100 protein-coding genes, 2 tRNA genes and 1 riboswitch (2 of these 103 running past the window's edge) are annotated in these 115,343 nt (G+C 70.5%); of the genes, 34 read left to right on the top strand and 68 right to left on the bottom strand.

Features of this window, described 5'->3' with window-relative positions; translation table 11 throughout:
• From ACYVIP_RS18510 to ACYVIP_RS18435, 16 genes are all read right to left on the bottom strand, one after another.
• Window positions 1-276, bottom strand: partial view of a sunset domain-containing protein gene (locus ACYVIP_RS18510; protein ID WP_460397834.1) — the 5' end (the start) only. Its footprint begins 1,194 nt before the window's first position; 276 of the gene's 1,470 nt are visible here — the first part of the coding sequence; it begins with the start codon at window positions 274-276; its stop codon lies off the left edge, out of view.
• A gap of 91 nt (window positions 277-367) precedes the next feature.
• A complete protein-coding gene (locus ACYVIP_RS18505; protein ID WP_460397832.1) occupies window positions 368-1,396 on the bottom strand; it encodes a polyprenyl synthetase family protein in 1,029 nt (342 codons plus the stop codon).
• Window positions 1,397-1,508: 112 nt separating this feature from the next.
• Window positions 1,509-3,116 (bottom strand): NADH-quinone oxidoreductase subunit NuoN, encoded by a 1,608-nt coding sequence (nuoN, locus tag ACYVIP_RS18500; RefSeq protein ID WP_460398219.1) that lies wholly within the window; start codon window positions 3,114-3,116, stop codon window positions 1,509-1,511.
• A 10-nt stretch (window positions 3,117-3,126) separates the two neighbouring features.
• The gene (locus ACYVIP_RS18495) at window positions 3,127-4,704 is read right to left on the bottom strand and encodes an NADH-quinone oxidoreductase subunit M (protein ID WP_460397830.1); all 1,578 of its coding nucleotides are present in this window, start codon (window positions 4,702-4,704) and stop codon (window positions 3,127-3,129) included.
• Window positions 4,701-6,659: an NADH-quinone oxidoreductase subunit L gene (gene nuoL / locus ACYVIP_RS18490; protein WP_460397828.1), complete on the bottom strand. Its 1,959-nt coding sequence runs from the start codon at window positions 6,657-6,659 to the stop codon at window positions 4,701-4,703. The genes ACYVIP_RS18495 and nuoL overlap by 4 nt, the downstream gene beginning before the upstream one ends.
• 10 nt (window positions 6,660-6,669) lie before the next feature.
• Window positions 6,670-6,969, bottom strand: a complete 300-nt coding sequence (gene nuoK, locus ACYVIP_RS18485; RefSeq protein ID WP_460397825.1) for an NADH-quinone oxidoreductase subunit NuoK — start codon at window positions 6,967-6,969, stop codon at window positions 6,670-6,672.
• Window positions 6,966-7,808, bottom strand: a complete 843-nt coding sequence (locus ACYVIP_RS18480) for an NADH-quinone oxidoreductase subunit J (RefSeq protein ID WP_460397823.1) — start codon at window positions 7,806-7,808, stop codon at window positions 6,966-6,968. Before ACYVIP_RS18480 ends, nuoK begins: the two co-directional genes overlap by 4 nt.
• Window positions 7,805-8,353 (bottom strand): NADH-quinone oxidoreductase subunit NuoI, encoded by a 549-nt coding sequence (gene nuoI / locus ACYVIP_RS18475; RefSeq protein WP_460397821.1) that lies wholly within the window; start codon window positions 8,351-8,353, stop codon window positions 7,805-7,807. The genes ACYVIP_RS18480 and nuoI overlap by 4 nt, the downstream gene beginning before the upstream one ends.
• A complete protein-coding gene (nuoH, locus tag ACYVIP_RS18470) occupies window positions 8,340-9,659 on the bottom strand; it encodes an NADH-quinone oxidoreductase subunit NuoH (RefSeq protein ID WP_460397819.1) in 1,320 nt (439 codons plus the stop codon). Before nuoH ends, nuoI begins: the two co-directional genes overlap by 14 nt.
• A 49-nt stretch (window positions 9,660-9,708) precedes the next feature.
• Complete coding sequence (locus ACYVIP_RS18465; RefSeq protein ID WP_460397817.1) at window positions 9,709-12,186, bottom strand: NADH-quinone oxidoreductase subunit G; 2,478 nt, start codon at window positions 12,184-12,186, stop codon at window positions 9,709-9,711.
• Window positions 12,183-13,505, bottom strand: coding sequence for an NADH-quinone oxidoreductase subunit NuoF (nuoF, locus tag ACYVIP_RS18460; RefSeq protein WP_460397815.1), 1,323 nt, complete (start codon window positions 13,503-13,505; stop codon window positions 12,183-12,185). The genes ACYVIP_RS18465 and nuoF overlap by 4 nt, the downstream gene beginning before the upstream one ends.
• Window positions 13,502-14,374: an NADH-quinone oxidoreductase subunit NuoE gene (nuoE, locus tag ACYVIP_RS18455; RefSeq protein ID WP_460398218.1), complete on the bottom strand. Its 873-nt coding sequence runs from the start codon at window positions 14,372-14,374 to the stop codon at window positions 13,502-13,504. Before nuoE ends, nuoF begins: the two co-directional genes overlap by 4 nt.
• A 40-nt stretch (window positions 14,375-14,414) precedes the next feature.
• The gene (locus tag ACYVIP_RS18450) at window positions 14,415-15,260 is read right to left on the bottom strand and encodes an NADH-quinone oxidoreductase subunit C (RefSeq protein ID WP_460397813.1); all 846 of its coding nucleotides are present in this window, start codon (window positions 15,258-15,260) and stop codon (window positions 14,415-14,417) included.
• 6 nt (window positions 15,261-15,266) lie between these two features.
• Window positions 15,267-15,815, bottom strand: coding sequence for a NuoB/complex I 20 kDa subunit family protein (locus ACYVIP_RS18445; RefSeq protein ID WP_460397811.1), 549 nt, complete (start codon window positions 15,813-15,815; stop codon window positions 15,267-15,269).
• Window positions 15,816-15,832: 17 nt separating this feature from the next.
• Entirely contained in the window at window positions 15,833-16,255 is a 423-nt protein-coding gene (locus ACYVIP_RS18440) for an NADH-quinone oxidoreductase subunit A (protein ID WP_460397809.1), read from the bottom strand.
• 190 nt (window positions 16,256-16,445) lie between these two features.
• Window positions 16,446-17,018 (bottom strand): MFS transporter, encoded by a 573-nt coding sequence (locus tag ACYVIP_RS18435; protein ID WP_460398215.1) that lies wholly within the window; start codon window positions 17,016-17,018, stop codon window positions 16,446-16,448.
• Between the two features lie 35 nt (window positions 17,019-17,053).
• Here ACYVIP_RS18435 and ACYVIP_RS18430 point away from each other — a divergent pair, with 35 nt between their 5' ends.
• Complete coding sequence (locus ACYVIP_RS18430) at window positions 17,054-18,016, top strand: ArsR/SmtB family transcription factor (RefSeq protein WP_460397807.1); 963 nt, start codon at window positions 17,054-17,056, stop codon at window positions 18,014-18,016.
• Between the two features lie 55 nt (window positions 18,017-18,071).
• Here ACYVIP_RS18430 and ACYVIP_RS18425 read toward each other — a convergent pair whose 3' ends face one another.
• Window positions 18,072-18,875 carry a Bax inhibitor-1/YccA family protein gene (locus ACYVIP_RS18425; RefSeq protein WP_460397805.1) on the bottom strand — a complete coding sequence of 268 codons (804 nt, stop codon included), beginning with the start codon at window positions 18,873-18,875 and terminating at the stop codon, window positions 18,072-18,074.
• Window positions 18,876-19,165: 290 nt separating this feature from the next.
• Here ACYVIP_RS18425 and ACYVIP_RS18420 point away from each other — a divergent pair, with 290 nt between their 5' ends.
• Window positions 19,166-20,287: a polysaccharide deacetylase family protein gene (locus ACYVIP_RS18420; RefSeq protein WP_460397803.1), complete on the top strand. Its 1,122-nt coding sequence runs from the start codon at window positions 19,166-19,168 to the stop codon at window positions 20,285-20,287.
• On the opposite strand, the gene ACYVIP_RS18415 is transcribed toward ACYVIP_RS18420, so the two are convergent.
• The gene (locus tag ACYVIP_RS18415) at window positions 20,280-21,203 is read right to left on the bottom strand and encodes a phosphotransferase (protein ID WP_460398213.1); all 924 of its coding nucleotides are present in this window, start codon (window positions 21,201-21,203) and stop codon (window positions 20,280-20,282) included. The genes ACYVIP_RS18420 and ACYVIP_RS18415 overlap by 8 nt on opposite strands.
• A 70-nt stretch (window positions 21,204-21,273) precedes the next feature.
• Here ACYVIP_RS18415 and ACYVIP_RS18410 point away from each other — a divergent pair, with 70 nt between their 5' ends.
• Entirely contained in the window at window positions 21,274-23,268 is a 1,995-nt protein-coding gene (locus ACYVIP_RS18410; RefSeq protein ID WP_460397801.1) for an SDR family oxidoreductase, read from the top strand.
• Window positions 23,269-23,334: 66 nt separating this feature from the next.
• Entirely contained in the window at window positions 23,335-24,198 is an 864-nt protein-coding gene (locus ACYVIP_RS18405) for a hypothetical protein (RefSeq protein ID WP_460397799.1), read from the top strand.
• Window positions 24,199-24,201: 3 nt separating this feature from the next.
• Here ACYVIP_RS18405 and ACYVIP_RS18400 read toward each other — a convergent pair whose 3' ends face one another.
• From ACYVIP_RS18400 to ACYVIP_RS18380, 5 genes are all read right to left on the bottom strand, one after another.
• Window positions 24,202-24,618, bottom strand: a complete 417-nt coding sequence (locus tag ACYVIP_RS18400) for a PPOX class F420-dependent oxidoreductase (RefSeq protein ID WP_460397797.1) — start codon at window positions 24,616-24,618, stop codon at window positions 24,202-24,204.
• A gap of 91 nt (window positions 24,619-24,709) precedes the next feature.
• Window positions 24,710-25,519, bottom strand: a complete 810-nt coding sequence (locus tag ACYVIP_RS18395) for an alpha/beta fold hydrolase (protein ID WP_460397795.1) — start codon at window positions 25,517-25,519, stop codon at window positions 24,710-24,712.
• 224 nt (window positions 25,520-25,743) lie between these two features.
• Window positions 25,744-25,820: transfer RNA gene (locus tag ACYVIP_RS18390), tRNA-Leu, on the bottom strand.
• A gap of 145 nt (window positions 25,821-25,965) precedes the next feature.
• Window positions 25,966-27,285, bottom strand: a complete 1,320-nt coding sequence (locus ACYVIP_RS18385; RefSeq protein ID WP_460397793.1) for an NAD(P)/FAD-dependent oxidoreductase — start codon at window positions 27,283-27,285, stop codon at window positions 25,966-25,968.
• Between the two features lie 122 nt (window positions 27,286-27,407).
• Window positions 27,408-28,085, bottom strand: coding sequence for a uracil-DNA glycosylase (locus ACYVIP_RS18380; RefSeq protein WP_460397791.1), 678 nt, complete (start codon window positions 28,083-28,085; stop codon window positions 27,408-27,410).
• A 49-nt stretch (window positions 28,086-28,134) separates the two neighbouring features.
• Between ACYVIP_RS18380 and ACYVIP_RS18375 the strand changes: the two genes are divergently transcribed.
• A complete protein-coding gene (locus ACYVIP_RS18375) occupies window positions 28,135-29,604 on the top strand; it encodes a S10 family peptidase (RefSeq protein ID WP_460397789.1) in 1,470 nt (489 codons plus the stop codon).
• Here the strand turns inward: ACYVIP_RS18375 and ACYVIP_RS18370 are convergent.
• Both ACYVIP_RS18370 and ACYVIP_RS18365 read right to left on the bottom strand, forming a co-directional pair.
• On the bottom strand, window positions 29,582-30,424 hold the full coding sequence (locus ACYVIP_RS18370; protein WP_460397787.1) for an alpha/beta fold hydrolase: 843 nt from the start codon (window positions 30,422-30,424) through the stop codon (window positions 29,582-29,584). The genes ACYVIP_RS18375 and ACYVIP_RS18370 overlap by 23 nt on opposite strands.
• Window positions 30,396-30,887, bottom strand: coding sequence for a hypothetical protein (locus ACYVIP_RS18365; protein ID WP_460397785.1), 492 nt, complete (start codon window positions 30,885-30,887; stop codon window positions 30,396-30,398). Before ACYVIP_RS18365 ends, ACYVIP_RS18370 begins: the two co-directional genes overlap by 29 nt.
• A 193-nt stretch (window positions 30,888-31,080) precedes the next feature.
• Here ACYVIP_RS18365 and ACYVIP_RS18360 point away from each other — a divergent pair, with 193 nt between their 5' ends.
• The 3 genes from ACYVIP_RS18360 (at window position 31,081) to ACYVIP_RS18350 (ending at window position 35,050) form a co-directional block, all read left to right on the top strand.
• Window positions 31,081-31,515 (top strand): hypothetical protein, encoded by a 435-nt coding sequence (locus ACYVIP_RS18360; protein ID WP_460397783.1) that lies wholly within the window; start codon window positions 31,081-31,083, stop codon window positions 31,513-31,515.
• A gap of 266 nt (window positions 31,516-31,781) precedes the next feature.
• Window positions 31,782-33,512, top strand: a complete 1,731-nt coding sequence (locus ACYVIP_RS18355; protein WP_460397780.1) for a carboxypeptidase-like regulatory domain-containing protein — start codon at window positions 31,782-31,784, stop codon at window positions 33,510-33,512.
• Window positions 33,513-33,604: 92 nt separating this feature from the next.
• A complete protein-coding gene (locus ACYVIP_RS18350; protein WP_460397778.1) occupies window positions 33,605-35,050 on the top strand; it encodes a hypothetical protein in 1,446 nt (481 codons plus the stop codon).
• A gap of 64 nt (window positions 35,051-35,114) precedes the next feature.
• On the opposite strand, the gene ACYVIP_RS18345 is transcribed toward ACYVIP_RS18350, so the two are convergent.
• From ACYVIP_RS18345 to eno, 11 genes are all read right to left on the bottom strand, one after another.
• Window positions 35,115-36,824, bottom strand: coding sequence for a S8 family serine peptidase (locus ACYVIP_RS18345; protein WP_460398211.1), 1,710 nt, complete (start codon window positions 36,822-36,824; stop codon window positions 35,115-35,117).
• A 52-nt stretch (window positions 36,825-36,876) separates the two neighbouring features.
• Window positions 36,877-37,863: an ABC transporter ATP-binding protein gene (locus ACYVIP_RS18340; RefSeq protein WP_460398209.1), complete on the bottom strand. Its 987-nt coding sequence runs from the start codon at window positions 37,861-37,863 to the stop codon at window positions 36,877-36,879.
• Between the two features lie 79 nt (window positions 37,864-37,942).
• Window positions 37,943-39,004, bottom strand: coding sequence for an ABC transporter ATP-binding protein (locus ACYVIP_RS18335; protein ID WP_460397776.1), 1,062 nt, complete (start codon window positions 39,002-39,004; stop codon window positions 37,943-37,945).
• Window positions 39,005-39,008: 4 nt separating this feature from the next.
• Window positions 39,009-39,971: an ABC transporter permease gene (locus ACYVIP_RS18330; protein ID WP_460397774.1), complete on the bottom strand. Its 963-nt coding sequence runs from the start codon at window positions 39,969-39,971 to the stop codon at window positions 39,009-39,011.
• A complete protein-coding gene (locus ACYVIP_RS18325) occupies window positions 39,964-40,890 on the bottom strand; it encodes an ABC transporter permease (RefSeq protein WP_460397772.1) in 927 nt (308 codons plus the stop codon). Before ACYVIP_RS18325 ends, ACYVIP_RS18330 begins: the two co-directional genes overlap by 8 nt.
• 77 nt (window positions 40,891-40,967) lie before the next feature.
• A complete protein-coding gene (locus tag ACYVIP_RS18320) occupies window positions 40,968-42,626 on the bottom strand; it encodes a peptide ABC transporter substrate-binding protein (protein WP_460397770.1) in 1,659 nt (552 codons plus the stop codon).
• Between the two features lie 217 nt (window positions 42,627-42,843).
• Window positions 42,844-43,797 carry a Ppx/GppA phosphatase family protein gene (locus tag ACYVIP_RS18315; RefSeq protein WP_460397768.1) on the bottom strand — a complete coding sequence of 318 codons (954 nt, stop codon included), beginning with the start codon at window positions 43,795-43,797 and terminating at the stop codon, window positions 42,844-42,846.
• A 40-nt stretch (window positions 43,798-43,837) separates the two neighbouring features.
• The gene (locus ACYVIP_RS18310) at window positions 43,838-45,082 is read right to left on the bottom strand and encodes a lytic transglycosylase domain-containing protein (protein ID WP_460397766.1); all 1,245 of its coding nucleotides are present in this window, start codon (window positions 45,080-45,082) and stop codon (window positions 43,838-43,840) included.
• A 206-nt stretch (window positions 45,083-45,288) separates the two neighbouring features.
• A complete protein-coding gene (locus ACYVIP_RS18305) occupies window positions 45,289-45,777 on the bottom strand; it encodes a DUF501 domain-containing protein (protein ID WP_460397764.1) in 489 nt (162 codons plus the stop codon).
• Window positions 45,774-46,331 (bottom strand): FtsB family cell division protein, encoded by a 558-nt coding sequence (locus ACYVIP_RS18300; protein WP_460397762.1) that lies wholly within the window; start codon window positions 46,329-46,331, stop codon window positions 45,774-45,776. Before ACYVIP_RS18300 ends, ACYVIP_RS18305 begins: the two co-directional genes overlap by 4 nt.
• A 3-nt stretch (window positions 46,332-46,334) precedes the next feature.
• Window positions 46,335-47,621, bottom strand: a complete 1,287-nt coding sequence (gene eno, locus ACYVIP_RS18295; RefSeq protein ID WP_460397760.1) for a phosphopyruvate hydratase — start codon at window positions 47,619-47,621, stop codon at window positions 46,335-46,337.
• A gap of 151 nt (window positions 47,622-47,772) precedes the next feature.
• Here eno and ACYVIP_RS18290 point away from each other — a divergent pair, with 151 nt between their 5' ends.
• Complete coding sequence (locus ACYVIP_RS18290) at window positions 47,773-48,159, top strand: tetratricopeptide repeat protein (RefSeq protein ID WP_460397758.1); 387 nt, start codon at window positions 47,773-47,775, stop codon at window positions 48,157-48,159.
• 293 nt (window positions 48,160-48,452) lie between these two features.
• Here the strand turns inward: ACYVIP_RS18290 and ACYVIP_RS18285 are convergent, their stop codons facing one another.
• The 7 genes from ACYVIP_RS18285 to ACYVIP_RS18255 form a co-directional block, all read right to left on the bottom strand.
• Window positions 48,453-49,310 carry a lysozyme family protein gene (locus tag ACYVIP_RS18285; protein WP_460397756.1) on the bottom strand — a complete coding sequence of 286 codons (858 nt, stop codon included), beginning with the start codon at window positions 49,308-49,310 and terminating at the stop codon, window positions 48,453-48,455.
• Between the two features lie 213 nt (window positions 49,311-49,523).
• A complete protein-coding gene (locus ACYVIP_RS18280; RefSeq protein WP_460397754.1) occupies window positions 49,524-52,748 on the bottom strand; it encodes a S41 family peptidase in 3,225 nt (1,074 codons plus the stop codon).
• Window positions 52,749-52,757: 9 nt separating this feature from the next.
• The gene (locus ACYVIP_RS18275; RefSeq protein WP_460397752.1) at window positions 52,758-53,717 is read right to left on the bottom strand and encodes a nucleoside triphosphate pyrophosphohydrolase; all 960 of its coding nucleotides are present in this window, start codon (window positions 53,715-53,717) and stop codon (window positions 52,758-52,760) included.
• Complete coding sequence (locus ACYVIP_RS18270) at window positions 53,714-54,685, bottom strand: SurA N-terminal domain-containing protein (protein ID WP_460397750.1); 972 nt, start codon at window positions 54,683-54,685, stop codon at window positions 53,714-53,716. Before ACYVIP_RS18270 ends, ACYVIP_RS18275 begins: the two co-directional genes overlap by 4 nt.
• Before the next feature lie 191 nt (window positions 54,686-54,876).
• Window positions 54,877-55,167, bottom strand: a complete 291-nt coding sequence (locus ACYVIP_RS18265; protein ID WP_460397748.1) for a hypothetical protein — start codon at window positions 55,165-55,167, stop codon at window positions 54,877-54,879.
• Complete coding sequence (locus tag ACYVIP_RS18260; RefSeq protein ID WP_460397746.1) at window positions 55,164-55,592, bottom strand: hypothetical protein; 429 nt, start codon at window positions 55,590-55,592, stop codon at window positions 55,164-55,166. Before ACYVIP_RS18260 ends, ACYVIP_RS18265 begins: the two co-directional genes overlap by 4 nt.
• A gap of 575 nt (window positions 55,593-56,167) precedes the next feature.
• On the bottom strand, window positions 56,168-57,388 hold the full coding sequence (locus ACYVIP_RS18255) for a helix-turn-helix domain-containing protein (RefSeq protein WP_460397744.1): 1,221 nt from the start codon (window positions 57,386-57,388) through the stop codon (window positions 56,168-56,170).
• Window positions 57,389-57,539: 151 nt separating this feature from the next.
• Here ACYVIP_RS18255 and ACYVIP_RS18250 point away from each other — a divergent pair, with 151 nt between their 5' ends.
• Complete coding sequence (locus ACYVIP_RS18250; protein ID WP_460397742.1) at window positions 57,540-58,091, top strand: class IV adenylate cyclase; 552 nt, start codon at window positions 57,540-57,542, stop codon at window positions 58,089-58,091.
• Between the two features lie 106 nt (window positions 58,092-58,197).
• Here the strand turns inward: ACYVIP_RS18250 and ACYVIP_RS18245 are convergent, their stop codons facing one another.
• Window positions 58,198-59,010: a phosphotransferase gene (locus ACYVIP_RS18245; protein ID WP_460397740.1), complete on the bottom strand. Its 813-nt coding sequence runs from the start codon at window positions 59,008-59,010 to the stop codon at window positions 58,198-58,200.
• A 164-nt stretch (window positions 59,011-59,174) separates the two neighbouring features.
• On the opposite strand from ACYVIP_RS18245, the gene ACYVIP_RS18240 reads away from it, so the two are divergent.
• Window positions 59,175-60,653 (top strand): alpha/beta hydrolase, encoded by a 1,479-nt coding sequence (locus ACYVIP_RS18240; protein ID WP_460397738.1) that lies wholly within the window; start codon window positions 59,175-59,177, stop codon window positions 60,651-60,653.
• A gap of 367 nt (window positions 60,654-61,020) precedes the next feature.
• Entirely contained in the window at window positions 61,021-61,533 is a 513-nt protein-coding gene (locus tag ACYVIP_RS18235; RefSeq protein WP_460397736.1) for an AAA family ATPase, read from the top strand.
• Window positions 61,534-61,729: 196 nt separating this feature from the next.
• Here ACYVIP_RS18235 and ACYVIP_RS18230 read toward each other — a convergent pair whose 3' ends face one another.
• The 5 genes from ACYVIP_RS18230 to ACYVIP_RS18210 form a co-directional block, all read right to left on the bottom strand.
• Entirely contained in the window at window positions 61,730-62,320 is a 591-nt protein-coding gene (locus ACYVIP_RS18230; protein WP_460397734.1) for a type IV toxin-antitoxin system AbiEi family antitoxin domain-containing protein, read from the bottom strand.
• A 102-nt stretch (window positions 62,321-62,422) separates the two neighbouring features.
• Entirely contained in the window at window positions 62,423-62,980 is a 558-nt protein-coding gene (locus ACYVIP_RS18225) for a dihydrofolate reductase family protein (RefSeq protein ID WP_460397732.1), read from the bottom strand.
• 5 nt (window positions 62,981-62,985) lie between these two features.
• Entirely contained in the window at window positions 62,986-66,543 is a 3,558-nt protein-coding gene (gene mfd / locus ACYVIP_RS18220; protein WP_460398207.1) for a transcription-repair coupling factor, read from the bottom strand.
• A 205-nt stretch (window positions 66,544-66,748) separates the two neighbouring features.
• Window positions 66,749-67,510, bottom strand: coding sequence for an enoyl-CoA hydratase/isomerase family protein (locus ACYVIP_RS18215; RefSeq protein ID WP_460397730.1), 762 nt, complete (start codon window positions 67,508-67,510; stop codon window positions 66,749-66,751).
• Between the two features lie 46 nt (window positions 67,511-67,556).
• Window positions 67,557-68,471, bottom strand: coding sequence for a LysR family transcriptional regulator (locus tag ACYVIP_RS18210; RefSeq protein WP_460397728.1), 915 nt, complete (start codon window positions 68,469-68,471; stop codon window positions 67,557-67,559).
• A gap of 73 nt (window positions 68,472-68,544) precedes the next feature.
• Between ACYVIP_RS18210 and ACYVIP_RS18205 the strand changes: the two genes are divergently transcribed.
• The gene (locus tag ACYVIP_RS18205; RefSeq protein WP_460397726.1) at window positions 68,545-68,733 is read left to right on the top strand and encodes a hypothetical protein; all 189 of its coding nucleotides are present in this window, start codon (window positions 68,545-68,547) and stop codon (window positions 68,731-68,733) included.
• 9 nt (window positions 68,734-68,742) lie between these two features.
• On the opposite strand, the gene ACYVIP_RS18200 is transcribed toward ACYVIP_RS18205, so the two are convergent.
• A complete protein-coding gene (locus ACYVIP_RS18200; protein WP_460397724.1) occupies window positions 68,743-70,254 on the bottom strand; it encodes a hypothetical protein in 1,512 nt (503 codons plus the stop codon).
• A gap of 60 nt (window positions 70,255-70,314) precedes the next feature.
• Here ACYVIP_RS18200 and ACYVIP_RS18195 point away from each other — a divergent pair, with 60 nt between their 5' ends.
• A complete protein-coding gene (locus ACYVIP_RS18195) occupies window positions 70,315-71,553 on the top strand; it encodes a PQQ-dependent sugar dehydrogenase (RefSeq protein ID WP_460397722.1) in 1,239 nt (412 codons plus the stop codon).
• Window positions 71,554-71,572: 19 nt separating this feature from the next.
• Here ACYVIP_RS18195 and ACYVIP_RS18190 read toward each other — a convergent pair whose 3' ends face one another.
• A complete protein-coding gene (locus ACYVIP_RS18190; protein WP_460398205.1) occupies window positions 71,573-72,172 on the bottom strand; it encodes a TetR family transcriptional regulator in 600 nt (199 codons plus the stop codon).
• 157 nt (window positions 72,173-72,329) lie between these two features.
• The gene (locus ACYVIP_RS18185; protein ID WP_460397720.1) at window positions 72,330-73,304 is read right to left on the bottom strand and encodes an acyl-CoA desaturase; all 975 of its coding nucleotides are present in this window, start codon (window positions 73,302-73,304) and stop codon (window positions 72,330-72,332) included.
• A 248-nt stretch (window positions 73,305-73,552) separates the two neighbouring features.
• Between ACYVIP_RS18185 and ACYVIP_RS18180 the strand changes: the two genes are divergently transcribed.
• From ACYVIP_RS18180 to ACYVIP_RS18150, 7 genes are all read left to right on the top strand, one after another.
• A tRNA-Gln gene (locus tag ACYVIP_RS18180) sits at window positions 73,553-73,623 on the top strand.
• Window positions 73,624-73,665: 42 nt separating this feature from the next.
• Window positions 73,666-75,369: a GGDEF domain-containing protein gene (locus ACYVIP_RS18175; protein ID WP_460397718.1), complete on the top strand. Its 1,704-nt coding sequence runs from the start codon at window positions 73,666-73,668 to the stop codon at window positions 75,367-75,369.
• A gap of 52 nt (window positions 75,370-75,421) precedes the next feature.
• Window positions 75,422-76,891, top strand: a complete 1,470-nt coding sequence (gene glmU / locus ACYVIP_RS18170) for a bifunctional UDP-N-acetylglucosamine diphosphorylase/glucosamine-1-phosphate N-acetyltransferase GlmU (protein ID WP_460397716.1) — start codon at window positions 75,422-75,424, stop codon at window positions 76,889-76,891.
• The gene (locus ACYVIP_RS18165) at window positions 76,888-77,868 is read left to right on the top strand and encodes a ribose-phosphate diphosphokinase (protein ID WP_460397714.1); all 981 of its coding nucleotides are present in this window, start codon (window positions 76,888-76,890) and stop codon (window positions 77,866-77,868) included. Before glmU ends, ACYVIP_RS18165 begins: the two co-directional genes overlap by 4 nt.
• 185 nt (window positions 77,869-78,053) lie before the next feature.
• A complete protein-coding gene (locus ACYVIP_RS18160) occupies window positions 78,054-78,680 on the top strand; it encodes a 50S ribosomal protein L25/general stress protein Ctc (RefSeq protein WP_460397712.1) in 627 nt (208 codons plus the stop codon).
• Window positions 78,681-78,734: 54 nt separating this feature from the next.
• A complete protein-coding gene (gene pth, locus ACYVIP_RS18155; protein ID WP_460397710.1) occupies window positions 78,735-79,325 on the top strand; it encodes an aminoacyl-tRNA hydrolase in 591 nt (196 codons plus the stop codon).
• A 13-nt stretch (window positions 79,326-79,338) separates the two neighbouring features.
• A complete protein-coding gene (locus ACYVIP_RS18150) occupies window positions 79,339-80,913 on the top strand; it encodes a DivIVA domain-containing protein (protein ID WP_460397708.1) in 1,575 nt (524 codons plus the stop codon).
• On the opposite strand, the gene ACYVIP_RS18145 is transcribed toward ACYVIP_RS18150, so the two are convergent.
• The 8 genes from ACYVIP_RS18145 to metG all read right to left on the bottom strand — a co-directional run bounded on the left by ACYVIP_RS18145 (window position 80,885) and on the right by metG (window position 92,150).
• Complete coding sequence (locus ACYVIP_RS18145; RefSeq protein ID WP_460397706.1) at window positions 80,885-82,555, bottom strand: fatty acyl-AMP ligase; 1,671 nt, start codon at window positions 82,553-82,555, stop codon at window positions 80,885-80,887. The genes ACYVIP_RS18150 and ACYVIP_RS18145 overlap by 29 nt on opposite strands.
• A 20-nt stretch (window positions 82,556-82,575) precedes the next feature.
• Window positions 82,576-84,345: an ABC-F family ATP-binding cassette domain-containing protein gene (locus tag ACYVIP_RS18140; RefSeq protein ID WP_460397704.1), complete on the bottom strand. Its 1,770-nt coding sequence runs from the start codon at window positions 84,343-84,345 to the stop codon at window positions 82,576-82,578.
• Window positions 84,346-84,368: 23 nt separating this feature from the next.
• Window positions 84,369-85,331, bottom strand: a complete 963-nt coding sequence (locus tag ACYVIP_RS18135; RefSeq protein WP_460397702.1) for a 4-(cytidine 5'-diphospho)-2-C-methyl-D-erythritol kinase — start codon at window positions 85,329-85,331, stop codon at window positions 84,369-84,371.
• Window positions 85,332-85,381: 50 nt separating this feature from the next.
• Window positions 85,382-86,383 (bottom strand): methionine ABC transporter ATP-binding protein, encoded by a 1,002-nt coding sequence (locus ACYVIP_RS18130; RefSeq protein WP_460398203.1) that lies wholly within the window; start codon window positions 86,381-86,383, stop codon window positions 85,382-85,384.
• Between the two features lie 196 nt (window positions 86,384-86,579).
• Window positions 86,580-86,669, bottom strand: a riboswitch (SAM riboswitch).
• 94 nt (window positions 86,670-86,763) lie between these two features.
• Entirely contained in the window at window positions 86,764-87,627 is an 864-nt protein-coding gene (gene rsmA / locus ACYVIP_RS18125) for a 16S rRNA (adenine(1518)-N(6)/adenine(1519)-N(6))-dimethyltransferase RsmA (RefSeq protein ID WP_460397700.1), read from the bottom strand.
• A 30-nt stretch (window positions 87,628-87,657) separates the two neighbouring features.
• Entirely contained in the window at window positions 87,658-89,217 is a 1,560-nt protein-coding gene (locus ACYVIP_RS18120; RefSeq protein ID WP_460397698.1) for a transglycosylase family protein, read from the bottom strand.
• Between the two features lie 193 nt (window positions 89,218-89,410).
• Window positions 89,411-90,220 carry a TatD family hydrolase gene (locus ACYVIP_RS18115; RefSeq protein WP_460397696.1) on the bottom strand — a complete coding sequence of 270 codons (810 nt, stop codon included), beginning with the start codon at window positions 90,218-90,220 and terminating at the stop codon, window positions 89,411-89,413.
• A 133-nt stretch (window positions 90,221-90,353) separates the two neighbouring features.
• Window positions 90,354-92,150 carry a methionine--tRNA ligase gene (metG, locus tag ACYVIP_RS18110; protein WP_460397694.1) on the bottom strand — a complete coding sequence of 599 codons (1,797 nt, stop codon included), beginning with the start codon at window positions 92,148-92,150 and terminating at the stop codon, window positions 90,354-90,356.
• Between the two features lie 65 nt (window positions 92,151-92,215).
• On the opposite strand from metG, the gene ACYVIP_RS18105 reads away from it, so the two are divergent.
• From ACYVIP_RS18105 to ACYVIP_RS18095, 3 genes are all read left to right on the top strand, one after another.
• Window positions 92,216-92,821: a PadR family transcriptional regulator gene (locus ACYVIP_RS18105; RefSeq protein ID WP_460397692.1), complete on the top strand. Its 606-nt coding sequence runs from the start codon at window positions 92,216-92,218 to the stop codon at window positions 92,819-92,821.
• Between the two features lie 76 nt (window positions 92,822-92,897).
• Window positions 92,898-93,884, top strand: coding sequence for an ATP-binding cassette domain-containing protein (locus ACYVIP_RS18100; protein ID WP_460397690.1), 987 nt, complete (start codon window positions 92,898-92,900; stop codon window positions 93,882-93,884).
• Entirely contained in the window at window positions 93,874-94,641 is a 768-nt protein-coding gene (locus ACYVIP_RS18095) for an ABC transporter permease (RefSeq protein ID WP_460397688.1), read from the top strand. The genes ACYVIP_RS18100 and ACYVIP_RS18095 overlap by 11 nt, the downstream gene beginning before the upstream one ends.
• Here the strand turns inward: ACYVIP_RS18095 and ACYVIP_RS18090 are convergent, their stop codons facing one another.
• The 3 genes from ACYVIP_RS18090 to rsmI all read right to left on the bottom strand — a co-directional run bounded on the left by ACYVIP_RS18090 (window position 94,642) and on the right by rsmI (window position 97,088).
• A complete protein-coding gene (locus tag ACYVIP_RS18090; RefSeq protein ID WP_460397686.1) occupies window positions 94,642-94,953 on the bottom strand; it encodes a hypothetical protein in 312 nt (103 codons plus the stop codon). It abuts the gene before it with no gap.
• Window positions 94,954-95,224: 271 nt separating this feature from the next.
• Window positions 95,225-96,205 (bottom strand): aldo/keto reductase, encoded by a 981-nt coding sequence (locus ACYVIP_RS18085; RefSeq protein WP_460397684.1) that lies wholly within the window; start codon window positions 96,203-96,205, stop codon window positions 95,225-95,227.
• A gap of 55 nt (window positions 96,206-96,260) precedes the next feature.
• Window positions 96,261-97,088: a 16S rRNA (cytidine(1402)-2'-O)-methyltransferase gene (rsmI, locus tag ACYVIP_RS18080; protein WP_460397682.1), complete on the bottom strand. Its 828-nt coding sequence runs from the start codon at window positions 97,086-97,088 to the stop codon at window positions 96,261-96,263.
• 182 nt (window positions 97,089-97,270) lie between these two features.
• On the opposite strand from rsmI, the gene ACYVIP_RS18075 reads away from it, so the two are divergent.
• The 5 genes from ACYVIP_RS18075 (at window position 97,271) to ACYVIP_RS18055 (ending at window position 102,229) form a co-directional block, all read left to right on the top strand.
• Entirely contained in the window at window positions 97,271-98,761 is a 1,491-nt protein-coding gene (locus tag ACYVIP_RS18075; RefSeq protein ID WP_460398201.1) for a dolichyl-phosphate-mannose--protein mannosyltransferase, read from the top strand.
• A 178-nt stretch (window positions 98,762-98,939) separates the two neighbouring features.
• Complete coding sequence (locus ACYVIP_RS18070; protein ID WP_460397680.1) at window positions 98,940-99,116, top strand: hypothetical protein; 177 nt, start codon at window positions 98,940-98,942, stop codon at window positions 99,114-99,116.
• Window positions 99,113-100,336: a peptidoglycan-binding protein gene (locus ACYVIP_RS18065; protein WP_460397678.1), complete on the top strand. Its 1,224-nt coding sequence runs from the start codon at window positions 99,113-99,115 to the stop codon at window positions 100,334-100,336. Before ACYVIP_RS18070 ends, ACYVIP_RS18065 begins: the two co-directional genes overlap by 4 nt.
• Window positions 100,337-100,340: 4 nt before the next feature.
• Complete coding sequence (locus tag ACYVIP_RS18060) at window positions 100,341-101,030, top strand: ABC transporter ATP-binding protein (protein ID WP_460397676.1); 690 nt, start codon at window positions 100,341-100,343, stop codon at window positions 101,028-101,030.
• Complete coding sequence (locus tag ACYVIP_RS18055; RefSeq protein ID WP_460397674.1) at window positions 101,018-102,229, top strand: ABC transporter permease; 1,212 nt, start codon at window positions 101,018-101,020, stop codon at window positions 102,227-102,229. Before ACYVIP_RS18060 ends, ACYVIP_RS18055 begins: the two co-directional genes overlap by 13 nt.
• Before the next feature lie 75 nt (window positions 102,230-102,304).
• On the opposite strand, the gene ACYVIP_RS18050 is transcribed toward ACYVIP_RS18055, so the two are convergent.
• Entirely contained in the window at window positions 102,305-104,146 is a 1,842-nt protein-coding gene (locus ACYVIP_RS18050; RefSeq protein ID WP_460397672.1) for a serine/threonine-protein kinase, read from the bottom strand.
• A 270-nt stretch (window positions 104,147-104,416) separates the two neighbouring features.
• Here ACYVIP_RS18050 and ACYVIP_RS18045 point away from each other — a divergent pair, with 270 nt between their 5' ends.
• Window positions 104,417-106,297, top strand: coding sequence for a propionyl-CoA synthetase (locus ACYVIP_RS18045; protein ID WP_460397670.1), 1,881 nt, complete (start codon window positions 104,417-104,419; stop codon window positions 106,295-106,297).
• 19 nt (window positions 106,298-106,316) lie between these two features.
• On the opposite strand, the gene lpdA is transcribed toward ACYVIP_RS18045, so the two are convergent.
• Window positions 106,317-107,702: a dihydrolipoyl dehydrogenase gene (gene lpdA, locus ACYVIP_RS18040; protein ID WP_460397668.1), complete on the bottom strand. Its 1,386-nt coding sequence runs from the start codon at window positions 107,700-107,702 to the stop codon at window positions 106,317-106,319.
• 346 nt (window positions 107,703-108,048) lie between these two features.
• On the opposite strand from lpdA, the gene ACYVIP_RS18035 reads away from it, so the two are divergent.
• The 4 genes from ACYVIP_RS18035 to ACYVIP_RS18020 all read left to right on the top strand — a co-directional run bounded on the left by ACYVIP_RS18035 (window position 108,049) and on the right by ACYVIP_RS18020 (window position 112,853).
• Window positions 108,049-109,344: an extracellular solute-binding protein gene (locus ACYVIP_RS18035; protein ID WP_460397666.1), complete on the top strand. Its 1,296-nt coding sequence runs from the start codon at window positions 108,049-108,051 to the stop codon at window positions 109,342-109,344.
• Window positions 109,341-110,315: a carbohydrate ABC transporter permease gene (locus ACYVIP_RS18030; RefSeq protein WP_460397664.1), complete on the top strand. Its 975-nt coding sequence runs from the start codon at window positions 109,341-109,343 to the stop codon at window positions 110,313-110,315. Before ACYVIP_RS18035 ends, ACYVIP_RS18030 begins: the two co-directional genes overlap by 4 nt.
• On the top strand, window positions 110,312-111,127 hold the full coding sequence (locus ACYVIP_RS18025) for a carbohydrate ABC transporter permease (protein WP_460397662.1): 816 nt from the start codon (window positions 110,312-110,314) through the stop codon (window positions 111,125-111,127). Before ACYVIP_RS18030 ends, ACYVIP_RS18025 begins: the two co-directional genes overlap by 4 nt.
• A 250-nt stretch (window positions 111,128-111,377) precedes the next feature.
• Window positions 111,378-112,853 carry a beta-N-acetylhexosaminidase gene (locus ACYVIP_RS18020; protein WP_460397660.1) on the top strand — a complete coding sequence of 492 codons (1,476 nt, stop codon included), beginning with the start codon at window positions 111,378-111,380 and terminating at the stop codon, window positions 112,851-112,853.
• Window positions 112,854-112,890: 37 nt separating this feature from the next.
• Here the strand turns inward: ACYVIP_RS18020 and ACYVIP_RS18015 are convergent, their stop codons facing one another.
• The 3 genes in view from ACYVIP_RS18015 to ACYVIP_RS18005 are tightly spaced (at most 11 nt apart) and all read right to left on the bottom strand, a layout consistent with a single transcriptional unit that may run on beyond the window.
• Window positions 112,891-114,138, bottom strand: a complete 1,248-nt coding sequence (locus ACYVIP_RS18015; RefSeq protein ID WP_460397658.1) for a Gfo/Idh/MocA family protein — start codon at window positions 114,136-114,138, stop codon at window positions 112,891-112,893.
• Window positions 114,139-114,149: 11 nt separating this feature from the next.
• Window positions 114,150-115,034 (bottom strand): putative RNA methyltransferase, encoded by an 885-nt coding sequence (locus tag ACYVIP_RS18010; RefSeq protein ID WP_460397656.1) that lies wholly within the window; start codon window positions 115,032-115,034, stop codon window positions 114,150-114,152.
• 9 nt (window positions 115,035-115,043) lie between these two features.
• Window positions 115,044-115,343, bottom strand: the 3' portion of a protein-coding gene (locus ACYVIP_RS18005) for a pyridoxal phosphate-dependent decarboxylase family protein (RefSeq protein WP_460397654.1). 1,044 nt of this gene lie beyond the right edge of the window; the window shows 300 of its 1,344 coding nt (coding positions 1,045-1,344); its start codon lies off the right edge, out of view; its stop codon occupies window positions 115,044-115,046.

The raw sequence follows: 115,343 nt of genomic DNA, 5'->3' as shown, positions 1-115,343 counted from the left end.
TGACCGGTCGCCAGGCCGGTCATCAGGCCGGTCGCCTGGCCGGTCGGTATCGCGGTCGGCGCCGGCCACCAACTGGCGCGCGTCGAAGTCGGGGCGCTCGTCCTGGAACCCGCGCCGGGGCTCGTTCTGCGGCTGCCGGCGCGCCCGCGCGGTCAACTCGGCCTCCAGCTCGCCGACCCGCCGACGAGCTGGCAACGCCACCAGACCCCAGCACAGCAGCGCGCCGAGCAGGAAGGCCAGCGAACTCCACAACCAGACCTGCCCAAAGATCGGCATGAGCCTCTCCCTCCGCGCACCCCGAGCGCTTTCCAGGGTGCTCAGGCTACTGCGAGCGGCCCGCCACCGTGGCGACCAGGGTGAAGTCGAATCAACGTGTCCTGGCGACCACGTACCGCGCCAGCATGTCCAACGCCTCTCGCCCGGGACCGTCGGGCAGCGGCGCCAGTTCGGCGCGCGCCCGGTCGGCGTACTCGGTGAGGGTACGCACCGCGTGCTCCAGTCCTGGCGACTTTCGCAGCAGGGTCAACGCCTCGTCGACGTCCGCGTCCTCGGTGATCGGTCCGCGCAGCAACGCGCGCAGGCGCGGATCCGGCTCGTCCTGGACGTGCTCGGCGGACAGCGCGTAGAGCATCGGCAACGTGCGCACGCCCTCGCGCAGGTCGGTGCCCGGCGTCTTGCCGGACTCCGCCGCCGGCGAGGAGATGTCGATGATGTCGTCGGAGATCTGGAACCCGATGCCGATCAGGTCGCCGTAGCGCTGCAACGCGTCGGTGTACTTGTCCGGCGCGCCGGAGAACATCCCGCCGTAGAGGCCGGCGGTGGCGATCAGCGAACCGGTCTTCTGTCCGATAACGGTGAGGTAGTGGGTGATCGGGTCGTCGCCGTCGAGCGGGCCGACCGTCTCGCGCATCTGCCCGGTGACCAGCTCACCCATGGTCTCGGCGATGATCCTGGCCGCGTCCATGCCGAGGTCGGCCACCAGGCCGGACGCGTGGGCGAACAGGAAGTCGCCGGTGAGGATGGCGATGGTGTTGTCCCAGCGGGCGTTCACGCTCACCGAGCCGCGGCGCATGGTGGCCTCGTCCATCACGTCGTCGTGGTAGAGCGTGGCCAGGTGCACCAACTCCACCGCGGCGGCCGCGGTGATCACGTGTTCGGTGACCTCCCCGGCGACGTTGGCCGCCAACAGGGTGAACAGCGGCCGGAAACGCTTGCCACCGGCCTTGACCAGGTGTGTCGCTGCCTCGTCGACGAAGCCGACATCGCTGCGCACGACCCGGTTGAGCAGTTCCTCCACCCGGGCAAGGCCGTCGACGACCGCTTCGACGAGTTCGGGATCGGCGTTGTCCAGGCCGAGCGAGGCGGGTAGCCGCGGCACGGCTCGTTCTGCTGTCACGTCGGCATCGCTCCCCACTAGAACTCCCCTGGCCACAGCCTAATGTCCGACCGGGCCACGCACGCCACGCAGGCGTGCCCCGGGTGGCGATGCTCACCCGGGGCCACGGGTGTCACCTGATGGCGAAGGTGCCGGCGTCGGCCCAGTCGAGGGCGAACGCCGGGACGAGCCCGAGCAGCAGGGTGACCACCACGCCCAGGGTGATGGCCGCGGTGGTGAACGCGCCGGGGACGGTCACCGTCGGGCCGTCCGGCGCAGGCTCGCTGAAGTACATCAGCACGATGACCCGCAGGTAGAAGAACGCCGCCACCGCCGAGGCGATCAGGGCGATCACCACCAGCGGCGCCATCCCGTCGGACAGTGCCGCGGAGAAGACCACGAACTTGCCGATGAACCCGGAGGTCAACGGAATGCCGGCCAGCGCCAACAACAGGAAGGTGAACACGCCGGCCACCAGTGGCGACCGTTTGGCCAGCCCCGCCCACTGCGACAGGTGCGTCGCCTCGCCGTCGGCGTCGCGGACCAGGGAGATCACGCCGAAGGTCGCGATCGTGGTGAAGCCGTAGGTCAGCAGGTAGAACAGCGTCGAGGACAGGCCGTCGGGGTTCAGCACGATCGCGCCGATCAGCATGAAGCCGGCGTGCGCGATCGACGAGTACGCGATCATCCGCTTGATGTCGGTCTGGGTGAGGCCGAGCACCGCGCCGATGACCATCGACACGATCGCCACGCCCCACAGCACCCCGCGCCACTCCCACTGGGTCGACTCCAGGGCCACCGAGAGCACCCGCAGGATCCCGCCGAACGCGGCGACCTTCGTGCACGCCGCCATGAACGCGGTGATCGGCGTCGGCGCGCCCTGGTAGACGTCCGGGGTCCAGGCGTGGAACGGCCCGATCGAGCCCTTGAACAGCAGGCCGACGACCAGCAGCGCCATGCCGGCGAACAGCAGGGTGTCCGAGCGGTCCGAGCCGGCGGCCGCGTTCGCGATGTCGGCCAGGCGCACCGAGCCCGCGTAGCCGTACAGCAGCGCGAGGCCGTACAGGAAGAACGCCGAGGCGAACGCGCCGAGCAGGAAGTACTTGACCGCCGCCTCCTGGGACAGCAGCCTGCGCCGCCGGGCGAGGCCACACATCAGGTACAGCGGCAGGCTCAGCACCTCGAGGGCGACGAACATGGTCAGCAGGTCGTTGGCCGAGCAGAACACCATCATGCCGCCGAGCGCGAACAGCGTCAGCGGGAAGACCTCGGTCTGCATCTGGAACCTGGCCGCGTCCCGCCGGTGCGGCTGGGCGCCGAGGCGCTGCTCACGGTCCTGCTTGGTGCCCGGCCGGACCGCGGCCTGGGCTACCAGCGCGCCGCCCGGCTCGACCGAGCGGTCGGCGATCATCAGCACCGAGCCGAGCGCCAGCGCCAGCAACGTGCCCCACAGGAACAGTGCCGGGCCGTCGATCGCCAGGGCGTTTGACAGCGTCAGCACGCCCTCGGCCGGCGCGTCGGTCAGGTACAGCGCCATCGCCGCGCCCGCGCCGACCACGGCCAGCAGGGTGAGGAACACCTGGGCACTCCACCGCTGGTGCCGGGGCAGGAACGCCTCCAGCAGCACGCCGATGCAGGCCGCGCCCAGGATGATCAACACGGGCATGATCGCCCCGTAGTTGATCGGCGCCAGGGTCTCCTTGGCCGGCGGGTCCTGCGCGAGCAGGACGACCGACGTCAGTGCGGACAACTCAGTTGCCTCCGTCCGAGATACCGACCGACTGGAGTGTTGCGTCCACCGTCGGGGTGACCACGTCGAGCACCGGCGCCGGGTAGAACCCCAGGCCGATGACCAGCGCCAGCAGCGGGGCGAGCACCAACTTCTCCCTGCCGGTCAGGTCGACGATCGCCTTGCGCGCGCCGACCTCCGGCGCGATCGCGGTGCCCGGGCCGCCGGCCACGTTCACCAGCGCGGTGCCGCGCAGCGGACCGTGGAACACCCGCTGGTAGAGCCAGAGCACGTACAGCGCGGCGAGCACCATGCCGATGGTGGCGAGGATCGTGTACACCGGTTCCGGCCCGTAGGCGCCGATCAGCACCAGGAACTCGCTGATGAACGAGTTCGTGCCGGGTAGCGACAGCGTGGACAGACCGGCGACCAGGAACACGCCGGCCAGTGCCGGGGCGACCTTGGCCATCCCGCCGTAGTCCGCGATCAGGGTGGAACCGCCGCGGGCGATCACCATGCCGACCACCAGGATCAGCATGCCGGTCGAGATCGAGTGGTTGACCATGTAGGTGACCGCGCCGACCTCGGCCTGCGCGGTGAACGCGAACACGCCGATCGCGATGAAGCCGAAGTGCGCGATCGAGACATAGGCGAGGAACCGCTTCATGTCCCGCTGCATGGTGGCCAGCAGCGCGCCGTAGAGCACCCCGGCGACGCCCATCACCAGCACCAGCGGCGACAGTTCGACGCTGGCGTCGGGCGTCATCGGCAGCAGGTAGCGCAGGAAGCCGAAGGTGCCGACCTTGTCCAGCACGCCGACCAGCAGCACGACGACCCCGATCGGCGCCTCGGCCGCGGCGTCCGGCAGCCAGGTGTGCAGCGGCACCAGCGGCGCCTTCACCGCGAAGGCGAGGAAGAAGCCGAGGAAGATCCAGATCTGGTTGGACAGCGGCGCGTCCGAGACGACCTGGACCAGCGTCGCCCAGTCGAAGGTGCCCGAGCCGAGCTCCTCGGCGGCCAGCGAGTACGCCCCGATGGCCGAGGCGAGCATGATCAGCCCGCCGAGGAACGAGTACAGGAAGAACTTCACCGCCGCGTACTGCCGCCGGGCCCCGCCGTAGGAGCCGATCAGGAAGTACATCGGGATCAGCATGATCTCGAACAGCACGTAGAACAGGAACACGTCGGTGGCCGCGAACACGCCGACGGTGATCGCCTGCTGCAGCAGGATCAGCGACAGGAACCCGCCAGCGGTGCGCTCGGCTGGCAGCTTGTCCGTCCAGCCCGCGCCGATCACCAACGGCACCAGCAGCGCGATCACCGCGATCATCACCAGCGCGATGCCGTCGATGCCGAAGGCCAGGTGCACCCCGAACGACGGGATCCAGTCCAGCGAGAAGTGCTGCTGGAACCGCTCGGCCGACGGGTCGTAGGAGATCCAGGCCACGACCGCGACCACCAGCTCGACCAGCGAGAAGCCGAGCGCGGTCTGCTTGGCGACCTTGTCGTTCTCCCGCAGGAACGCGACCACGATCGCGCCGACGAGCGGGATCAGCAGGAGCGCGACCAACAGCGCGGCTCCGGAGCTGGAGCTACTCATACGTACCTCACCGCCAGGAAGGCCACCAGGATGAGGACCGTGCCGCCGAGCATGGTCGCCGCGTAGGACCGGACGAAGCCGGTCTGTGTTCGGCGTAGTCGGCCCGAGCTACCGCCGAGTGCGGCGGCGATGCCGTTCACCAGCCCGTCAACTCCCTTGTTGTCCACGTAGACCAGCGCCCGTGCGAGCCAGGTGCCCGGCCGGGCGACCAGGGTCTCGTTGAGGGCGTTGCCGTACAGGTCCTTGCGCGCCGCGCGGACCGGGAAGGACACCGGCTCCGGCTTGAGCACCGGCACGTCCCGGCGGCCGACGACCAGCCAGGCCAGCAGCACGCCGAGCAGCGAGAGCCCGACGGTCAGCCAGGGCACCAGCGAGTGCGGCAGGACCGTGTGCTCGGCCTCCCGCAACGCGCCAAGCGACGGCGAGAGCCACTCGGCGAGGGTGTCGCCGCTGGCGAAGAACCAGCCGGCGGCGACCGAGCCGACCGCGAGCACGATCATCGGCACGGTCATCACGGCCGGCGACTCGTGCGGGTGGAAGTCCCGCCCGTCCTCGCTCTTGAGCTCCTTCCAGCGCTGCTTGCCGAAGAAGGTCATCAGCATCAGCCTGGTCATGTAGAACGCGGTCAGGCCGGCCGCGAGCAGCGCCGCGCCGCCGAACACCCAGCCGCGCCACCCCTCCTCGCCGAACGCCGCCTCGATGATCGCGTCCTTGGAGAAGAAGCCGGAGAACGGCGGGATGCCGATCAGCGCAAGGTAACCGAGGCCGAAGGTGGCGAAGGTGACCGGCATGATCCGCGCCAGGCCGCCGTACTTGCGCATGTCGACCTCGTCGTTCATGGCGTGCATGACCGACCCGGCGCCGAGGAACAGCCCCGCCTTGAAGAAGCCGTGGGTGAGCAGGTGCATGATGCCCAACGCGAACCCGAACGGGCCGAGGCCAACGGCCAGCATCATGTAACCGATCTGGCTGACCGTGGAGTACGCGAGCACTTTCTTGATGTCGTCGTAGGCGCAGCCGATGATCGCCCCGATCAGCAGGGTGAGCGCACCGATGATGACGACCACCAACCGGCCGTCCTCGCTCTGCATGTAGATCGGGTTGGACCTGGCGACCAGGTACACGCCAGCGGTGACCATGGTCGCCGCGTGGATCAGGGCCGAGACCGGGGTCGGGCCCTCCATCGCGTCGGGCAACCAGGCCTGCAGCGGGAACTGGCCGGACTTGCCGCACGCGCCGAGCAGCAGCAACAGCGTCAGCGCGGTGACCGTCGGGCCGGAGAGCTGGTCGAGGCCGGCGAAGACCTCGGTGTACTGGGTGGTGCCCAGCTCGGCGAACATGATGAAGATCGCCAGCGCCAGGCCGACGTCGCCGACCCGGTTCATCAGGAAGGCCTTCTTGGCCGCGGTCGCCGCCGACGGGCGGTTGGTGTACCACCCGATCAGCAGGTACGACGCGAGGCCGACGCCCTCCCAGCCCAGGTAAAGGGTCACGAACCCGTTGCCGAGCACCAGGATCAGCATCGCGGCGACGAACAGGTTGAAGTACCCGAAGAACCGGCGACGATCGGGATCGTCTGCCATGTAGCCGATCGAGTAGATGTGGATCAGCGCGCCGACCCCGGTGATCAGCAGCACGAAGCTGATCGACAGCGGGTCGATCCGCAGCCCGAACTCGACCTGTAGCTGCTCGACCGGGATCCAGTCGAACATCGACACGTTCTGTACGCGCTCGTTCTCCGCCGTACCGGTGGAGGAGAAGAACAGCAGCAGGCCGTAGACGAACGACGCCACCACGGTCAGGGTGCCAAGCAGGTGCCCCCACGCGTTGGTGGCCTTTCCGCCGAGCAGCAGCACCGCCGCGCCGGCGAGCGGGAACAGGATCAGCAACCAGGCCGAGCCGGCAAGGCCGGTCGCCTCGGTCACCTGCTGTGCCGCCAAGTGAGTACCAGTCACGGCCTTCCCCTCAGTACTTCAGCAGGTTGGAGTCGTCGACCGAGGCCGAGCGGCGGGTACGGAAGATCGCCATGATGATCGCGAGGCCGACCACGACCTCCGCGGCGGCGACCACCATCACGAAGAACGCCATGATCTGCCCGTCGAGCGAGCCGTTGATCCGCGCGAACGTGACCAGGGACAGGTTCACCGCGTTCAGCATCAGCTCGATGCACATGAACACCACGATGGCGTTACGCCGCACCAGTACCCCGACCGCGCCGATGGTGAACAGCAACGCGGAGAGCAACAGGTAGACGGTCGGGGTCATGAGTTGTCCCCTTCGCGGGCGGAGGGTTTGAGCGCACGGGCGTCGGCCGATGGGGCGCTGCCCGCCACGGCCCTGCGCTCCTCTTCGAAGTCGGCGGCGGTGACCGAGTCGATGATGCTCGACAGCGACTCCGGCGCGACCGAGCCGTCCGGCAGCAGCGCCGGGGTGGCCACCGAGCTGGAGGTGGCGAACACGCCGGGACCGGGCAGCGGCGATGGCCGCTCGCCACGGAAGCGGGCCTCGACCAGCTCACGCTGGGTCTTGCGGCCGCGGGTGTGCCGGTCGACGTAGCCGAGCAGCATCGCGCCGACCGCCGCGGTGATCAGCAGCGCGGAGGTCAGCTCGAACGCGAACAGCCAGTCGGTGAAGATCGACCGGCCGATGTTCTCCACGTTCCCGTTGCCGCCGTTGGCGTTGTTGCCCTGCAGGCCGACCGGGGTGACGTCGGTCAGCGAGCGGGCGAGCGCGCCGACGATCAGCGTGGCGAGCCCGATGCCGAGCAGCGTGGCGGCCAGCCGCTGGCCGCGCAGCACCTCGACGATCGAGTCCGACGAGTCGCGGCCGACCATCATCAGCACGAACAGGAACAGCATCATGATCGCGCCGGTGTAGACGATGATCTGCACAAAGCCGAGGAACGGCGCCTGCTGGACCATGTAGGTCACACCGAGGGACAGCATGGTGAGCACCAGGAACAGCGCCGAGTGCACCGCGCTGCGCGCGAAGATCATGCCGAGGGCGCCGAGCAGCGCGAGCGGGCCGAGCACCCAGAACGAGATGGCCTCACCGGTGGACATGACGTTCTGCACGTCCGCCTGCGCCAACACCAGCGCGTTCACTTGACCTCCCCCTTGACCGGGTCGGGGTAGCCCCACTTGCGGGCCAGGCGTGGCGCGTCGACGTAGTAGTCCTGCTCGTTGTCCCCGAGGCGCATCTCGTGCGGCGGCTGCTCCATCCCCTTGAGCAGCGGGGCGAGCAGGTCCTCCTTGGTGAAGATCAGGTCCTGCCGGTTGTCGTTGGCCAGCTCGTACTCGCTGATCATGGTCAGCGAGCGGGTCGGACAGGCCTCGATGCACAGGCCGCAGCCGATGCAGCGCAGGTAGTTGATCTGGTAGTCCTTGCCGTAGCGCTCACCCGGGGAGTAGCGGGCCTCCTCGGTGTTGTCCGCGCCCTCCACGAAGATCGCGTCGGCCGGGCACGCCCAGGCGCACAGCTCGCAGCCGACGCACTTCTCCAGCCCGTCCGGGTGCCGGTTGAGCTGGTGGCGGCCGTGGTAGCGCGGCGCGGCCGGCGCGCCGGCCTCGGGGTACTCCTCGGTGACGACCTTGCGGAACATCGTCGAGAAGGTGAGCCCGAAGCCCTTGAACGGATCAAACATCCCCATCGGTGGACTCCTTCTCGGAGTTGGGTTCGCCGGCACCGACCCTGGCCGGCCGGCGGCGAGTACCCCTGGCGCGGACCGCCTTGCGCTTGGGCGCGGTCGGCACCTCGAGGTCCAGTGGTGGGATCGGATAGCCGCCGCCGGTGATCGGCACCTGGTCGGGGTCCTCCTCGACCCGGCCACGGTCGAACACGAAGCTCAGGCCGATGAGCACCAGGATGACGATGCCGCCGTAGGTGAGGATCTGGCCGGTGGAGACCTCGGAGTCGACCCGGATCGCCCGGAAGCCGGCGATCAGCACGATCCACACCAGGTTCAGCGGCACCAGCACCTTCCAGCCGATCCGCATGAACTGGTCGTAGCGGAACCTGGGCAGCGTCGAGCGCACCCAGATGAAGCAGAACAGCAGCGCGAAGGTCTTGCCGAAGAACCAGAGGATCGGCCACCAGCCGGTGTTGAAGTAGTTGTCCCCGATCAGCGAGATCGGCCACGGCGCCATGTACCCGCCGAGGAACAACGTGGTGGCGAACATCGAGACGATCACCATGTTGATGTACTCGGCGAGGAAGAACAGCGCGAACTTCATCGAGCTGTACTCGGTGTGGAACCCACCGACCAGTTCGGACTCCGCCTCGGGCAGGTCGAACGGTGCGCGGTTGGTCTCGCCGACCATGGAGATCAGGAAGATCACGAAACTGAACGGCAGTAGGTAGAAGAACCACCCGGTCTCCTGCGCGCCCACTATGTCCCCTGTGGACAGTGACTGCGCGTAGAGCACCACGCCGACGATCGACAGGCCCATCGCGATCTCGTAGGAGATCATCTGCGCGGCCGAGCGCAGACCGCCCAGCAGCGGGTAGGGCGAGCCGGACGACCAGCCGGCCAGCACGATGCCGTAGATGCCCATGCCGCCGCCAGCCAGTACCAGCAGCACGCCGACCGGCAGGTCGACCAGCTGCAGCACCGTGCGCTCGCCGAAGATCGACACCTCCGGCCCGAACGGCATCACCGAGAACGACAGCATCGCCGGGATCACCACGATGACCGGGGCCAGGAAGTAGACCTTCCGGTCCGCGCCGTCGGGGATGATCTGTTCCTTGAACGGCAGCTTGATCGCGTCCGCGATGGACTGGAAGTAGCCGCCGGGGCCGACCCGGTTCGGGCCGGGCCGCTGCTGGAACCGACCGATGGCCTTGCGCTCCCAGACGATCATGAACACGGTCAGGATCGGCCCCAGCAGGAGCAGGACCACGACCTTGATCAGGATCAGCCAGAGCGGGTCGTCGGCGAGCAGCTCAGCCCTGGTCATGGGGCGCCTCCCGTGGTCACGTCTCGTGGCCCGGGCAGTACCGGAAGTGTCATGCCTTCTCTCCCACCTCGACGGTGACCACATCCCCGTGGCCGGCACCGAGCGTGGCGGTCACGGTGGACTCGCCAGAGTTGGCGGGCAGCCAGACGACGGCGTCTGGTAGGTCCGCGTACTCGACCGGCAGGGTGATCGAACCGCGTTCGGTGCCGACGGTGACCGTCTGGTGTCCGTCGACGCCGAGGTTCGCGGCGGTCCTGGCCGACAACCGAGCCACCGCCGGCCGGGCGGTGCCGGCCAGGTGTGGCTCGTCGGTCTGCAACGTGCCGTTGTCCAGCAACTGGCGCCAGGTGGCCAGCAGCGCCTGCCCGGCGCCCGGGGTGCGCGCGGCCGGCACGGCCACGTCCGGGGTGAGCGCGGCGGGCCTGCGCACCGCCAGCCGGGCAAGGTCGGCGGCCGAGGCGCCCGGGGTCTGGGTGAACAGGTCGACGTCCATCTCCACGCCGAGGGTGTCCAGCACCCGGCAGTCCGACAGCGAGCCGACACTCTGGATGGTGGTGCCGAACTCGCGCCGGCGACCCTCCCAGTTGAGGTAGCTGCCGGCCTTCTCCACCGCCGGGGCCACCGGCAGCACCACGTCGGCGCGCGCGGTGACCTCGCTGGCCCGCAGCTCGAGGCTGACCACGAACCCGGCCTGGTCGAGCGCCGTGCGGGCCAGCTCGGGGTCGGGCAGGTCGTTGGGGTCGACGCCGCCGACCACCAGGCCGTCGAGCTCACCGGCGGCGGCCGCCACGACGATCGCGCCGGTGTCCCGGCCGGTGCTCGCCGGCAGTGCGCCGGCCGGCAGGCCCCAGGTCTGCTCGACCTCGGCGCGGGCGCCGGCGTCGACGACCAGCCGGCCGCCGGGCAGCAGGGTGGGCAGCGCGCCGGCCTCCAGCGCGCCCCGCTCACCTGCCCGGCGCGGGATCCAGGCGATCCGCGCCCCGGTGGTCTCGGCGAGCTTGCTCAACGCGGTGAACAGGCCGGGGATCCGCGCGGCGCGCTCGCCGACCAGGATCACCGCGCCCTGGCCACCGAGCGCGGCGGTGACGTCCGGCGCGTGGTTGGCCAGGCCGTCGACCGCGGCCGCCTCGGCGCCGGGCTGGCAGGCCAGCAGCGTGCCGACCGCCGGCTTGTCCGCGCCGTGCGGCTTGATCGTCTTGCGCACCGACGGGGTGGTCCACTGTCCGATGTGGAACACCTTGGTGGCGCCCTTGCGCGCCGCCTTGCGCAGCCGCAGGAAGACGATCGGCGACTCCTCCTCGGGGTCCAGCGCGACGCAGAGCACCGCGGGCGCGGCCTCGATCGCGCCGAAGCTCACCCCGGTCTCGGGCGTGGTGCCGACCACCGAGGTGGTGAGGAAGTCGAGCTCCTCGGCCGAGTGTGCCCGCGCGCGGAAGTCGATGTCGTTGGTGCGCAGGGCGATCCTGGCGAACTTGGCGTAGGCGTAGGCGTCCTCGACGGTCAGCCGGCCACCGGCCAGCACGCCGACGCCCTTGCCGTCCCGTGCCGCGGCCAGGCCGTCGGCGGCCACCCGCAGCGCCTCGGTCCACGAGGTCTCGACCAGCTCACCGGAGGCCGCGTCCCGGATCATCGGCCGGGTGATGCGCTCGCCAGCGGTCACGTACCGGAAGGCGAACCGGCCCTTGTCGCAGATCCACTCCTCGTTGACCGCCGGGTCCTCGGCGGCGAGCTTGCGCATCACCTTGCCGCGCCGCCAGTCCGTGCGCTCCGCGCAGCCGGACGAGCAGTGCTCGCACACGCTCGGCGTGGACACCAGGTCGAAGGGCCGGGACCGGAACCGGTAGGCGGCGCTGGTCAGCGCGCCGACCGGGCAGATCTGGATGGTGTTGCCGGAGAAGTAGCTCTGGAACGGCTTGTTCTCCGCGATGCCGATCTGCTGGTGCGCGCCGCGCTCGAGCAGGTCGATGAACGGGTCGCCGGCGATCTGGTCGGAGAACCGGGTGCAGCGCTGGCAGAGCACGCAGCGCTCGCGGTCGAGCAGCACCTGGGTGGACACCGGGATCGGCTTGGGGAAGGTCCGCTTGGTCTCGACGAACCGGGAGTCGGTGCGGCCGTGGGCCATCGCCTGGTTCTGCAGTGGGCACTCGCCGCCCTTGTCGCAGATCGGGCAGTCCAGCGGGTGGTTGATGAGCAGCAGCTCCATCACACCCTGCTGGGCCTTGTCGGCCACCGCCGAGGTCCGCTGGGTCTTCACCACCATGCCGTCGGCGACGGTCATCGTGCAGGAGGCCTGCGGCTTGGGCATCGGCCGGCCGCCCATCTCGACCTCGACCAGGCACTGGCGGCACGCGCCAGCCGGGTCGAGCAGCGGGTGGTCGCAGAACCGGGGGATGACCGTGCCGAGCCGCTCCGCGGTGCGGATCAGCAGCTCGCCCTTCGGCGCGATGACCTCGACCCCGTCGATGGTCAGCCGCACATGCCCCTCGGGCACCGGGGCCGTCTCCGGCTTCTCTTCGATCGCTGTCATGCGTGCGCTCCCGCAAGTGCTGGCTTCGCCGTGCCGTTCCGACCGGTGTTCCGGTCGCACAGGGCGAGGAACTCGTCCCGGAAGTACTTGATGCCGCTGACGATCGGGCTGACCGCGCCGTCGCCGAGCGCGCAGAACGCGCGGCCGAGCACGTTGTCGCAGATGTCCAGCAGCGTCTCGATGTCGGCCTCGGTGCCGTCGCCGGCGACCATCCGCTGGAGGATCCCCGCGAGCCAGTAGGTGCCCTCCCGGCAGGGGGTGCACTTGCCGCAGGACTCGTGCTCGTAGAACTCGGTCCACTTCATCACGGCCCACGGCACGGACACGGTCTCGTTGAACACCATGACCGCGGTCGTGCCGAGCATCGAGCCGGCCTCCGCCGCGCCCTCGAAGTCCAGCGGGACGTCGAGGTGCTCGGCGGTGAACAGCGGCGTTGACGACCCGCCTGGGGTCCAGAACTTCAGCGGGACGCCGTCCTTCATGCCGCCGCACAGCTCGAGCAGCTCGCGCAGCGTGGTGCCAAGTGGCGCCTCGTACTGGCCTGGCCGCTCGACGTGGCCGGAGACCGAGTAGATCTTCGGGCCCGGCGAGCGCTCGGAGCCCATGGCGCGGAACCAGTCCGCGCCGCCGTTGAGGATGAACGGCACGCTGGCGATGGTCTCGACGTTGTTCACCGTGGTCGGCGCGGCGTAGAGGCCGGCGGCGGCGGGGAACGGCGGCTTGAGCCGGGGCTGGCCCCGGCGGCCCTCGAGCGAGTCGAGCAGCGCGGTCTCCTCGCCACAGATGTAGGCGCCGGCACCGGCGTGCACGGTGATCTCCAGATCGAAGCCGGAGTCGAGGATGTTCGCGCCGAGGTAGCCCGCCGCGAAGGCCTCGCGCACGGCCGCGTTGAGCCGGCGGATGCAGTGCAGCGCCTCGCCGCGCACGTAGATGAAGCAGCGGTGCGCGCGCATCGCGTAGGCGGCGATCACGCAGCCCTCGATCAGCGAGTGCGGGTCCGCCATCATCAGCGGGATGTCCTTGCAGGTGCCCGGCTCGCCCTCGTCGGCGTTGATCACCAGGTAGTGCGGCTTGTCCTCGTTGGGCGGCATGAACGACCACTTCACGCCGGCCGGGAAGCCGGCGCCGCCCCGGCCGCGCAGGCCGGAGTCCTTCACCAGCTGGACGAGCTGCTCCGGGGTGCCGGCCAGTGCCTTGCGCAGCGCGGTGTAGCCCTCGAGCTGCTCGTAGGTCGACAGGCGCCAGGAGTTGGGCGAGAGCCAGCGCTTGGTCAGCACCGGGGTCACCGGGTCGGCCCGCTGCGGTTCGGTCGTGGTCACTTCTTCTGCACCTCCGGTAGCGCGGGCGCCTTCTCCGGGAGCGCGGGCGCGGTCCAGCCGCGATCGGCGGCCAGTTGGGCGCCGCGCAGGGTCTCCACCGCGGCCGACGGACCGTCCACACCGGCCCGGTAGGTGGCCTCGTCCTCCGGGGCGAACCCGGCGAGCTCCAGCTCGACCGCGCGCAGGCTGGTCAGCGGGGCGCCACGGGTCGGTGCCGGCCGCTCGCCCCGGCGCAGGGCGTCCACGAGCTCGACCGCCGACTCCGGCGTCTGGTTGTCGTAGTACTCGTAGTTGACCTGCAGCACCGGACCGAGGTCACAGGCGGCGAGGCACTCGGCGTGCTCCAGGGTGATCGAGCCCGGCTCGCCGGGGACACCCGAGGTGTCCTCGTGCTTGAGGGGCGCGTCCTGTTCGCCGAGGTGTTCGGCGAGGCGCTGGTAGATCGTGTCGCCGCCGAGCACCGCGCACAGGGTGTTGGTGCACACGCTGACCAGGTGCTCGCCGCATGGCTTGCGCTTGTACATCGTGTAGAACGTGACGACCGCGCTGACCTCGGCGTTGGACAGGCTCAGCTGGTCGGCGCAGAACTGCACGCCGGCCTGGCTGACGTAGCCCTCGACCGACTGCACCAGGTGCAGCATCGGCAGCAGCGCCGAGCGGGACTCGGGGTAGCGGGCGATCAGCTCGCCCGCCTTGACCACGATGTCCTGGTCGAACACCGTGGTGTCCGCGCTGGCCTCGGTGAGCAGCCGGTTGGTCTCCTCGGTGCTCACCGCGGACGTGCCGACCACGTCGGTGTCCGGCCCGGCGGCGGCGTGGGTCTCCCCCGCGCCGATGCTCGAGCCGCCGTAGGTGGATCCGGTGGACAGTCCCTCGGTCACCGGTCAACCCCTCCCATCACCGGGTCGATCATGAGTACGCCCTCCGCTGGTCCGGCGGCGGAATCTCCGCGCCCTTGTACTCGACCGGGATGCCACCGAGCGGGTAGTCCTTGCGCTGCGGGAAGCCATCCCAGTCGTCCGGCATGAGGATCCTGGTGAGCGCCGGGTGACCGTCGTAGACGATGCCGTACATGTCCCAGGCCTCGCGCTCCTGCCAGTCGGCGGTCGGGTAGACCGCGACGACCGACGGGCAGCGCGGGTGGCCGCCGTCCTCCGGCGACCAGTCGATAGCCACCTCGAGGCGGATGCGGCGGCGGTAGGTCATCGACATCAGGTGGTAGACCGAGTGCATCCGCTGCGCGACGTCGACCCCGTAGTCCACCGCCGACACCGAGCCGCACACCTCGAAGCGCAGCGCCGGGTCGTCGCGCAGCAGCTGGCAGAGCGCGACCAGGTGTTCCGGCCGGACGTAGTAGGTGATCTCGCCGCGGTCGACGGTGACCTGCTGGATCGCCTCGGCGGCCACGTTCTGCTCGCGCATCGAGACCAGCAGCTGGTCGGTGAACTCGTCGAACCAGCCGCCGTATGGCCGCTCGGCCGGCGCGGCCACGTAGGCCGGCAGCCGCAGGCCGCCGAAGCCGGAGGTGTCGCCGGAGCCGGACACGTTGAACATGCCCCGGCGTTCCTTGCCGACCACCACCGGGTCGCCGACGGGCACCGGGTCGGCGGCGGGCGCGAGCGACTGCGCGTCCTCGCCCTGCGGGCGCTGTTCGACATCGGCGGGGCGCTCGGCGCTGGACTGCTCGTCACCGGGCTCTGGTGCGGTGGGTGTGGTGTCGGGTTTGGTGTCGGGTTTGGTGTCGTCGTCAGCCATGTCCGGTCACTTCTTCGCGTACTTGACGGAGGACGCGATCATCGGGGTGCGGTCGCCGCGCTCGGCCCGCAGCGCGGCGCGCCGGGCGTTGATCGGCTCGTCCTGGATCTTCGCGTGCAGCTTGAGGATGGCGTCGAGCAGCATCTCCGGGCGGGGCGGGCAGCCGGGAAGGTACATGTCGACCGGCACGACGTGGTCGACGCCCTGCACCACCGCGTAGTTGTTGAACATGCCGCCGGAGGACGCGCAGACCCCCATGGCCAGCACCCACTTCGGCTCGGCCATCTGGTCGTAGATCTGGCGCAGGACCGGGGCCATCTTGTTGGTCACCCGGCCGGCGACGATCATCAGGTCGGCCTGGCGGGGGGTGGCGGAGAACCGCTCCATGCCGAACCGCGCGAGGTCGTAGCGTGGGCCGCCGGTGGTCATCATCTCGATGGCGCAGCAGGCAAGGCCGAAGGTGGCCGGCCACAGTGAGTTCTTCCGGCCCCAGTTCACCAGCTTCTCCAAGCTGGCCAACAGGATTCCGTTGGGGAGCTTCTCCTCAAGTCCCATGTCGACTTCGCCTCCCGTCAGTTCCAGTCGAGGCCGCCGCGCCGCCAGACGTAGGCGTACGCGAAGCCGAGGGTCGAGATGAACAGGACGATCTCGATCAGCCCGAAGAAGCCGAGCGCATCCGCGGAGACCGCGAACGGATAGAGGAAGACCATCTCGATGTCGAAGAGGATGAACAACATCGCGGTGAGGTAGTAGGCCACCGGGACCCGGCCACCGCCGATCACCGGTTGCGGCGATGGCTCGATGCCGCATTCGTAGGCCTGGAACTTCGCGCGGTTGTACCGGCGCGGACCGACCAGCGGCCCCAGCAGCGCGGAGAACAGCGCGAACGCCGCCGCGAGAACGAAGAGCAGGAGCAGTGGGAGATAGCTCCCCAGTCCAGCCGAGACGTTTTCGCCCTGTGCTACGGATGTGCCGACAGCTGCGAGTACTGACACCTTCGCCGTCCTTTCCCGCTCCTCAGTCGGGCACCCTATGGGGTGGTCTTCCCGTGGCCAGTGGTTAGGCAGTCCTAACCTGAGCTGGCCGTAGCCTTGTGAAAATCTTCACAAGCTATCTTGTGAAGCGCTTCACAAGATTCACGCCATAGTGTAGGACTCCCCGGTGGCGGCCCGGCAGGCAGATCCCCTAGGCCGTGGGAAGTTCACGCAGGCCGCGCAGCGGCGACAGCGCGATCGGCAACCACACCAACGCGAGCCCGACCGCGCCGGCCCACAGCGCCGCCCGCTGGCCGGCGAGCTCACCGAGCAGCCCCGCCCCGCCCGCGCCGATCGCGAGCGCGCCGGTCAGCAGGAACCGGAAGGTCGCGTTCATCCGGCCGAGCAGCCGGTTCGGGGTCACCCGCTGCCGGAAGCTGATCTTGAGCACGTTGTCCACGCCGACCTTCGACACCACCACGAGCCAGCCCACGGCGGCGAGCCAGACCGTCTGCCTGGTCATCAGCGGCACGCCGAAACCGAGCGGCGCGACCACGATCCCGGCCAGCAGCAGCACCCGCCCCGCGCCGAACCGGTCGGCCAGCCGCCGGGCGACCAGCGACCCGATCAACGCGCCCGCTCCCCCGCCGGCCAGCCACAGCCCGAGCACCGCCGGACTGAGCCCAAGATCACCTACGAGCACGACGTAGAGCTGGGTGATGGTCAACACATCCAGCGCCCACGCCACCGAGACCGAGCCGAACAGCCCGGCGCGCCGGGCCATTGCCTCCACGGATTCGGCTGTGGCTGAATCAGTTCGTGCTGGAGCTCAAGTTCACCGCCCTGGACCTCGGGTACACCCGGTTCGCGTTCTCGCCGTTGTGGGAGGTGGTCGCGGCGGTCCGGGTGCTCAAGGGCGGTGGCCATCCGCTGCACGCGCCCTGGGTCGAGCAGGCGACGACCCGGCTCGCCGGGTTCGACTGGGGGCTGCTCGGCGACCTCGTGCCGGTGCCGACCAGGGTGATCCCGGGGTTCGTCGCGCCCCCGCCGACCACCCCGGTGCCGGACCTGTCGGTCGAGCTGGCGACGTTGCTGGTCACGCCGGTGGAGCTGGTGGCGGGGGAACTGGAACGCATCCCGGAGATCAACACCTGGCGCACAGCCGAGCTGACCACCAGCCGCGGCCTCGCCCGGCTGTGCGACGTGATCGCCGAGTTCTGGTCGCTGGCGCTCGAGCCGTTCTGGCCGCGGATCATGTCCCTGCAGGAGGGCGACATCCTGCACCGCGCGCGGCGGATGGCCACCGGTGGCGCGGCCGCGCTGTTCGCCGACCTGGACCCGCAGGTCAGGTGGGCCGACGACCGGTTGCGGCTGGCCCACCGGCACGTGTCCGGCCAGCGCGGGTTGCGGGGCATGGGCCTGCTGCTGGTGCCCTCGGTGTTCGTGTGGCCGCGGATCTTCTCGATCACCGTGCCCGGCTGGCAGCCGACGCTGCGCTACCCGCCAAGAGGGATCGCGACCCTGTGGGAGACCAGGGCGCCCGCCGGGTCGCCCGCGCTGGCCGGGGTGCTCGGCGCGTCCAGGGCCGGGCTGCTGGCGGAGTTGGACAGTCCGGCGTCCACCTCGGAGCTGGCCGGGCGTACCGGCCTGGCCGCGGGCGGGGTGTCCACGCACCTGACCGCGTTGCGGGCGGCCGGGCTGGTGAACGCGCACCGCACCGGCCGCTACGTCCTCTACGCGCGCACGGCGCTCGGCGAGTCCCTGGTGGCGGCCAACACGTGACAAACGAAAGGGGCGCCCGGCCATCGGCCGGACGCCCCTTCCTGGAGAAGGTCTCTCACTCGCTCTGCAAGTAGTACAGCAGCCGCAGCATCTCCAGGTACAGCCACACGAGCGTGGTCATCAGCCCGAACGCGACGTACCAGGCGAACTTCGACGGCGTGCCGGTGCGGATCATCTGGTCGGCCATGTCGAAGTCGAGCAGGAAGTTGAACGCGGCGATGCCGATGAACAGGAGGCTGATGATGATCGCCAGCGGGCTGCCGTCCCGGATGCCCATGTTGACGCCGAACATCGACATGACCAGGTTGATCAGCATCAGGCCGGCGGCACCGATGGTGGCGCCGATGATCCACTTGGTCAGCTTCGGGGTGACCTTGACCGCGCCGGTCTTGTAGACCACGAGCATGGTGATGAACACCAGCGCGGTGCCGAGGATCGCCTGCAGGGCGATGCCCTCGACGAACATCTCGAACACGCCGGTGATCGCGCCGAGGAACACGCCCTCGGCCGCCGAGTAGGCCAGCACCAGGCCGGCGTTCGGGGTCTTCTTGAAGATGATGACCAGCGACAGCACCAGGCCGACGATCAAACCACCGATCATCGGTGGGAACGGGCTGATGTACTCGCCGAGCACGGCGACGGCGGTGATGATGCCGGTGATGAGGGCGAGGCCGAGGGTCATCGCGGTCTTGGTGACCACGTCGTCGACCGTCATGGGGCGATCACCCGTGGTCGGCGGCGCCTGATAGCCGCCGTATCCCGGCATGTTCGCCTGCGGCTGGGTCTGGAAGCCCGCGTAGCCGCCGCCGAACCCGCCTTGCGGCAGATTCCGGAACGCGGGATTACTGGTTGAACGCACCTGTTCCTCCTGGGCCTGATGGCTCCTGCACCGGATTCAACGACCAACCATGCCGGCCAGTTCCCGGTAGGTAAAACGAAACTTTACTCGCCGATACGGCATCGTTACCCGGCACCCGGGGCAACACCCGTTAGCGGCGGGGCCAACAGTAGACGGTGGCACCGCACTACCGACCCGACTCGCGAAAAAATCGTGACCCGCTCCCCGGCCGGGCGTCCCCCAACAAGGCTACTACTCTCGCCTAACCTCAACACAGAGCGACTACACACCGCGATGGGCGGGAGGTGCGGATGAGCACGGCGATTCGCCGTCGCTGGGAGCCGATCGTCTTCGCCATCGCACTCACAGTGACCTTCCTGATCCTCGTCGGACTCGGCACCGTCGCCCCGGACGGCGACCGGCCGGGCGGGCAGGCCGCCGCCCAGGGTGGCGCGAGCAAACCGCCGCCCTGGATGCGCCAGCTGCGGGCCGGTGAGAAGCCGCCCCAGTTCGTGCTGTTCTCCTTCGACGGCGCCGGCTCACACCCGCACTGGGAGCGGGTACTGCCGCTGGCGAAGAAGTCGAACGCGCGGGTCACCGGGTTCCTGTCGGGCATCTACCTGCTGCCGGACACCCGGCGCGCGGAGTACGACGGACCGGGGCACGGCCAGGGCAGGGCGGCGATCAGCTTCGGCGGCTCCGACGACCAGGTCGCGGTGCGCATCGAGGACCTCAACGCCGCGCTCGCGGCCGGCCACGAGCTCGGCACCCACTACAACGGCCACTTCTGCCAGGGCAACGAGCCAAGCGCGGCGACCTGGACCCGCGCACAGTGGCAGGCCGAGCTCGACCAGTTCTTCGCCTTCGTCCGGGACGCGGCCGGCCGGGGGCTGCTGATCGCCGAGGACCGGATCAGGGGCGGCCGCACGCCCTGCCTCGAGGGCGACCTGGACACGCTGGCGCCGGTGCTCACCGCGCGCGGCCTGACCTACGACTCGAGCACCACCTCCGACGGGATCGTCTGGCCGACCATGGAACACGGGCTCTGGGAGTTCCCGGTACCGGTCGTGCGGGTGCCCGCGCTGGACCGGGAGAAGGTGCTCATGCAGGACTACAACCTGTGGTTCGCGCTCAACGGCGCCCGCGAGGAACCCGCACGGGACAAGGAGTTCACCGAGGCCACCCTGGACACCTACCGCGCGGCCTACCAGGCGGCCCGCAACACCAACCGCGCGCCGCTGACCATCGGCACCCACTTCAACGACTGGTCCGGCGGCGCGTTCAGCCGGGCCACCGAGCGGTTCATGGCCGAGGTCTGCGTCCGCGAGGAAACGGTGTGCGCGACCTACTCCCAGGTCGTCGAGTGGATGTCGCTGCAGGACCCGAAGGTGCTCGACACGTTCCGCGCCATGCCGGCGGCCCAGGTCAGCTGAGCCGCGCGCGCAGCCACCGCAGCGCGGGCTCGCCCTGCCGGCGCTGGAACTCCCGCAGCGCCGGCAGCCCGGTCGGCGGTGGGAGTAACGCCGAGTGGGTGAAGTAGCCGGTGATCGCGGCCAGCGCCGCGTCCACCGCAGCCGGGTCCGCCCCGGCCGACAGCGGCGAGGTCCGCCACACCTCGACCGGATCCGGCCCGCCCTGCATGGCCACACACGGCAGCATGAACACCAGGTCCAGCCAGGGCGCGGCCGCGCGGGCGTGCGGCCAGTCGACGAACAGCACCCGGTCCTCGGTCAGCAGGATGTTGTCCGCCCGCAGGTCGCAGTGCATGAGCCGGTCGCCGGCCGCGCCGGCCGCCCAGTCCCCCTCCAGCTCGACCAGCCGGTCGAGGTGCGCGCGGACCCACGGGTCGACCCGGTCGAGCAGTTCCTCGTCGGCCGCGAGCAGCCGCCAGCTCTGGAACTTCTCCGGCGACAACGGCCCGACCACGGCCGGCGCGGGGATGGCCGCCAGCTCGACCACCGCCGCGTGCACCCGCGCCCACTCGTCGGCCCGCCACGGCAGCGCGGGCGAATGACCGGCGACGTCGTCGAACACCAGCGCCACCCAGTCGCCGATGTCCGCGGTCCACAACAGCCTCGGCGCGCCGACCGACGCCGGCAGCCCGGCCGCGATCACGGCCTCCTCGCGGTACATCCGCACCGACGTCGCGTTGCGCTCGACGCCGACCGCCTTGGCGAACACCCGCCGCCCGTCGGCCAGCAGCAGCCGCGCGGCCAGGCCGGGCGAGAACCCGCCCGGCTGGCTGACCGCCTCGACCACCGGCGCGCCGGCACCAAGGCCGATCGCCGCCCGCACCCGCTCGGGCACCAGCGCCCAGTCCAGCCGATTCCCGCCGTGCCCGGTCATCATCACGGGCCGATTGTGTTACCCCGTGCCATGCTGTGCACCAGGATTTCCGGACAGGGAAAGGGTTGGGGTCGTGGCCACCTACCTGGTTACCGGGGCGACCGGTCTCATCGGCCGGCACTTCGTCGCCGAACTGCTCGCCAGGGCCGACACCGAACGGGTGTGGCTGCTGGTCAGGGAGCGCTCGCGGGAACGCCTCGCCGACGCCGCGAGCGCGTGGCCCAACGTCGAGCTGACCAGCGCCGTCCTCGGCGACGTCCGCCAACCCAACCTCGGGGTCGACGACGAGCGGCTGGCCGAGCTGACCGGCGCGGTCGACCACCTGGTGCACCTGGCCGCGCTGTACGACATCGCCGCGGACGACGACGCCAGCATCGCGGCCAACGTCGACGGCACCCAACACGTCATCGAGCTGGCCGCGGCCATCGGCGCGGGCTGTCTGCACCACGTGTCGTCGGTGGCCGTCGCCGGGGACTACCGGGGCCGGTTCACCGAGGAGATGTTCGACGCCGGCCAGCGGCTGGTCACCGCCTACCACCGGACGAAGTTCGAGTCCGAGCGGTTGGTGCGCGGCCAGACCGAGGTGCCGTGGCGGGTGTACCGGCCGGCGATCGTCGTCGGCGACTCGGTCACCGGTGAGATGGACAAGGTCGACGGGCCCTACTACTTCTTCGCCGCGCTGAACCGGCTCGCGGCGCTGCCGGGCGTGCCGGTGGTGTTCCCCGACATCGGCGACACCAACATCGTGCCGGTCGACTACGTCGCGGCCGCGATGGCCCACCTGGTCACCCTGCCCGGACTCGACGGCCAGGCCTTCCACCTGGTCAACCCCGAGCCGCAGCCGGCGCGTGCGGTGTACAACGCGTTCGCCCGCGCGGCCGGCGCGCCGGTGGCCTCGGTCGAGCTGGACCGCAGGCTGACCGGCCCGCTGGTCGGCCTGGCCAGGCTGGCCGAGCACGTGCCCGGCGTGACCATCGCCCGCGACGCCGTGCTCGACCGGCTCGGCATCCCGCCGATCCTGCTGTCCACGCTGACCTTCCAGCCGCGCTTCGACGCCACCAGCACCCGCAGGGCGCTGGCCGACACCGGCGTGGACGTGCCGCCGCTGGACGAGTACGCCGGCGTGCTGTGGCGCTACTGGCGCGAGCACCTCGACCCGTTCCGCGCCCGCCGCCACGGCCGGCGCGGCCCGCTGGACGGGCGGCGGGTGGTGATCACCGGCGCGTCCTCCGGCATCGGGCGGGCCACCGCGTTCCAGGTCGCCGCGGCGGGCGCGGTGCCGTTGCTGGTCGCGCGCCGGGCCGCCGAGCTCGACGAGGTCCGGGCGGAGATCGTCGCGGCCGGCGGACAGGCGTTCGTGTACCCGTGCGACCTGACCGACGACGAGTCGGTGGCCAAGACGGTCGAGCGGATGCTGATCGAGCAGCCGGGGGTGGACATGCTGGTGAACAACGCCGGCCGGTCGATCCGGCGGTCGGTGCAGCTGTCCTATGACCGGATGCACGACTACGAGCGGGCGATGGCGATCAACTACTTCGGCGCCGTCCGGATGATCCTCGCGCTGCTGCCGCACATGATCGAGCGCCGGTTCGGGCACGTGGTGAACGTGTCCTCGATCGGGGTACAGGGGATCGCGCCCCGGTTCTCGGCCTATGTCGCGTCCAAGGCCGCGCTCGACTACTTCAGCAAGATCGTCGCGACCGAGACCCACGGCGCCGGGATCACGTTCACCACCGTGCACATGCCGCTGGTGCGCACGCCGATGATCCGCCCGACGAAGATCTACGACGCGTTCCCGACCAAGTCGCCGGATCAGGCCGCGGAGCTGGTGATGGCGGCGTTGCTCAAGCGCCCCAAGCACATCGGCACGCCGACCGGGCAGATGATCTCCGCCGCGTACACCGTCGCCCCCGGACTTGTCGACGCGATCGCCTACCAGGGCTACCGGATCTTCCCGGACTCGACGGCCGCCGGCGGCACCGGCCGGTTCAAGATCGGCAAGGGTGACCGGCACCTAGGCGCGGCGGCGACCGCGCTGGCTCGGCTCACCAGGGGCTTCCACTGGTAAGTCCATTGTGGATCGGCGGGAATTCGAACTGTTGCGGTCGGTGGCGGGCCGAGTACGGTCACCACCATGGGCACCGCCGATGATCGTGACCCGGCCGCCGCGGACGTGGACTTCGCCGTGGTGCGCAACGGCTACGACAGAACCGCCGTCCGCCAACACCTGGCGAACCTGGTCGCGCGCGTCGTGGGGGCCGAGAGCGACCAGACGGAGGCGCGCAACCAGACCGCGGAGCTCCAGGGCGAGCTGGAGCTGGCCCGGCGGGAGATCACCGCGCTGACCGAGCGGCTGGACACCCTGGACACCCTGGGCGCCGCCGGTGGCACCGACGGCGCGCGGGCGCTGGAGATGGCCAGGGCGCAGGCCGCGGACGTCACCGCGCGGGCCAAGGTCGCCGCCGAGGAGACCTGGTCGGCCGCCGAGCAGGCCTCGGCGGCGTTGCGCGAGCGCTACCAGACCATGCTCGCCGAGCTGGCCGAGCAGCACCAGCAGCTCAGCGCCACCAACCAGTCGATCATGCAGGCGGCGCAGGCCCAGGCCGAGGAGCTGACCACGGTGGCGCAGCGCCGCCGCCGCGAGCTCGACGGGGAGGCCGAGCGGGACCGGGTCCGCATCGACCGCGAGTTCAGTGAGCAGATGGCCGCCAAGCGCGAGGCGCTCGCGGCCGAGCAGGCACAGAGCCGCACCGCGTGCGACGAGGAGATCACCGAGAAGCTGCGCGCGGCCGACGAGGAGGCCAAGCGCCGGGTCGACGCGGTGACCGACCAGGTCGACCGGCTCAGCGCGGTGCGCGACCAGCTCTCCGAGCACCTGCGGGAGACCCGCCAGCTCGTCGAGCGCAGCGCCTCCCTGCTCGAACCGGTCGACCGGGATCCCGAGCCCGAGGAGCCCGTGCCACCGCAGCGGGCCACCCGGGCCTCGGCCAAGCGCTGAGCCTCAGGCCATCCCGTAGACCCGGGTGACCGGGATCCGCAGCACCAGCCTGCGGTCGCGGACCATCGCGGCGCGGTAGTCGTCCCAGTCGGGGTGCTCGCCGGCGATGTGCCGGTAGACCTCGATGAGTTCGGCCACGGTGTCGTCGTGCTCGTCGGTGGCCACCGGGCTCAGCTGCGCGTCGCCCTCGGCCACCACGTAGGCGCCGAAGTCGGGTGCGGTGGTGTAGAGGCTGGCGCGCGGGTCGCGGCGCAGGTTGGCGGTCTTGGCCCGGCCGTCGGTGACCGACACGCGGATCAGCCGCCGGTCCTGGTCGAAGTGGTAGCTGACGTTGGACAGCTGCGGGCGGCCGTCGCGCTTGAGCGCGGTGACCACGCCCCGGTTGGTCCCGGCCAGCAGGGCGAGTAAGCGATCTTCCATACCCCCGATTGTCCCGGCCGCCGCCCGCCCAAACGCAGCGAAGGGTCCCTTCGCTGCACTGGACGCAGCGAAGGAGCCCTTCGCTGCGGTTTCAGGCGGCCCGCGCGGCCGACCCCGCCGCGCAGGTCGAGAGGATGACCGAGGCCACGAGCTCGGGCTCGTCGATCATCGGCACGTGCCCGCAGCGGTACAGCCACACGTGCCGGGCGCGGGGCAGCAGCTCCGCGGCGCGCCCTGCCTGGCGGGGCCACAGGATCCGGTCCCTGGTCCCCCAGGCGACGGTCACCGGCACGGTCGGCTGCGGGCTGGCGTACGCGTAGTTCCGCCCGGCCGTCGCGACCAGGTCGAACGCCGGCGAGGCGACCATCGAGGCCAGGTCGTCCAGCATGACCTGCTCGGTGATCCTGGACGGGTGGCCGTAGAGCAGGCCCGCGCTGGCCTGCCGCGCATATTTCCAGCGCAGCATCCTGGTGCTCGCCCGGAGCCGCCCGACGCGCCGCATCGTGCTCAGCACCCCCAGCGCCCACGCCCGGTCCCGGGGCGTCCAGAACCCGGCCGGGGCCAGCGCGGTCGCCGAGGTGACCAGGCCGAGCGAGGCGAGCTCGAGGCTGAGCACCGCGCCGAGCGAGTTGCCGGCCACGTGCGGGCGGTCAAGGCCGAGGTCGGCGAAGATGTCCGCGCACGCCCGCACCGCGGACGCCACGTCGTAACCCCGGCCGGCGGGCAGCAGCGGCGAGGCGCCGAAGCCCGGCAGGTCGATGGCGATCACATCGTGCTCGGCGGCCAGCAGGTCGAGTACGGGCGACCAGGCCTGCCAGCGGTGGCCGATGCCGTGTAACAGCACCAGCGGGTCGCCGGCTCCCCGTCGTTCGAACGCGATCTCGATGGGCTGCCGGCTCATGCGTACCCGCCTCTCGTTCGGAGGCGAACATGTTACCGCGATTTACACATAACTCAACGTGTGCGCACCATGCGCATGGTTCCCGCTGGTCAGCGCCGCTATCAACGCACCGGTCCGGCGGGCCGCGAGAAATGCCGGCGGAATACCTCCCGAAATGCCAACACGCTGTGTGTCAAATCAAGTGCGAACAGTCGCGAAGTGATCGCGAGGAATTTTGCAGCTCGTGGTGCCCCCGACCGGATTCGAACCGGCACTCCACCCCTTTTAAGGGGGCTGCCTCTGCCAGTTGGGCTACGGGGGCAGCCGCAGCCTAGAGCGCGATCACCTGGCTACGAACGGGTTTTCGCGAACTTGCGTCCGCTGGCCCAATCTTGGATACGCCATTTAGCTCTACCACGACAGGGCTCGGTAAGGCTACCGGGTGCCGAGCGGACCCGGAACGCGAATTAGCCCTTGGACACGCGGTCGAACTCGGCCCTCGGATTGTTGATCTGGCCCATCGAGATGGCTTCACGCCGTAACAGTCCACTCAGTAACCAGTCGGCTACTACGCGGAATTTCCGGTTGAAGGTCGGGACCCTGGCGACGTGGTAGCCACGGTGCATCGCCCAGGCGACGAAGCCCTTGGCCTTGACGTTGTAGACGTCCGCGACTCCCTTGTGGAGCCCGAGGCTGGCCACCGAGCCGACGTTCTTGTGGAAGTACGCCTTCGGCTCGCGGCCGCGCAGCACGGCGATGATGTTCTTGGCCATCAGGTTGGCCTGCCGGACCGCGTGCTGGGCGTTGGGCGCGCACAGCGCGTGCTCGTCCTCGTCGGTCCTGGACAGATCGGGCACCGCGGCGTTGTCGCCCGCGGTCCACGCGTCCGGCACCCCGGCCACCCGCAGGTCCGCGGTCGCCACCAGCCGGCCGCGGGCGTCGACCGGCAGGTCCGAGCCGGCGATCACCGGGTTGGCCTTCACCCCGGCGGTCCAGACGATCGTGTCGCTGTCGAACTCGGTGCCGTCGGAGAGCACGACGTGCCCGCCGTCGAACGACTTGGCCAGAGTGGACAGGTAGACCTCGATGCCGCGCCGCTCCAACTGGAGCACCGTGTACACGCCGAGGCTCTCGCGCACCTCCGGCAGGATCCGGCCGGCGGCCTCGACCAGCACCCAGCGCAGATCCGTCGGCTCGATGTTGTCGTAGTACCGGGTGGCGAAGCGGGCCATGTCCTCGAGCTCGGCCAGCGCCTCGATGCCGGCGAACCCGCCGCCGACGAAGGTGAACGTCAGGTACTTGCGCCGCAGCTCCGGGTCCACTGTGCTGCTCGCGGCGTCCAACCTGGACATCACGTGGTTGCGGAGGTAGATCGCCTCGCCGACGGTCTTGAACGAGATGCCCTGCTCGGCGAGCCCGGGAATGGGCATCAACCGGGCGACCGAGCCAAGGGCGACCACCAGTACGTCGTACTCGACGCGCTCCTCGTGCCCGTCCGGTGCCTCTATGGTGACCGTGTGCGCACCGTGGTCGATGTTGGTGACCCGCGCGGTGAGCACGTGGCAGCGCTTCAGCGTCTTGCGCAGCGGCACGACCACGTGCCTCGGCTCGATGGCGCCGGCGGCCGCCTCCGGTAGGAACGGCTGGTAGGTCATGTGTGGCTGCGGATCGACGACCGTCACGGACGCCTCGGCGCCACGCAGCTTCCGCTGTAGCCCCAGCGCGGTGTAGAGGCCGACATACCCGCCGCCGAGGATCAGGATTCGTGTGCTCTTCCCTCGCCCCATGCTTCCATCGTGGCACTCCCCATGGGCTAATGCCCGTCACCCCGGGTGTGAGCATGGTCGCGGCCGGCCCGCCGCGCCCACCAACTGGTCCCCCACCAGCGGGAACGTCCCTCTCCGGGCGCTCACCCCGCATCCGCGACCCGCTTGGCCTGGCCGAGCACCTCCTCGACCATGGCCGGGGTCAGCTTGCCGGTGAAGGTGTTCTGCTGGCTCACGTGGTAGCAGCCGAACAGCGCCAGCGGGGCCGGGCCGGCCAGGTCCACCCGCACCCCGTGGCCGAACCTGGGTCGCGGCGTCGGCACCTGCCAGCCGGCGGCCGACAGCACCGGCAGCAGCGCCTGCCAGCCGAACGCGCCCAGCACGACGATCGCCCGCAGCGTCGGCGCCAGCAGCTCCAGCTCGCGCGCGAGCCACGGCCGGCAGTTGTCCCGCTCCGTCGGGGTCGGCTTGTTGGCCGGCGGCGCGCACTTCACCGGCGCGGTGATGCGCGTGCCGAACAGCTCAAGGCCGTCGTCGACATGGGTCGCGGTCGGTTGGGAGGCCAGGCCGACCGCGTACATGGCGGCGTAGAGCACGTCGCCGGAGCGGTCGCCGGTGAACATCCGGCCGGTGCGGTTCGCGCCGTGCGCGGCGGGCGCGAGGCCGACGATCGCCAGCGTGGCGTCCGGCGGGCCGAAGCCGGGGACCGGGCGGCCCCAGTAGGTCTGGTCGGCGAAGGCCGCCCGTTTGACCCGCGCCACCTCCTCGCGCCACGCGACCAGACGGGGGCAGCGGCGGCACCCCGCCACCTCTCGGTCCACTGAAGCCAACTCCGACACGGCACCGATTCAACACGTATCGTGCCGGCTCATGGACGCCGATCCCCAGACCCCAGCCGAGGACAAGCCGGTCGAGCCGACCGACGACCTGGTCGCCACCGCGCACAGCATCACGATCAACCGCCGCAAGCTGAACTACACGGCCACCACCGGCCGGATCGTGCTGCGCAAGGAGGTGCTCACCGACGGGCGGTTCGACGGGCACCTGCCCAAGGCGGAGGTCTTCCTCACCGCGTACACAGTGGACGGTGCGGACCCGACCACGCGACCGGTCACCTTCGCGTTCAACGGCGGGCCGGGATCCTCCAGTGTGTGGCTGCATCTCGGGCTGCTCGGGCCGCGCCGGGTGGTCTCCGGCGACGTCGGCGAGATCGCCCCGCCGCCGTACGGGATCGTGGACAACGTCGAGACCCTGTTGCGGCACAGCGACCTGGTGTTCATCGACCCGGTCGCCACCGGGTACTCGCGGGCCGCGCAGGGCGAGAAGCCCGGCGAGTTCCTCGGCTTCCAGGGCGACATCGAGTCGGTCGGCGAGGTGATCCGGCTGTGGACCGCGCGCAACGGCCGGTGGCTGTCGCCCAAGTTCCTCGCCGGCGAGTCCTACGGCACCACCCGCGCGGCTGGGCTCGCCCATCACCTGCAGACCAGGTACGGGATGTACCTCAACGGGCTCATGCTGATCTCCTCGGTGCTCGACTTCTCGACGCTGGACTTCGGGCCAGGCAACGACGTGCCCTACCCGCTGTTCCTGCCGACCTACACCGCGATCGCGCACTACCACGGCCGGCTCGGCGACCGCCCGCTGCGCGAGGTGCTCGACGAGGCGGAGGAGTTCGCCGCGCGCGACTACCCGTGGGCGCTGAGCAGGGGCAGCCGGCTGACCGCCGAGGAACGCGCCGCCACGGTGGCCAGGATCGCCGCGCTGACCGGGGTTTCCGAGGACTATGTGGACAGAGTGGACCTACGGATCGAGCACGTCCGGTTCTTCACCGAGGTACTGCGCGACCGCCGCCGGGTGGCCGGCAGGCTCGACGGGCGGTTCTCCGGCTGGGCCGCGGACTACGGCCTGGAGCACTTCGACGACGACCCGTCGTCCTCGGCGATCATGGGGGCCTACACCGCGGCGTTCAACCACTACCTGCACGCCGAGCTGGACTACCCGAACGACCTGCCATACGAGGTGCTGAACATGAGCACGCACGAGGCGTGGTCCTACAAGGACTTCGAGAACTCCTACGTCTCGGTCACCGACAAGCTCGCGGCCGCGATGCGCGCCAACCCACATCTCAAGGTGCACGTCGCCTACGGCTACCACGACGGCGCGACGCCCTACTTCGCCGCCGAGCACGTGTTGGCGCATCTGCGGATCCCCGAGGAGCTGCGGGCCAACATCGAGGGCGCCTACTACGAGGCGGGGCACATGATGTACGTGCACGAGCCGTCGCGGATCCAGCAGGCGGCCGATCTCACGGAGTTCGTCACGTCCGCGTCGAACCGGTAGCGAGGAACCGGACGATCAGCTCGCTGAGCTCGGCCGGCCGCTCCGCGACCATGTCGTGGCCGGCGGCCAGCTCGACCGTCTCGACGGTGTCCGGAAGATCGCGGCGGACTCCGCGGCGGAAGGCCGTCATGAGCTCGCCGCCGTCGGTGCCCACCGGGTCCCGGTCGGCCAACACGACCAGCGCGGGGCAGCCGACAGCGCGCAGGAACGGGATCGCGTCGCGGAACTGGGGCGCGTACCGCAGTGCCGCCAGCGTTTCCGTGCTTGGCCGAACGTAGCGGTGCCCGTCGCGGGTGGTGAGGGTGCGCTGGGGAAGCGTCGGCGCCACCTCGGCGGGGACCGGCTGGCGCATCGCCGCGACCTGCGCGTCGAAGGTGGCCCTGAGCTGGTCAAGCGCCGCCCGCAGCTCGTCTGGCGGCATGTCCGGGTAGTTGGCCGGATCGTTCTCGGCGGACCGGAGCCCGTCGAGGTTGACGATCGCCGGGCACTCGGGGTGGCGGCGTGCCCACTGGATGGCGAGCATGCCGCCGAGCGAGTGCCCGACGAGCGCCGGCCGGTCGAGGCGGAAGTGGGTGACCACGGCCTCGATGTCGTCGAGGACGGCGTCCCAGTCCCAGGGGGCGTCGCCGGACAGGCCGTGGTCGCGCAGGTCCATGGTCACGGTGCGCTGGGTGCGCGCCAGGAGCGGGGCGAGGGTGTCCCAGGCTTCGAGGGTGCCGCCCAGTCCGTGCAGGAGTAACACGGCGGGCCCGTCGCCGCCGTGGTCGCGGACGGCGAGGGGGATGACGTGGTCAGTGATGGTGCTGTCCTGAGGGGGCACGGTGTTCCTTCGGTTGGTTGAGGCGGGCGCGCACGGAGTCCGTGGTCACGCCGCCGTCGGGATGGCGTTCGAGCTTCGCGCGCTTGACGAGGTCGTGTACGCCCTGGCGAGTGATGCCGAGCATCGCCGCGGCGGTGGCGAAGGAGACGGCCACCACCCCCGGATGCCCGACCCGACGAGCCACGGCCTGCCCGAAGGGCGTGCGCCACCAGGCTGGCGGCGGGTCGAACGGCTCGTCGCCGGGGAAGGTCGCCGCGATCAGCCGGGCGGCCGTGCGGACCGCGAGGGTGTCGTCCGGGCCGAGCAGCTGAGCCGCCCAGACCTCGGCCTGGATGCGCAGCTGTTCCCGGAGGTCGCGGACCGGCGCGCCGGACTCGAGCAGGATCTCCAACGGGTCGACGATCCGGGTGTCCACCAGCCGGACCAGCGCCGCGGCCAGGTCCACATGTTCTGCCGTACTCACACGGTTCACTTGACGAAGAATAGCAAGTACTTGCTGACTTCAGTCAAGTACCGAATCGGGTCTGAAGCGATACAACACGAATGTTCGAAGCGACATCGTCACCATGACCTACCCGCAACAGTTCCCGCCGCCGCCAGCGGAGAAGAATTCGCACCCGGTGCTGTGGACACTGGCCGTGTTGATCACAGCGGTGATGGCCATCGCCGTCGTCATCGCCGCGGCCGGACGGGCCGAGCGGGACACCGCCGAGAGCGAACCCACCAGCCCCGCCAGACCAGCCAAACAGACCGAGCAAACCGAGCAGACCGCGTCGGACACGCGCGAGGACGCTCCCGCGCCCGCCGTCGCTCCCGAACAGACGCCGTCCGGACCGGACACCACGATGAGCGACGGCATGTACCAGGTCGGCGTGGACGTGGCGCCTGGCCGCTACAAGACCACCGGGCCAGACGACTCGTCGGATTTCGCGCACTGCTACTGGGCTCGCACGACAGACGATTCCGGCGAGCTCAGGTCGATCATCGCCAACAGCCTCCTCCAGGGCCCCGGGAGCGTGACGGTGAACGCGGGCGAGTTCATCGAACTGAACGGCGGATGTACCTGGACCAACGTCGGCGCAACGCCGTGATCCCCGGGACAGGTGCGAACCGCGAGCCGTAACGCCCGGTTAGGCCGGGCGATGCAGGAGCACGGACACCACGGAGCACCCCGACGACCACCCGCGTCGGGCGATGGACACGATCGGGTCACGACCGGCTGGCTGAGCGTTCCGATCTCCGGACGGTGGCCGTTAGCGTCCTCGCACACACGTACAGGCGGCCGCGTGCCCGCGCCGCACGTGGCACGGGGACCGCTGGCCGGGCACGGTCCGCCAGGAGACATGGGGGATCGCGCATGTCCTGGGGTTCGTTCCTGCGAAGAACCGGTCTGATCGTCGTGGCGGCCGTGCTCGGTGTCGGCTCCGTGGGCGGCGGCGCGGCGGCCGAGCCGACCGAGGCGGTGCCGACGGAGACGGCTCCGGTGGAGACGACTCCGGCGGAGTCGCCGGTGGCGACCGAAACACCGACCGAAACACCGACCGAGACGCCGACCGAGACCGCGCCGAGTAGCGAACCCGGTCCGCCGGCGGGTGAGGCGGCCGACGAGCCGCTGGCTCAGTTGACGACGCGGGCCGTGTTCGACAAGGACAGTTATCGCACCGGGGAGACGATGTCGATTCGGTTCGAGGTGGTCAACCTTGGGTCGGCGGTGGCGCGGCGGGTCGTTGTCGGCATTGACTTCGATGAGCCGGACGGGATTCGGACCGACTACGAGTCCTGGGGCAGGCTCACCGGCGGCGTCGACATCGCTCCCGGCGGCAGCTACCCGGCCACGGTGATCGGCCGGGTCGGTAAGACCGATGCCACCTCCGGGGTGCTCGCCGGCCATCTGTACGCGGGCGCCACCGGGACGACCGCCGGCGACTTCCGCCATGCCGTGACAATCACCCCTTCGGTCGGTCGTGCGGCGGGCATCCTCTACGCCGACCAGAACTCCAACGGGCGCTTCGACGCGGGTGAGGGCCTGCCGGGCGTCGAGGTGACCGCCCAGAACCAGGAGGCCTACGGCGACCACCACCAGGTGACGACGGGCGCGGACGGCGCGTTCGTCTTTCCCCGGCTGCCGACGGTGCGGATGATGCTGAAGGCCACCGCGCCCGATGGCTGGCTGGTGGGTTATCGGTTCGTGACAATCGATGAGTCGAAGCCGAACGACGAGATACGGCTGCGTGCGGTCCGTCCGCTGACCCAGCTCACGGTGGCGTTCGCGTTCACCAAGGACTCCTACCGGGTGGGCGAGTTGGCGAAGGTGCGGGTCACGCTCACCAACCGGAGCGACCGGGACCTGGTCGGCCTGGTCGCGAACTGCAACCGGGTCGGCACCACCCACGGGCTCAGCGGCCGGTCGCCGGGGTGGGGCGCGCTTCGCGACGAGGGCGTTACCGTGCGCGCCAGGCGAACGGTTGACCTGATCGTTACCGAGGCGGTGCCGAAGGCGGCCTTCGATCACGGCACGGTGCACGTCCGGTGCGACATCTCCTATCCCAACGTCGAGGACGACCTGGAGAACCCCAACCCGAACGCGCACGACGTCGCGCGGGTACCGGGTGGCGTTGGCACCATCACCGGCAGCACGGTCGGTGTCGGCGAGGTGCGGTTGGTGCTGGCACGTGACGGCCGGTGTCCGATAGTCGCCGAGACCCGGTCCGGGGGTGACGGTCGGTTCACCTTCGCCACGGTGCCGGCCGGCGAGTACCAGCTGTACCTGCTCCCCCCGGCGGGCTGGCGGGCCGCCTACGGCAACCCGTCGCCGGTGTACGTGTTGGCGAACCGGACCTCGGAGCTGATGCCGCAGCTGGTCCCCGGCACGGCGACACCGCCGACGCCGCCGGCGCAACCCGCGGGGTGCGACCCGGCCGCGGGCGGGGCGCCGGTGGCGCAGGGCCGGACCGCGCCGGCGACCGGGCTGGCCGACACCGGTGTCGACGTGCTCGGCCCACTGGTGGTCGGGTTCGGCTCGCTCGTGGCCGGGGTCGTGTGCGTCGGGGTCGTTCGCCGCCGGAAGGTCACGGTTGGGTCTCGGTAGCGGGTAGTGGCGCACCGCGAGGAGGCGGCTCGCGTGCAGGGAGTGTCCCGGGCGGCCGACCCGGCCGTTCCTGTCCACTGGGGGGGCGCATCATGCGCGAAACCATGCTGTTCCGGCTGGGTCTGGGGGCGGTGGTGGCCGTACTCGGCCTGACCACCGCCGCCGGCCCGGCCGGCGCGGACGAACCGAGAGCGAACACACGGGCCGTCCAGCTGTCGCTGGCCGCCACGTTCTCGCCGGCGCACTACCTGACCGGCGACCCGCTGACCGCCACCGTGACGATCACCAACAACGGCACCGACCCGGCCACCGGCCTGACCGTCGCCGAGAACATCGCCGGCCACGACCGGATGGTCCTCGACGCCCCCGGCTGGGCCGCGCTCACCGGCGTCACCATCCCCGCCGGCGGCACCCACGAACTGGCTCTCACCGGCCGGATGACCAACTCCGCCGCCGGCAAGGTGACCCTCACCGGCACCCTGCACGACGCCACCGGCACCGCGACCCCGTTCGCGTTCGAGACCGACGCGCACGACACCTACGGCACCGTGCGCGGCCTGGTCTACGGCGACCGCGACGCCGACGGCACCGCCGACCCCGGCGAGGCCATCGCCGGCACCGAACTGACGCTGGTCCACGTCGACCACCCGGCGAACACCGTCAGCATGACCACCGACGACGCCGGCCAGTTCACCGCCGAGTACGTCTACACCGGCACCTACGCCCTGGCCACCACCCCGGCCGGCGGCTGGCAGCTGAGCTCTCCCCGGCGGGTCACCGTCGTGGCCGGGACCAACGACCCGCTCCAGGTCCGCACGGTGCAACGCTCGACCGCCCTGGCCGCCACGATGACCTTCGAGCACGACAAGTACCCGCGCGACGCGACCGCCCGGCTGACGATCACCCTGACCAACCGCGGCACCGGCCCGCTCACCGGGATCACGGTCACCTGCACCCCCAACACCGAGCGCAACCACCTCACCGGCGCCACCTGGACCCCGCTGACCGCACCCGGCGTGTCCCTGGCGGCCGGCCAGACCCAGGTCTACCGGGTCACCGAACGGGTCCCGGACGGCGCGTTCCTGGCCGGCCTGGTCGAGGCGCGCTGCGACTTCACCGACAACGGCACGGCCGGCGCGGCGGCCACCGACACCGCGAAGGTCCTCGGCGGCTTCGGCAGCCTGTGGGGCGAGGCGTTCTACCGGGTCTACGGCACCTGGCCGGAACCGCCGACGAACATGCGGCTGCTCAAGCAGATGCGGGTGGTCGCGGTGAGCGACGACTACTGCCCGAAGTACTTCGAGACCCGCACCGACGACATCGGGAGTTGGCGGTTCGACCGGGTGCCCGCCGGGAGGTACACGGTCTACGCGTTCCCACCGCCGGGCATCGAGCTGTACCCGCCGGCAACCTATCTGGTCCGGCACGAGGAGTCGGCGTTCGCGTCGCTGGAAGGCTGGGAGGGCTCCTCGCCACCACCACCGCTCCCCCAGCCGCCTGCCGGCTGCGCGCCGCCGGGTGACCCGCTCGTCCCGTGAACGACGAAAACCGGGTGCCCCGCGCCAACACGGCACGGGGCACCCGGTTTTCGGAAAGCGTTACCTACGAGAGGAACTCGCCGCCGCGGGTGACCGCGGCCCAGGCGTCCACGCCACCGTTGCCGTAGAAGCCGTTGTACTCCAACCCACCCTCACACGTGGCGGTGTAGGTGGCGTCGCGGCCCTCGTCGAGGTAGTCGACCGTACGCGGCACCGGGCACGCGATCGGGAACGCGGTCCCCTCGAGCACCCCGCGCACCGAAGCCGGCTTCATCGTGACCTCACGGCCCGAGTACCGGCCGTACTCACTCACGATCAGCGCCGCCACGCCGGAGGCGTGCGGCGAGGCCATCGAGGTGCCCTGCAGGAACTGGTAGTACCCGCAGTCCCCGGCCGCCGTGCAGTCCTTCTGCACCCCGAGCGCCACCCCGGCGGGCGTGACGTTGCCGTCGGCGTCGATGTTGCCGTCGGCGAGCGCAACGTTCTTCGGGTACGTGGAGAGGATCTGGTTCTCGTTGGTACGGAACAACGGCGAACCGAAGTAGTCCCTGAAGTACCCGCCCGGCGCGGAAACCGAGGTCAGCTCGGTGCCGAAACTCGAGTAGTCCGCCTTGGCCTGCGAGGGACCGAAGGCCGACACGGTGATCGCGTTCGGACCGTCCACCGGCATCGACTTGCAGGTCGCGTTGTCGATCACCCTGGAGTGCGCGGTGTCCTGCGGGAAGTTCGGGCTGCCGGCGTCGTCCTGCGGAGTGCCGGTGTCCTCGTGACCGTTGCCGAGCGACACGACCTGCGTGACACCCTTGCGGTGCGCGTAGTTCATCGCCCTGGTGACCGCGGTGACGATGGTGCGCTGCTGGGCCTGCTGCTCGGCGCTGTCGGCCGGGTTGTCCAGGCAGTTGTAGCGCCACGGGTCCACATAGAACGACATGTTCACCACGTCGAGGCCCGCGTCACCGGCGTAGGTCAGCGCGTCCACCACCGGCTGCAGGAAGAAGTAGCCGGAGTCCTGCCCACCGCGAATGTTCACAATGGACACGTTGGGCGCCACCCCGGACACCCCGGAGCCGTTGGCCGCGGCGGCGATGGTGCCGGCGACGTGCGTGCCGTGCCCGCCGTCGTCCCAGTTGGCCGGGTCGACACAGCCGCGGAACTCACACGGCCCGTCGACCTCGTTGCCCGCCTCGTCGGTCGGGATGTCGCGGGTGAAGTTGCGCGACAGCTTCGCGTCGAAGTTCGGCGCGATGTCCGGGTGACTGCCGTCGACCCCGGTGTCCAGCACGCCGACCTTGACCTTGCGGTTGCCCGCCTGCTCGGTGCGCGCCAGGTCCGACCGCACCGACGACAGGCCCCACAGCTGCCCGTCCAGCGGGTCCATGCCGGCCTTGGCCTTCTTCGGCGCCTTCGCCTTGCCGGTCGCCCCCTGGCGGTTCTCCTTCTCCACCACCGAGTCGTCCGGCGCCCGCCGGCCGCTCGGCGCCTTGCCGACCACGGCCGTCCGGCTCACGTAGAGCACGTCCTCGGCCGACGCCAGGCGCTGGGTGAAGCCGTTCTCCGGCGCGACGGCGGTGATCAGCCCGGCGGCCGCGTTACTGCGCAACACCTTGCCACCGGCCGCGCGCACCGCGTCCTCCGCCGCGTCCACCTCCACCCCGTCGGCGGCGAGCACGTTGTACTCGACCGCGCTGCCGGACAGCTCCGGCGCCGCGACGGCGGTCGGTGTCGCCACCGCCATGACACCGGCGAACACCGGCACGGCGAGTAACGCCGCCATTGTCTTGCGTTTCACGCAATCTCCTCCCGCTGACTGGCCCCGGAGCCCCCGATCAGGGCACCACTGATCGCACCTCAGCGAAGTGGCACGCGCTGGGCTGTCCGCCCACGCGCACCTTCAACTCAGGCTCTTCCTCGGCGCAGATGTCCTGCGCCTTCCAACACCTGGTACGGAACCGGCACCCGGAGGGCGGATCGACCGGGCTCGGTACGTCGCCCTCGAGGCGGATGATCTGGCGCTGCCCGCGCACGGTGGGATCAGCCACCGGCACGGCCGAGAGCAGGGCCTGGGTGTACGGGTGGGTCGGCCGCGAGTAGATCTCGTCCTCGGTACCGATCTCCACCACCTTCCCCAGGTACATCACCGCGACGCGGTCGGAGAGGTGGCGCACCACCGACAGGTCGTGCGCGATGAACACATAGGACAGACCGAACTCGGTCTGCAGATCCCCCAACAGGTTCATCACCTGTGCCTGGATCGAGACGTCCAATGCGGACACCGGCTCGTCGCAGATGATGACGTCCGGCCGGAGCGCGAGCGCCCTGGCGATGCCGATGCGCTGGCGCTGCCCGCCGGAGAACTGGTGCGGGTACCGGTTGATGTGCTCGGGGTTGAGCCCGACCACGTCGAGCAGCTCCCGCACCTTCTTCGCCCGTTCGCCGCGCGGCGCGACCTCGGGGTGGATCTCGAACGGCTCACCGATGATGTCGCCGACGGTCATCCTCGGGTTCAGCGAGGTGTAGGGGTCCTGCAGCACGATCTGGATACTGCGCCGCAGCTTGCGCAGCTCGGCGCCCCGCATCTTGAAGATGTCCCTGCCCTGGTACCGCGCGGTGCCACTGGTCGGCGGCTCCAACCGCATCAGCACCTGCGCCAGGGTCGACTTGCCGCAGCCGGACTCGCCGACCACGCCGAGGGTCTCGCCGCGCTTGAGCTCGAAGGACACCCCGTCGACCGCCCGGACCTGGCCGACGGTGTGCTTGAACAGCACCCCGACGCGCACCGGGAAGTGCTTGACCAGATCGATGACCTCCAGGATCGGCTCAGCCGATCCCGCTGACGATCCCCCTGAAGATCCCGAGGGCGACGTGGCCTCATCGGTCTGCGCAACCGTCGGCTCAGGCACCGCCGACCACCTCCTCCGCGAAGTGACACTTGCTCGTCCGGCCAAGACCCAACCGGTGTTCTGTCGGAACCTCGGTGCGACACCGGTCCTCGGCCAGCGGGCACCTCGGATGGAACGGGCACCCCGGCGGGATGGCGAGCAGGCTCGGCGGCAGGCCCTTGATCGTCTTCAGCTCCTGGCCCTTCAGATCCAACCGGGGCAACGACTCCATCAGCCCGGAGGTGTAGGGATGGCCGGGATTGCGGTACAGCGACACCGCGTCGGAGTACTCCACGATCCGCCCCGCGTACATCACCGCGATCCGGTCCGCGACCTCGGCGACCACGCCGAGGTCGTGGGTGATCAGGATCATCCCCATCCGCCGCTCGGTCTGGATCTCCTTGAGCAGGTCCATGATCTGGGCCTGCACGGTGACATCCAGCGCGGTGGTCGGCTCGTCGGCGATCAGCATCTCGGGGTCGAGCGCGAGTGACATCGCGATCATCGCGCGCTGCCGCATCCCACCGGAGAACTCGTGCGGGTACTGCCGCACCCGGCGCGCGGCGTTGGGAATGCGCACCAGGTCGAGCAGCTCGATCGCCCGCTTACGGGCGTCCTTGCGGGACATGCCGAGGCGCACCCGCAGCTGCTCCTCGATCTGGAACCCGACCGTGTACACCGGGTTCAGCGCGGACAGCGCGTCCTGGAAGATCATCGCGATACCCTCGGCGCGCACCTCGGCGCGGCGCTGTTCGGTCACCTGCAACAGATCCTCGCCGTGGTAGCGGATCGAACCGCCCTTCACCACGGCCGGCGGCACGTCGAGGATGCCCATGACCGCCTGCGCGGTCACGCTCTTGCCCGAGCCCGACTCGCCGAGCACCGCGAGGGTCTCCCCGGCGTCGACGTGGTAGCTGACCCCGTTGAGCACCCTGGCCACCCCGTCGCGGGTGTGGAACTCGACGAACAGGTCGTCCACTTCGAGCAGGGGCGCCTCCGGCAGCACGCCGGTGTCGTCGGTTTCCCCGAAGGACCGCTGCTCGCGCGCCAGCTCATTGTCTGACTGTGCCGACATTCGGCTACCTCAACTTCGGATCGAGAGCGTCGCGGACCGCGTCGCCGAGCATCACGAACGCCAACACGGTGAGGGCGAGGATGCCGGCGGGGAACAGCATCAGATGCGGTGCGACCCGGATGTAGTTACGCGCGTCGGCGATCATCACGCCCCAGGACACCGCGGGGTCGCGCAGCCCGATACCGAGGAACGACAGCGTCGCCTCGACCGCGATGAACGACCCGAGCAGGATGGTGGCGTAGACCAGCAGCGGCGCCATGCAGTTGGGCAGCATGTGGCGGAAGATGATCCGGCCGGGGCTCGCGCCGAGCGCGCGGGCCGCCTTCACATAGTCCTGCTGTTTGGCCGAGATCGCCGCCGACCGCATGATCCGCATGGCCACCGGCCAGGACAGCAGCGACAACGCGACCACCACCATGCCGACCAGCGCGGGTGCGCTGTCCACCCCGCTGGAGCGGAACGCGTTCAGGATGACGATCGCGCCGAGCACGAACGGCAGCCCGAAGAACACCTCGGCGACCCTGGACAGCACCCCGTCGAGCGCGCCGCCGAAGTAGCCGCCGATCAGCCCGATGGTGCCGCCGATCAACACGGTGAACACGGCCGCGCCGAGGCCGACCAACAGCGACCAGCGGGTGCCGTAGACCGCGCGCGCGAAGACGTCCTGGCCCTGCACGTCGTAGCCGAACCAGGCCTCGCCGGTCGGCGTGGCCCGCGACCGGCTGAGGTCACGGTAGTTCGGGTCGGCCGAGGTGAACCAGCTCGGGAAGATCGAGACCACGATCAGGAACAGGATGATGATCGCGGCGATGATGAACAGCGGCCGGCGACGCAGGTCGTGCCACGCGTCGGACCACAGGCTGCGGGGCTTGCCCTGTTTGCCTGGTTGACCCGTTTCCGCGTGCTCGAGGGCCGTGACGTACGAGCCACCCGAGTCGGCCTGGGTCGTCGCGATCGGGTCAGTCATAGCGGATCCTCGGGTCGAGAACGGCGTACAACATGTCGATGATCAGGTTGACCAGCAGGAACACGATCACCAGCAGGACCACGACCCCGGTGACCACGACCCCTTCCTTGCCCAGGATGGCGTCGTAGACCAGGCCGCCGATGCCGGGGATGCCGAAGATGCCCTCGGTGACGATCGCGCCGCCCATCAGGTTGCCCAGGTCGGTGCCGAGGAACGTGAGCACCGGGATGGCGGAGTTGCGCATCAGGTGCACGCCGACGATCCGGCGCTTCGGTTGCCCCTTCGCGAGCACGGTTCTCATGTAGTCCGCGCGTTTGTTCTCCGCGATCGACGTTCTGGTCAGCCTGGAGACATAGGCCATCGACAGGCTGCCGAGCACGAAGCCGGGCATGATCAGCTCGTCCCAGGTCGCTTCCGCCGACGCCGTCGCCGGGAACCAGCCCAGTTCGAGCCCGAACACGATCTGCAGCAGGAAGCCGGTGACGAAGGTCGGGATGGAGATCAGGAACAGCGTGGACACCAGCACCAGGTTGTCCACGAAGCCCCGGCCACGCAGGCCGGTGAGGACACCGGCGGCGATGCCGATGACGGCCTCGATCGCGACCGCGATGAGCGCCAACCGGATCGAGACCGGGTAGCGCAGGCCGATCAGCTCACCGACCGAAAGCCCGGAGTAGGTCTCGCCGAAGTCCCCCTGGAGCAGATTGCCCAGGTAAAGCAGGTACTGGACGACGATGTTCTCGTCCATGTTGTACTTCTCGGTCATCATCGCGACGAAGCCGGGCTCGCAGGGTCGCTCCCCACACATGCCGGCGAACGGGTCGCCGGGCACCGCCCAGACCATCACGTAGATCAGGAATGTCGTCCCGATGAATACCGGGATCAGCTGCAGCAACCGCCGCAGGACATACCGGCCCATAACTCGAACTCCCTATGATCGCCCAGAGGGCTGGCCCACCGGAGGTCCCGGTGAACCAGCCCCGTTTCAGCTGTTGATCAGGCGATCTCGACGTAGGACAGGTCCAACTCACGGTCCGGAGTCATCCGGACGTTCTTGAGCTTGGTCGACCAGCCGTACTGCGCCGGGGTGTTCCACAGCGGAATACCCGGCATGTCCTGGGCGATGAGCTCCTCGGCCTCGTGGTACAGCGTGTAGGCCTCCTCCAGCGTCGCCGCCCGGTCGGCCTCGGCCAGCTTCGCGTCGACCGCGGGGTTGGAGTAGTCGTTGTCGTTGGACGAGCCACCCGTGCGGTAGATCGGGTTGAGGAAGTTCTCCACCAACGGGTAGTCGGCGAGCCAGCCCGCGCGGTAGATCTGGGTCATCTCGCGGGCGTTGATCTTCTCCCGGATCTCACCGAAGGCCTGCACCGGCACGAACTTGCACGGCACGCCGAGGGTGTTGGTGATCTGGCCGCACGCCGCCTCGATCCACTCCTTGTGACCGCCGTCGGCGTTCGAGGTGATCTCGACCGGACCGGTCCAGCCGGACGCGGCGAACAGCTTCTTGGCCTCTTCCGGGTCGTGCTTGCACAGGTCACCGCAGGCGCCCGGCTCCCAGCCCGGCACCTTGGGCACCGCGTAGCCGTCGACCGGCTTGCGGTTGCCCTCGAAGATCGTCTTGGTGATCTCCTCGCGGTCGATCGCCATCGAGATCGCCTTGCGGAAGTCCGCGCTCTTGTACTTCGGGTCGTACAGCGGGAACGCGATCGCCTGGATCGAGAGGATCTCGGCGCTGCCGGAGCGGTCCGCGAGGTCGGCCTGCCACAGGTTGCCGGCCAGGGCCGCCGGCGGCATCGTGTCGAGGAAGTCGAGCTTGTCATCCACGACGGAGGCGTAGGCGGCGTCCGCGCTCTCCGGGAAGGTGAACTTGACGGTCTTCACCTTGCCCTTGTCCTCGCCCTGGTAGTCGTCCACCCGCTCGACGACGACCTCCTGCTTGGCCACGCGGGAGACGAACTTCCACGGGCCGTTGCCGATCGGCTTGTCCTCGAAGGCGGCCGGGTCGGCGAAGAACGAGTCCGGCAGCGGCGAGTAGGTCGGGTAGCCGAGCTTGACCTGGAAGATCGGGTGCGGTTCGGTGAAGGTCACCTTGAGGGTGAGGTCGTCGACGACCTCGAGCCCGCTCATCTCCTTGGCCGGCGGTGTCGGGGCCGGCTTGGGGCCGTCCGGACCGTCCGGGTCGGGCAGGTTGACCTGGTCGTAGCCCTCGATCTGCTGGAAGAAGCTCGCGCCCTGCTGGCCGTTGGGGCCGTAGGCGGTGTAGTTCCACGCGTCGGCGTAGTTCTTGGCGAGCACCGGGGTGCCGTCGTGGAACTTCCAGCCGTCCTTGAGCTTGAAGGTCATCACCTTGCCGCCCTCGGACGGCGTGATCTCCTCGGCGTGCGCGTTGCGCGGCTCGCTGGAGACCGGGTCGTAGTCGACCAGACCGGTGAACAGGGCGTCCACGATCTTGCCGCCGCCGGTCTCGGTGGTGTTGCCCGGAACCAACGGGTTCTCCGGCTCAGTGCCGAACACACTGATCTCGCCGGTCTCGTTCTTAGTGTTGGTGCCACCTTCCGCACCGTCGTCCCCCGAGTCGTCACCGCCACAGCTCGTGATGACGAGCGCCGTCGCGAGCGGCATCACCACAGCGGCCATCCAGCGCGGTCTACGCATCTGGTCTCTCCTCCAGTCACCATTCACGGATTGGCGGGTCGCCGTCGAACCCGTGGACCGTGGGCACGCGCGCCCCCGGAATGTGAGGGGACGTTAACGGGGCCACTGACCCAACTCACCCCCGGGGGCGTCACAAAGCAGTCACAATCGGGCGCCCACGGTTAAAGACGGACGCTGGGGAATTGCCCGGTGACCGCGCGCTACCGATTGGTGCTTCTTATAGGAGAGAAAGGGCTATCCCGTCAAGGATGTCGTGTTCACTTACCAGAATTCCGGTGACGCCCGCCTTCGCGGCCAGGTTCTCGGCGAGCACCTGGGTGATCAGCGAGCCGCCGCCGATCACGTCGACCCGGCCGGGGTGGATGGACCCGATGGCCGCACGTTCGTCGTGGCTCGCGGTCAGCAGCCGATCGGCGACCGCCGTGATGTCGGCGTCGGACAGCCGGGACAGGTGCGTGCGCTCCGAGTCGTACTCGTCCAGGTCCTGGGCGACCGCGGACAGCGTGGTGATCGTGCCGGCGACGCCGACCCAGGTACGCACGCCGGCCACCGGGACCTGCTCGAACGCCTGTGCCAGCACGGACTCGGCGAGCTCGCGGCCGGCGGCGAGCTGCTCGGCGGTCGGCGGGTCGGCGCGTAGGCAGCGCTCGGTGATCCGCACACAGCCGATGTCGACCGACAGCGCGCCGGTGACCTCCGCGCGCCGCCCGTCCCAGGTGCCGACCACGACCTCGGTCGAGCCGCCGCCGATGTCGGTCACCACGAACGGGCCGTCCTCGGGGTCGAGGTCACCGACCGCGCCGGTGAACGACAGCCGGGCCTCCTCGTCGCCGCTGATCACCTCGGCCTCGACGCCAAGCAGCGCGCGGGTCATGTCGAAGAACTCGTCGCGGTTGCCGGCGTCGCGGGTCGCGGAGGTGGCGACCATGCGCACCCGCTCGGCGCCCTTGCGCCGGCAGATCGTCGTGTAGTCCGCGAGTGCGGCTCGAGTGCGCGCCAGTGCGGCGGCGCTGAGCTGGCCGGTCGCGTCCACGCCCTCGCCGAGCCGCACGATCCGCATCTCCCGGTGCACGTCGCGCAGGGACGTCCGGCCGTCCTCGTGCGCGGTCACGTCGGCCACCAGCAGGCGGATGGAGTTCGTCCCGCAGTCGATCGCTGCAATCCTCGGCATGGTCGTTGAGCCTAGGCGACGACCATGCCGGGGGCCGGGCTCAGCAGGGCGGGGTCGTCGTGGTGGTGGTCGTGGTCGTGGTGGTCGTCGACGTGGCGGGCACCGCGGAACCGGCCGGGCCGGTGGTGTCCGTCGGCGCCACCGTCGTCTCCGCCTCGTCGGCCGGCGTGGTCGTGGTGGTGGTCGGCGTGGTGCACGGCGGGATCGTGGTCTGCGTCGGCCTGGTGGTGGCCGAGGTCGGCCCACTGCCGGGGACGCTGGTCTTGCCCGTCGTCGTGGTCGTGGTGGTGGTCGTGGTCGTGCCCGAACCGCCGGGGGGTGGCGTGGTGTTGCCGCCACCTGGCTTGCCGGGCGGCGTCGTCGGGTTCGGCTTGGGCGGCGGACCGTCGACGGTCGACGGCGGGCCCATCGCCTGCACGCCCGGGTCGATGTCCACCGGCTCGTTGGGCAGGATGGGCGCGCCGTTGCGGTAGGCGTTGGCCCAGAGGATCACCGTGGCGACGTAGGTGTCGGAGTGGTTGTAGCGGAACACGGCCGTGGCCACGTCGGTCGGGTTGGACAGGTCCATGCCGCCGGAGCACAGGTACTTGCCGGCGGCCAGGGTCGCGTCCCAGACGTTGTGCGGGCTGGACACGCCGTCGTTGTTGCCGTCGGCGGCGTAGCCGCGCCAGGTGGAGGGGATGAACTGCATCGCGCCGACGGCCCGGTCCCAGCGCGCGTCGCCGTCGAGCCGGCCGCCGTCGGAGTCCTGGATCGCGGCGAAGCCCCCGCCGTTGAGCACCGGGCCGAGGATGTTGGGCACCGTGTTGCCCGCGCCGTCCACCTTGCCGCCGTGGGCGTGGTGGGACTCGATCCGGCCGATGCTGGCCAGCAGCGACCAGTGCAGCTTGCAGTTGGGCTGTTCGACGGCGAGCCGGTTGGCCGCGTTGCGGTAGGCCTCGGCCATGATGCCGGGCAGGCCCTGCTGGCCGGTCGGCAGATCGTTGTCGGCGGCCAGCTTCAGCAGGCGGTCGAGATCGTCGGCGCTCTTGAGCACCTCGTCGCCGATCCGGGCGTCCTCACCGATCTCACCGCTGGCACTGACCTCATCGGGGTCGGTCATGCCGAACAGGCCACCACCGACACCGGAGGCCGGCTGGATCGGCCCGGCGGCGAACCCGGCGGGCTGCCCGGCAACGGCCGCGGCGGCGAGCACCATGCTGGTGGCCGCGGCGACCTTCGCGCGGCGTCGCCGCGTCCGGCGCTCCTCCTTGTCGGCGGATCTCCGTTTCTGTGCCGCACTCACCAGAACCGAACCCCTTCGTCGCCAAGCGCGCGTACGCCCGAGCCGTTTACCCGATCGCAGCCGGTGTATGTTCATACGCCGCCTGCCACGGTCTCACGAACATCATGTCAATAAAAGAGTCAACGTGAGGTCAAGACGATCGTCTTGGTCCTGATGGTGGATTCTCGGTGAACTGTGAGTCGCCCGTTGGGGAAGGCGCCCGATGATCAGCCCGCGCAGTCGCCCGCCGGCCAGTCCGGGGCGAGCAGGGCGAGCGCCTCGTCGCCGAACGGGTTCACGCCGGGGCCCATCGCCAGGGTGTGCGCGACATGGACGTGCAGGCACTTCACCCTGCCGGGCATGCCGCCCGCGCTGACCTCGGTACCGAGTGCCTCGATCGCGTCCCGTTGGGCGAGATAGGCCTGGTGGGCGGCGAGGTAGGCGGCGGCGAGGTCGGGGTCATCGGCGAGGCGCTCGGTCATCTCGCGCATCAGGCCGCTCGCCTCCAGCCTGCTGACCAGTGAGGTCAGCCGGGGGCAGGTGAGGTAGTAGAGCGTCGGGAACGGCGTGCCGTCGGCCAGCCGCGGATTGGTCTGCACCACCGACGGATGCCCGCTTGGACACCGCGCCGCGACCGCCCGCACCGCCCTCGGCGGCCGCCCAAGCTGCGCGGCGATCACCGCGCGGTCGGTATCTGATGGTCGTGGTTCGTTCATTCGTCCGACACCGCGTTCCACAACGTGAGGTACCAGGACTCCTCGGCGACCGGCCGCTTCTCCTGGGCTTGCTTGTCCGTCGAGTCTCCTGGCAGCTCGACCATGTACGGGGTCTCGCCGGGCATCACGTAGCGCAGCCGCTGGCGGGCCTCGGCCATCACCTGTGCCGGGTCCTCGAGCTGGGCCTTGCGTTGCTCGAGCGCCTCGACCTGCGCGCGCAGCTCCGCCTGGCGCTCCTCCTGGATCTGCACCTCGTCGCGCTGGGACAGGTAGGTGCGCAGCGGCACGGCCACGGTCAACGCGAGCGCGCACACCACGATCGCGAGCACCGCGGCCCGCCGCGTGGTGGACAGCCCGAACGCGGCGGCGGCGCGGATCGTGCGGCCGCGACGCTCCGGCGGCCGCTCCCGGCCGGGCGTGACCGGCTGTGCTGGCCGCCCGTCGCGCGGCCGGGTTCGGCGGACGCTGGTCGTTCGACGCGCGGGCCGCCCGGCACGGGCACCGGTGGCTCCGGTGCCGCGCCGCCGGCCGCGTTCGCTCTCGCGTCCGGCCATCCGCTAGGACTCCGGGTTGAACCGGGGGAAGGCCAGGTCGCCGGCGTAGCGCGCGGCGTCGCCGAGGATCTCCTCGATGCGCAGCAGCTGGTTGTACTTGGCGGTGCGCTCGCCGCGGGCCGGGGCACCGGACTTGATCTGGCCGACGCCGGTGGCCACCGCGAGGTCGGCGATCGTGGTGTCCTCGGTCTCGCCGGAGCGGTGGCTCATCATGCTGCGGTAGCCGTAGGACGTGGCCAGCGAGACCGCGTCCAGGGTCTCCGACAGCGTGCCGATCTGGTTGACCTTGACCAGCAGCGCGTTGCCGGCGCGGCGGGCGATGCCCTCCTCCAGCCGGTCGGGGTTGGTGACGAACAGGTCGTCGCCGACCAGCTGCACCCGCTCGCCGATCTCGTCGGTCAGCCGCACCCAGCCGTCCCAGTCGTCCTCGGCCAGCGGGTCCTCGATGGAGACCATCGGGTAGTTGTCGAGCAGTTCGGCGTAGTAGGCGAGCATCTGCTCGGCGCTGCGCTTGGTGCCCTCGAAGGCGTAGGCGCCGTCGGCGTAGAACTCGGTGGCCGCGACGTCCAGCGCGAGCGCGATGTCCCGGCCGAGGGTGAACCCGGCCTTCCCGACCGCCTCGGCGATCAGGTCGAGCGCCGCGCGGTTGCTGGACAGGGCCGGGGCGAACCCGCCCTCGTCACCGAGGCCGGTGGCCAGCTTGCGGCTCTTCAGCACGCCCTTGAGCGCGTGGTAGACCTCGACGCCCCAGCGCAGCGCCTCCCGGTAGGAGTCGGCGCCGATCGGCGCGATCATGAACTCCTGGATGTCGACCTCGGTGTCGGCGTGCGCGCCGCCGTTGAGGATGTTGAGCATCGGCACGGGCAGCACGTGCGCGTTCGGGCCGCCGACGTAACGGAACAGCTCCAGGCCGCTGGACTCGGCGGCCGCCTTGGCCACCGCGAGCGACACCCCGAGGATGGCGTTGGCGCCCAGCCGGGACTTGTCCGGCGTGCCGTCCAGGTCGACGAGCTTCTGGTCGACGATGCGCTGGTCGACCGCGTCGACGCCGGACAGCTCCGGGCCGATCTCGTCGAGTACCGCGGTGACCGCCTTCTCGACGCCCTTGCCAAGGTAGCGGCCGGCGTCCTTGTCCCGCAGCTCGACGGCCTCGTGTTCGCCGGTGGAGGCGCCGGAGGGCACCGCGGCGCGGGCCAGGGTCCCGTCGTCGAGCGCGACCTCGACCTCGACGGTGGGGTTGCCGCGAGAATCCAGGATCTCGCGCGCACCGACCTGCTCGATAACCGCCACGTGCTTGCTCCTCAACCGGAATCGGTCTCTCACGCGCGTCGTTGCGCATCTGTGCACAGAACAGCGTAGCGGTGGGCCTGTATCACCCGGTGGCGGCACGCGCGAACGAGGTTCACCCAACAGCGGACTTTGGGTAGCGTTGGGGATGACCATGGCTGAGGAACGGCAGGACACGTTCGAGGCGTTCCGCCGCGCGGAAGCGCTGGTGGCCCAACGCCGGCCCCTTGATGCCCTGATGGCGTTGGCCCCGGTGCTCGACGCCGAGCCGGACAAGTCGTCGGTTCAGCTGCTGGCTGGCCGGGCCTACCTCGGGTCCGCGCAGCTGCGCCGGGCCGAGCAGGCGTTCCTGCGGGTGCTCGAGCTCGACCCGACTGATCACTACGCGCGGTTCGCGCTTGGCAAGGCGCTGCAGCGGCAGGGCCGGATCACCGAGGCGCAGACCCAACTGCGGCTGGCCGTCGCGATGAACCCGGTGCCCGAGTACCAGGAGGCACTCGGCGAGATCAGCGCCCGCATCGCCGTCGAACGCGACCGCTGACCGTGCTGGTTCAACCGCCACCGTGACGTGAACACGCATCACCCAGGTCGCCACGTTCGGCAGATCGAAGCTCACCATATCGGCAGATCGAAACCCTGATGTTCGGCAGATCGAAACTCCACTGCTTTCGCGGTCTACGGCTCCTGCAGCGTCGGCTCGGGTCCGCGTTCCAGGCCGGAATCGTCCTCTACTGCGGCAGCGAGTCGCTGAGCTTCGGAGACGGCCTGACCTGTCTGCCCATCTCCGCGCTCTGGACGACCTCATCGGAGAAGAGCGCGTACTGAACGACGCTGTCAGCGCTTCGCGGCGGCCTTGGCGTAGGCGTCGGCGCCGCTGAAGACGTTCTGGCCGTAGTCGACGGAGCGGTTGTAGGCCAGCACACCGGCCCACCAGCCCTCCGCCGTGGCCAGGTCGCCGCCGCGGGCACACAGGAACCGGCCAGCCGACAGCGCGGCGTCGTTGACGTTCTGTGGGTCGGGGGGCTGGCCGTCGCCGTTGGCCCTGGCGCCCCATTCCGACCAGGTCGCCGGGAGGAACTGCATCGCGCCGACCGCGCGGTCCCACCTCGGGTCGCCGTCGAGGCGGCCGCCGTCGGTGTCCGCGACCGCGCGCACGCCGGGCGAGCCGTCCAGCGGGATGCCGATGATCGGCGGCGTGAGCTGGCCGTCGCCGCCGACGTCGGAGCCGTTGTAGTGGCCGTGGTGGGACTCGACCCGGCCGACGCCGGCGAGGGTGGCCCAGCTGAGGTTGCACTCCGGGGTCGAGGTCCGCACGATCAGCTCCGCCTCGGCGTAGGCGACCAGCACGGGTAACGGGATCTGCGTCCTGGCCGACAGCGTGGTGGCCCAGTCGCGCACCGCGGCGGCGGTCGGCCGGGGGGCGGTGGCCGCGGCGGGGCCGGGGGCGACGGCCGCGACGTCGGGCACGGCGCTGCCCGGCAGGGGTGCGAGCGCGGGTATCTCGAAGCCGCGGCGTGGCTGTTGCCGGCCGCCGTCGAGTCCGACCACCACCGCGACCGTCGCCGCGGTCAGGGCGGCGACGGTCAGCAGTAGGGGGCCCAACACCCGCAGCCGGCGGCGCGGCCGGTTCGGCGGCGGGTGCGACGGCGGGTTGATGGGCGTGGTCGACGGTGGGGTGGGGGATACGGCCACGCGCCCAGGTTACGGATCTCCCGGCGCCGCCGTGACGGCGTCCGGCGACCTGTTCGGCGCGGCCGGGTCTGGCCGCCGGCCCCCGGTTTCCACGCCAGCTGCCGGCACCGACGATTCCGGGGCCGGCGGCGTGGCTGCGTCAACGACCGCACCGACGGTTCCGGCGGGGCTCTCCGGTGACCGCACCGACCGTTCGGTGCGGTCAGCGCGGGCTCACTCCAGGGTCGGCAGCGGTGGCGGGGTCGCCGCCGGCTCACGTTCCAGCGCTTCCATGGCGAGCCGGATGGCCGTGTCCAGTTGGGGGTCCCGGCCGGTGACGTGGTCCTGCGGGGTCAGCTGGACCTCGACGTCCGGGTCGACGCCGTGATTTTCCACACCCCAGCCGGGGCCGCGCAGCCAAGTCGCGTACTTCGGCTGGGTCACCAGCGTGCCGTCGACCAGGTGGTAGCGCATGTCGATGCCGATCACCCCGCCCCAGGTGCGCACGCCGACCACCGGGCCGATGCCCAGCGCCCTGATCGCCGCGTTGACGATGTCGCCGTCCGAGCCGGAGAACTCGTTGGCCACCGCCACCACCGGACCGCGCGGGGCGTCGCCGGGGTAGCTCTCCGGCCGCCGCCCGTCCCGGCTGACCTGCCAGCCGATGATCTTGCGGCCGAGTTTCTCCACCACCAGCTGGGACAGGTGGCCGCCCCGGTTCTCCCGGACGTCGACCACCAGCGCCTCCCGGCGGACCTCGACCCGCAGATCACGGTGCAACTGCGCCCACCCGTTGGCGACCATGTCCGGCACGTGCAGGTAGCCGACGCGCCCGCCGCTCACCTCGTGCACATGCCGGCGCCTGCCGATCACCCAGTCGTGGTAGCGCAACGTCATGTCGTCCAACAGCGGCACCACCACCACGCTGCGCCGCGCGCCGCCGTTGGCCGGGCCGATGGTCAGCTCGACCGGCTTGCCCGCGGTGCCGGCGAGCAGCGCGGACGGACCGTGCTCGGCGGTGACCGGCCGGCCGTCGACGGCCAGGATCGCGTCGCCGTCGCGGACCGCGACGCCGGGCGCGCGCAGCGGCGAGCGCGCCCTCGGGTCGGAGGTCTCGCCGGGCAGCACCCTGGCGATGCGCCAGCGACCGTCCTCGTCCCTGGTCAGGTCGGCGCCGAGCAGGCCGACCCGGCGCGCGGACTCGATCCCGTGGCCAGGTGGGGTGACGTAGGCGTGCGAGGTGCCGAGCTCGCCCTGCACCTCCCACAGCAGGTCGACCAGCTCGTCGTGCGACCCGATCGTGTCGACCAGCGGGCGGTACCGGTCGCGCACCGCCGGCCAGTCGACGCCACCCATGTCCGCGCGCCAGAAATGGTCGCGCATCAGCCGCCACGCCTCGTCGAACGACTGGCGCCACTCCGCGCCGGGGTCGACCTGGACGCGCACCCGGCTGAGGTCCACCCGCACGTCGTCGGCGCTGTCGGCGTCGCCGTCGGACTTGCGGTCGGCCGGCTGCACCCGCAGGGTCCGCCCGTCGCGCACCACGAGCCGCTCGCCGTCGCCGGTGGCCCAGATCTCGTCGACGCCGTCGGCCAGCTGTTCCAGCTTGCGCTTGGTGAAGTCGAAGCGTTCCAGCACCGGGCGCGCGTCGTCGTCGGACACGTCCAGGTCGTCGTCGCCGAGCACGCCGGCCAGCGGTGTGCGCAGCCACACCAGGCCGCCCTTGACCGCCAGCAGCGAGTAGTACCGCGCGGCCGGCACCGGGACCGGCACCACCCGGTCGGCCATCCCGTCGAGGTCGACCTCGGTGCGCGGCGCGGCGTCGCCGTCGTTCTTGGCGCCGTCCTTCTTGTCCCCGCCCTTGTCGTCGTCGCCGTCGTCGGTGACCGGGCGGCCGCGCAACTGCGGGGAGAACGGCGACGGCGTGGTCGCGGCCAGCGGCACCAGGTGCGGGCGCGAGCCGTTGGGGAAGGCCATGTCGAACACGTGCACGTCGTAGACCGGATCGAAGCTGCGCGCGGACAGGAACGCGAGGTGCTTGCCGTCGACGGTGAACACCGGATCGGAGTCGACGAACCTGACCGGCGTGATGTCCACAATGGACAGATCGGTGACGCTGGCCATCCGGATGTTGCGCAGCGGATGGGGCCCGGGGTGGGACCAGGCAAGCCAACTGGAGTCCGGCGAGAACGCCAGGTCCTCCAGCTCGCCCTCGTCGCTGCTGGCGACCTCGCGCAGGTCGCCGCTCTCGGCGTCGACCAGCAGCAGCCGGCCGTCGTGGGTGGCGACCGCGATCCGCCGCCCGTTCGGCGCGGCGGCCAACGCGGCCACCCGGCCCAGCTGCCCGACGCCGATCCGCCGCGGCGGCGCGCCGTCCGCGGCGCCGTCGACCGGCGCGATCTCCAGCGACTCCTCCCCCTCGGCGTCGGTGACCCAGACGACGTCGTCACCCAGGGTGCGTGGCATCCGGGCGCGCACGCCGGGGGCCGAGGACAGGGTGCGCGCCGGGCCGTCGCGATGGGTCAGCCAGTGGACGGTGCCGCGGACCTCGACCGCGCTGCCGCGCCCGGTCTGGTCCGGGCCGACGTCGCCAAGCGAGCTCCCCGGATACACCGGGTGGGGCGCGCGGGCGTCCCGGGGGCCGCCGAGCCGGATGTCCAGCTCGCGCGGCGCGGTGCCCTCCGCCAGGTCGTCGACCAGCCAGAGCCGGCCGGCACGGTGGAAGATCACCCTGGCGCCGTCGGTGGTGGCGTTGCGGGCGTAGAAGCCGCTCGGCTCGTCGACCGGGTGGCGGCGCAGCTGCGACCCGTCCGGCAGGCAGGAGTACAGGTCGGCGACGCCGTCGTGGTCGGACAGGAACGCGATCCGGTCGCCGACCCACATCGGCGAGGCGATGTTGCCGGCGAGGTCGGGCAGGAAGCGGGCGAACTCCCCGTCGCCGTCCGCGTCCAGCCACAGTTTGCCGGCGGTGCCGCCGCGATAGCGCTTCCACCACGCGGGCTCGCGGGAGATCGCGCCAAGCAGCACGACCGCGCCGCCCGACCCGAACGCCAGCCCGCCGACCGGGCCGTAGGGCAGGCGGCGGGTGCCGCTGCCGTCGACGGCGATCGCGTGCGCCCAGGTGCGTCGGATGGAGTGCTGGCCGGTGGTGCTGCTGGCGACCACCTCGCCGTCCGGGGTCCAGCCGATGACCTCGGTGTTGACATCGCCCCAGTGGGTCAGCCGGCGGCTCTGGCCGCCACCGGTCGGCGCGACGTGCACCTCCGGCTCGACGTCACGCCAACTGGTCCAGGCCAGGGTGCTCCCGTCCGGGGAGATGCGGGGCGAGCTGACGGCTGCCTGGCCGGCGGTCACCCGCCAGGCGCGGCCACCGTCGAGCGGTGCGAGCCACACGTCGTCCTCGGCGACGAAGGTCACCAGCTCACCGTGGAGGTGGGGAAAGCGGAGGTAGTCGGTCACATGGCCACGTTAGCCACCTTGACCGACAGCGCGCGGCCAGAAGCTGCGCCACGCGTCGTGGTCCATGGCCGTCGGCTCGATGCCGGCCCTCTTGGCCGCCCGTTCGGCTGCCCGGATGTCCTCGGTGAAGCGCCGGGCGACGGCACGCAGCTCGCTCTCCGGGTCGGCGCCGGCGAGCTTGGCCGATGCCGCCAGGCCGAACAACCGCGAGCCGGGGTCGGCCGCGCTGGGCAGCAGGTCAGCGGGCAGGCCGGCGCGGGTGGCGCGCGCGACCAGCTTGGCCGCGAGTGCCAGCGCCGGCTGGCCGGTCGCCACGCCGTCGACGCTGGATTCCCGGCGTTTCTCCTGCTGTTTGAGCTCCTCCCAGCGGTGTTCCTGGGAGGTCGCGTCGTGCACCGCGGGGTCACCGCCGGCGAACACGTGTGGGTGACGGCCGACGAGCTTGGCCACCAGCCCGGTGGCCACATCGTCGATGTCGAACGGCTGGTCAACGTGCTCGGTGGCGACCCTGGCGTGGAACAGCACCTGCAGCAACACGTCGCCGAGTTCCTCACGCAGCGCGACCCGGTCGCCGTCCTCGATCGCCTCAAGGAGTTCGAAACATTCCTCGACCAGGTACTGACGCAGCGAGTCGTGGGTCTGCTCGGCGTCCCACGGGCAGCCGCCGGGCGAGCGCAACCGGTCCATCACCGCGACCGCGTCCACCAGCGCGGTGCCCGCCGGCCGAGGCACGCGGATCACCGAAGCACCGCCGGCCACCAGCGCGACCGCGCCCGGATCGTCGAGATCCCCGACGAGCAACACAACCGAGGTCTCCTCGGCCAGCGCGGCCGGCGGGACCGGCAGCTCGACACCGAGGTCCTTGCTCGCATACACCGAGGCGCCGGCGCGGACCAGCGGTAACGCGGCGAGCGGGAGTACGTCCGGGCGGGTGGGATCGACCAGTACGACGGCCGTCCCGGAGGTCACGGCTTGGCGTGGTCGGCCGGCAGGAGGACCGAACCGGACACGTCCGCCTCGAGCTTGGGCACGACCTTGACCATGGCGTCGTTCCAGACGCCGTAGCGCGGGCTGATCTCCAGGTCGGCGGTCATCGCCGCCTCCCGCAGGGCGAACAGGCCCAGCGCCGGCAGCTGCTCGGCCTGGACCGACGACGGGTCGAAGCTGGGGTCGATCTGGTCGGCGACCTCGCGGTCGAGCAGCTGCACGACCTGGAAGCCGCCCCCGCCCTGCTGCTCGTCCTGGCCGGAGGGCAGGACGAAGACGCTGCCCAGCGGGGCGCTGAGGTAGACCGCGTCCACGGTCGGGCCGCTCGGCTGGTCGAGGCGGGGTTCGGCGGTGTCGCCGCCGGCCTCGGTCATCAGCTCGCCGGCCTGGTCGGGCGCGGCGGCGATCCGCTCGGCGAGTTCCTTGGCCTTGTCGCCGTCGGTGAGCGTGACCAGGTTGTAGGTGATCGAGGTGCGGCCGAGGTACTTCTCGGTGAGCTGGCCGAGCAGGACCTGGTCGGTCGCGTACTCGTTGGCATCGCGGGCACGGAACACCAGCTGCTGGACGAGAGCCTCCGGCGGGACGCTGCCGTCGGTCGGGAGCTCCTGGTCGAGCGGGTTGCCGGCGAGGAACGCGGCGACCTGGTCGGGCCCGGCGGAGAGATTCTCCTCCTCGGCGACGTCGTCGACCAGCTCGTGCACGACGAGCTGGCTGACCGCCTCGCGGGCGACCAGGTCCAGCTTGCGCTCCTTGGCCAGCGACTTGGCGGCGGGCTGCTCACGCACGACCTTGTCGACCAGCGCCTGCACCTCGTCGACCGAGATCGACCGGCCGTCGATGATCACAGCGGAGTTGACCTGACCCGGTCCGGAACCGCACGAGGTCAGCGTCGCGACCATGGCGACCAGGGCGACGATCAGGCCGGGCGTGCGCAGCGTGGCAGTCCTCACGACTGGTTAGCCTCTCACAGCGCCTCAACCATCATCGGCGCACCCAGCGGTACCAGTGCCGCACCGTGCCGCGATGCCCTGAATGAGGCATTGACGACGCTCAACGTCCTGAATGGGGCATTCAGGACCCTTACCCAGGCCAGGCAACAACGGTGCAGGTCAGGCCCACCGATCTGGTCGATCTCGGACGCTCACCGTCCGAGACGCGACGAACACGCACCGTCCTCGTCGCAGGACTCGTCGCCGGTGACGCACAGGCAGCATCGGCAGCTGGGTTCCCACACGAGTTCCAGCGGGGTGACGATGCTGAACCGTTGGCGCGCGGTCTCCACGGACTTGTGCACGCCGAACATGGTCCGCCCGTCGGGACCGCGCCGGAAGGTGACGACATCTCGGCCGGAAGGCAGGTCGATGTCGAGGCCGTAAGCGAAGACCTGGTCGTGGTCGGCCGCACTGACCAGGGCGAACGGGGTCGCGGTCACAGTTGTGCTCCAGTGGGTGTGTTCGTGATCTCGCTGGCGAGCCAGTCGTAGAGCGCGACGGCGTCGAGTGTCTCCGCCGAGCCGGGTTCGAGTACGTGGTCGAGGCGGCAGTCGTGGGGAACCGGCCCGGCGAGCACGGTGATCGTCAGGTCGTCGCGTTCGGGGGCGCGGCCGGTGGTCACGACGTGTAGTTCGTCGCCCGTGCGCCAGGTCCAGGTGGTGGCGTTCGCCAGCGTGCGTTGCCAGACAACGATTCCCGCCGCGAGCACGACCGGTTCCGCTGCGCGCAACTCCACCAGGACCTGGCCGTCACCCACGATGCGGATCGACGACATGTCCGCACGGATCGGGTAGTTGACGAACAACTCGCGTAGCGAGGTCAGGGCATCGAGGTGGTGCGGTGATCCGCATTCCGTGTAGGTCATTTCCATTGCCCACGATCTCCGTGTTGTTCGGTGAGCTCAGCGCCGTGGACCAGCACACAGATCACGCAGAGCACGGCGCGTTCCCCGTCGGTCAGTTGGGCGTTCGGCGCCGAGTGCTCACACAACGCCTCCGAGAACGCCTCCCCGAATTCGTGGAACGCATGCCGCCGCTCGTCATAAGCCGACTGCCGCCACACCACACTCGGCCCGGGGCTACCCATGACGCACCGCCCGACAGGTGGCCCGCTGCTGGCAACTGGCACACCGTTCGCGATGTCGACTCACCTTGTCCTGCCACAACACAGACCAGTAACCCACCGGCGGCCCGATCACGGCCCCGACAAACCCGGCAACAACCGACGTGACGACGTAATCAGCCAGGGTCATCGCGTTGTCCCGGCGAGCAGAACAACCACAGCGCATTCGGCCAGTGGCAGATGTCGCCAAGAAAACACGTCGCCGTAAGCCGCGATCGCCCGCCTGAGCTTGTTATCCATGCCATGAGCATCGGCACGAAACCGAACGCGTTGGGGTACAACAACACCCGATCGTCGAGGGGTACGAAGTGTCCCCCGTCAGACAGGTTGGATACCGAGCCTGCTGGCCATTTCCCGGGCATCGTCGCGCACCGTGGTGCCACCGTGCTCTGTCAGGTTGAGCAGGGCGTCACGGGTCCATGGGTCGAATCTGATCGTCTCCGGTGCTTCCTTTTCGGCGCGGTGCAGGAAATGCACCGCCGCGACCGGCTCCTGCTGCAGGTAGAACGCCCGCCCGATCTGGATCAGGTGACGCGACCGGCGGGTCGACGACGGGATGATGCTCAGGTCGAGCCGGTCAGCCCACGAGGTCGCCTCGCCGGATTTCATCAGGTCGTTGAGGATGTCGATCGCGTATCCGTCGACGATGCCCCGCCCGAACATCAGCCAGGGATGCACGTAGTTGTCACCGAGCATCGTCGCGGCATAGTCCGCGTGGTCCCAGTAGTGCCACGCGTCGCCTTCCCGACCCATCTTGGCGTGGGACAACGCGATGGCGAGATGCAGCAGACCCCACAGCGCACGATCCTCCGCGCTGCGTTCGAGGTCGAGGAGGCTGATCGCGTCGAGCGCGAGCCGCACGCGTGCCTCGGCGGCCTGCCCCGCGTCGCGGAAAATGTGGTTGAGATACCACACGGCGGCCGCCATGGCGTGTGGGTCGTCGGCGTCCTGCGCCGCGGTCATCGCTCGGTCGCCGGTCAACCACACCTGTTCTGCCGCAGGCTGTTGGGACAGGTACAGCTGCGTGAGGTGGTACGACTGGGCTTCGGCAGCCAGGGCTTGGCGACGTTCAGGCCCCTCGGTCCGGCGGATGGCGAGACGGGCGTCCGCCAGGACTGTGGGCAGCAGGCTGGCGATCGCGGTCCGGTGGCGTCGCGTTCCGTGCCACAACTCCCACAGTTGCCGAACCCTGCCGGTGAGGTCGGCGACATCGACCGGACCATCGCCGGTCACCATCGGATAGGTCACGAGTGCGTCCGCGATCTCGGACAGTTGTTCGTGCGCCGACTTGGTGTAGGAGGCGGTGGTCAGCCGCTGATCGCCGGTCAACTCCGCCAGGTCCGCCACACCGAGGACTTCGGCCATCCGCAACAACAGTGGGAGTCGCGGCGTTTGCAGGCGCCCGTTCTCCAGGGCTTTCACCCAATCTGACGAACGACCAACCAGTGCGCCAAGCACTGGCCGGGACATCCCCGCACGATTGCGAAGCCGCTTGAGCCTGACGCCAAACGGCACGGTGTTCTGGTCATTGTTGGCCACAGCGGCCACCACCCATCGTCGCCGAGTGACCTCTTCGCGGCCCCTGGCAAAGAGGTACGGCGTCGAGGGTACCCGCCTACGCCCGCTGACCTCGGCTTAGCAGGTTTATGTCGTGGTCTGGTAGGACGGTCTGGTGGCCGTTGAAGCCGAGTTGACCGCCGCCCTCGACCGGCCCGAGCAGGTGTGCGCCGAACTCGCCCGCCGTTCCGACCCGGAACGGAGCGTGTACGCCGACGTCTACTACGACCGCCAGGACCAGAGCATGTATCCCGCCGGTTACGAACTCCGCGTTCGCACTATCACCACTGGCGGCGCCACGCACGCTGTCCTGACCTACAAAGAACCAGCGGTCGACGGCTCCGGGTCCAAGCCGGAACACGAAACCGAACTGGCCGACCCAGCAGTTCTACACAGGATTTTCCAGGGCCTCGGCCTGGTCGAGTTCATCTCGTTCCGCAAGCACTGCGACAACTACCGCTTCATCTCTGATGGGCGCGAGATTCTGGCCACCGTCGTGCAGATCCCGGAACTCGCCGGCCGAACTTTCCTGGAACTCGAGACGATGGTCGACGCGGACGACCTACCCGACGCCCTGACCACGCTACGCGCCGTACGCGGCGAGTTGGGCGTGACCGAGGGAGAGTTGACCACGGAGTCCTATACCGACCAGGTAGCCGCACGGAGAGCCGAGTTGGACCGATAGGTAATAGCGACGACGAAGGCGTTACAGGCGGCCAAAGTGAGGAGACTGGCCGCTTGTCGTCGTTGGTCTACAGATCATCGGTGTCAGTGGCTGGCGGGCAAGTGAATCACGCCAGGTCGTAGAGCAGGCGGTAGTAGGCGATGCGTTCCTGGTCGGGGTCGATCCCGTACGCGTCGTACAGGATGCCGTCGAAGCCGGGACCGTAGTCCCAGCCGAGACTCCACGTCGCGACCGCCAGATCGGCCCACCTGTCGGCCACCCCGAGCGAACCCAGGTCGACGTGCGCGGCGAAGGTGCCGTCGTCGTGCAGCAGGGTGTTCGGCGTGCAGGCGTCTCCGTGGCAGACCACGAGACGGTCGATCGCGGGCGGTTCACCGAGCCGGGCCCTGGCCTCGGTGAGCCCGAGATGCTGGTGCTCGGGGGACCAGTCGGCCGGTCCCTCGCCGTCGGTGACGCGCTCGTCGGCGCGTACGAGCCGCCGCTCGACGCTCCAGTCGAACGGGCACCGGTCCGTCGGCAGGGTGTCGTGGAGCAGGCGCAGTCCGTGGCCGATCGCGGCCGCCGCGACAGCGGGCTCGGCCTGCCATCGGGGCTCCACCGCCGACCGGCCGGGGACGGCCGCGGTGATCAGCCACGCGCCCTCGGCATCGGTGCCGTGGTCGAGTACCAATGGGACGCGCGCCCAGCGCTGTGCCCAGGTGAGGCGCTCGGCTTCGCCGGGCAGGTCGATCTCTGGGGTCCCGGCAGCGACCCACTTGACATATCTGGCGCCGTCGCCCCCGTCCAGGCGGAAGGTCAGGCCGCCGAGTTCGTTGCGCCACACGGGGGTGATGACGGCATCACCGGCGAGCGCCACGACGATGTCGGGGACGGGCACCGGCCCGGCCGGAACCTCGGAGATGACGGGACGACTGCTCACAAGATCATGATCCTGACAGGGGTCGGCCCACCGGCCAATCGATTTCCAGTGCGTGCGTGTCCACCTTGACTGTGCCGCGACGGCACAGTGTGGAGTGCTGATCGGCAGGACCAAATTACGTCGGGGAGCGTGCACACATGGATCGAAAACGAAGTGTTGGGGGTGTGACCCTGGTGGCCATCCTCGGCCTCACCGGGGCGTTGGCCGGAGTACCCACCGTGGCCGCCGCGCAGGGCGACCCGCCCACGACGCAGATGCAGTGGGGCGCGTGCCCCGAGGACGTTCCGGCCGACCCGCCGCAGTTGCAGTGCGCCACCGTGCCGGTGCCGCTGGACTACGGCGATCCCGACAGCCCGCGGATCGAGATCATGATCTCCCGCCTCGCCAGCAAGAACCCGGACCAGCGCCGCGGCGTGCTGTTGCTGAACCCGGGCGGCCCGGGCGGGTCAGGGCTGGCGTTGTCCAAACAGCTGGTCTCCCTCGGCATCCCGGACAGCGTCCTGGACAGCTACGACCTGATCGGCATGGACACCCGTGGCGTCGGCCACTCGGCACCGGTGAGCTGCGGGTTCACCGCTGATCAGGAGTACTACAGCAACATCCCGACGTACGCGGCCGACGACGCGGCGGTCGCCGAGCGGGCGACGCTGGTCAGAGGGGTCGCCGAGCAGTGCGCGGCCAACGACACCGAGGGACGCCTGCCCCACCTGACGACCGCGAACATGGCCCGTGACCTCGACCGGATCCGGGCCGCGCTCGGCGAGGAGCAGGCCAGCTTCCTCGGGTTGTCCTACGGCACCGCACTGGGGGCCGCGTATGCCTCGATGTTCCCCGAGCGCGCCGACCGGATCGTGCTCGACAGCAACATCGGCGACACCCACCTGGACCAGGACGGGATGCGCCGGTACGCCCTTGGCATGGAGGACACGTTCCCGGACTTCGCGAACTGGGCCGCCGCCCGGCATGACAGCTACGGCCTCGGCCACACGTCGAAGGAGGTGCGCGAGACCTACCTGACCCTCGCCGAGCGGCTGGACGAGACCCCGGTGGACGGGGTCGACGGCAGCATCTTCCGGCTTTCCACTTTCGTGACGCTCTACCGGGAAGCGTCCTACGGCGCGTCGGCGCAGCTCTGGCAGTCGCTGCTTAATTCCGAGGCGCCCGCAGGCAATCAGCCGGCGAGCGCGGCGGCGCCCTCGCCGAGTGACAACAGCTTGTCGGTCTTCCTCGCGGTGACCTGCAACGATGTCGAATGGCCGGAGGATGTCAAGAGCTACCAGCGGGCCGTCGCCGAGGATCGCGAGCGGTACCCGCTCTTCGGTGCGGCCACGGCCAACATCACGCCGTGCGCCTACTGGCCGTGGGCGCCGGCCGAGCCGCCGGTGGCGGTCGACGATGACGGGCCGACCAACGTGCTGATCGTGCAGAACCAGCGTGATCCGGTCACTCCGCTGCGCGGCGGCGAACTGCTCGACGAGAAGTTCGGCGAACGGTCCCGGCTGGTGAGCGTCGACGGGAGCGGGCACGGGGCCTACGTCTTCGGCGACAACCCCTGTGCGTTGAACGTGACCACGAACTACCTGGTCGACGGCACGATGCCCAAGCGGGACCGGACCTGTGAGGCGGCCAGGACTTCCGGGTGAGAAACGAGCTGTGAGGGGTGGGGCGGCACGGTCGCCCCACCCCTCGGGCTTCAGCCGACCTGACCGACGGCGGATGGCCGGCGGCGCCCTCGGCTATGGTGAAGCCATGGGTTGCTCCGCTGCCATGAATACCCGGACCGTCGCTTAGCGGCGGTACCGAGGTCGCCGCGACCTCATCGCCTGCCCTACCGGGGCAGTGCCAGAACGTACCGCCGGATCAGTGTCCTGCCGGCAGCCATGTGCTGCCGGGTCATCCTGCCTGATCAGGGGATTCATGTCTCAGTCGCAGCGTTTCGGTTCGCCGGGCGAAGAACCATTTCCAGGACCCGTCGTCCCGCAGGACCCGCGGATCGCCACCCTGATCCTGATGGTCGGGCTCCCCGCGGCCGGCAAAACCACCCGTGCCAAGGAGTTCGCGGCAGCGCACCAGGCGCTGCGGCTGACCCCGGATCACTGGATGATCCCGCTGTTCGGGGATTCGATGGCCGACGGCAAGCGCTGGGTGCTCGAAGGCCGGCTCATCTCAGTCGCTCTTCAGGCGCTGCGACTGGGGATCAGCGTCGTGCTCGACTTCGGGCTCTGGAGCCGCGACGAACGGTCGGCACTGCGCTGGCTGGCCCGCTCGGCCGGGGCAGCGTGTCAGGTGGTCTACCTGCCCGTGGACAAGAACGTCCAACTCGCCCGCATCGCACACCGCGAGCGAACGACACCGCACCAGACCTTCCCGATGAGCGAGGCCGACGTGGACGCGTGGCGGGAGCAGTTCCAGGTTCCTGACGCCGCCGAACTCAACGGCGGGGAGATCCCCGCCCCACCAGCAGGGTGGCCGGACTGGCCAGAGTGGGCAGCAGACCGCTGGCCCTCATGCACCGACAGCTAACCCAACGGGCGTAGATCAGGCCGCTGGCGAAGGCCCGTTCCTCGACCAGGTCGAGGTCCAGGCGTACGCCGTCAGGGAAGAAGCGCTTGCCGCCGCCGACCACGCTCGTGGTGATTCGGCGCGCAGGCGGGGTCGAGGGCGGCCAGCAGAGATGCGGGACTGCGGTAGCGCTGCTGGCCGGACTGATCGCCAGGATTCACTGGATCACTCCCAGGGCGCGTTCGATGCGCAGAGCTGCTCGTTCACCGTGCTCGTCGGATCGGGCACGTAGCCGGCGCGCCGCGCTCAGACCGCGTTCCAACGCGTCGGAGACCGCGGTGTCCAACTGTTCCTGACTGAAGTCACCGGCGGCGACGTCAAGCAGGGTGCGCTCGACCGTGGTGACCCGGAAGTCGGGGCGTTCCTCGATGTCCTGTGGTGGTAGCGAGGTCTTGTGCAGGATCACGGCCGGATCGTCGGCTCGGAAATCGACGGGGACCGTCAGATGGATCTTCGTCGGGTTGACGTCGCTGATGTCGTGCACGGTTAGCGCTGACTCGTGGGAGACAATCGCGCGGTCCCCGCTCCAGAGCCGCCACAGCACATATCTGTCGCTGTCCGCGACGGGCCAGTCCGGTATCCGGAACAGCCCGCGATCAATCCTCGTCCAGTTGCCACGATCCACGTGGTACTTCTGCGCCTGGTAAGAGTACCCGACATCGCGCGCCTGGCGGGCGGTGAAGTAGCCGCCCTGGCGCATGGCGACCGCGTTGAGCGCTCGCCGGAGGTCAGCCGGGTTGACAGCCACGAACAGAGACTACTCCCGCCAAACTCAATCTGCGATGTAGTTTGACGCGATCGCACTGCGTGAAACTACATCTCCCATGTAGTTTCACGCAGCGAAGGCTGCTCAGCGGGTTCGGTAGCGGGCGTAGATCAGGCCGCTGGCGAAGGCCCGTTCCTCGACCAGGTCGAGGTCCAGGCGTACGCCGTCAGGGAAGAAGCGCTTGCCGCCGCCGACCACGCTCGTGGTGATGAACAGGTGGTACTCGTCCACCAGGCCGGCCGCGATCGCCTGGGCCGCGAGGTTCGGGCCGTCGACGGTGAGGTCGGCCTCCGCCTCGGCCTTGAGCTTGCGCACCGCCTCCGGATCGAACGTCCGCTCGATCCTGGTCTTCGCGCTGGACACCGACTCCAGGGTCGTGGAGTACACGACCTTCTCCGCGGCCTGCCAGTCGCTGGCGTACTGCAGGATGTGCGGCGGCTGGTCTGGCTCGGCGTGTGCGGTCTCCCAGTACACCATCGTCTCGTACATCCGGCGGCCGTAAAGGTACGTGCCGACCGGGCGGAACAGGTCGTTGACGAAGCTGTGCACCTCCTGGTCGTCGGCGCCGGTGCCGAGGCCGCCTTCCGCCGCCTCGGCGTAGCCGTCGAGGGAGGTGATCATCGAGTAGATGAGCTTCGCCATGCGGCTCACCCTACTGGCGCCGGGGCGATCTCCAGTGAGTCCAACAGGGCCGCGCACCAGTCGAGCAGCGCGGTGTCCCGCAACGGCGGCGCGCCCATCCGGCCACCGGCGGCACCCTCTGTCGGCCTCGGTACCGACACCAGGTTGGACACCGACTTGTAGGTCGACTTCGGGTGCAGACGCTTGAGCCGGACGGTCTGGGAGTCGCGCAGGCGCAGCGGGGCGAACCGAACCGTGCTGCCCTGCATGGACACCTCGGTGACGCCGTGTCGCCGGCAGGTCTGGCGGAACGCCGCCACCGCGAACAGCCGCTGCACCGGCAGCGGCGGCGTGCCGTACCGGTCCTGCAGTTCCTCGGACACCGCGGTGAGCGCCTCGGGGTCGACCGCGGCCGCCAGCTTGCGGTACGCCTCCAGCCGCAGCCGCTCCCCCGGCACGTAGTCGTGCGGGATGTGCGCATCGATCGGCAGATCCACGCGCACCTCGGCGGGCTCGTCCTCCTCCTCGCCCGGCTCGGCGCCCGCGTGTTTGCGGAACGCGTCCACGGCCTCGCCGACCAGGCGAACATAGAGATCGAAGCCGACGCCGGCGATGTGCCCTGACTGCTCGGCGCCCAGGATGTTGCCCGCGCCGCGGATCTCCAGGTCCTTCATCGCGACCGCCATGCCGGCGCCCAGCTCGGTGTTCTGCGCGATGGTCGCCAGCCGATCGTGTGCGGTCTCGGTCAGCGGTGCCTCCGGCGGGTACAGGAAGTACGCGTAGCCGCGCTCCCGGCCACGGCCCACCCGGCCGCGCAGCTGGTGCAGCTGGGCCAGACCGAGCAGGTCCCCGCGCTCGACGAGCAGCGTGTTCGCGTTGGCGATATCCAATCCGGTCTCGATGATCGTGGTGCACACCAACACATCGAACTCCCGGTGCCAGAAGCCCTCGATGAGCTTCTCCAGCCGGTCCTCGTTCATCTGGCCGTGTGCGGTGACGATCCGTGCCTCGGGCACCAGCTCCCGCAGCCGCCGGGCCGCCTTCTCGATCGAGGACACCCGGTTGTGTACGTAGAACACCTGACCGTCACGCAACAGCTCGCGCCGGATGGCGGCGCCGACCTGTTTGTCGTCGTAGGCGCCGACATAGGTGAGGATCGGGTGCCGGTCCTCCGGCGGGGTCAGGATCGTGGACATCTCCCGGATGCCGGCCAGCGACATCTCCAGCGTGCGCGGGATCGGCGTCGCGGACATGGTCAACACGTCCACGTGCGTGCGCAGCGCCTTGATGTGCTCCTTGTGCTCCACGCCGAAGCGCTGTTCCTCGTCGACGATCACCAGCCCGAGGTCCTTGTACCGGATACCGGTCTGCAGCAACCGGTGCGTGCCGATCACCACGTCCACCTCGCCGGCGGCCAGGCCCTCGATCACCGCCTCGGCGTCCGGGCCGTGGGTGAACCTCGACAACCCGCGCACGGTGACCGGGAAGGACTGCAGGCGGTCGGTGAACGTGTTCAGGTGCTGCTGGGCGAGCAGCGTCGTGGGCACCAGGACCGCGACCTGCTTGCCGTCCTGCACCGCCTTGAACGCCGCGCGGACCGCGATCTCGGTCTTTCCATAACCGACGTCACCGCAGATCACGCGGTCCATCGGCACGCCGCGCTGCATGTCGACCTTGACCTCGTCGATCGCGGCCAGCTGGTCGGGGGTCTCGGTGAACGGGAACGCGTCCTCCAGCTCCCGCTGCCACGGGGTGTCCGCGCCGAAGGCGTGTCCCGGCGCGGACTGGCGGGCGGCGTAGAGCTGCACCAGCTCGGCGGCGATCTGCTTGACCGCGCGCTTGGCCTTGGACTTGGTGTTCTTCCAGTCCGAACCGCCGAGCTTGTTCAGTGTCGGCAGCTCGCCGCCGACGTAGCGGGAGACCTGGTCGAGCTGGTCGGTCGGCACGAACAGCCGGTCGCCCGGCTGGCCCCGCTTGGACGAGGCGTACTCCAGCACGAGGTACTCGCGGGTCGCGTTGGCGACCGTGCGCTGCACCATCTCCACGTAGCGACCGATGCCGTGCTGCTCGTGCACCACGAAGTCGCCGCCGCGCAGCGCGAGCGGGTCGACCGCGTTGCGCCGCCGGGAGGGCATCTTGGTCGACAGGTCACGGGTGGAGGTGCCGTGCCGGCCACCGGTCAGGTCGGTCTCGGTGAGCACGACCAGCGCCCGCGCGGGCGCCATGAAGCCCTCCTCCAACCGGCCCCGGACCACGGTGACCACGCCCGGCGGCGGTGGCTCGGTCAGCCCGTCCTCGGCGACGACCGCCGGGACCTCGGCGTCGGCGAGCTGCTCGACCGCGCGCCGGGCGGTGCCCGCGCCGGGCACCACGAGCACGGCCGCGCCACCGGCCGCGGTGTGTGCGCGCAGGTCGGCGAAGGCCCGGTCGACCTCGCCCCGGTAGCCGTCGATCGGCTTGATGTCGAGCTGGACGACCGACTCGTCCGGGGTGGTGAGCTGGCTCAGCGTCCACCACGGGTGGCCGGTCGAGCGGGCGTGCGCGGCGATCTCGCCCAGCTCGCGGTAGGCGCTGGCGCCGAGGTCGAGCGGGCTCTTGCCGCCGCCGGCGGCGGCCATCCACGCCGCCTCGAGGAACTCCTGACCGGTGCGGACCAGGTCGTGGGCGCGGGTGCGGACCTTCTCCGGGTCGACCACCAGCACGTGCGCGCCGGCGGGCAGGACGTCGGTGAGCAGGTCAAGCTCGCCGTCGCACAGCACCGGGATGAGCGCCTCCATGCCCTCGGTCGGGATGCCGTCGGCGAGCTTGGTGAGCATCTCGGCCAGGTGCGCGTCGGCCGCGTGGTCGGCGACCAGGTCCAGCGCCCGGGTCCGGACCTCGTCGGTGAGCAGCAGCTCCCGGCACGGCGGCGCGGTGACCGCGCCGACCTCGACCGGCAGCGACCGCTGGTCGGCGACCGCGAACGCGCGGATCTCGCTGACCTCGTCGCCCCAGAACTCGACCCGGAACGGGTGCTCGCCGGTCGGCACGAAGATGTCCAGGATGCCGCCGCGCACGGCGAACTCGCCGCGCTTCTCGACCATGTCGACGCGGGTGTAGGCGAGCTGCACGAGGCGCTCGATCACCCCGTCGAAGTCGCTCTCCACGCCGACCTCGAGGTGCACCGGCGCCAGCTCGCCGAGGCCGGGGGCCATCGGCTGGATAAGGCTGCGCACGGTCGCCACCACGACCTTGGGCGCGTCGTCGGTGGCCAGCCTGCGCAGGATCTCGAGCCGGCGGGCGACGGTGTCCGCGCGGGGCGAGAGCCGCTCGTGGGGCAGCGTCTCCCAGGACGGGAAGTTCGCCACCTCGTGGTCGCCGAGCAGGTCGGCGAGCGCGGCGGTCAGGTCGTCGGCCTCGTGGCCGGTGGCGGTGATCGCCAGCACGGGTGCCCGGCCGGCGAGGGTGGCGGCGACCAGCGGGCGGGCGGCGGTCGGACCCTCGAGTTCGAGGTCGGGTCTGCCGGCGGCGTCACGGACGGTGGTCAGCGCGGGATCGGGTAGGACGGCTTCGAGCAGACCGGAAAGCGGGTAGGCCTTCGACACGGCGATGAACCCCTCAACGAACACGACGGACAGACCCCTGCCCGGGACGAGTCCGCCGGACTGGGTTCTCGCCTCCCAGCCTACGCATGCCGGCGAATGGGATTCCCCGAACTACAGCGACCCCTCACTGCGGCGCGTCGCCAGTTGCGATGCCCTGAATGAGGCATTGGCGACGTTCAACGTCCCGAATGGGTCATTCAGGGCTTTAGAACTGTGGGGAGCGCTTGTCGAGGAACGCGCGCACGCCTTCGGCGTAGTCGTCGCTGGTCACCGAGGCCTCGTACATGGCGAGGACGGCGTCGTCCTCCTCGTGGTGGCCGTCGGTGATCCGCGCGATGATGGCCTTCGAGCCGCGCACCGACACCTGGGCCCGGTTGGCGATGGTGGTGGCCAGCGCGGTCGCGCGGGTGACCACCTCCTCGCTCGGGTGCAGCTCGTTGACCAGCCCGATCCGCAGTGCCGTGGCCGCGTCGACCAGTTCGGCCGACAGCAGCAGCTGGCTCGCCCAGGCCGGGCCGACGGCGTCGACCAGCCGCTTGGTCGAGGTGAGGTTGTAGACGATGCCGAGCTTGGCCGGGGTGATGCCGAACCGCGCGTCGTCGGCGGCGATCCGCAGGTCGCAGGCGAGCGCGATCTCGCAGCCGCCGCCGACGCAGACCCCGGTGACCGCGGCGATCACCGGCTTGGACAGGTCGGCGATCGAGCGCTCGCCGGCGTGTACGACCGCGCTGTAGCGCCGGGCGTCCTCCGGTTCGCGGCGCAGCGTGGTGAACTCGCTGATGTCCGCGCCGGCGGAGAAGTGGTCGGTGCCGCGGATGACCAGCACCCGCACCGACGCGTCCGCCTCGACCTTCTCCAGCAGGCCCGGCAGCGCGGACCACATCTCGAAGTTCATCGCGTTGCGTTTGTCCGGCCGGTCGATGGTCAGGGTGGCGACCGCGCCGTCGAACTCCAAGGTCAGGCTCACCTGGTCACGGTAACCAACAACGGGCAATCCGCCCCTATGGCGCGGCTCAAGCCGCCACGGCCGGGGTGACGTGCGCGGTCAGCTCGGCCAGCACCGCGGCGACCGCCGGGTGCTCGCGTCCGCCGGCGCGGGTGCAGGTCAGCAGCTTGCGGGTCGGGCCGGCGGGGTTGGTCACCGGCAGTCGCACCAGCGGCAGGTGGGGTGGCAGGTAGGCCAGTCTGGGGACCAACGTCACGCCGAGCCCGTTGGCCACCAGGTGCGCGACCGCGTTCCATTCCAACGCGTTGTGCGCCACGTTCGGGGTGAAGCCGGCCGCGCCGCAGGCGGCCAGCGTGTGCTGGCGGCAGGTGCAGGACACCGACTGCAGCACCCAGTCCTCCCGCTCGGCCTCCACCAGCGACACCGTCGAGCGCCCGGCCAACCGGTGGTCGGCGGGCACCACCAGGTCGAACGGGTCGTCGAGCAGCGGGCGCTGGTCGAACCGGCGGTCGCCTGCCGGCGGGTTGGACGCGGTGGCCTCGACGATCGCCAGGTCCACCTCGCCGCCGAAGAGCAGGTCGAAGCCGACCTCCTGCTCGACCTCCTGGATGTGCACCCGCAGCCTCGGGTAACGCGCCCGCACCGGTGCGACGATCGGCGCGAGCAGCATGGCCACCGCGGTGGGGATGCCGCACAACCGCACCATGCCGGCCGGCTCGTCGCCGGCGGCGCGCAGGTCGATCTCCGCCTGCTCCCAGCGGGCCTCGATCGCGTCGGCGTGCGCGAGCAGGCTGCGCGCGGCCGGGGTGAGCCGCACCCGCCGGCCGTGCGGCTCCAGGAGCGCGACGTCCAGCTCCCGACCGAGCTGGCGGATCTGCTGGGAGGCCGCGGACGTGGTGAAGTGCATGGCCCTGGCGGCGGCGGTGATCGTGCCGTAGTGCGCGACCGCACGCAGGACCTTCAGTCGTCGCAGGTCAATCATGTAGTCGATACTTAACAGTGCCGTTCGGAAAGTCAACGTGGACGTACACATTGTCTGCCACCACGCTGGTCTCATGGCCCACTACCTCGACCACTGCCCGTACTGCGGCCTGCCGAACGCGCAGCCGCTGCCGGTGGTGTCCCAGCACGCCACCACGACCGGCCTGACCATGTGGACCCGCTGTCGCTGCGGCTCGTTGCAGGCGCGGGTCGTGCGGGCGGGCCAGGTCATGGTCGTCAGCCGAGGCCGGCCCGCCGGCTGAGCGGCCGACTCAGGCCAGCGCGGTGCGCAGCGCGGCGAGGTGCTCGTCGATCGCCGACTGCCGCTCGGCCAGCGCCAGCCGGCACTCGGCGAGCGCGGTCACCCGTTGGTCGATCTCCTCGGCCAGCGCGGTCCGTGCCCGCCCGGCGTTGGCCACCGCCTCCGCCCGCGCCCGGGAGTCCCGGCTCCAGGTCACCCCCGCCGTGCCGAACGCGGCCAGCGCGATGATCACCCAGCCCCACCCCGCCAGCACGGACAGCAGCACGAACACGATGCCGACCGCGGCGGCGGCCCGAGAGATGACCCGGCCCTGCGGCGACACCTTGGCCGCGGCGTCGATCCGCCGGTGGGCGGCGTCGAGCGACTCGGCGCCGCGCGCGGTGAGCGTCACCGTCCCCTGCCGGGTGCGGGCCGTGATCTTGTCCGGGAACGGGTGCCGCGCGGTCCGCGCGAGCCGCTCCGCGGCGGCCAGCACGTGCGCCCCACAGATCCGGACCGCGACCGCCCGCCGGCCGGGGTGCTCGTCGTCGGCGAGGTCGGCGTGGATCAGCTCCAGCGTGTCGCCGGCCTGCGCGTCCCACGCTGGCACCTCACCGCCGGTCGACTCGATCACCGCCCGCAGCTCCCGCTCCCTGGCCAGCAGCGGCAGCTCCTCCTGGCTGCCCTCGTCGACCAGTTGCTCGGCCGTCCGGCGCACGATCGGGTCGACGTCGGGCGCCGGCTCGTTCGTCCACCCGGCGCGCACCTCCTCGACCCAGGCGCGCAGCGTGGCGAGCCGCTCGGCGGCGTCGAGCGCGGCCGACAGGTCACCGACGCCCTCGAGGTTGCGGGGCAGGGCGAACACGGTGGCCGAGGCCGTGCCGATCTTGCGGACCCGCTCCACGGCCGCGCCGTCGTCGGTGAGCCCGCTCACGTACTCGACCCCGCGCCGGCGCACCAGCTCCCACCCGGCCTCACCGAAGAAGCCGTCCGCGGCCAGCGTCCACACCGCCCGCTGGTAGCCGGCCGTGGTCGCGCCGGGCACCGGCAGGGCGTCGGCGAGCATCCCGGCCGTGACCGTGTTCCGCCCGCCGAGCAGCCCGGTGCCCAGCACGTGGAACACCGCGGCGCGCAGCGGATCCCGATCCCTGGCGGCCGCGAGCGACTCGGTGTCGGCCACCCCGTCGGCGACCACGCTCAGCGCGACGAAGGCGGGCGCGAGCCAGTAGCCGTCCACATCGGCCGCGAGCCCGGTGGTCGGCTCGCCGCCCAGCAACCGGCGCGCCTGGAGCCTGATCCGGCCGGGTTCGTCGAACAGCCCGAGCGTCACCCGCAGGTCGCTGATCTCGACGAAGGCGTCGAACGCGGCGGAGAGCCGGTCGAGGCGCTGCTCGAACGTGCCCTGCACCTTGGACAGCTCGGCCCGTAACCGCTGCTGCGACGAGCGCGCGGAGGCCAGTGACGCCGAGACGTGCGACAGGTCGTCCTCGAGCCCGCGCAAGCGCTTGTTCTGCGAGTAGTCGGTGTACCAGTTGTCACTCATTGTTCTTCCCCTCCGCCGGGTCTCACACGCATGCGACGCGCGACCGGGCATTCTGGACCCATGGCACTCCGGGCGAGTTCTCTCGTCGTCGCACTGGCCACCGTCACCGTCACCGCCGCACTCAGCGCCTGCTCCGACTCGTCGGTCGGCGAGGTGCCGGCGCAGACCGAGGAACCGGCGCAGCGCCAGGCCGAGCCGACCACCCCGAGCAGCAACACCGAGGTCCCCGCGCTTCGGGTCGAGGAGGTCGCCGGCGGGCTGTCACACGGCTGGGACATCGGCTTCCTGCCCGACGGCAAGGTGCTGGTCACCCAGCGGCCGGCGCGGATCGCACTGGTGTCCGGGACCGCGCCGGGCGCCACGGTGACCGAGGTGAAGGCCGACCTGTCCACCGTGCTCGTCGCCGGTGAGGGCGGCCTGATGGGCATGGTCGTGCACCCCGACTTCGCGCAGACGCGCCGGTTCACCACCTGCCAGACACACACGGAGAACGGCCAGGCGCTGGACGTGCGCCTGGTGACCTGGCGGCTGGCCGAGGACGGCCAGATCGCGACCAGGGAACGCGAGCTGCTGACCGGGCTGCCGCTGGGCAGCGGCCGGCACTCCGGCTGCCGCCCCACCATGGGCGCGGACGGCAGCCTGCTGGTCGGTACCGGCGACATCGCCAACCCCGACCACCCGCAGGACCGCACCAGCCTCGGCGGCAAGGTGCTCCGGCTGAACCTGGAGACCGGCGAGCCGATGCCGGACAACCCGTTCATCGACTCGGCCAACGAGCGCGAGCGGTACCTGCTGTCCTACGGCCACCGCAACATCCAGGGCGTGGCGACCCGCCCCGGCAACGGCCAGATCCTCACCGCCGAGCACGGCCCGGACAAGAACGACGAGGTCAACCTGATCCAGGCCGGCAAGAACTACGGCTGGGACCCGTCCCAGGGCGGCACGGTCGACGAGTACGACGAGAGCGTGCCGATGACCGACCTCGACCGGTTCCCCGACGCCGTCCCGGCCAAGTGGCAGTCCGGGGAGACGACCCAGGCGGTCTGCGCCGCGACGTTCCTGGAGGGTGAGCAGTGGGGCGGCCTCGACGGCGCCCTGGTGGTGACCGCGCTCAAGGGCGCCAAGGTGCTCCTGCTGACCCTCGACGACCAGGGCGACGTCACCTCGGTCGCCATCCCGCCGGAGATCCAGGACCAGTTCGGCCGCCTGCGCGCCGCCCGCCTCGGCCCCGACGGCGCCCTCTACCTCACCACCACCAACGGCGATGACGACAAACTCCTCCGCGTCAGCCCGGCCTGACCAGCTGGCAGCGAGCCTCTCAGTGGGCCTCGCGGAGTTCGGGCCGGTCCTCAAGGTGGCGTAGGCCGTTCCAGGACAGGTTCACCAGGTGCGCGGCGACCTCGTCCTTGCCTGGCTGGCGCACGTCCAGCCACCACTGGCCGGTCAGCGCGACCATCCCGACCAGCGCCTGGCTGTAGAGCGCGGCCAGCGCCGGGTCGTAGCCCCGTGAGCTGAACTGCAGCCCGAGGATGCTCTCCACCTGCGAGGCGATGTCGTTGAGCAGGCTGGAGAACGTGCCGGTCGAGGACGCGACCGGGGAGGCGCGCACCAGGATCCGGAACCCGTCGGCCGAGCTCTCCACGTAGTCCAGCAGGGTCACCGCCGCCCGCTCGAGCAGCAGCCTCGGGTGCGCGTTCTCGGCCAACGCCGAGGTCATCGACGACAGCAGGTAGTGCATCTCCCGGTCGACCACGACCGCGTAGACGCCTTCCTTGCCGCCGAAGTGCTCGTAGACCACCGGCTTGGACACGTTCGCCCGGTGCGCGATCTCCTCGACCGACGCCCCGTCGAAGCCCTTCTCCGCGAACAGCGACCTGGCCACGTCCAACAGTTGTTGGCGCCGCTCCTCGCCGGTCATGCGCACCCGCGCCACCGGCGCCCCACCACGCTGGTCGGGCGCCGACCTGCCGCGTTCACGCCGCCTGGCAGCCATCAGCCCCCGATCCGGGAAGGTCCGTCCCGGTCACCCTACGGGCAACCGCCGGCACTTCGTGACCGGACCGGGCTACTGGCTGCTACGACTCCGCGCCCGCGCTGATCTTCGCCAGCCGCTGCGGCGTCGGCCAGCGCACGTTGTGCACCCAACCGAACTTCTCGAAGATCCAGATGATCCGCGCGGACGTGTCGATCTGGCCCTTCTTGACCCCGTGCCGGGCACAGGTCGGGTCGGCGTGGTGCAGGTTGTGCCAGGACTCGCCGAAGCTGAGGATCGCCAGCGGCCAGAAGTTGGCCGCCTTGTCCCGGCTCACGAACGGCCGGTCGCCGATCATGTGGCAGACCGAGTTCGTCGACCAGGTGACGTGGTGCAGGATCGCGACCCGCACGAACCCGGCCCAGAAGAACGCCGTCAACGCGCCCCACCACGACCAGGTGACCAGCCCGCCGATCAGCGCCGGCAGCCCGAAGGTCAGCACCGTCCACAGCCAGAACAGGCTGTTGACCCGGACGATGTCCTTGTCCGCCAACAGGTCCGGCGCGAACCGCTCCTTGTTGGTGATGTCCCCGTCGAACACCCAGCCCATGTGCGCGTGCCAGAAGCCCTTGGCCAGCGCCAGCGGCGAGGTGCCGTAGAGCCACGGCGAGTGCGGGTCGCCCTCACGGTCGGAGAACGCGTGGTGGCGGCGGTGGTCGGCGACCCAGGTGATCGGCGGCCCCTGCACGCCCATGCTGCCGGCGATGGCCAGGAAGATCTTCAGCGGCCGCTTGGCCTTGAACGAGCCGTGGGTGAAGTACCGGTGGTAGCCGACGGTCACCCCGTGTCCGCTGAAGTAGAAGAAGAACGCCGCCAACCCGACGTCCAGCCAGCTCAGGCCCCAGCCCCAGGCCAGCGGCACCGCGGCGATCAACGCCGCGAACGGCACCAGGATGAACACGTAGACACCGAACTGGCTCCACCGGTGGCGTTTCCCCGTGATGATCGGCTTCGGTCCCTTGGGCCCCTTCGGTTCGGGCGAGCCGGCGCCGGAGGTCTCCTCGAGGGTCGTCGTCATGCGTACCTCAATCACTCTCGGACATTACTCATCGGTAAGGCCAGCCTCACCTACGGTGTCGTAACCTACGACAGCGTAAGTACAACCGATCCACATGGTCCAGACCCCAGCCGGTGCGCACTGTCCGTGATCCAGCTCACACTCGAATGGACGCGCTTGGCACCAGTTCCCCGGGTACCACTGCCCCCCACCGGGCAGCCATGCCACGATGTCCACCCGTGGGCTGTGTGCGACACACAGCTTTCCGTTCCGCCGTGGTGTAAAGGCAGCACCTCAGATTTTGGTTCTGATGGTCCAGGTTCGATCCCTGGCGGCGGAGCTGCCTCAGCGACCAATTCAATCCCGAAGGTGGCAGCCAGGCGTGGACGGCGGCGAGGTCGACCTACCGGCATTGGACGAACGCTCTGACGCGTGGCTCGTCGGACGGGCACGGGAACTGCTCGCCATCGCCCAGGTGCGGGAGCGCGGCGTGCGCACGCGGCACACCCACGAGGTCGACCGGATCCTCGAGGAGGTCCGCCGCCGGGGCGAGCCACGCATGGTCGGCCAGCTGCTGCGCGCCGCGGCGGTGATCCGGGTCAACGACGCCACCGCCGAGGCCACCGAACGCATCATCGACGAGTTCCTCGCCCACTCCGAACGCTACGACCTGCTGGTGCTGCAGGCCGACGCGCACGCGCTGCGGGCCAAGTGGCTGCTGCTGTCCGGCCACGAGGACCTGGCGCTCACCGAGGCCGCCACCGGTCTCGCGATGCTCGACGAGCAGGTCCCGCCGGACAGGCTGTTCGGCCCCCGGGTGTGGGACGTGCTGATGGCCTCCACCCTGATGGACCTCGGCCTGGTGCTGATGGAGCTCGGCGTGTACGAGGTCGGCGACCAGGTGATGCGCCGCGCGCATCGACACATCCGGCGCAGCGCCGGCCCGCACGACATCGCGGTGCACCTGATCACCGTCTGCCGGATGCAGCTGAGCTGGGGCTTACGGCTGGAGCGCATCGGCGAGGACGCCACCCCCCGGTTCGTCCGGGCCGCCGCCATGGCCTCCGACGTCGAGGCGCCGTTCCGCGAGTCGCTGTTCCCGCGCCGCACCGACCGGCCGGCCATCGACCAGATCGCCGTGGTCGGCGCGGCCCACGCGCTGGCCGACCCCGCCGGCGCGCACGTCGAGCGGCTCACCCACCTGCTCGAGCTGGCCGCGCCGCGCGAGCTGTTCTTCGTCGCCATCGCGCTGGCCCGCTGCCTGGAGGCCGACGGCCGGATCGGCGAGGCCGTCGACGCCCTCGCGTCGGTGATGGAACGCCTCGACGACCAGGTCTCCGAGCCCGCGCTGCTGCTGTGCCTGATCCGCGAGTTCTCCCGGCTGTGCGCCGCCGACGAGAACGCCGAGCTGTCGGCCAGCGCGCTGCGTCACTACGTCGGCGAGCTGGAGACCCAGCTGTGGGACATGCGCGAGTCCCGAGTGGCGGCCCTGGACACCCGCCGTGAGCACGAGCGACTGTCCCGCCGGCACGGCACCGTGGCCAAACAGGCGCTGCAGGACCCGCTGACCGGTCTGCCCAACCGCCGCGCGCTGGACGAGCGGCTGGCCGAGCTGTCCGACGGCCGGCCGCTGGCGATCGCGCTGGTCGACCTGGACGGCTTCAAGGCGGTCAACGACGAGCTGTCCCACGCCGATGGCGACGACGTGCTGCGGGTGATCGCCAGCACCGTGCGGGACACCCTGCGCGGCAGCGACATGGTCGCCCGCTACGGCGGCGACGAGTTCATCGTGCTGCTGCCGGGCGCGCCGCTGCAGCCGGCCGCGGCCGCGCTGCGCCGGGCGGCCGACGCGGTGGCCGCGCTACCGGGCGATCTCTCCCATGGGGTGACGTTGTCCGTCGGGGTGGTGTCCTTACGCGCCGACGAGACCACCGCCCGCGCGCTCGCCCGCGCCGACGCCGCGATGTACCAGGCGAAACGCCAGGGCGGTAACGACGTCGTCGCGGTCACCGGCGACGAGGGCGACGAGCAGCCGGGCACCGCGGAGGACCCCGACCCCGCGAGGGTGTCGCCAGAAGCAACGTAGGATCAATTTCCTCAGGTCTTCGCACATTCGATCACGCCAGAGGAGTGAGCTGATGGTCGAGAGCTCAACCGGGCTCGGCGAAATCAGCACGATCATCCTCGCCGCCGGCGAGGGCACCAGAATGCGTTCCGCCGTGCCGAAAGTGCTGCACCGGCTGGCCGGCCGCACCCTGGTCGAACATGCCGTGCGCGCCGCGGCCGGGCTGTCCCCACAACGCATGGCCGTGGTCGTCGGCCACGGCCGCGAGCAGGTCACCGAGCACCTGCACGAGGTCGCCAAGGCGATCGACGCGACCATCACCGTCGCCGTGCAGGCCGAGCAGCACGGCACCGGGCACGCGGTCGGCTGCGCGCTCACCGAGCTGCCGGGGCTGACCGGCACCGTGGTGGTCACCTACGGCGACGCGCCGTTACTGGACGCCGACACGCTCGCCGCGCTGCTCGCCGAGCACGGCGCGGCCGGCAACGCGGTCACCGTGCTGTCCGCCGCGGTCGCCGACCCGACCGGCTACGGCCGCATCGTGCGCGACGCCGACGGCGCGGTCACCGCGATCGTCGAGCAGAAGGACGCCACCGAGCAGCAGGCGGCGATCCGCGAGATCAACTCCGGGGTGTACGCCTTCGACGCGGCGGTGCTCGCCGACGCGCTCGGCCGGCTGTCCACCGACAACGCCCAGGGCGAGCAGTACCTGACCGACGTGCTGGCCATCGCCCGCGCCGACGGCCACCGGGTCGGCTCGTGGACGTGCGCCGACCCGTGGCTGGTCGAGGGCGTGAACGACCGGGTGCAGCTGGCCGCGCTCGGCGCGGTGCTCAACCGGCGGCTGTGCGAGCGCTGGATGCGCGCGGGCGTGACCATGGTCGACCCGGCGACGGTGTGGCTGGACGCGGAGGTCGAGCTGGCCCGCGACGTCGTGCTCGAGCCGGGCGTGCAGCTGCGCGGCGCGACCACGGTCGGCGAGGGCAGCGTGCTCGGCCCGGACACCACGCTCACCGACGTCACCGTCGGCGCGGGCGCGAGCGTGACGCGCACCCACGGGCGCGAGTCCGAGATCGGCGACGGCGCCAGCGTCGGCCCGTTCGCCTATCTGCGGCCGGGCACCCTGCTCGGCGAGCGCACCAAGATCGGCACGTTCGTCGAGGTGAAGAACTCCCAGGTGGGCACGGGGTCGAAGGTCCCGCACCTGTCCTATGTCGGGGACGCCACGATCGGTGAGCAGTCCAACATCGGCGCGGCGAGCGTGTTCGTCAACTACGACGGCGTGACCAAGCACCGGACGGTCGTCGGCTCACACGTGCGGACCGGGTCGGACAACATGTTCGTGGCACCGGTCACCGTCGGCGACGGCGCGTACAGCGGGGCGGGCACGGTGCTGCGCGCGGACGTGCCGCCCGGCGCGCTGGCGGTGTCGGCCGGGGCGCAGCGCAACATCGAGGGCTGGGTGGCGCGGCGCAGGCCCGGAACGCCGGCGGCGGAGGCCGCGCGGCGGGCGCTCGAGTCGGCTCCCGAGGAGGAGACATGAACGCGAAGTCCGGGGTGCCGAAGAAGAACCTGATGTTCTTCTCCGGCAGGGCGCACCCAGAGCTGGCCGAAGAGGTGGCCAAGCACCTCAACATCAGCATCACCCCGCAGTCGGCCTACGACTTCGCCAACGGCGAGATCTTCGTCCGGTTCGAGGAGTCGGTGCGCGGCTGCGACGCCTTCGTGATCCAGAGCCACACCGCGCCCATCAACCAGTGGGTGATGGAGCAGCTGATCATGGTGGACGCGCTGAAACGGGCGTCGGCCAAGCGGATCACCGTGATCATGCCGTTCTACCCGTACGCGCGGCAGGACAAGAAGCACAAGGGCCGCGAGCCGATCTCCGCGCGGCTGGTCGCCGACCTGTTCAAGACCGCGGGCGCGGACCGGATCATGACCGTCGACCTGCACACCGCGCAGATCCAGGGCTTCTTCGACGGCCCGGTGGACCACCTGTTCGCCCAGACGCTGCTGGCCAAGTACGTCAAGGAGACCTACGGCTACGACAACGTCACCGTGGTCTCCCCCGACGCCGGGCGCACCAAGCTGGCCGAGAAGTGGGCCGACGACCTCGGCGGTGTGCCGATCGCGTTCATCCACAAGACCCGCGATCCCAACCGGCCGAACGAGGTCGTCGCCAACCGCGTGGTCGGCGAGGTCCGCGGCCGGTTGTGCGTGGTGATCGACGACATGGTGGACACCGGCGGCACGATCGCCAAGGCGGTGGACCAACTGCTCGCCGAGGGGGCGACCGACGTGGTGGTCGCGGCCTCGCACGGGGTGCTCTCCGGCCCGGCGCCGCAGCGGCTGTCCGAGTGCGGGGCCAAGGAAGTCGTGTTCGCCAACACGCTGCCCATCCCGGACGAGAAGCGGTTTCCGAAGATGACGGTGCTGTCGATCGCCCCGCTGCTGGCCAGGGCGATCCAGGAGGTCTTCGAGGACGGCTCGGTGACCAGTCTGTTCGACGGCAACGCCTGAGTGGCCCCAAGGGAGGCCGCGCGAAAGCTCCACGTAAACTGTTGAGGTTGCCTCGGCGAGGGCAGGCTTCACGCCTGGCGTGATCGACGCGGCGGCTTAGTTGCCGCGCGTGTGTATGCCCGTCGCCGCTGGCCGCCGCCGCCCGAGTCAATTTCGAAGTTAGCTTCAGCAAGGAGAGCACCACCGTGTCCGAGGTCCGTCTCGCCGCCGAGCCACGTACCGAGTTCGGCAAGGGCGCCGCGCGCCGCACCCGCCGCGACGGCAAGATCCCCGCGGTGCTGTACGGCCACGGTTCCGAGCCCAAGCACCTGGCCCTGCCCGCGCTCGAGTTCGCCCGCGTCGTCCGTGAACACGGACAGAACGCCGTACTCACGCTCGACATCAACAGCAAGAGTGAACTCGCGTTGACCAAGACGGTCACCACGCATCCGATCAAGAACTACATCGAGCACGTCGACCTGCTGCTGGTTCAGCAGGGCGAGAAGGTCACCGTCGAGGTGCCGGTGGTGCTGGTCGGCGAGGCCCAGCCGGGCACGCTGGTCACCCAGGACGCGTCGACGCTGCAGGTGGCCGTCGAGGCGCTGCACATCCCCGAGCAGTTCGAGGTGTCGATCGAGGGCGCCGTCGGCGGCACCCAGATCCTGGCGTCCGAGGTCAAGCTGACCGCGGGCGCGGAGCTGGTGACCGACCCGGAGACCCTGGTCATCGCGATCAACGTCGCGCCGACCGCCGCGGACATGGAAGGCGAGGCAGCCGAGGGCGCCGAGCCGGCCGCGGACGAGGCAGCCGGCGACGAGCCGAGCGAGAGCTGACCCGGTCCGGGCGGTCCTGACCGGGACGCCCGGACTTGTTTTCAGTGAGGGTCCATGTCGGAGCCACCGAACGACGACGCGCCGATGTTGGTTGTCGGCCTGGGTAATCCGGGGCCGCGCTATGTCGGCAACCGGCACAACATCGGTTTCCTGGTGGCTGACGAGTTGGCCGCGCGGATGGGCGGCCGGTTCAAGACGCACAAGGCCGGGGCCGATGTGCTCGAGGGCAGGCTGGAAGGCGCGCGGGTCGCGCTGGCCAAGCCCCGCTCGTTCATGAACGTGTCCGGCGGTCCGGTGGTCGGGACCGCGCGTTTCTTCAAGGTGCCCCCCGAGCGGCTGATTGTCGTGCACGATGAGCTGGACCTGCCGTACGGCAGCGTCCGCCTCAAGCTCGGCGGTGGCGAGAACGGCCACAACGGTCTGCGCTCGATCACCAAGTCATTGGGGACGCGGGACTATCTGCGGGTGCGATTCGGTGTCGGCCGGCCGCCGGGACGGATGGATCCGGCGGACTTCGTGCTCCGTGACTTCGCCGGGGTGGAACGCAAGGAGTTGGCGTTCCATGTGGACCGGTGTGCCGACGCGACGGAAGCGTTGGTAGGCAAAGGGTTGGAAGCGGCGCAGAACTTGTTCCACACGCGCTGAGCGGGAGGCGCACATGCAGCAACCGGACGAGGTTCCGCTGACCTCGATCGTGGTCGACTGCGTCACGTTCGATCGCGCGCCGCTTGGCCGTCGTGGGTATCACGAGGATCAGGTGGACGACTTCCTCGACCGGGTGCAGGCGGCGTTGTCCGGAGAGGACTCGCTGACCGCGCGGGAGGTCCGCGAGGTGGTGTTCGACAGCGCGCCGCTGATCCGCCGGGGCTACGACGAGGACCAGGTGGACGACTTCCTGGACCTGGTGGAGGCCGAACTGGTCCGCCGAGCCCAACCAGCGTCGGCGACGACGCCGATGTTGCGGGCGGTGAGGCCGGAGGCGCGCAACGGTGCGCCGGCCGCGCTGGCGCCGACGCCGCATCCACGGCCTGGAAACGTGCCGGCTGTTGGGGCACCGGCGGATGCGCCGCGGCCTGGTGGTCCTGGTCCCGCGCCGAGGCCTGGACCGGCGGGTGCGGATGTGCCTGGCGCCGGCAGCCCGACGGGCGCGCCGCGGCTACCGGCGGCACCGGCGCCAGCCGCCGAGTCGCCAGTCAGTCCGCCAGGCGTGGCCGCGCCGCCGGCGACGGATCCCCCCAGCCAGGCATCAGCTACCGCGCCACCGTTCGGACCGCCGTTCGGGCCCCCACGACCGGCCGCACCGCCGGCGGCCCAACCGCCAGTGCTGCCGAGGCCAGCGACCGAGCCATCGGCCACCAAGGCTCCCCAGCCAGCGGCAGAATCTCCGGCCGCCTCGGTGCCAACGGCCGCATCACCGGTCACCGAACCGCGAACGCCCGAGTCATCGGCAACCGAACCGCCGGCCGCCACGTTGCCAACAGCCACCGCGAATCTGCCGCGACCAGCGGCATCGCCGGCAGCAGCGGTCGCCGAGCCGCGATCAGTTGCGCCGTCGGCAACCGAACCGCCAACTGCCGAACCAGCCGACATCCTGCCAACGGCCGCCGCGAAACCGGCACCCGTGCCGAGGACATCGGCGGCACCCGCGACCGAACCAGCGGACTCACCACCACAGGCCGCGCCGCCAACAGTCGAAACCCCAGCCCCGGCCGCGCCGCCAACAGTCGAACCACCGGCCCCGGCCGCGGCGCCAACGACCGAAACACCCGTCCCGCCACGGCCAGTCGCACCGGTGGCCGAAGCACCCGTTGCCGAGGCGTCCGCCACCGCGCCATCAGGTACCGCCACGCCGCCTGAACCGCAGGACACCACACCGGTGCCCGACGCCCCTCAGCCCGCGGCCGACAGCGAACCAGCCAGCACATCACCCGTCGAGTCGCCGGCACTCGCCGGAAAGCCAGCGCCCGACACCGCCCTGCCGCACGACGCGAACCTGCTCGCCCTACCGCTCCCCCCGGCACCCCCCGGCGAACGCGGCTACCGCCCCGGCGACGTGGAACGCCTGATGACCATGCTCATCACCGCGGCCACCGACCCCGACGGCCCCCGCGCCGACGACATCGCCACCCTCAAACTCTCCCGCACCTTCTTCATCGGCCAGGGCTATCACGCCGGCGCGATCGAAGCCCTCCGGCTGGCCTGGGTCAGCGAGCTTCGCCGCCGCGAGCTCTGATCTGGTCGGCGACCTGCTCCCCGGCCGCCGCCCGGCGCAGCTTGCCCGACGGGGTCTTGGGCAACGTCCCCGGCGCCAACACCACCACGGCCACCGGCCGCGCGTTCACCGCCTCGAAGACCCGTGCGCCGACCTCCTTGCGCAGCACCTTCTCCGCCGCCTGCTCACCGGCCTGTTTGGACTCGACAACCACGGCGAACCGTTCCCGCCGCGTCCCGGCGTCCAACCGCACCGCCACCGCGTTACCCGCCCGCACACCCTCCACAGTGGACGCCGCGCGCTCGATGTCCGTCGGGTAGATGTTGCGGCCGGCCAAGATGATCACGTCTTTCGCCCGCCCACAGATGACGATCTCACCGTCCACCGTGTACCCGAGATCCCCGGTCGACAGCCAGCCGTCCGCGTCCTGGGTCGCCAGCGGCCCGTCCACCGTCAGGTATCCGGGCGTCACCGAGTCGCCCCGCACCCGGATCTCCCCCACCGCACGATCACCGAGCACCACACCGGACGACGACACGATCGTCACCTCGAAACCGTCCAGCGCCGGACCGAGCACCGCGAACGACCGCGTCGCACTCGCCGGATCGACCGGCACCGCGCGGTTCTCCGACTCCAGCTTCTCCGCGTCCACATAGTCCAGCCGCAACCCGATGAACGGCCGGGCAAAGGAAATCGCCAACGTGCCCTCCGCCATGCCGTACGCCGGGAACACGCACTCCGCCGGCATGCCGAACCGGGCGCCGGCGGCCACGAACGCCGCCACCGCCTTCTCGTCGATCGGCTCGGCGCCGTTCAGCGCGATCCGCAGCGTCGACAGATCGAACTCCTCGTCCGTCCCGGCGAGCCGCCGGCCGAGTAACGCATAGGCGAAGTTGGGCGCCGCGGTGATCGTGCCCCCGTACTTCGAGATCAGCCGTGCCCACAGCAACGGCGCGCCGAGGAAGTCCACCGGCGTGACCTTCACCAGCTCGATGCCCATCATCATCGGCACCGTGTAGAACCCGACCATGCCCATGTCGTGGAACATCGGCAGCCACGACACCATGATGTCGCGGTGCTCGTCGAGCTCCGCCCGCTCGGCCATCGCCATGGTGTTCGCCAACAGGTTGCCGTGGGTGATCCGCACGGCCTTCGGGTCGGCGGTCGACCCGCTGGTCAGCTGGAGCAGCGCGGGCGCCGACTCGTCGACCTCCACGACCGACGCCAACGGCACCCCGTCGGCGAGCTCACTGATCAGCTGGAAGCCGACGCCGTGCTCCTCCAGCACCGGCGCGAGTCCGTCGAACGGCGCACCGAGCAGAACCAGCTTCGAGCCGATCATGTTCAACACCCGCATGGTGTCCTCGGCCCACACCGCCAGATCCGACCGCGGCGTCGGCTGGTGCAACATCGTCACGCTGCCGCCGCCGAGCCACACCGCCTGCACCGCCGGTCCGATCGCCGCCGGCTCGGCGGCCAGCACCGCCACCGCGTCGTGTCTGGCCAGCCCGCCGGCGACCAACGCGCCCGCCATCGCCCGTGCCTGCTCGTGGATGGCCGCCCACGTGGTGTGCACGGGCGAAGCTGGCTCACCGGTGGTGACGCCACGCTGCCGGCCACCGCTGTTGGCGGTGTCGATCAGCCTGTCGACGAAACGACTCATACGTTCAACTCTAGATGGGCTTATTCGGCCGCATCCGCCACGTCAAGCCAGTGTTCCTCGACCGTCGACTTCTCGGCCAGCACGGCGCGCAGCTCGGCGTCGAGCGCGAGCAACCGCTCGGCGTCGGTCGCCGCCGCCGCGAGCGCGGTGTGCAGCGTCTCCTCCTGCTTGGTCAGTGCGTCGAGGCGACGCTCCAACCGAGCCAGTTCCTTGCGCGCGGCCCGCTGCTCGGCGCCAGACGATCGCCTGGCCGGCGCGGTCGCCGGCACCGGCACGGCCTCGGGCCGCAGCGTGGCGTCGCGGCGGGCGAGGTACTCGTCGATGCCGCCGGGCAGATGGGTCACCTGGCCGCCGCCGAACAACGCGTACACCGAGTCGCAGACCCGCTCGACCAGATACCGGTCGTGCGAGACGACCACCAGCGTGCCGGCCCAGCCGTCGAGCAGGTCCTCCAACTGCTGAAGGGTGTCGATGTCCAGGTCGTTGGTCGGCTCGTCGAGCAGCAACACGTTCGGCTCGGCCATCAGCAGCCGCGCCAGTTGCAACCGGCGCCGCTCGCCCCCGGACAGGTCGGCCACCGGTGTCCACTGTTTGGCCGCCGGGAACCCGAACCGCTCGGCCAGCTGCGAGGCCGACATCTCCTGCTTGCCGAGCGTGACCCGGCGCGCGATCTCCTCGACCGCCTCCAGCACCCGCAACGAGCCCGGCAGGTCGTGCAGCTCCTGGCTGAGATAGGCCAGCCGCACACTCTGCCCCTGCACCCGTTTGCCGGACGCCGCGGTCAAGTCTCCGGCGAGCAGCCGCAGCAGCGTGGTCTTGCCCGAGCCGTTCACCCCGACCAGGCCGATCCGGTCCCCCGGCCCGACCCGCCAGGTCAACCCGTCGATCAGCGTGCGCGAGCCGAGTGTGACGGTGACGTCCTCCAGCTCCAGCACGGTCCGGCCGAGCCTGCGCTTGGCGAAGGCCAACAACTCCACCGAGTCCCGCAGCGGCGGCACGTCGGCGATCAGCGTCTCGGCGGCCTCGATCCGGTAGCGCGGCTTGGACGTGCGCGCGGGCGGACCGCGCCGCAGCCACGCCAGCTCCTTGCGCACCAGGTTGCGCCGCTTGTCCTCCAGCGTCGCGGCCAGCCGGGCGCGCTCGGCGCGGGCGAAGACCCAGTCGGCGTAGCCGCCCTCGTACTGCTCGACCTGCCCGCCGACCACCTCCCAGGTGCGGGTGGCGACGGTGTCCAGAAACCAGCGGTCGTGGGTGACCACGACCAGTGCGGTGCGGCGCGCGACCAGGTGTTCGGCCAGCCAGCGGACACCCTCGAGGTCGAGGTGGTTGGTCGGCTCGTCGAGGATCAGCAGGTCAAGGTCCTGCACCAGCGCCGCGGCCAGCGCGACCCGCCGGCGCTCCCCGCCGGACATATCGGCGACCGGGCTGTCCACACCGAGCGCGGTGATGCCGAGACCGTCCATGATCGTCCGGATCCTCGGGTCGGCGGCCCACTCGTGCTCGGCGGTGACGCCGAGCGGGTCGAGCACCGCGCCGCGCACGGTCGTGGCGTCCCGCAGCTCGGTGCGCTGGGTGACCACGGCCTGACGCAGGTCCCGGCCCCGGCTCACCCGCCCGCTGTCGGGCGGCACGATGCCGGCGAGGATCTCCAGGAGGGTGGTCTTGCCGCCGCCGTTGAGGCCGACGACGCCGATCCGGTCCCCGACGCCGACCCCGAGGGACACGCCGTCCATGAGCGGACGCATGCCGTAGCTCTTGCCGACCGCCTCGAGATTGACCAGGTTGACCATGACCTGTCCACGGTACCGATGGTTCAGGCGTGCACCTGCGGCGGGAGGGGGCGTGGCTCGTCGTCGTTCACCACGCGCGCGCCCGGCACCGGGCCGTGCACGACCCGCACCGTGCGGCACACGCCGGCACCCGACAGCTCGGCCGCCACCCGCACCGCGTCCTCGGCATCCGCGCACAGGAACGCGCAGGTCGGGCCCGAGCCGGACACCATGCCGGCGAGCGCGCCCGCGCTCACCCCCGCGCGCAGCGTCCGGCGCAGCCCCGGCCGCAGCGACACCGCGGCCGCCTGCAGGTCGTTGCCGAGCAGCAGCGCGAGCTGACGCGCGTCGCCAGCGGCCAGCGCCTCGAGCACCGGCTCGACCGCGCCCACCCTCGGCGGCTCGCCGGTGTCCCGCAGCCGGTCGAGCTCCGCGTAGACCTTCGGCGTCGCCAGCCCACCTCTGGCGAACGCGATCACCCAGTGGAACGTGTGCCTGGTCAGCACCGGGACGATCCGCTCGCCCCGCCCGGTGCCCAGCGCGGTACCGCCGTGCAGCATGAACGGCACGTCGCTGCCGAGCACCGCGGCCACCGAGGCCAGCTCGTCCCGGCTGATCTCCAGCTTCCACAGGTTCGCGAGGCCGAGCAGGGTCGCGGCCGCGTCCGCGCTGCCGCCGGCCATCCCGCCGGCGACCGGGATGCCCTTGCGGATCAGCACCCGCACCTTGGGCTCGTCCGCGTCCTTGCCCGCGTACCTGGCCAGCTCCTCGACCGCCCGCCAGGCCAGGTTGGCCCCGTCGGTGGGCACCGCGGCCGCGCCCTCGCCCTGGACCTCGACCCCGGGCTCGTCGGCGATCGCCACGGTCACGTCGTCGGTCAACGACAGCGACTGGAAGATCGTGGACAGCTCATGGAAGCCGTCCTTGCGTACCTCACCGACCGCGAGGTGAAGGTTCACCTTGGACGGGACGCGGACGGTGACCGGGCGGGGCACTACAGCGAGCACCAGCCCAGCCTACGGCTCCCGCGTCCCGGCCAAGGAGGGTCCGTCACGAGTCAGGCGACCTGTAGCGCCCGCGACGACTGGTGGTGCACCGCGGCCCCGCGCTCGGCGAGCCAGCCGAGCGCGGCGTCGGCGAGGTGACCGTGCAGCCCGAGGCGGAACCGCGCGACCGGCGTCTCGCCGATCTTGGTCACCCCGCCGCCGACCACCGAGATGTCGGTGCCGAACCGGCTGGTGGCCTCCGGCAGCAGCGAGCCGACCGCGGCGAACCCGATCAGCACGACGTCCGCGACACCGGCGTACCCGCCGGGCACCTGGCCGTCGATGGCCGGCAGCACGGCCTGCGCGACCAGGCTTTCCTGGTCGCCGACCAGGTCGAGCAGCCGCCCGCTCTCCAGCAGCCGGCCGTGGTCGAGCACGGCCACGTCGTCGGCGATGCGCCGCACCACGCTGGTGTCCTGGGTGGCGACCAGCACCGTCGCGCCGAGCTCTGCCCGCGCCCGGTCGAGCACGGCGAGCACGCCGGCGACCCCGGCGTCGTCCAGGTCGGCGGTCGGGTCGTCGGCGAGCACCACGGCCGGGTCGCCGACCAGCGCCCTGGCCACCGCCACCCGCTGCCGTTGACCGGGCGTGAGCTGGGCGGGGTAGGTGGCGGCGCGGTCGGTGAGGCCGATCAGGTCGAGCACCTTGCCGACCCGCTCCCGGCGCAGCGGACCGTCCATGCCGGCCTGCTCCAGCGGCACCGCGATGTTGCCGGCGGCCGTGCGCTGGCCGAGCAGCGAGTCCCTCGGCGGCACCACGCCGATCCGGGAACGGGCCACCCGCAGGCTGCGCTCGTCCAACATGCCGGTGTTGCGCCCGTCGAGGCGGAACACCCCACTGTCCGGACGCTCACGCAGCGACAGCACCCGCGCGAGGGTCGACTTGCCGGCACCGGTCGGGCCGACCACGCCGACGATGACGCCGTCCGGGACGTCGAGGGTGACGTCGTCGAGGGCCACGACCGAGCCGGAAGTACTTCGGAAGGATTTGCTGAGGTTCTCCAGGGTGATCACAGTGCGCTCCAGTCCAGGCGCGAGCGAACGAACTCGCATGCCGGTAAACCCAGTTCAACTGGGTGAGTAAGGGGTGTCAGAAAGTCGGTATGGGCTCGAGAATCAGCTTGTTGAGCACATAGGACGACAGCCCGTGACCGTGCGCCGGCACTGGTCGATGACCCGCCTGGTAGTGAGCATGACCATCGCTCTCACTCCTCCATCGTTCCTGGCGGTAGCACCTGCTCGCGATGAGTGGTTGCTGCGGCGTCTCGGAGCCAGGTCTCTCAGCCGCTCGGGATGGATTAACCGCACTCAGTCAACCTGACGACGGGTGAAGATCGCAACGTCCATCCGGTGGATCCGGTGAGCGTCACACCGGCGCTCGATCCGGAATAAGGTCAGCCGCCCGCGACACCGGCCAGCCGCGCGAAGTCGGCGACGGCGAGTTGCTCGCCCCTGGTCGTCGGGTCGATGCCGGCCAACTCGAGTAACTCCCCCGCTGCCCGCGCGGACCCCGCCCAGCCGGCCAGCGCGGCCCGCAGGGTCTTACGCCGCTGTGCGAAGGCCGCGTCCACCAGGGAGAACACCCTGGTCCGCTGCCCAATCGGCGACTCCCGGCGGGTCAGCAGGACCAGCGCGGAGTCGACGTTGGGCACCGGCCAGAAGACCGCGCGCGGCACCGTGGCCACCCGGCGGGCGTGCGCGTACCAGGCGATCTTGACGCTCGGCACGCCGTAGGTGCGCGATCCCGGCCCGGCGACCATCCGGTCGGCCACCTCGGACTGGACCATGACCAGCGCCTTGGCCAGGCCAGGCAGTTCGTTGAGCAGGTGTAGCACTACCGGTACCGAGACGTTGTACGGCAGGTTGGCCACCAGCGCGGTCGGCGCGGCGCCGAGGCGCTCGGCGGTGACCCGCACGGCGTCGTCCTCGATCACCCGCAGCCGGTCACGCAGGGCGGGCGCGCGTTCACCGACGGTCTCGGGGAGCTTCCCGGCCAGAACCGGGTCGATCTCGACCGCGAGCACCGTGGCACAGGCCGGCAGCAGGGCGAGGGTGAGCGATCCGAGGCCCGGACCGACCTCGATGACCACGTCGTCCTCGGCCAGGTCGGCGGCACGCACGATGCGCCGGACCGTGTTGGGGTCGTGGACGAAGTTCTGGCCGAGCCGCTTGGTCGGCCGGATGTCGAGTTCGTCGGCGAGACGGCGCACGTCGGCCGGCCCGAGCAACAAGCTGCTGTCCGTTCCGCCGCGCACCACCAGGCGAGCCTAGTGCCCGCCCCTGATCGCCTACCTGGGCAGGCCGAGCTCGCCAGAACAGTGCGGCCAGGCGCCGTAGCTGCCGCCCGCGCCGTCGCGCACCTTGGTGGCGATCGCGATCTGCTGCTCACGGGTGGCCTGGTGGGCGTCGGGGGCGTACTGCTCGCCGCCGTTGGCGTCCCAGGTGCCGGGGCTGAACTGCAGGCCGCCGTAGTAGCCGTTGCCGGTGTTGGCCGCCCAGTTGCCGGTGGACTCACACTGCGCGAGCGCGTCCCAGACCTCGCCGTCGGAGATCACCGGGACCGGGGGCTCCTTGGTGCCGATCCGGACGATCTTCGGCTTCGGCTTCTTGGTGACCTTGGCGCCGATCTCCTCGCGGTCGATCTCCGTACCGTTCTTGATCGTGATCCGGTAGGTGACGATCCGCTCGCCCGCCGCGCCCGGGTCGAGCACGACCTCGGTGCCCTCGTCGGCGTTGGGGTCCTCGACCTCCTGCACCGGCGGGGCGACCTTCTCGGTCTTGTTGACCACGGTGACGCCGTTGCGGGTGATCCGCACCTCGGCGCCGTCGGTGACCTTGAGGTCGCCGCCGGGGGTGATGGTGTCTTCCTTGCCGAGCTCGAGCTTCAGCGACCCGAGCAGCTCGTCGACGGTGACCGCGTGGGTCTGCATCGCCTTGGGCGCGTTGCCGCCGTCGAAGAGGGTGATGTTCTTGACGGTCTTGATCTCCATCGACATGCCGCTCAGCGGGACCGAGCTGTTCATCTCGTGGGACATCCACGCACCGTCGACGGTGACGTTGGCCGCCTTGAGGGCGTCCTCGACGGTCGTCGCGCGGACCCAGACGTCGCGCTGCTCGCCGTCGATCGTCAGCTGCAGCTGGCGGCCGCGCTGGAGGACGATCGTGCCGCCGTCGTTGATGCCCGCGGCGGGCGAGGGGGACAGCGCGTCGTGCTTGCCGACGTCGAGGCCCTCGTCCTCCAGCACCTCGCCGACGGTGGAGGCGTAGGTGCTGACCTCGTGGGACTTGCCGTCGATGTCGACGGTGACCGACTTGTTCATCGCGATGGCCGCGGCGCTGCCGCCGATCATCGAGACCAGGATCGAGGCCAGCGAAGCCTTGAGAACGGTCTTCTTCCACCGCTTGATGCCGGTGGCGAGGCCGCGGTCCTCGTCCTCGGTCTCGGTGTCCGGCAGCCGGCGCACCCTCGGCATGCCTGGCATCTCGGACAGGTCGTCCGGGATGACGGGCAGCACGGTGGTCTCGGCGTTGATCAGCCGGATGAGCTCGTCGACGTCGACGTTGGCGACGGCCATGAGCTCGTCTGCCTGGGGGCCGAGGGCGACCCGCACGTCGTCCGGGGTGATGGCCAGCGAGCCGCTGTAGGCGTCGAGCTCGGCCTCGGGCAGCTGGCCGTAGGTGGAGCTGCCCTGCTGGTAGAAGTCCGGGAACTCCGAGCGCCAGGCGCGGAAGTCCTCGTCCAGGACCGCGGTCGCGGTTGCGGAGGGCGCCTCGACGGGGGTGAACCAGTCGGTGTCGGCGAAACCGCCACCGGAACCGTCAAAACCGCCGGATCTGTATCCGCTCACAGGGTCGTTACCTCCAGAGAATGGCCGTGGGAGAGCCCGACAACCGCTCTCGGTCTCTCCGGGACCGCCTCGTCCCGGCTACGGTCACGGGACAGTAACGGCGACTGGCAGGTTGCGCAAACACTTCGTGGAGCGACGTGAGCCTGGTCACTTCACGAATGGAGTAGCCCTGGACGCCTGTTCATACCAATGCTCACGCCTCGCGTTCACCCGACTCACGCGGCGTAGCGTCCGGCAGGCGGAAGACCCGCGCGGCGTTCGCGGCCACCGCCGCGCCGAGTTCGGCCACGTCCGCACCTCTGAGCTGCGCAAGGTCCCGCAGGGTGTACGCGGCGCAGTAGGGCTCCCCTCGCCGGCCGCGGAAGGGATGGGGGGTGAGGAAGGGCGCGTCGGTCTCCACCAACAACTGGTAAGTGGGAATCTGAACCGCCGCCTCACGAAGCGCCCGCGCATTGCGAAATGTCACGGTTCCGGCCAACGACAGCACGTACCCGCGATCGACACAGCGCCGGGCGAACTCCAGGTCGCCGGAGAAGCAGTGGAACACCACCGTCTCCGGCGGTCCCTCCTCCTCGAGCACCCGCCAGACGTCCTCGTGCGCGTCCCGGTCGTGGATCATCAGCGGCTTGCCGACCCGCTTGGCCAGGTCGATGTGCCAGCGGAACGCCTCCTGCTGAGCCGCCGGGGGCGAGTAGTCCCAGTAGTAGTCCAGGCCGGTCTCGCCGACGGCCACCACGCGGGGCCTGCCGGCCAGCTCCTCGAGCACGGCCCGCTCGGCGTCCGAGAACGCCGCGGTGCGCGTCGGATGCACCGCGACGGCGGCGAACACCCGCTCGTCCCAGCTCGCCGCCTCAGCGGCCCACCTGGCGGCGGCGAGGTCGTCGGCCACGGTCACCACCCGCGCCACGCCGGCACTGGCCGCCCGGTCGAGCATCGCCGAGACGTCGGCCGCGTCCTTGGCGCCACACGCGTCCAGATGCGTGTGCGCATCCACAATCGGCACCGGCAACCTCTCCGGCACCGGCACCCCCGCCTCCACCACTCCCGCCTCCCCGGAGTCGACCGCAGCGAAGGGTCCCTTCGCTGCATCCAATGCAGTGAAGGGACCCTTCGCTGCGTTTCTGCCGCGGGGCCGGTCAGGCCTGTTCGATCGGGGCCCAGTCGGGGCCGGTCTCGCCGAGTTTCGGGTCGAGTTTGGTGAACAGGGGGGTTGGTTTGTCCAGGGGGCGGCCGACCTCGATCGGGGTGGACTCCCAGCGGGCCTGTTCGGCGGCGTAGTCGCCGGTCAGGATCGGATTGACCTTGCCGGCGACGTCCAGGTCGTCGACGTCCACCAGGTCGGGCTGGGACGCCCAGGTGCCCGACGCACCGAGCGCCTCGTGCACCTTCTGCGCGCTGTGCGGCAGGAACGGCGTCAGCAGCGTGTTCGCGTCCTGGACCACCTGCAGTGCCGTGTGCAGGATCGTGTCCCGGCGCGCGGGGTCGTCCTTCTTCTTCCACGGCTCCTGGTCGGACAGGTACTTGTTCGCCGCGCCGACCACCCGCATCGCCTCGGTGACCCCGGCGCGGAACCGCGACCGCGACAGGTGCTCGCCGACCGTGCCGAACGCCTCCCTGGCCAGCCGCTTGAGCGCCTCGTCCTCGGCGGTCGGCGTGTCCGGCCTCGGCACCGCGCCGACGTTCTTGTGCGCCATGGACACCGCGCGGTTGACCAGGTTGCCCCACTCGTTGGCCAGCTCGAAGTTGATCCGGCGGACGAACTCGTCCCAGGTGAAGTCGGCGTCCTGGGTCTCCGGACCGGCGGCGGAGATGAAGTACCGCAGGGTGTCCGGGCCGAACTCGCGCAGGAAGTCGCCGAGGTAGATCACCGTGCCCCGGGAGGTGGAGAACTTCGCGCCGCTCATCTTGAGGAACTCGCTGGAGGCGATCTCCGTCGGCAGGTTCAGCGTGCCGTAGCGGCCGGGCTCGCCGCCGTGGTCGCCCGCACCGTTGTGGCCGAGCAGCAACGCGGGCCAGATCTGGGCGTGGAAGGTGATGTTGTCCTTGCCCATGAAGTACACGGCCTGCGCGTCCGGCGCGTGCCACCACTGCTGCCAGGCGTCCTTGTCGCCCGACCGGCGGGCCCACTCGACGCTGGCGGAGAAGTAGCCGATGACCGCGTCGAACCAGACGTAGAACCGTTTGAGCGGCTGGTCGCGCCAGCCGTCGAGCGGGATCGGCACGCCCCAGTCCAGGTCACGGGTGATCGGCCGGGGCCGCATGTCGTCGACCAGGTTGCGGGTGAAGTTGAGGACGTTGGGCCGCCAGTCGGTCTTGGTGGACAGCCACTTGCCGAGGGTCTGGGTGAACGCCGGCAGGTCGAGGAACAGGTGCTCGGTCTCGACGAACTTCGGCACCTCGCCGTTGATCCGCGACTTCGGCCTGATCAGGTCGGCGGCGTCGAGCTGGTTGCCGCAGTTGTCGCACTGGTCGCCGCGGGCGCCGTCGTAGCCGCAGATCGGGCAGGTGCCCTCGATGTAGCGGTCCGGCAGCGTGCGCCCGGTCGACGGGCTGACCGCGCCGGTGGTCGTCCTCGGCTGGATGTAGCCGTTGCGGTGCAGCGCGAGGAATATCTGCTGCACGACCTCGTAGTGGTTGCCGGTCGTGGTGCGGGTGTAGAGGTCATAGGTGACGCCGAGTCCACGCAGGTCCTCGGCGATGACCCGGTGGTACTTGTCCGCGGTCTGCTGCGGCGTCAGGCCCTCCTTGTCGGCCTGCACCAGGATCGGCGTGCCGTGCTCGTCGCTGCCCGACACCATCAGCACCCGGTTGCCCGCCATCCGCATGTACCGGGAGAACACGTCCGAGGGGACGCCGATGCCGGACACATGACCGATGTGGCGGGGGCCGTTGGCATAGGGCCAGGCCACCGCAGTCAACACGGGGATGCTCATGTCGGCTTAGCCTACGGAGAGGAACCCGTCGGGATCGAACGGGTTAGCACATCTCAGGAGGGCTCGTGTCGGCCACGCGACTGCTGGTACTCGGGGTCGTGCGGATGTACGGCCGGGCACACGGGTACCAGGTCCGGCGGGAGCTGCTGAGCTGGTCGGCGGACAAGTGGGCCAACGTGGCACCCGGCTCGATCTACCACGCGCTGAAGAAGATGGCGGCGGAGAACCTGCTCGAGGAGGTCGCGGCCGACGGCGAGGAGGCGCGCGGGCCCGACCGCACGGCCTACCAGCTGACCGACGACGGCGAGACCGAGTTCCAGCTGCTGCTGTCCAAGAGCCTGACCGACAACGACGAGTCCCCGCAGAGCGGCTACCGGCTCGCGGCCGCGGTGACCTTCCTGCCGACGCTGACCAGGTCCAGGGCGATCAGCCTGCTGCGGCACCGGATCACGCTGGTACGCGGGCACGAGACCTCGGCGCGGAACATGATCGAGGACGCCGCCGACTGGGGGCAGCCGCCGCACGTGATCGAGCTGTACCGCCTGTGGGCGATCAACGCGGAGGCGCTCGCGAGCTGGTTGGAGGGCCTGCTGGCCCGGCTCGCCGAGGGTGCGTACGTGATGGCCGACGACGAGGGGACCGAGTTCGGTTCCCCGGCATCGGCCAACTAGTCAAGCTTGACTAATCTCCCCTCCTTCGGCATCCTTGCCCTACTAGTCAAATTTGACTACCAAGGGGACCAAAGACATGATCAAGGCACGAGGGCTCGCCAGGACGTTCCGGTCGAGAGGCCGCGCGGTGGACGCCGTACAGGGAGTCGACATCGACGTGGCCGCGGGCGAGTTGGTCGGCTTCCTCGGCCCGAACGGCGCCGGGAAGACCACGACACTGCGCATGCTCACCACACTGTTACGCCCCACCGCCGGCCGGGCCACCGTCGGCGGTTGCGATCTGCTCACCGACCCGCTCGGCGTGCGCCGCAAGATCGGCTACGTCGCGCAGGGCGGCGGCTCGTCCTACGAGTGCCGGGTCATCGACGAGATCGAGATCCAGGGCCGGTTCTACGGTCTGTCCAAGGCCGACGCGATCCGGCGCGGCGCCACGCTCGCCGCGCAGCTCGACATCGCCGGCCTGGAGCGCCGGCTGGTGCGGACCCTGTCGGGCGGCCAGAAACGCCGCCTGGACATCGCCCTGGGCCTGATCCACTCGCCCGGCCTGGTCTTCCTGGACGAACCGACCACCGGTCTCGACCCGCAGAGCAGAGCCAACCTGTGGGACCACATCCGCACCCTGCGCGCCGAACACGGCGTCACGGTGTTCCTGACCACCCACTACCTCGACGAGGCCGACGCCCTGTGCGACCGCGTCCTGGTCATCGACAACGGCACGATCGTCGCCACCGGCACCCCGGACGAGCTGAAGTCCCGGGTCTCCGGCGACGGCGTCTCGGTCGAGGTGCCCACCGAGTCGGTGCCGAGGGCGGCCGAGATCGCCGCCCGGCTGCCCGGCGCACACGAGGTGACCACCGCCGAGAACACCATCCGCTTCCGCATCCCCCGAGGAGACACCGCGATGCCAGAACTGTTGCGCGCCATGGACACCGACCGCATCCACCTGAGATCGATCCAGGTGCACCGACCGTCGTTGAACGACGTCTTCCTTACCCTCACCGGCCGCACCCTGCGGGACGCCGAGTCCACTCCGGAGCCGCTGGCGGTGCCCAGTGGCGCGTGAGATCTGGCTGGTGTTCCGGCGACACATGGCGGTGTCGTTACGCAACCCGGCGTGGGTGATCATCGGCATCACGCAGCCGGTGCTGTACCTGGTGCTGTTCGGCCCGCTGATGGAACGCATCGTGTCGAGCACGCCGGGCTTCCCGCCCGGCGACGCGTGGCAGATCCTCACCCCGGGCCTGCTGGTGCAGTTGGGACTGTTCGGCAGCCTGTTCGCCGGTTTCTCGCTGCTGGCCGACCTGACCACCGGTGTGCTCGAACGCCTGCGCGTCACCCCGGTGAAGCGCATGTCGCTGCTGCTGGGTCGGGTGCTCCACGACACGGTGCAGCTCATGGTCCAGGCGTTGCTGTTGCTCCTGCTGGCCGCGCTGGTCTTCGGCATGCGCGCGCCGATCGGCGGCATGGCGCTGTGCCTGGTGATGGTCGCGTTGGTGGGGGTCACCCTGTCGGCCAGCTCCTACGCGATCGCACTGACCCTGCGCAGTGAGGAGACCTTCCCGGCGGTGCTGACCAGCATCTCGACCCCGCTGCTGTTGCTGACCGGCATCCTGGTCCCGATCACCACCAACCTGGCCCCGGACTGGCTCTACGTGCTGTCCAGGCTCAACCCGTTCGCCCACGTGATGGACGCCGAACGAGCGTCCTTCCGCGGCGAGTACACAGTGGACGCCTTATTGACCGGCACCATGGTCCTCGTGGGCATGACCGCCCTGGCGGTGTGGTGGGGCGCAAGAACCTTCCAGCGCGAGAACGCCTGATCAGCAGTTCTGTTGGGACGCGTAATTCCGGACGGTCTCCCTGGCCGTACTCACCTCTGGTTTGTAGAGCAGTGCCTTGGCCTCCGCGATGGGCGCACCGGCAATCAGCTTCTCCGCGACCTGGTTGGCGGCACCGAGGATGGTCACCACCTCGTCGGCCAGTTCCGCGGGTGCCACCGGTTGGAAGCCGACGCCACTCTGGAGGACGTTGGCGACGATCGTGGACACCTGGTCCCGGGCCGCCGCGGTCTCGCCGGCCTTGTCGATCTCGGAGAACGACATATCGAAGCCGAGCGCCATATTGAACAGCAACGTCGCTCTACAGAGGTCCTGGTGCGCTTGCACCGACGCACTCTCCTCGGCCGCCGACGAACTGACAGCGGCCGCGGTGTCCGGAGCAGACGACCCCGGACCCGCTGCCCCGCACCCCACGACAAGCACGGACATCACGACGGCGACCAGCACTCGCAACCAAGGAGATTTCCGCATGACACCGAACGTATTGACCTCACCAGGGACCGGTCCCCGATGAGGCCAACACCGGACCGAACGGAAGGTGCGCGGTCAGACCGGGACAGCACCGTCAGCGGTTGACCGCGGCCATCCCCGCCGGGGTGTACCGGTCACCGGCCACGGCATCCTTCGGCACCGCCGCGTCGATCTCGGCCAGCCGCTCGGCCGACAACGGGACCCCGAGCGCGCCGGCGTTCTCCTCCAGGTACCCGATCCGCTTGGTCCCCGGGATCGGCGCCACGTGCTCACCCCGCGCCAGCAACCACGCCAACGCCACCTGCACCGGCGTCACCCCCAGTGCCGTGGCCACCTCCTGCACGCGTTCGGCCAACACCAGGTTCCGCGTCAGGTTCTCGCCCTGGAACTGCGGCAGCCCGCTCCGGAAGTCACCGGCCGGCAGGTTCCGCAGCACCTCCGACCTGCCGGTGAGCAGCCCGCGCCCGACCGGCGAATAGGGCACCAACCCGACCCCCAACTCCGCGCAGGCCGGCCCGACGTCCGCCTCCACCCCACGGTTGAACAGCGAGTACTCCGACTGCAACGCCGCGATCGGATGCGTCGCGTGCGCCCTGCGCAGCGTGTCCGCGCTCACCTCGGACAACCCGAGATGACGCACCTTGCCCGCCGCCACCAACTCACCCATGGCGCCGACGGTGTCCTCGATCGGCACGTCCGGGTCACGTCGATGCAGGTAGTAGAGGTCGATCACGTCCACCCCGAGCCGGGCCAGCGATCGGTCGACTGCCGCATGGACGTACTCCGGGCTCCCGTCGACCCGCACCTCGCCGCCGCCGACGACCTCCCGAATACCGAACTTCGTGGCCAGTTCGACCTCGTCCCGGCGATCCCGGATCGCCCTCCCGACCAGTTCCTCGTTATGCCCGACGCCATAGACGTCGGCGGTGTCCAGAAAGGTCACCCCGAGCTCGATCGCCCGGTGGATGACCCGGACCGACTCGTCGTCGTCACTCGGCCCGTACACCTTGGACATCCCCATGCAGCCCAGTCCGAGCGCGGACACGTCCAGCCCACCCAGCGTGCGCCTGTCCATCGTTCCTCCCGTGTTCGCCTGTCCGCAAAGGCAACACCCTGGAGCGCGGACCAGGTCAACCGTCCCGGCGGACCTCGAGCACCTTGTCGTAGAGCTGCTTGCGGCTGACACCGGCCACCGAGGCCACCTCTCCGGCGGCGTCCTTGAGTCGCGTACCCCCATCGACCAGCGCCGACACCTGCGCCACCAGGACGTCCAGGTCCGCCACCACGGGTTGCGCCCCGGCGAGGACGACCGTGATCTCGCCGCGCACCCCCTCGGCCGCCCACTCGGCCAGCTCCGCGAGGCCCCCTCGGCGGACCTCCTCGTAGGGCTTGGTCAGCTCCCGGCACACCGCCGCGCGCCGATCACCACCGAGCACCTCGGCCGCGGTGGCCAATGTCGCGGCGATCCGGTGTGGCGACTCGAAGAACACCGCGGTGCGCGGCTCGGCGGCCAGCGCGCCGAAGAACCGTCTGCGCTCGCCGTCCTTGCGCGGCGCGAAGCCCTCGAAGCAGAACCGCTCACAGGGCAGTCCCGACAACGCCAGGGCCGTGGTCACCGCCGACGGGCCGGGCAGACAGGTCACCTTCAGGTCGGCCGCCACACAGGCGGCCACCAGTCGGAACCCGGGATCGGACACGCTCGGCATGCCGGCGTCGGTCACCAACAACACCGTCTGGCCCTGGGCCACCGCGCCGACCAGACCCGACAGCCGCGCGGTCTCCACCGCGTCGTAGAAGCTGACCACCCGCCCGGTCGGGGTGGCCCCGAGCGCGCTGGCAAGCGAACGCAGCCGCCGGGTGTCCTCGGCGGCGATCACGTCCGCGCTACCCAGCGCCTCGACCAACTTCGGCGACGCGTCCCGCGAGTCGCCGAGTGGGGTGGCCGCCAGGATCAACATGCGCCCATCCTGTCACCGGCGACGCGGAACGCCTGGCCGGACCGTCCACACCTGATCCCGACACGAACCGCACAGCGCGACGCCTACGATCAGTCGCCGTGAGTGTTCTCGCCCCGGACGAGGCCACCCGACCGACGGAGTCTCCGACCTCGACGGGCGGGCGCCCGCAATCGGAAGCCGACCTGGCCGAACTCCAGCTGATCGGCAAACCGCTGCCGGCCGACCGCCTGCGTGGCTGGCTGGTCGCCGGCTTCCTCGCGCTGGTCGGCGGGTTCATCCGGCTGCAGAACCTGGGCTACCCGACCGACAAGGGCGCCCCGGTCTTCGACGAGAAGCACTACGCGCCCCAGGCGTGGGAGGTCCTGCGCAACGGCGGCTACGAGGACAACCCGGCCTACGAGCTGACCGTCCACCCGCCACTGGGCAAACAGCTGATCGCCGTCGGCGAGTGGCTCTTCGGCTACAACAGCTGGGGCTGGCGGTTCACCGCGGCGCTGGCCGGCGCGCTGATGATCCTGCTGATCGTGCGGATCGCCCGGCGGCTCACCCGCTCGACCCTGCTCGGCGCCATCGCCGGCATCCTGCTCATCTGCGACGGGCTGTCCCACGTGCAGAGCCGCATGGGGATGCTCGACATCTACCTGGCGTTCTTCGTTCTGCTGGCGTTCGGCTGTCTGCTGCTCGACCGCGACCAGGTGCGCGCGCGCCTGGCCACCGCGGTGCGCGAGGGCTGGGCCGACGAGTCCCGCTACGGCCCCCGGCTCGGGTTCCGGTGGTGGCGGTTCGCCGGCGGGGTGTCGCTCGGGTTGGCCTGCGGGGCCAAGTGGTCGGGCATTTTCTTCATCGCCGCGTTCGGGCTGATGGTGGTGATCTGGGACGCGACCGCGCGGCGTGCGGCCGGGGTGGCCAGGCCATGGTCGGGCACGGTGGTCCGCGACCTGGCGCCGGCGCTGTGGGGGCTGCTGCTCGTACCGATACTTGTCTATTTGTCGACTTGGTGGGGATGGTTCGCGAGCGAGACCGGGGTCGACCGGCATCTCGCGGACGCCGCCGCCCACCAGGGCTGGTACGACGTGATCCCGACCGCGCTGCGCTCGCTGTGGCAGTACTCCGGCAACGTGCTGAACTTCCACGAGACGCTGACCACGCCGGTCAAGGACCAACACCCGTGGGAGTCCAAGCCCTGGACCTGGCCCATGGGCCTACGCCCGATGCTCTACCACTACGACGGCGGCACCGTCGGCTGCGGCGAGGACCGCTGCGTCAGCGCGACCATGCTCGTCGGCACCCCGGCCATGTGGTGGCTGTCGTTGCCGATGCTGGCCTGGGGCCTGTGGCGCATGATCGGCCGGCTCGACTGGCGCTACGCCGCCGTGGTGGTGGCCTACCTCGCCGGCCTGCTCCCCTGGTTCGCCAACCTCGACCGCCAGATGTACTACTTCTACGCGACCCCGCTGGCCGCGTTCCTGGTACTCGGCCTGGTGCTGATCCTGGGCCAGATCCTGGGCGGTGCACACGATGGCCAGGAACGCCGGAGCACCGGTCTGCTCGTCATGGCCCTCTACGTCGGTCTGGTGGTGGCCAACTTCGTGTGGCTGTGGCCCATCCTGAACGCCGACTCGATCACCGAGGGCCATTGGCAGGCCGAACTCTGGCTACCCTCCTGGCGCTGACCCGCCGCCCGGCCACGCGCGCGGAAAACCCGCGGAATTCTCCCTGATTGACCTCTGAAAGTCCGGTGAACAATCGCAATCGCCAGCACCGGCGAGGTCGCGTGTGCCGTCGTATGATGCCGGCGGGGCGACTCCATCCGCCGGCACCAGAAGGGCGTGATCAGGCATGCCACGCTGTATGGCGAACGCTGAACAGGAGCACACGCCGGCCACGATCGCGACCGACCGGATTTCGGTCGACGTGTTCCACAGTGGCGAAATTAACCTGATCGGGTACACCAAGAACGCGCGGCGAACAAATCGCCGGAAATGTAATGGGCTTGCCGGAAAAGCCACCATCCTGGTGGATCGATGACCGAGCCGCACCAGGCCCGGCGCAGACGCTCCGTGGTCACGATCGTCATCGCGGTGGCGGTGGTCGCCTCGGCGGTGGCGCTCGGCGCGGTCCTCGGGCCACGGCTGAAGTCGCCGGCGCAGGCCGTCGCCGACGCCGCGCCGCCGCAGGCGTCGCTGGTGACCGCGCGGACCGAACGCCGGGTGCTCGCCGAGACGATCGTGTTGCGCGGCAAGGTGGCGCCCGGCTCGGTCATCAAGCTGACCGTCCCCGCCGGACTCGAGAGCCCGACGGCGGTCGTCACCGCGGTGTATGCCCGCAAGGGTTCCCCACTGCGCGAGGGCGCCGTGCCGGTCGAGGTCGCCGGTGCGCCACTGATCGGCCTGGTACTGCCGTTCCCGCTGTACCGGGACATCGTCGCCGGCCTGGCCGGGCCCGACGTGCTGGAAGTGCAGCGGGCCCTGGCCAGGCTCGGTTTCCGGGTACCGATCAACGGCGTGTTCGACGCGGACACCCAGGACACCGTCCGCCGGTTCTACCGCTCCCGCGGCTACACCGCGCCCGAACTGCCCGTCATCGGCCAGCAACCGGCCCCAGCGGCCGACCCACCCGTCCCCGGGCAACAACCCGCCCCGATGGCCGAACCGGTGACCGCCCCGATGCTGCCCCGCACCCATGTCCTGCGCCTCGACAAGTCCGACCGCACGATCTCCACCGTCCCGGTCACGGTCGGCGCGATCCTGACCGACCCGGCCGCGCCGCTGCTCACCCTGGACGCCAGCGCGCCGACGATCACCGCGGTCGCCGACAAGCAGCAGGTCGCGCGGTTGGCCGCGGGCACCGCGGCCGAGGTCGTGGACGAGGTGCGCGGCCAGGACGCGACGGCGACGGTCCGCACGATCGGCGCCGAACCGGTCGAGGCCGACGGGACCACCGGCTTCCCCATCCGGCTGACGTTCGCCGGCAAGGCACTGGCCCCGACACCCGACCACACCGTGCGGATCACCCTCGCCACCGGCCTGGAGGCGGCGGCGGTGCTGGCCGTGCCGGTGTCGGCGGTCTACTCCCACCCCGACGGCGGCACGTTCATCACGGTCACCGACGGCGGCCAGCACACCAGGGACATCACCGTGCGCACCGGCCAGTCGGCCGGCGGCTGGGTCGAGGTGATCCCCCAGGACCGCTCGGTCGAGGACGGCGCCCAGGTGGTCGTCGGCTCCGATTTCCGCCCTCAGGGGTGAGCCCGTGCGTGACCCGTTGCTGCGCCTGTCCGGTGTGCACCGCACCTTCCACGACGGCGTGGCCGTGCACGCGCTGCACCACACCGACCTGACCGTGTTCCCCGGCGAGTTCCTGACGATCACCGGCCCGTCCGGCGCCGGCAAGTCCACCCTGTTCAACCTGCTCGGCCTGCTCGACCAGCCGACCGGCGGGTCCTACCGGGTGGCCGGCACGGAAACCGTCGGCGCGCCCGCGCACCAGCGCGCGGTGCTGCGCGGTCAGCTGTTCGGGTTCGTGTTCCAGGCGTTCCACCTGCTCACCGGCCGCGGCGTGGTGGACAACGTCGAGCTCGGCATGCTGTACGGCCCCCAGTCGCCCAGGGATCGCCGCCGCCTCGCCGCCGCGGCGGTCGACCGGATCGGGCTGACGCCACAGGCGCACGTGGACCCGCACACCCTCGCCCGCGGCGAACGGCAACGCGTCGCCATCGCCAGGGCGATCGCGGCCGGGCCACGGGTGCTGTTCTGCGACGAGCCGACCGGGAACCTGGACGGCGCGACCACCGACACCGTGCTCGACCTGCTCGCCGACCTGCACCTGGACGGGCTGACCGTGCTGGTCATGACCCACGAACCGGCGGTCGCCGAACGCGGCGAGCGCTGCCTGCGCGTGTTCGACGGCATGGTCGAGGAGGTCACCGAATGCCCCGCCTGAGACGAGCGCCCCCCGACCTCGGCCAACCTCGCCTGCGGACCCGCGACCTGGTCCGGGAAGCCTGGCTGTCCGTGTCCGGCAATCCCACGCGGTCACTGCTGACCGCGCTCGGCACCATGCTCGCGGCCGCCGCGTTCGTGGCCACCCTCGGACTGTCGGCCACCGTGGCCGCGCAGGTGTCGGACGAGTTCGACGTCCGGCGCGCCACCGAGGTCGTCGTCCGCCCGGCGGACGACCACGCCGGGCCCGCCACCCCGGCCTGGCAGAGCACCCAGGCGCGGGATCGCCTGGCCGCGCTCAACGGGGTCGAGGCGGCGGGCGCCCGCCTCGCGTTGCCGGACCAGCCGGTGCGGCGCACCGCCGACAGCACCGCCGACACGGCGAGTGTGCGCGTGCTCGGCCTGCACGCGGGGGCGCTCGACGTGGTCGAGCCGAACATCAGGCTCGGCCGGACGTTCGACACGTTCCACGACCGGACCGCCGCGCCCGTCGTGCTGCTGTCCAGCGCCGTCGCCGACCAGCTGGGGATCACCCGGGTCGGCGTCGCGGTGTTCGTCGGCGACCGCACCCACACCGTGATCGGCATCTACGACGACGTGGTCCGCCATCCCGAGACCATGACCGGCGTGCTCATGCCGTTCGACACGGCCGCGCGGCTGCCCGGCACCGGCGCCGAGCGGGACTTCGTGATCAGGACCGCGCCCGGCGCCGCCACGCTGATCGGTGACCAGGCCGCGCTCGCGCTGTCCCCGGAGGACCCCAGGCTGCTCGTCGCGGTCGCGCCGCCGGACACCCCGCGCCGCGCGGTCGATCACGATCTCGCCCGGCTGTCGCTGGTGTTGTCGCTGATCGCGCTGGCCGCCGGGACGGTGTCGATCGGTATCGCCGCCATGGTGGGGGTGCACGCCCGCGCGCCGGAGCTCGGCCTGCGGCGCGCTGTCGGCGCGCAGCCGAAGCACATCTTCGCGCAGCTGCTGGCCGAGACCACGGTGCTCGGCTGGCTCGGCGGGCTGCTCGGCGCGGGCGCGGGCGTGCTGGTCACGGTGACCTTCGCGCTCGCCAGGTCCTGGCAACCGGTCGTCGACCTGCCGACCGTGCTGGTCGCGTCCGTCGCCGGTGCTCTCGCCGGCCTGCTGGCCGGCGTGCTGCCGGCCTGGCAGGCCACCCGCATCCAGCCGGCAACCGCACTACAGCGCTGAGCCGAACCCGCGGCCGCGAGACGCGCCGTCGGGCCACCACACAACCAGCCGGCTACCGCGTCGGCGCGCTGAGCGTCACCGCATCGGGCGGGTGCCGTGCACGATTCTGGTGACCGGGCCTTCCGCTGCCTGGCCGGAGTGGCTCAGCCAGGCACTCATCTCCCGGGTCACGGCGGCCAGTGTCGGCCGCCGGCCGGGGTCGTTGTCCAGGGACGCGGTCAGCAGGCGCAGGTGGGCGCTGCGGCGGGGCAGCTGGGTCAGCGGCTCCCCCTTGGCGGCCGCCATCAGGGAGGCCATCGCGTTCTCGCGGACCCCGCGCGGGGGCTGGCCGGCCAGCGCGAAGCTGACCGTCGCGGCCAGCTGCCAGGCGTCCGACGCCGGGGTCGCCGGCTTGCCGCTGGCCGTCTCCGGAGCGAGGAAGTCGGGCGTGCCGACCATCATGCCGGTGGCGGTGAGGGTCGAGTCGCCCTTGGAGCGGGCGATGCCGAAGTCGATCAGGTGGGGGTTGCCCCCGGGGTCGACGATGACGTTGGCCGGTTTCACATCACGGTGCAGCACGCCCTTGCCGTGCGCGGCGGTGAGCGCCCCGGCCATGGTGACCCACAGTCGCGCGGCGGCGACGTCGCCGAGGACGCCGCCCTCGTGTACCGCGTCGGCGAGCTGCTGGCCCTCGATGTACTCCATGACGATGCCGAGGCCGTCGGTGTCGGCGATGATGTCGTAGACCCGGACACAGTGCGGGTGGTGCACCGCGGCCAGCGCGCGCGCCTCGCGCAGCATCCGCTCCTCGGTCTCCGCGTCCGGGGCGTGCGCGAGCTTGACCGCGACCGTGCGGTCGAGCTGGGTGTCCTTGGCGAGCCAGACCGTGCCGAACCCGCCCTGGCCGAGCGGCTTGATCTTGCGGAACCGGCCGCCGTGGTTCTGCCACAGGCCGGTCTGCTGCGCGGGCTTCGGCGGGCCGCCCGCGGCGGCGAAGGGCAGCGGCCCCGGGTCGGCGGCGAGCTTGGCGAGCGCGGCGCGGTTGGGCTCCGGGTCGCTCGGCGGCATGGCGACCCTGGTCGGCGGCGGCGTCCTGGCCGGGCCCGGTGGCTGGTAGGGCGGAATCGGTGGCGGCGGCTCGTAGGGCGGGGGCCGGTTGGCGAGCTGCTGCTGTTGGGGTTGTTGCTGTTGGGGTTGCTGTTGCTGTTGTGCTGGTGGGGGCGGGGTCGGCTTCTGGTAGGAGCGCTCGATCACCGACCAGCTCGGCGGGCCGACCACCAGCATCGGCACCAGGCCCAGGATGCTGATCGGCAGGAACCCGAGCCACAGGTAGGACGCCAGGTTGGCCGGCACCATCGCGGTCGCGAGCGCCAGCAGCAGGAACGGCAGCCACAGCAGCCGGCCTGGCCACTTCGGGCCCCGGCGCATCGCCGCGCGGGCCTGCAGCCAGATGAACAGGAAGATCAGCGCGGGCAGAGCCACCAGCAGGAGGATCCGCAGCAGCAGCATCGGCGCGCTCTCGGTCGGGTGGATGAGCACCTCGTAGACCAGCGAGCCGCGGCCGAAGTGGAGGCTCTCGGCACCGGTCCAGCAGGTGCCGGTCTGGGTGGACGCGACCTCGACGCCGGTCAGCCCGCTTGGCTCGCCGCGGTTGATGCTGCGGAACACCTCGTAGACACCCATCGAGAACAGCCACGGCATCAGGAACACGAAGAACCCGCCGGCCGCGGCGATGACCGAGATGGTGGCGGCGTTGTAGGTGTTGCCGGTTCCCTTGCGCACGAGCGCGATGAGCAGCATCCCGAACATGGGGAACAGCCCGATGAGCGCGCCCGCGGTCACCACGGCCCAGGCCCAGTCACCCGGACAGAAGTCGGGCGAGAAGATACCGTTCGCCAACGACAACAGCGAACTACCCAGGTTGACCAGGAAGTTCACGACCTACCCTCCCTCCGCTGTCGATGACTCGTCGTGTGGCCCGTTGGGCCACGGAGCCAGCCTATGTTGAGCCGCGACAGGGAGCAGACGAAACACCCGAAGCGGCTCTCTGGCCTGCCGATCACTGGCCGGTCACGCAATCAGTCTTCCAATGTCTGGCGGTCGCCGACAACTACGGTTCGGTCACCGTCGGTGTGCGCTGGTACGGGAATGTTGGACTCGCGTGTCCGGAGCGTTGGACTCGCGGGTTGGGGTGTCTAGGTTGCGTGCATGGGTAGTTATGGGGACGTGTATCGGGGGAGTTTGGTTGACTCCGAGAAGTTCTGGTTGGCGGCGGCGGGGGCGGTCGACTGGGTCGTTCGGCCAACGCGGGCGTTGGACGACTCGGCGGCGCCGCTGTACCGGTGGTTTCCCGACGGGGTGTTGAACACCTGCCACAACGCGCTCGACCGGCATGTCGACGGCGGGCGGGGCGAGCAGGGCGCGCTCGTGCACGACTCGCCGGTGACCGGGACGAAGACGTCGTTCACCTACCGTGAGCTGCGCGACGAGGTGGCACGCTTCGCCGGGGTGCTGGCCGGGCTGGGAGTCGTCAAGGGCGACCGGGTCATCGTCTACATGCCCATGGTGCCGCAGGCGGTGGTGGCGATGCTCGCCTGTGCGCGGCTGGGCGCGATCCATTCCGTGGTATTCGGCGGGTTCGCGCCCCGGGAGCTGGCGACCAGGATCGACGACGCGAAGCCACGGGTGATCGTCGCCGCGTCGTGTGGCATCGAGCCGACGCGGGTCGTGGAGTACCAGCCGATCATCGACGAGGCGTTGGCGGTCACCGAGCACCAGCCGGCGGCGGTGGTCGTGTTGCGGCGGGCGCAGGCGAGCAGGCCGCTGGGTGACCGGGACGTCGACTGGGACGAGGCGATGTCCACCGCGCGGCCGGTGGACTGTGTGCCGGTGGCCGCGACCGACCCGCTCTACATCCTCTACACCTCGGGCACCACGGGGAAGCCCAAGGGCGTGGTGCGCGACAACGGCGGGCACGCGGTCGCGCTGGCCTGGTCGATGGCCAACGTCTACGACATCCACCCCGGCGAGGTGTTCTGGACCGCCTCGGACGTCGGCTGGGTCGTCGGGCACTCCTACATCGTCTACGCACCGCTGCTGGTGGGCGCCACGTCCGTGCTGTACGAGGGCAAGCCGGTCGGCACCCCGGACGCGGGCGCGTTCTGGCGGGTGATCGCCGAGCACGGGGCGAAGGCGCTGTTCACCGCGCCGACCGCGTTCCGGGCGATCAAGCGGGTCGACCCGGAGGCCGTCGAGCTCGGGCGGTACGACCTGTCCTGCCTGCGGACGCTGTTCCTGGCCGGTGAGCGGCTCGACCCGGAGACCTACCACTGGGCCAGCGAGCACCTCGGGGTGCCGGTGGTGGACCACTGGTGGCAGACCGAGACCGGCTGGCCGATCGTGGCGAATCCGCGCGGACTGGACGAGCTGCCGATCAAGCCGGGCTCGCCGAGCGTGCCGGTGCCCGGCTACGACGTGCGCATCCTCGACCAGCACGGCGCGGAGCTGCCGCGTGGCCGAGAGGGCGCGATCGCCATCAAGCTGCCGCTGCCGCCCGGCACACTGCCGACGCTGTGGGGCGACGACGAGCGCTATGTCGAGTCCTACCTGTCCCGCTATCCCGGCTACTACCTGACCGGCGACGGCGGGTACATCGACGAGGACGGCTACGTCTTCGTCATGGGCCGCACCGACGACGTGATCAACGTGGCCGGCCACCGGTTGTCTACCGGGTCGATGGAGGCCGTGCTGGCCGCGCATCCCGCAGTGGCCGAGTGTGCGGTGATCGGCGTGCGGGACTCGCTGAAAGGCCAGCTGCCGCGCGGTTTCGTGGTGCTCAAGGCGGGGGCCTCGATCGCGGCGGAGACGTTGCGCGCGGAGCTGGTGGCCGCGGTGCGCCGGGAGATCGGCCCGGTGGCGGCATTCCGCGACGTGTCCATTGTGGACGGTCTGCCGAAGACCCGGTCCGGCAAGATCCTGCGCAGGACCATGCGCGGCATCGCCGACGGCCGCGACGAGCCGGTGCCCTCGACGATCGAGGACCCCGCGGTGCTCGACGCCCTGCGGCCGGTGCTGCGCGGCCAGACCTGACCGCCACCCGGCGACCGCGCTACATATTGATCATGTGACCTGCCAGGCCGTGGACGGCCTCCTTGACGGCCTCGCCGAGGGTGGGGTGGGCGTGCACGTTGCGGGCCACCTCGTGCACGGTCAGGTCCCACTGCTGGGCCAGCGTCAGCTCGGGGAGCAGTTCGGTGACGTCCGGGCCGATCAGGTGGCCGCCGAGCAGCTCGCCGTGCTTGGTGTCCGACAGCAGCTTGACGAAGCCGCGGGCGTCGCCAAGACCGTGGGCCTTGCCGTTGGCCGTGAAGGGGAACTTGGCCACCTTGACGTCGAAGCCGGCCTCGCGAGCCTGCTCCTCGGTGTAGCCGAAGCTCGCGATCTGCGGCTGGCAGTACGTGGCCCTCGGGATCATCCGGTAGTCGAGCTCCATGGTCTCCACGCCGCCGATCGTCTCGGCCGCGATGATGCCCATGGCCTCGGCCGTGTGGGCGAGCATCAGCTTGGCGGTGACGTCGCCGATCGCGAAGATGTGCTCGACGTTGGTGCGACCGCGGCCGTCGATGTCGATGGCGCCGCGGTCGGTGACCGCGACCCCGGTGTTCTCCAGGCCGTAGTCGGTGACGTTGGGCTGGAAACCGATGGCCTGCATGACCTTGTCGGCCTTGAGCGTCTTGCGCTCGCCGCCGGCGGAGACCTCGACGGTGACCTGGTCGCCGGAGTCGTCGATCGACTCGACGCGGGTGGCGGTCAGCACGGTGATGCCGAGCTTGCGGTAGTGGCGCGCCAGCTCCTTGGACACCTCGGGGTCCTCCAGCGGCACCAGCCGGTCGAGGAACTCGACGATCGTGACATCCACCCCGTAGTTGGCGAGCACGTAGGCGAACTCGACGCCGATCGCGCCCGCGCCGGCGATGATGATGCTGCCGGGCAGCTGGTCGGTGAGGATCTGCTCCTCGAAGGTGACCACCCGCTCCGACAGCGACGTGCCGGGCAGCAGCTTGGCGGACGCGCCGGTGGCGATGACGCAGTTGTCGAAGGTGATCTCCTGGTCGTTCACCCGCAGCGCGTTGTGTCCGGTGAACGTGCCCCGGCCGTCGAACTCGGTGATCGAGTTCTTCTTCATCAGGTAGTGCACGCCCTTGACCCGCCCGTCGGCGACGGTGCGGCTGCGGGCGTGCGCGACGCCGAAGTCGAACCGCACCTCGCCCTCGACGCTGATGCCGAAGGTCTTCTGCTCGTTGTGGAACAAGTGGGCCAGCTCCGCGTTGCGCAGTAACGCCTTCGACGGGATGCAGCCGACGTTGAGACAGACCCCACCCCAGTAGCGCTCTTCGACGACCGCGACCGACAGCCCGAGCTGCGCGGCGCGTACGGCCGCGACGTACCCACCGGGACCGGCACCAAGAACCACGACGTTGAAATGTGTGCTCACGGGCTCCACCCTAATCCGCCGGCCCGCGCGAGGACCGGCGAGCGGGCGTGACTGGGGGCACTTGTCCACAGGTGTTCCGGTTGTCCACATGTCGATCTTCGACGCTGGCGGACATGGCCGAGGCGTGCTAGCCGACGGTTGGAAGTTCCCCGGACCGCCGCACGAATGGTTGGAAATGGACGGAACTCGGTGCGGCGGCGGGATTTCCCGTCCCTTTTACAACGTCTTCCGCACGTTCCTTGACAGCGACGCATCACAGGCCCAAAGTTCTCCCATTGGTCTAAACCAGTAGGTCTAAACCACTGGTGCGGGGGCCAGGATCTCGGGCACGAAGGGACGGAATGACGTGAAGCGCTGGATGAAGGCGATGGTGGGCGTCGCCAGCATCGCCCTGGTTACCGCGGGCTGCGCCGGTTCTGGCGGCACCGACACGGGCGGCGACGCGGCCGAGGGCGAGCCGCGCACGCTCACCGTGTGGCTGATGAACGGTTCGGCGCCAGAACCCCTCACCACGGCGCTGCACAAGGAGTTCGAGCAGGCCAACGAGAACGTCACCGTCAAGTTCGAGGTCCAGGAGTGGAACGGCATCCAGGACAAGCTCACCACCGCCCTGGCCAGCCAGAACCCGCCGGACATCATCGAGCTCGGCAACACCCAGGCGCCGGCGATCGCGTCCGAGCGCGTGCTGACCGACCTCAGCGGGGACATTGACAGCCTCAACGGCGACCAGTGGCTGGCCAGCCTCAAGGCCTCCGGTGAGTGGGACGGCAAGCAGTACTCCACGCCGTTCTACGCCGCCAACCGCGAGATCATCTACCGCACGGACATGTTCGAGCAGGCCGGCATCACCGCCCCGCCGACCTCCCGTGAGGAGTGGCTGGCCGCGATCGCCAAGCTCAGGGCCACCTTCGCCACGACGCCGAACTTCCAGCCGCTGTACCTGCCGGGGCAGAACTGGTACGCCCTGCTGTCGTTCATCTACGACGAGGGCGGCGACATCGCCAAGCAGGACGGCACCGAGTTCACCGCCACGCTGACCTCCGACGAGGCCAAGGCCGGCCTGGAGTTCTACCAACAGCTGGTCGAGGCCTCCGGCACCACCGCGCCCAAGGACAACGACGAGCAGAACCCCGAGCAGGCCGGCATCTTCGGCCAGGGCGCGGTCGCGATGATGATCGGCCTGCCGTGGGAGGTCGACACCGCGACCAAGGACCACCCGGAGCTGAAGTCGAAGATCTCCGCGTTCCCGATCCCGTCGAAGAACGCCGGGGAGACCGCGCCGGTGTTCCAGGGCGGCTCGAACCTGGCCATCCCGCTCAACAGCGCGAACGTCGACCTGGCCAAGGACTACCTGAAGCTGCTGCTCAGCGACAAGTACCAGGGCATGCTCGCCGAGGCCGGCATGGTGCCCGGCGCGTCGACCGACCTCTCGCCGCTCGAGGAGAACCCGATCAGCAAGGCGATGGCCGAGGCGTCGAAGAACGGCCGGGCGGTCCCGGCCACCCCGACCTGGGCGACCATCGAGGCAGGCCAGAACCCGCTCAAGGACATGCTGACCGCCTACCTGACCGGCGCAAAGAGCCTTGACGCCGCGACCGGCGACGCGAACGCCGCACTGGACGCCGCCTTCTCCGGCGCATGACCACGACCGCACTGCCCGTGGTGCCGGCGGAGACCCCGCCGGCGCCGCGGCGCGCCGGCCGGTCGCCACGGGCCGGTCTCGGCGAGCGCGCCATCCCGTACCTGCTGCTCACCCCGGCCGTGGTCACCATGCTGGTGCTGCTCGGCTGGCCGGCGGTGCAGGTCGTCGCGATCAGCTTCCGGCGGCTGGACCTCGGTGAGCTGGTCCGGGGCGAGATCGTCTGGATCGGCCTGGACAACTACCGCGCGGTGCTCGCCGACCCGGAGGTCTGGACGGTCACGCTGCGCACGGTGCTGTTCACCGCGGCCGTGGTGGCCGCCACGGTGGTCGGCGGGCTGCTGCTCGCGCTGCTCATGCGCCACCTGGCGGCCGGGATCCGGGTCGCGGTGCAGATCTGTCTGGTGCTGGCCTGGGCGACGCCGATCCTGGCGACCACCACGGTCTTCCAGTGGATCTTCGACCAGCAGTACGGGATCCTGAACAAGACCCTCGTACTGCTGGGCTTCGACAGTTTCGCCGGGCACTCCTGGTTCGCCAGCGGCGCCAGCACGCTGACCGTGATCGGCCTGCTGGTCGTCTGGCAGGCGGTGCCGTTCGTCTGCTTCACGATCTACGCCGGGCTGCTCAGCGCGCCCAAGGAGCTGTACGAGGCGACGAGCATGGACGGCGCCAGCGCGTGGCAAACGTTTGCGGCCGTGTCCTGGCCGGCGATCCGGCCGCTGGTCACGCTGGCCACGTTCCTGTCGCTGATCTGGGACTTCAAGGTGATGGCGCAGGTGTGGGCGATCCGCCAGGGCGGGCCGGACGGGGAGAGCACCACGCTGCCGGTGCTGCTCTACCTCAAGGGCATCGCCGGGCGGCACTTCGGGATCGCGTCGGCGATCGCGGTGCTGATGATCCTGGTGCTGCTGGTGCTCAGCATCCGGTACCTGCAGTTGCTGTTGCGGTCCAAGGAGGGCGACCTGTCGTGAAGCGGTTCGCGCTGAACACGGTCGGCGTGCTCGTCGCCGTGCTGTTCGCCTTCCCCACGTACTGGATGTTGACCAGCGCGTTCAAGCCGTCCGGGGACCTGCTCACCCCGGACTACGACCTGATCCCGCTGTCGGTCACCTTCGACAACTTCGTCACCGCGATCAACCAGCCGGGGTTCACCGTCCACCTGACCAACAGCCTGATCGTCACGCTCGGCGCGGTGGCCTGTGCGTTGGTCGCGGGGGTGTTGGCGGCGTTTCCGCTGGCCCGGTTGCGGTTCCGGGGGCGCCGGGGATTCCTGCTGCTGGTGTTGATCGCGCAGATGGCGCCGTTGGAGGCGTTGTTCATCCCGATGTTCCTGTTGATGCAGGACGCCGGGCTGCTCAACCGGCTGCCCTCGCTGCTGTTGGTCTACTTCGCGATCACGCTGCCGTTCACCGTCTGGGCGTTGCGCGGGTTCATCCAGGGCATTCCCTATGAGCTGGAGGAGGCGGGGATGGTCGACGGGCTCAGCCGGTTCGGCGCGTTCCGCCGGATCGTGTTGCCGCTGCTCGGGCCGGGGCTGGTGGCCACCTCGGTGTTCGCGTTCATCACGGCGTGGAACGAGTTCCTGTACGCGCTGGTGTTCATGCGGGACTCGGACAAGCAGACGTTGCCGGTGTGGTTGTCCACGTTCCGCACGGTGTTCGGCACGGACTGGGGTGGGGTGATGGCCGCCTCGGTGCTCTACGCGTTGCCCGCGCTGGTGTTCTTCCTGATCGTCCAACGCAAACTGGTCGCCGGCGCCACGGCGGGCGCGTTGAAGGGTTAACGCAGCGAAGGGTCCCTTCACTGCGGTGGGCGCAGCGATGGGACCCTTCGCTGCGCGCCCTTGTGGTCTGGACCAATGGTGGGCTATACCTGGGTGGAACGTTCATCGGCGTCTAGGAGGACCTGTGTCCAGGCTCCCTGCATCCGGACGACGCGCGGTGACGGTGCTGGCCGTCGCCGCGCTCGCGGTTGGTGGCGCCGGTGCGCCGTCGGCAGCCGCGCCTGCTCAGCTCGAAGGCAAGGAGCCCCGTATGACCCAGGTGATCCCGACCCCGGTGTCGGTGACACCTGACCGCGCCGGTGGTGAGTTCCGCATCACCGCGGCCACCGTGATCGAGGTCGACCGCGGCGCCCGCGGTGTCGGCGACTACCTCGCCGGCGTGCTGCGCCCGTCGACCGGCTACGGGCTGCCGGTGCGGACCGACCGCCGGGCCGGCGCGGACAACCGGATCTCCCTGGAACTCGGCCGGGTCGCCGACGAGCTCGGCGACCAGGGCTACGTGCTGGAGACCGACCGGCGCGGCATCGAGGTCACCGCCGCCACCCCGGCCGGCCTGTTCGCCGGCGTGCAGACCCTGCGCCAGCTGCTGCCCGCCCAGGTCGAGAGCCGCCAGCAACAACGCGGTCCGTGGGCCGTGCCCGCCGGCCGGATCGTCGACTACCCGCGCTTCGAACACCGCAGCGCGATGCTCGACGTGGCCCGGCACTTCTTCTCCCCCGACGAGGTCAAGCGCTACCTCGACCAGATCGCCCTGTACAAGATCAACCGCCTGCACCTGCACCTGGCCGACGACCAGGGTTGGCGGATCGAGATCGAGTCCTGGCCCCGGCTGACCACCCACGGCGGCAGTACCGAGGTCGGCGGCGGACCTGGCGGTTTCTACACCAAGGCGCAGTACCGCGACCTGGTCGCCTACGCGGCGCAGCAGCAGATCGAGATCATCCCGGAGATCGACCTGCCGGGGCACACGAACGCCGCGCTGTCCTCCTACGCCGAGCTGAACTGCGACGGCGTCGCCCCGCCGCTGTACACCGGCATCGAGGTCGGCTTCAGCTCGCTGTGCATCGACAAGGAGATCACCTACACCTTCGTCCAGGACGTGCTGACCGAGCTGGCCGAGCTGACCCCGGGCGAGTACCTGCACGTCGGCGGCGACGAGGCGCACGCGACCACCGATCCCGAGTACATCAGGTTCTTCGAGCGGGTGCTGCCGATCGCCGAGTCGCTCGGCAAGAAGGTCACCGGCTGGCACGAGTTCCTCAAGGCCACGCCGTCGACCTCCGCGCTGCCGCAGTACTGGGGCACGACGAACTCCAACGCGCTGGTGCGCGACGCGGTCGCGCGGGGCAACAAGGTGTTGCTCTCGCCGGCGAACAAGACCTACCTGGACATGAAGTACGACGAGAACACCCCGCTCGGCCTGTCCTGGGCGGGCTTCATCGAGGTCGACGAGGCCTACGGCTGGGACCCCGGCAACTACCTGGAAGGCGTGCCGGAGTCGGCGGTGCTGGGCATCGAGGCGCCGCTGTGGTCGGAGACCCTGGAGACCAGCGACCACATCGAGTTCATGGCCTTCCCCCGGCTGCCGGCGGTGGCCGAGCTCGGCTGGTCGCCGTGGTCGACCCACGACTGGGAGTCCTTCCGCACCCGGCTGGCCGCCCAGGCGCCGCGGTGGGCGCAGCTCGGGATCGACTTCTACCGCTCCCCGCTGATCGACTGGCCGTGACCGGTCGCCGCGAAGGGCCGGCGCGGGCCCTTCGCGGTCAGCCGGCGGGCGCGACCGCCTCCACCGAGCCGGACAGCCGAGCACGCTCGGCGGCGAAGACCGCCAGGTGCGACTGCAGCGACTCGTGTGGGCCGGACAGGATGTGCGCGTGGTCGCCGGTCGCGACCGCGGTGGTGAACGCCGCCAGCAGGCCGTCGTCCCCGCCGCCGTGGCCAGCGGCCGCGTCCTGGCCGGCGGAGGGCACCTCCAGGACCGAGGTCTCGCCGGTGGTGAAGTCGTGCAGGGTCACCCGCTCGCCGTCGCCGTCCAGGCTGCCCCGGGTGCCGAAGATCTGCGTGCGGCGGTCGAGGTGCGGGGTGAACCCGGTCATGGTGAACGTCGCGGTCACCCCGCCGTCGAACTCCAGCGCCACCACCTGGTGGTCGACCACGTCGTTGTCGCACGCGTAGACGCACCGCCCGTAGGGTCCGTCGGCCAGCGCGGCGCGCACGCCGTCCTCGGTGACCTGGTCGGTCAGCACGCTGACCGGCCAGCCGGTGCGCCCGGCGCGCACCATGCCGAGGTAGAGCCGCTGCGCGGAGTACGGACAGTCCGGCTCGACCGCGCAGCTCAGACACCGGTCCGACGCGTCGGCCGGCTGCGACGAGCGCCGGAAATGGCTCAGCGAGCCGAAACTGGCCACTCGCTCGATCGGCCTGCCGACCAGGTGCCGCAGCCAGTCGATGTCGTGCCCGGACTTGGCCAGCAGCATGAACGACGCCTGGTCGGACCGGCGCCAGTTGCCGCGCACGTAGGAGTGCGCGTAGTGCCAGTGCCCGACCGGTTCCAGGTGCTGCACGCTCATCACCTCGCCGATCCGGCCGTCGTCGAGCAGCGACTTCACCAGCCGGGTGTATGGCCGGTAGCGCAGCACGTGACACACCGCGAACAGCACGCCCGCGTCGACGACCGCGCGGACCAGCTCGGTGCACTCCTGCTCGGTGGGCGCGAGCGGCTTCTCCACCACGAGGTGATATCCGTTGTCCGCCAGGGTGATCGCCGGGCCGACGTGGTCGGAGTCCTGGGTGGCCACGATCGCGGCGTCGGCCAGCCGGGGGGCGGCGGCCAGCTCCTGCCAGGAGCGGAACGCGCGTTCTGGCGGCACGCCGTGCCGGCGGGCGAGTTCGGCACGCTGGTGGTCCCTCGGCTCGGCCACCGCCACCACCCGCGCGAGCCGGGGCCGGGCCGCGATCCACTCCGCGTAGCCAGCGCCCCGCTGGCCAGCGCCAACCACCGCGTACGTCACCGGCCGGTCCATCATGCCCTCCCATAGCTGGCCACCAGCACCGACGCGGTCACCCGCACCGGTTCCGGCAGCGCGGCCACCCGCTCCCCCAGCGCTTCCGCACCGACGTGCCAGGCGCTGGGGCCCATGCCGACCAATGACAGCACGTCGTCGTGGGACAGTTCCAGCTCGAACTCCTGGACGTCCTGAGTGGACGGTTCGAAGTCGGCCGCGAGCGCGGCGGTCACCTGTCGTTCCTTGTCCGGCGGCACCCGCAGCAGGCCGAGGTCGGTGACCAGTCCGGCCAGGTGCTCGACCGTCGGGGAGACCACGATCAGGGTGCCGCCGGGTGCGATGACCCGGCCAAGCTCGGCGGGGTTGCGGGGGGCGAAGACGTTGAGCGCCAACGAGATCGCCGCGGTCCTGATGGGCAGGGCGGCCCACACGTCGCAGCCGACGGCGCCCGCGTTGGGGTGGGCGCGGGCCGCGCGGCGCAGCGCCGGTTTGCTGATCTCCAGCGCGAGGCCGACCAGGTCGGGTTCGGCGTCGAGTACCGCGGCCAGGTAGTGCCCGGTGCCCGCGCCGAAATCGGCGACACACCCGGCGGGCGTGGGGGCGGTGACCGCGGCGGTGACAGCGGGCCTGGCGGCGGTGACAACGGGCCTGGCGGCGGTGACGGCGGCGGTGAGCGCGGCGGTCACCGGGCGGTAGTGGCCGGCGGAGAGGAACGCGGCGCGGGCGGCCACCATCTCGGCCGTGTCGCCGGCGACCGCCGCCTTGCCGGACAACAGGTTCACGTAGCCCTGGCGGGCCAGGTCGAACCCGTGCCCGGACGCGCAGCGCAGCTGCGCGCCGGCCAGGGTCATGGTCGCCGCGCAGTGCGGGCAGGCCAGGTAGGGCAGCACGTCCGTGAGCACGAGGCGACCCTAACCGGCCAGTGCTTCGATCCGCTGGTGCAACCGGGTCACCCTGGCCTGGGACTCCGGCTTCATCAGCACGCTGCGCAGCACCCGCGTCCGGTCCACATCGGACACGACGGTCGGGTGGCGGCGGGTGAGGTCGGCGGCGGTCACCCCGAGCACGGAGAGGAAGACCCGGTCGCGCATGCCGTCGGTGAACATCCGCGCGGTGGCGCGGTCGATCGCCGACAGGGTGTCGTGGCGCGGGAAGTAGGTGACGATGTCCAGTTCCGGCCGCTGGTAGAGCGCGAGCCGTGGGGAGTCGTC

Source organism: Actinophytocola sediminis (genome assembly GCF_054779715.1).
This window is presented reverse-complemented; position numbering and strand designations above follow the sequence as displayed.

Excerpts from the sequence above, each read along its gene's own strand:
- ACYVIP_RS18495 (WP_460397830.1), bottom strand. The coding sequence starts at position 4,704 with ATGAGTAGCTCCAGCTCCGGAGCCGCGCTGTTGGTCGCGCTCCTGCTG.
- nuoK (WP_460397825.1), bottom strand. The coding sequence starts at position 6,969 with ATGACCCCGACCGTCTACCTGTTGCTCTCCGCGTTGCTGTTCACCATC.
- nuoI (WP_460397821.1), bottom strand. The coding sequence starts at position 8,353 with ATGGGGATGTTTGATCCGTTCAAGGGCTTCGGGCTCACCTTCTCGACG.
- nuoH (WP_460397819.1), bottom strand. The coding sequence starts at position 9,659 with ATGACCAGGGCTGAGCTGCTCGCCGACGACCCGCTCTGGCTGATCCTG.
- ACYVIP_RS18465 (WP_460397817.1), bottom strand. The coding sequence starts at position 12,186 with ATGACAGCGATCGAAGAGAAGCCGGAGACGGCCCCGGTGCCCGAGGGG.
- ACYVIP_RS18450 (WP_460397813.1), bottom strand. The coding sequence starts at position 15,260 with ATGGCTGACGACGACACCAAACCCGACACCAAACCCGACACCACACCC.
- ACYVIP_RS18445 (WP_460397811.1), bottom strand. The coding sequence starts at position 15,815 with ATGGGACTTGAGGAGAAGCTCCCCAACGGAATCCTGTTGGCCAGCTTG.
- ACYVIP_RS18435 (WP_460398215.1), bottom strand. The coding sequence starts at position 17,018 with ATGGCCCGGCGCGCCGGGCTGTTCGGCTCGGTCTCGGTGGCGTGGGCG.
- ACYVIP_RS18420 (WP_460397803.1), top strand. The coding sequence starts at position 19,166 with ATGAGCACGGCGATTCGCCGTCGCTGGGAGCCGATCGTCTTCGCCATC.
- ACYVIP_RS18415 (WP_460398213.1), bottom strand. The coding sequence starts at position 21,203 with ATGATGACCGGGCACGGCGGGAATCGGCTGGACTGGGCGCTGGTGCCC.
- ACYVIP_RS18405 (WP_460397799.1), top strand. The coding sequence starts at position 23,335 with ATGGGCACCGCCGATGATCGTGACCCGGCCGCCGCGGACGTGGACTTC.
- ACYVIP_RS18400 (WP_460397797.1), bottom strand. The coding sequence starts at position 24,618 with ATGGAAGATCGCTTACTCGCCCTGCTGGCCGGGACCAACCGGGGCGTG.
- ACYVIP_RS18395 (WP_460397795.1), bottom strand. The coding sequence starts at position 25,519 with ATGAGCCGGCAGCCCATCGAGATCGCGTTCGAACGACGGGGAGCCGGC.
- ACYVIP_RS18385 (WP_460397793.1), bottom strand. The coding sequence starts at position 27,285 with ATGGGGCGAGGGAAGAGCACACGAATCCTGATCCTCGGCGGCGGGTAT.
- ACYVIP_RS18375 (WP_460397789.1), top strand. The coding sequence starts at position 28,135 with ATGGACGCCGATCCCCAGACCCCAGCCGAGGACAAGCCGGTCGAGCCG.
- ACYVIP_RS18360 (WP_460397783.1), top strand. The coding sequence starts at position 31,081 with ATGGCCATCGCCGTCGTCATCGCCGCGGCCGGACGGGCCGAGCGGGAC.
- ACYVIP_RS18355 (WP_460397780.1), top strand. The coding sequence starts at position 31,782 with ATGTCCTGGGGTTCGTTCCTGCGAAGAACCGGTCTGATCGTCGTGGCG.
- ACYVIP_RS18350 (WP_460397778.1), top strand. The coding sequence starts at position 33,605 with ATGCGCGAAACCATGCTGTTCCGGCTGGGTCTGGGGGCGGTGGTGGCC.
- ACYVIP_RS18345 (WP_460398211.1), bottom strand. The coding sequence starts at position 36,824 with ATGGCGGCGTTACTCGCCGTGCCGGTGTTCGCCGGTGTCATGGCGGTG.
- ACYVIP_RS18335 (WP_460397776.1), bottom strand. The coding sequence starts at position 39,004 with ATGTCGGCACAGTCAGACAATGAGCTGGCGCGCGAGCAGCGGTCCTTC.
- ACYVIP_RS18330 (WP_460397774.1), bottom strand. The coding sequence starts at position 39,971 with ATGACTGACCCGATCGCGACGACCCAGGCCGACTCGGGTGGCTCGTAC.
- ACYVIP_RS18325 (WP_460397772.1), bottom strand. The coding sequence starts at position 40,890 with ATGGGCCGGTATGTCCTGCGGCGGTTGCTGCAGCTGATCCCGGTATTC.
- ACYVIP_RS18320 (WP_460397770.1), bottom strand. The coding sequence starts at position 42,626 with ATGCGTAGACCGCGCTGGATGGCCGCTGTGGTGATGCCGCTCGCGACG.
- ACYVIP_RS18315 (WP_460397768.1), bottom strand. The coding sequence starts at position 43,797 with ATGCCGAGGATTGCAGCGATCGACTGCGGGACGAACTCCATCCGCCTG.
- ACYVIP_RS18305 (WP_460397764.1), bottom strand. The coding sequence starts at position 45,777 with ATGAACGAACCACGACCATCAGATACCGACCGCGCGGTGATCGCCGCG.
- ACYVIP_RS18300 (WP_460397762.1), bottom strand. The coding sequence starts at position 46,331 with ATGGCCGGACGCGAGAGCGAACGCGGCCGGCGGCGCGGCACCGGAGCC.
- ACYVIP_RS18290 (WP_460397758.1), top strand. The coding sequence starts at position 47,773 with ATGGCTGAGGAACGGCAGGACACGTTCGAGGCGTTCCGCCGCGCGGAA.
- ACYVIP_RS18260 (WP_460397746.1), bottom strand. The coding sequence starts at position 55,592 with ATGACCTACACGGAATGCGGATCACCGCACCACCTCGATGCCCTGACC.
- ACYVIP_RS18235 (WP_460397736.1), top strand. The coding sequence starts at position 61,021 with ATGGTCGGGCTCCCCGCGGCCGGCAAAACCACCCGTGCCAAGGAGTTC.
- ACYVIP_RS18225 (WP_460397732.1), bottom strand. The coding sequence starts at position 62,980 with ATGGCGAAGCTCATCTACTCGATGATCACCTCCCTCGACGGCTACGCC.
- ACYVIP_RS18210 (WP_460397728.1), bottom strand. The coding sequence starts at position 68,471 with ATGATTGACCTGCGACGACTGAAGGTCCTGCGTGCGGTCGCGCACTAC.
- ACYVIP_RS18205 (WP_460397726.1), top strand. The coding sequence starts at position 68,545 with ATGGCCCACTACCTCGACCACTGCCCGTACTGCGGCCTGCCGAACGCG.
- ACYVIP_RS18200 (WP_460397724.1), bottom strand. The coding sequence starts at position 70,254 with ATGAGTGACAACTGGTACACCGACTACTCGCAGAACAAGCGCTTGCGC.
- ACYVIP_RS18195 (WP_460397722.1), top strand. The coding sequence starts at position 70,315 with ATGGCACTCCGGGCGAGTTCTCTCGTCGTCGCACTGGCCACCGTCACC.
- ACYVIP_RS18190 (WP_460398205.1), bottom strand. The coding sequence starts at position 72,172 with ATGACCGGCGAGGAGCGGCGCCAACAACTGTTGGACGTGGCCAGGTCG.
- ACYVIP_RS18185 (WP_460397720.1), bottom strand. The coding sequence starts at position 73,304 with ATGACGACGACCCTCGAGGAGACCTCCGGCGCCGGCTCGCCCGAACCG.
- glmU (WP_460397716.1), top strand. The coding sequence starts at position 75,422 with ATGGTCGAGAGCTCAACCGGGCTCGGCGAAATCAGCACGATCATCCTC.
- ACYVIP_RS18165 (WP_460397714.1), top strand. The coding sequence starts at position 76,888 with ATGAACGCGAAGTCCGGGGTGCCGAAGAAGAACCTGATGTTCTTCTCC.
- pth (WP_460397710.1), top strand. The coding sequence starts at position 78,735 with ATGTCGGAGCCACCGAACGACGACGCGCCGATGTTGGTTGTCGGCCTG.
- ACYVIP_RS18150 (WP_460397708.1), top strand. The coding sequence starts at position 79,339 with ATGCAGCAACCGGACGAGGTTCCGCTGACCTCGATCGTGGTCGACTGC.
- ACYVIP_RS18145 (WP_460397706.1), bottom strand. The coding sequence starts at position 82,555 with ATGAGTCGTTTCGTCGACAGGCTGATCGACACCGCCAACAGCGGTGGC.
- ACYVIP_RS18140 (WP_460397704.1), bottom strand. The coding sequence starts at position 84,345 with ATGGTCAACCTGGTCAATCTCGAGGCGGTCGGCAAGAGCTACGGCATG.
- metG (WP_460397694.1), bottom strand. The coding sequence starts at position 92,150 with ATGAGCATCCCCGTGTTGACTGCGGTGGCCTGGCCCTATGCCAACGGC.
- ACYVIP_RS18100 (WP_460397690.1), top strand. The coding sequence starts at position 92,898 with ATGATCAAGGCACGAGGGCTCGCCAGGACGTTCCGGTCGAGAGGCCGC.
- ACYVIP_RS18085 (WP_460397684.1), bottom strand. The coding sequence starts at position 96,205 with ATGGACAGGCGCACGCTGGGTGGGCTGGACGTGTCCGCGCTCGGACTG.
- rsmI (WP_460397682.1), bottom strand. The coding sequence starts at position 97,088 with ATGTTGATCCTGGCGGCCACCCCACTCGGCGACTCGCGGGACGCGTCG.
- ACYVIP_RS18070 (WP_460397680.1), top strand. The coding sequence starts at position 98,940 with ATGGCGAACGCTGAACAGGAGCACACGCCGGCCACGATCGCGACCGAC.
- ACYVIP_RS18065 (WP_460397678.1), top strand. The coding sequence starts at position 99,113 with ATGACCGAGCCGCACCAGGCCCGGCGCAGACGCTCCGTGGTCACGATC.
- ACYVIP_RS18055 (WP_460397674.1), top strand. The coding sequence starts at position 101,018 with ATGCCCCGCCTGAGACGAGCGCCCCCCGACCTCGGCCAACCTCGCCTG.
- ACYVIP_RS18045 (WP_460397670.1), top strand. The coding sequence starts at position 104,417 with ATGGGTAGTTATGGGGACGTGTATCGGGGGAGTTTGGTTGACTCCGAG.
- ACYVIP_RS18030 (WP_460397664.1), top strand. The coding sequence starts at position 109,341 with ATGACCACGACCGCACTGCCCGTGGTGCCGGCGGAGACCCCGCCGGCG.
- ACYVIP_RS18020 (WP_460397660.1), top strand. The coding sequence starts at position 111,378 with ATGACCCAGGTGATCCCGACCCCGGTGTCGGTGACACCTGACCGCGCC.